The organism is Massilia oculi (assembly GCF_017582745.1).
Classification (GTDB): Bacteria; Pseudomonadota; Gammaproteobacteria; order Burkholderiales; family Burkholderiaceae_D; genus Telluria; species Telluria oculi_A.
Genome location: NZ_JAFVIM010000015.1, coordinates 57,672 through 151,461, shown reverse-complemented (window position 1 = coordinate 151,461; position 93,790 = coordinate 57,672). Strand labels below are relative to the sequence as shown.

The following is a 93,790-nucleotide window of genomic DNA, read 5'->3' as shown; positions in this document are numbered from 1 at the left end:
CGGCTTGCTTGAGGATGGCGATGATCTGGCTGTCGGTAAAACGGGACGTCTTCATGTAGAGCTTTCTGTTCTTAAGTAGAAAATTCTACTTCTAAACGCGCTCTTTCTGTGGGGGGATTACCGGATAAGTTGGTTGACCATTCAGATTGGGGATGAACGTGGAACAGGTTTTGGAGTCGTCGGTCACTTCTGTCGAGACGCAGGTGGAGTACGTGATTCACATCGCGCACGGCAGTAAGCTCAATCTCGCCGACTTCCAGAATGCAGTGCCACTCTTGCGCGAATTGGCAATCGAGAACAACAGTGACCGGGAGCTCTCGCAACTGCAAATACGGCTCGAATCCTTCCCACCGTTTGTGAAGCCAAAGACATGGTCGATCGATGCCTGTGATGCAAGGTCGCGGTATCACATCAAGGATTGTGACGTTGCTCTGGACGGTATCCTGCTCGCCAGACTGACTGAAGCCGAGACCTCGACTATTACGGTATCGCTGGTGGAAAAGACAGGAACCGCTGAAGAGCGGGTGCTGGCAACCGAGGAGCGCAAGATTGAGCTGCTCCCGCGTAACCAGTGGGGGGGACTGGCCCACCTGCCGGATCTCGTGGCTGCCTTCGTGCAGCCGAACGAACTGGCTGTCGACCGGCTCCTGAAACGCGCTGCGCAAGTACTGCGCGAAGCCAGTAAGAACCCCGCGCTGGATGGCTACCAGGGTGGCGCGAAGCGGGCCTGGGAACTTGCTTCCGCGCTGTGGACAGCCGTGGCTGGGCTTGGCCTCGATTACGCCTTGCCGCCTGCGAGCTTTGAGTACCGTGGACAAAAGGTGCGCAGCGTTTCGCAGGTACTGGATGCAGGTCTCGGCACCTGCCTCGACCTCACGCTTCTGTTTTGTTCGGCCCTTGAACAGGCAGGCTTGAACTCGATGGTCGTTTTCACGAAAGGCCATGCATTCCCTGGAGTCTGGCTGCGCAATGAAGAGTTTTCGACGGTGGTGGTGGATGACGTTACCGCCATCCGAAAGCGCGTACGGCTCAAGGAATTGGTGTTATTCGAAAGCACGCTGATTACGCATCGTCCAGCGCCAACTTTTTCCTATGCTATGGAGCAAGCCGCACGCGCGATTGCCGAAGAGCGTGAAGAAGAATTCGAGCTCGTCGTCGATATCCGGCGCGCACGCATGCAGCGCATCAAACCGCTTGCCAGCGGCGACAGCCAGGTCGTGACCGCACCCGACGACGACGCAGTCCAGGCGACCGCGGCGACTTTCGACAGTGGCGCACCGGAGTTTCCTGACGAAGCGATTGTGGTCGACGAGCCTTCGCTCGATCCGAAAGACAGGCTTGCACGCTGGCAGCGTAAGCTTCTTGACCTGTCGCTACGCAATAACTTGCTAAATTTCAAGGCAGGAAAGAAGGCAGTCAGGATCGATGCTCCGGACCCGGGCGCGCTGGAAGACGTGCTGTCCGGCGGGGTGGCTATCCGCCTGCTTCCTAGGCCTGAGCTAATGGATGGGCGCGACCCTCGGGATCAGGCGCTCCACCAGCAGCGATCCCGTGAGGACGTACGTCGCGAGCATGCTTTGGACGCACTCAAACGGCGCGAAGTATTCATCGGCATGCAGGATACCGAACTCGAAACCCGGCTCGTCGATATGTATCGCAGTGCGCGCACGACGCTGCAGGAAGGAGGTGCCAACACGTTGTTCCTGGCACTGGGCTTCCTGAATTGGACGCGCGACGACAAGGGAGGGCAGAAGTACAAGGCACCGCTGATCCTGATTCCGGTTTCCCTGCAGCGCAAGAGCGCGCGCTCCGGCTTCACAGTATCCTTGCACGAGGACGAGCCACGCTTTAACCCGACCCTGGTCGAGATGCTGCGCCAGGATTTTAGTTTGAATCTGGGCGTGGTTGACGGCGAACTGCCGCAGGACGACGCCGGGCTGGACATTGCACGCATCTGGAAGACCGTGTCGCATGCGGTCCGCGACGTCAGGGGATGGGAGGTGTCTGACGAAGTCGTCCTGGCATCCTTCTCCTTCGGCAAGTACCTGATGTGGGTCGACCTGGCACAGCGAACCGACCAGTTGCGGCAAAACGCGGTAGTGCGCCATCTGATTGACACCCCGCGTGAGCCGTATACATCCACGATTACATTCCCACTGCCGAAGCGGCTTGATGCCGATTTTGCGCCCGAGTCCACTTTCTGCCCGTTGCCTGCCGACTCGTCGCAGCTTTCCGCCGTCATGGCGGGCGCGCGGGGGAAGGATTTTGTTCTGATCGGGCCGCCCGGCACCGGCAAGAGCCAGACCATCGCCAACCTGGTCGCACAATGCCTCGCCGAAGGCAAGCGCGTGCTGTTCGTGTCCGAGAAGATCGCGGCGCTGGACGTCGTCTACCGTCGCTTGCGCGAGGTAGGCTTGGGCGAATTCTGCCTTGAACTCCATTCCAGCAAGGCGCGCAAGCTCGACGTGATCACCCAGTTGCAAAAGGCATGGGACGCGCAAGGCGATGTCGATCCGGAGGAATGGCGCGCCCAAGCCGCCAAGTTGAAGCGCTACCGCGATGACCTCAACCAGTACGTCGAACGCCTGCACCACCGGCACCGCAACGGCCTGACCATCTACGATGCGATCGGCAAGGTCGTGGATGGCATGGACGTCCCCGTTATCGAACTTTACTGGGCTGACGCGAATGCGCATGACCCCGGACAGCTCGATCATCTGCGTGATCTGGCCGAGCGGCTTGAGGTGAATGCCGAAGCCGTCGGCCCCGGCGATCTGGTCGAGGGGCCGCTGACGGCTGTCGGGCGCGGCGATTGGACGCCGACCTGGCAGCAGAACTTTATTACCGCGGCACGCACGGTCGTCCCGGCGGCGCAGAACGTCCAACGCGCGATTTCAGCGCTGCAGGACGTTACCGGTCTTCTGGGTCTTCCAACGAACCGGCGTGCCCGCGCCGCGATCGCTGACCTATCACGCTGCCTTCCAGAGGCATTTGGACACCGGTGGGGCTTTGTGTTCCGTCCCGATGCGCGCGCCTTGCTCGATCGATTGGCGGCAGGAATGCAGTACGTGCTCCAGCATCGCGAACTGACCGCGCAGATCGCCGTTGCCTGGCCCGAGGCTGTGGTCGCCCGCTGCAACAAAGCGCTCACCTTGCTTGCCGAGCGTGAACGTCTGCATGCGCAGCTTGGGAAACCATGGTCTTCCGACGTAGTGTCCGAGCTCGAGAAAGGTCTGCGGCTTCTGGAGGAGTTAGCCGCGAGTGAAGACAAGTTGTCGGTCCGGTATGGCGAGCAGGTCGAGCAGGTGAACGTCCATCAGTTGCAGCGGGGGTGGGCGGAGGCGGAGCGTAGTGCTTGGCCGATGTCGTGGCTGCGCAAACGCGCGATCACCAGGACGGTGCAGGATTGTGTGACGGGAGACGGCGATGCCGACATCGCCGAGGACCTTCCTCTTCTGGTACGCATCCGCGACCTGAAGTCCGAGCTTGCTGGTGTCGAGATCGGTCCGATGGTTGAAGGAATCTGGACAGGTCTGAAGACCCGGCAGGAATTCGTCCGAACCGCGCTACGGTTCCAGGAGTCGTTGACGCAGGCGCGTCAGCGCGCTGAGTGGGCAGACCGCGAGTTCGAGGCGGTGGAAAATGGCAGATGCGGTGCTGCGCTTGCCGACGACCTGAACCGCTTACGCATGCTGCGCAGTCTCGATGCCGACATCGCCGGCATGCAGGCGTTGACGGACGACACGCAGGGACTGTGGGCTGGCGACGCCACCCAGCCGCATGTGCTGGCTGCCGCGCTGCGCTTTGCGACTGCGCTTCGGGCTGTCCAGGAGGAAGGGACGCTGCAGGGTGACCACGGCGAGATCGCAGCATCCGATTGTGGTGTGGCATTGGCGGCCGATTACCAGCGATTGCGCAAGCGCGACGCTGTCGAAGAGAAGCTGCACACGTTCGATGAGTTGCGTGATCTGACTGGTGGAATATGGGCAGGGCTGCAGACCAGCGCAGGGGAGATTGAGCGCGTGGCGTCGTTCCATGACGCCGTCTCTGGCGCAATCGCAAACCTCGCTGAGTCGCTGGATGACGCAGCTGCATTACGACAGGCGTTCGAGCAGATGGTGGCCGAAGGCAATGCCTTGCTCGGTCCCTCAGGGCCTTTCATCAACGCTGGCAAGCAATACCAGAACGTGCTGGAGTCATTGCAGCCGGCGATTGCGGCATTGGTAACGACCGGTGCGTTTGACGAAGGGGTGGCCCTTCATTTCAACGCAATGGCGCTCGACGATTTGATAAGCTGTTGCAGCAACATCGTGGCTGCCGAGCCTCGCGTCAGGGCCTGGTGCGCGTGGCGGAAGGTGCGCGACGAAGCACGGGCGGTTTCACTGGGGCCGGTCGTTCATGCAATGGAAAGCGGTGCGATCGGGTCAACCGAGGTATTGCGCGCATTCGAGACCAACTACAGCCGCTGGTGGCTTAACCGTGCGGTGGACAACGAACCAGTCATCCGCGGTTTCGTATCGGCCGAACACGAGAAGCGTATCGGCGACTTCCGCGCTCTCGACAAGCAATTCACCGACGTGACCCGGGCATGGGTGCGGGCATCGCTGTGTGCCGGCATGCCGAAGGCCGATACCGTAACCCGCGCGTCCGAGTGGGGCGTACTGAGGCATGAGATCGGCAAGAAGAAGCAGCACATGCCGCTGCGTGAACTCATGCAGAGCATTCCGACTGCGCTGGCAAAGCTGACGCCGTGTCTACTGATGAGTCCACTGTCAATCGCACAGTATCTGGCTGCGGACGCCAGCACGTTCGACGTCGTGGTGTTCGACGAGGCGTCGCAGATCCCGGTGTGGGACGCGATCGGCGCCATGGCCCGCGGACGCCAGGTCGTCATGGTCGGCGACCCGAAGCAACTGCCGCCGACCGCGTTTTTCGACCGCGCCGAGTCGTCGGCGGACGACGAGGACGTCGAGACCGATCTGGAAAGCATTCTTGACGAGTGCATGGGGGCGAATCTACCCACGATGAATCTGGCCTGGCATTATCGCAGCCGTAACGAATCGTTGATCGCCTTCTCGAATCATCGCTATTACGGTGGTGGCCTGGTCACCTTCCCATCCCCGGTCACCGAGGACCGCGCCGTCAGTTTCCATCACGTGGCAGGGGTCTACGAAAAGGGTGGCGCGCGCATCAACAAGCCGGAAGCAAAGGCGCTAGTTGCGGACATCGTCGCTCGCCTGAAATCGCCGGGCTTCAAGGAATCCAGGTTGACCATCGGTGTAGTGACCTTCAATACCGAGCAGATGAATCTTATCGAAGACTTGCTTGACGAAGAACGCAGGAAGGATCCTTCGCTGGAATCGCACTTCTCGGAAATGGAACTGGAGCCGCTGTTCGTGAAGAACCTGGAATCGGTTCAGGGAGACGAACGCGACATCATCTATTTTTCGATCACGTACGGGCCCGACCTCTCGGGCGCGGTATCGATGAATTTTGGGCCAATGAACCGGGATGGCGGCGAGCGCCGGCTGAATGTGGCGATTACCCGCGCCCGGCAAGAGCTGCGTATTTTTGCAAGCCTCAAGGCCGAACAGTTCGACCTGTCGCGCACGCAAGCGGCAGGGGTCAGGGATCTGAAGCACTTCCTGGAGTTCGCCGAGCGCGGCCCACGGGCTTTGGCGGAGGCGACCAAGGGCAGCCTGGGTGGGTTCGAGAGTCCGTTCGAGGAGGCGGTTGCGGCTGCACTGGCGTCGAAGGGGTGGCAGGTGCAGACACAGATCGGCGCCTCGTCATTCCGCGTGGATCTGGGTGTCGTTCATCCCGATTCGCCTGGCACCTATCTGTGCGGTGTCGAATGCGACGGTGCGACCTACCACCGATCCGCGACGGCGCGCGATCGTGACATGCTGCGCGAGCAGGTACTCCGTGGCTTGGGGTGGGAAATCGTCCGGATCTGGTCGACCGACTGGTGGGTGGACCGGGCAGGGACGCTTGAAAAGGTGCATGCGGCTCTTGAGCGCCTGCTGGATGCCAGCCGCCAACGGCGTCGCCAGGAACGCGAGCGCGATGCGGCGGAGGTAGAGGCACGGGAAGCGATTGCCAGGGCCAGTACCGAGCAAGGCGCGGTTGCAGAGACGAAGATTGCAGGCGATATGGGCGCCACCGGCGGAACCGTTGCGCCTGGCGGACACGATGCCGATCACGAAGCCCCCGCTACCATCGAGCTCGAATATGTGGAGGTGTCCGGCGCCTCCGGGTTGAACGCCGACGCCTTCTTTGCCATCGCATACGACGAACGGCTTCGTGACCTGGTACGTGAAATTGTCGGGATCGAAGGGCCGGTCAGGGATACAGTGCTGGCGCGCAGAATTGCGCGCCAGCATGGTTGGCAACGTACTGGGGCGCGCATTCAGGAGCGCGTATCATCGATCGCATACGCGTGCCTGGAGCATACCGAGGAAGATGTAGGGGTGTTCTTCTGGGCGGAAGGTCGAGGACCCGGCACTCCGGTTGCGTTCCGCGGCGACACGGACGTAGGCAGAAATCTGGATGAGATTTGTATGGACGAGCTTGTATCTGTGGCGCGACTGGTTATTGCTGACGGAGCATCTGGAGAGGGGGCGGTGGCCGCGATGGCGAAGCGGCTGGGTATGTACAATGTCAGGGCCGCTAGTCGCCGGCGACTGGAAAGTGCGTTGACAGCTGCTGGACGAGAGAGCGAGGAGGCAGGGGCGCAATGAGTGCGCATGTGCGCAACCTTTGCGACGTATTCAGTCCGGGTAGGGTCTGCCGATGCTGGCAAACAAACCTTGGGTGATGAACGCACGATGGTGCAATCTTGCACTATCTGCGAACTACGCGGTCTGTTGCCGTGAAACCAGCTATCGCCCTAAACGCACACCGGGACGCCATTCGCACCATCGTGGCGGGACATCGTGATCGCAATCCTAGCGTGTTTGGATCTGTGGTTCAAGGCTGCGATACCGACGAGAGTGATTTGGACCTGCTCGTCGATCCGACACCGGAAACGACCCTGTTTGACATTGGGGCAATCCGCCACGAACTCCTGGAGCTGCTGGGAGTACCAGTCGACGGACTGACGTCGAAAGCACTGCCCGAGACATTCCGGGCGACCGTGTTCGCGCAAGCCGTGCCGGTATGAGCAAGGATCTGCAGCGCCTGGTCGATTATCTGGCCTTCTTGACTTGGTTCCATTAATCGTCTGGATGGCTCGCCAACCCCATGATCGCGTTCCTGGTACGTGCTGGACGTCAAGCACCAGGATTGTCGTAATTCTCCAGACTTCCTGTCTACGCCTTTCTCTGCAAGAGTCCACTACGATGAGGAATGAGCGATAACACGCTGCGGCTCCGACGTGCGCCCAGCATTGCGAAATCGCGCAATAAAGTTGTCGGGACTGATTGGTGGCGAGAGCAGAAACCCCTGGACCTCCTGGCATCCTTCCTCACGAAGGAAGTCGAGCTGTCCCTCGGATTCGACCCCTTCGGCGATGACGTGGAGATCCAAATTGGAGGCCATCGCCAGGATTGCCCGCACAATCGCGCAGTCTTCCTGGTCGCCAGGGAGGTCACGCACAAAGCTCTGGTCAATCTTCAAGCGGTCGACCGGCATCTGCTTCAGGTAGGACAGTGACGAGTAGCCCGTGCCGAAGTCATCGACGGCAAGTTCCACGCCAATGGACTTGATCTGACTGAGCTTGTCGAGTGCGTCAGGGACGTCGGTAACGAACGCGCCTTCGGTGATCTCCAGTTCGAGCCGATGTGGCGGCAGTCCGGATACCGCAAGCGCATGCCGGACCTGTTTGACGAAGTCCGATTGTTGTAGTTGGACGGTAGAGACGTTGACGGCAACACGCAAGTACAAGCCGGCTTTGCGCCAGTCTGCCGCCTGGCAGCAGGCGGTCATCAAGACCCAGGTTCCCAGCCTGACGATAAAGCCACTTTCCTCGGCCATGCGAATGAACTCGTGCGGCGGCACCATGCCGACGCCCGGGCGTTCCCAACGAACCAGCGCCTCCGCCCCGACGATGCTGCCGTCTTCAAGCGAGTGTTGGGGCTGGTAGTGCAGGCGAAATTCTCTGTTTTCAACAGCGTGTCGCAGGCCGGATTCCATATCCAGCCTGTATTCAATCTGGCGCGCCATCGAACTATCGAAGAACTGCCAGCCATTACGCCCGGCTTCCTTGACACGGTAGAGGGCAGTGTCGGCGTTTCGAATCAGCGTCTGATGGTCCGCGCCATCCTGAGGAAACATGGCAATGCCCATGCTGACGGTGGTGTACAGCTTGCGTCCGGCGATCGCAATCACGTGTAAAAGAGATGCATGGACACGCTCGGCCAAGTGTTCTACCTTGAGCGGGTTTTGGTCGACATCTTCCATCACGATGGTGAACTCGTCGCCACCCATCCGCGCCAGCATGTCGGTAGACTCCAGGCATGCCTGCAAGCGTGCCGTGATGTGGATGAGCGCCTCATCACCGAATTCGTGACCGAGGCTGTCATTCAAGGTATTGAAATTATCCAAATCGATCAAGATGACCGCGACCATCGCGCGACTGTGCTGCGCGAGGATTAACGCGTGCTCAAGGTGCTTGACGAGCGCGCGACGGTTCGGCAATTTGGTCAGGGGATCGACATGGATCGCCTCGAACAGCCGTGACTCGGATTCCTTCTCGAGCGTGATGTTGGTCGTAACGCCCCGCACATATAGTCCGCGCGTTGGACTTTCCGCAAGCATGACATTGCTTCGGAGCCATATTTCCTTTTCATTCGGTGCAAGAATGTGATGTTCGATCGGCTTGGATAGAGTCGAGCCGCCGGCATCCAACAAAGCATCGGCCTTTCTTCCGTCGGGATCCGTACACAGCCGATCCGACCAGAAATGCGGGTCGTCGATCCACTGTTTCGCGTCGTAGCCAGAGACCGACTCGGCATTGCCACTAACGTAGGTGAATGTGAAATCCGGTAGTGTGGCCTCCCAGACCACGCCGTCGATGCCGTCAACCAGCTCCTGGAAGCGGAGACGCGCGGCATCCAGTTCGACATTGCGCGCCGCCAAACCATCCCGGGCCGCTTCGAGATCGGCCAAGCGCAGCCACAGGAAACGCAGGAGGCCCAGGAGCAGAAGCACGGACACGGCAGCAAGGCTGGCAAGTTGCCAACTGCGTACGATCCAGGGCTGCAACACCTGGTCGCGGGACATGCTAGCCACGGCAACCACGGGTGACTCAGCCAGGCTTGCGTAGCCAACCACGCGCGCCGCCCCATCGAGCGAACTTTGTGATGTTTCGTAGGCGCTCACCAAGGGCCGGTTGGGTGCAAGAAATGGAGCCGTACTCGCCAGATTGCGATCTATGATACCGGTCGTCAGCGGCGTTTCCATGATCACCCAGCCGTCGCGGCGGACGAGCAAAAGGCGGCGGCTGCTGCCCAACTGGAGGTTGCGATAGAAACCGTCGAAGTATTCCCTGTCAATGCCAAAGTTGACGATCATTTTCAGGGATCCGTCCGGGCGGTTCACCCTGCGCGCCACTGGAATAACCCACTTGCCGCTCAAGCGTGACTGGACCGAACGAGAAATATAGCGTTCGCGCTGGTTGTGTGAACTCAGATAGATAAAATAATCGCGGTCGCGGGCGTCGACCGGACGCATCGGGTAGCGGAAAGCACTGGCGAGTATCCAGCCATCCGGCGACAAGACGCCCACACTTGCTGCCAACGGCGAGTCCGTTTGCTTCGCGAGCAGAATTTCATGGAGCTCGGCTTCGTAGTTCGGCGCAGCCTCGAATCCATGCTGTTCAATTTCGGCGATGGCCATGCGCAGATGGGTGTCGGCCTCGCTGAAGGTGCGCATGGCATGCTCGTGCAGCGTCGTCGCGATATTTCGCATGTCGGATTCAGCCTGTTCAAGGGTCGACCGGTAATCCTGAACGATCCTCGCCACTGTCGACGCTGTGAACAGCGCTGGCAAGGCAATCGCGAGTGCGATCAAACCACGGCGAAGCTTGCGTGCAGAGAGCAAGTCCATCCCACGTCTTTCCAGAAAAGTGCTGTGATGCCACTGTCACGAACTTCTCGCGCCATGACGCTCGTTTCCATCGACGACATGCACCGAGTATAGCGTCCATTGCAAAAAAAATTGCCTCTTGCGTCGCACCGGTCCGAACTCAACGAGGGCGAAAGCGCCGCCAGCAAGGCGTGGCAGGCCAGCGCGGCTACGCCGCGCCGCATCCCTCCGTTGCGCGTGTGGTGAAAGATGCCGCGTGATTCTATGCCACCTCACCGTAAATATCGACAGGGCGCACGATAGACGCTGTCGCTGGCTGGACCGTGGCCGGCAGTTTCCATATCGAGGCGCCCTCGGCCAACCTCCGCGAAAAGGTCTATCATGAACGTTTTACCAAACCGGACCTTGATGCCCATGACGACTTCCAGCTATCCCGACATCCGCCTCCTGATCGCCAACGAATGGGTCGACGCCAGCGGCGGCAAGACCATCCCCGTGGTCAACCCGGCCACCGGACAGCCGATCGGCAGCGTGGCCCATGCCGCCATCGCCGACCTGGACCGCGCGCTGGCCGCCGCCCAGAAAGGCTTCGAGGCCTGGCGCGTCGTTCCCGCCGCCGAGCGCGCCGCCACCATGCGCCGCGCCGCCAATCTGCTGCGCGAGCGCGCCGGAGACATCGCGCGCCTCCTGACCCAGGAGCAAGGCAAACCGCTGGCCGAAGCGAAGATGGAAGCCATGGCCGGCGCCGAGATCATCGACTGGTTCGCCGCCGAAGGCATGCGCGTGTATGGCCGCATCGTCCCGTCGCGCAATCCGGCCGCCCAGCAGCTGGTGCTGAAGGAGCCGGTCGGCCCGGTCGCCGCCTTCACGCCGTGGAACTTCCCGATCAACCAGGTCGTGCGCAAGCTGGCCGCGGCGCTGGCCACCGGCTGCTCCTTCCTGTGCAAGGCGCCTGAAGAGACCCCGGCGTCGCCGGCCGCGCTGTTCCAGTGCTTCGTCGACGCCGGCGTGCCGCCGGGCGTGGTCGGCCTGGTGTTCGGCGACCCGGCCGAGATCTCGGGCTACCTGATCCCGCACCCGGTGATCCGCAAGGTCACCTTCACCGGCTCGACCCCGGTCGGCAAGCAGCTGGCCGCACTGGCCGGCGCCCACATGAAGCGCGTGACGATGGAGCTGGGCGGCCATGCGCCGGTGATCGTCGCGGCCGACGCCGACGTCACGCTGGCGGTCAAGGCCGCCGGCGGCGCCAAGTTCCGCAATGCGGGCCAGGTGTGCATCTCGCCGACCCGCTTCCTGGTGCACAACGCGGTCAAGGACGAGTTCACCCGCGCGCTGGTCAAGCACGCCGAAAGCCTCAAGCTGGGCGACGGCCTGCAGGAAGGCACCACCCTGGGGCCGCTCGCCAATCCACGCCGCCTGACGGCGATGTCGCAGCTGGTGGACGATGCGCGCGCCAAGGGCGCGGTGATCGCCACCGGTGGCGAACGCGTGGGCGACGCCGGCAACTTCTTCGCGCCGACCATCCTGGCCGACGTGCCTTTGGCGGCGAGCGTGTTCAACGACGAGCCGTTCGGCCCGGTCGCGGCGATCCGCGGTTTCGACAGCCTCGAAGACGCGATCGCGGAAGCCAACCGCCTGCCATTCGGCCTGGCCGGCTATGCCTTCACCAGCTCGATCAAGAACGCCCAGCTGCTGATGAACCGCGTCGAAGTCGGCATGTTGTGGATTAACCAGCCGGCCGCGCCGAGCGCCGAAATGCCGTTCGGCGGCATCAAGGATTCGGGCTACGGTTCCGAAGGCGGTCCCGAGGCGCTGGAATCCTACCTCAATACCAAGGCGGTCTCGATGGTCGGGGTCTGATCCCTAGTTGGCACAGCCCGGCGCCGGATTGGCTGCCGGGCCGGCGCGGGTCTGGGCGATATGGGGAATCGCGCCGTCCTTCCCGTAACTGAATTCCTCGACCGCGACCGAGCGGCGGTAGTCGGCGCCCGACAGCATCTCGTTGTGATAGAAGATGTAGGATTTGCCGTTGAAGTCGGCGAAGGCCTGGTGGATCGTGTGCGTCACCTTGTTCTTGTCCATGATAACGCCACGATACGTCCAGGGGCCGGTCGGGCTGGGCCCCGTGGCATAGGCGATCACCTCGGGCAGGCCGCTCGCATAGCTCAGGTAATACACGCCGTCGCGCTTGTGCAGCCAGGGCGCCTCTTCGAAACTGAACAAGCCCACCGTCTGGATCGGGCCATCGAGCTCGATCATGTTCGGCTTGAGCTTGACGTATTTGAGCACCTTGTTCCCGAAGTACATATAGGCCTGGCCGTCGTCGTCCACGAACACGGCCGGATCGATGTCGTCCCAGCCGTTCGGCGTCTCGCGCGTCATGTCGTTGGTCACCAGCGCCGTGCCGCGCGCATCCCTGAACGGCCCTGTCGGCGTGTCCGACACGCCGACGCCGATGGCGAAGCCCGGGATCGTGGCGTGCTTGACCGGCGCATACAGATAGTATTTTCCCTTGTGCCTGACGACGTCGGCGGCGAAGGCATCGGCCTTGGCCCAGGCGAAGGTCTTGACCGTGGCGGCGACGCCGTGGTCGGTCCAGTTGCGTATATCGCAGGTCGAGAACACACGCCACTCATTCATCTTGTAGGTCGTCTCGCCCGGCTTGGCCTCATCGCGGCCCGTGTAGAGATAGAGGCGCTTGCCGTCGACGACCACGGCCGGGTCGGCGGTGAAGATGTCGGTCACGATCGGATTGGCGGCGTGCGCGCAGCTTGCGATCGACAGCAGGAAGGCGGGTAGCAGGTGTCGCATCATGGCGGACTCGCTTGGGCTGGTGCGGCGACAGGCCACCGGGCCAGGAGGCGCCGGTATTCGTCGCTGCTGATATCGAGGATGGAACCGTGGCGCTTCTTGCTGCGGCCGTAATCGATCCTGTCCGGCTCCGCGCGCCGGAAGCGCTCAGGCCGCGACAGGTCGTCGCTGGTGAGGGCCAGGTAGCCGGCCTTGCGCGCATACTGGTCGACCCACATGGCCCATTCGCCGGTCTGCTCGATCCTGAACAGGATCGGTCCTTCGACGTCCTTGCCGGTCAGGCCGAGCGGCCGCAGGTCGCCCAGGATGTCCCACTGGCCCAGGAGCGCGTTGGCACCTTCGAGCGTCAGCTGGCCGTCGCCGGAAGCGCGCACGTAGCGGTAACGCGATCGCGGATCTTCGACCTTGACGATCTGGGTGTCGATCAGGCCATGGGTGCCGGGGCGGTCGATGTACAGCGTGGCCGGCGTGAAGCTGACGAAGTCGCGCGTGCGTGAGTAATAGATGCGCGGCTTGGTGACGCCGTCGGCCGGCGAGATGGTGGCCCAGTAGACGAGATAGTCGCCGCTGCCTTCGTCGTAGATTGCTTCGGGCGCCCAGGCGTTGCCAGCCTCGGGAATGCCGCCGGCCACGTCGACCAGACGCGGCGCCGACCAGTCGACCAGGTTGCTCGATTCCCAGATCACCAGCTTCGTGCTGCCCTTGTGCATGGCCGCTTGCCAGCCCTTGCCGCTGGCGATGCGCAGGTCGGTGGCGAGGATCCAGAACTTGTCGCCCCTTGGCGAGCGTACGATCGCCGGGTCGCGCACACCCTGTTCGCCAATCGTGCTGCGCAGGACCGGCTTCGAGCCATTCAGGTCGGTCCAGCGATAGCCGTCCTGGCTGGTGGCGAAGTAGATCTGCTCGCCGTCGGTGGTCTCGCTGGTGAAGTGGGCCAGCAGGTAGTTGGGGCGGTCTGCGGGCGCGGCGGCGTTCAAGCCCTTGCCTTCGACGATCGGTTCGCCGACGTCGCCGGGCTGGAAGGCGCTCTGCATGGGATCCATCGGCAGGATGTTGCCGTCGGCGTCGAACGTCATCTTCGCCAGCACCGTCTGGCGCTGGTAGCCGTTGCCGTCCGGGATGGCGTGGCGGTGGTAGGCCACGTACCAGCGGTCGGTGCCGGGCACCTGGACCACGCTGTGGTGGGCGGTGCCGACCGCGGCGCCGTTCTTTTGCAGGACGATGAAGTTCTTCGTCGCCGCCTGCACCGGTCCCAATGGCGAATCCGCCGTGCCCCAGCCGACCCGGTAATTCGGGCTGCGCGCATCGTCGATCGACCACATGAAGTAGTACTTGCCCTGGCGCTTGAAGACCACCACGCCTTCGCGGAAATCCTTCATCGGAATGCGATGGACCTCGCCCTCGACGGTGACCATGTCCGGCTTGAGCTTGTAGGCGTTGGCTTCATCGCCGTTGCCCCAGTACAGATAGGCCTGGCCGTCGTCGTCGATGAAGGGGTAGGGGTCGATCGTATTCGTCGTCATCTGGGCGGTGCGGACCAGCAGCGGCGCACCCAGCGCATCGATGAAGGGACCGGTAGGCGACTTGGCCGTGGCCACGCCGATCTTGTGGTCGGCGCTGAAGTAAAAGTAATAAGTGCCATTGCGCTCGATGGCGTCCGGCGCCCAGGCCTTGATGTTCGCCCACTTCAGATCGTTGGCGACGTCCAGTACCATCCGCTCCTTCTTCCACTTGACGAGGTCCTTCGACGACCAGACCGAGAAGTCGGTGGTCATCCAGTTCGGCCTGTCGGAAGTCGGGTAAAGATAATAGGTGTCGCCGAATACCCTGATCGACGGGTCCGCGGTGAAACCCTCGAGTGCGGGCGCGGGCGCGATGCCTTGCGCCTGCACGGCGACCAGGGCGCTGGCCGCGAAGGCGATGATCGAAGACAGGAGACGATGCATGCTGGGTTGGACTCCGTGCGGGATGGACAGAGTGCGATTATGGGCGATGTGTTCCGGCCCAGATCGGGCAAGGGCGGATTGCTCAGCATGTTGATCGGATGATCGTCGTCGCAGGCCGCAGAGCACTCTTATACTGCCGGGCGGGACGCGCCGTTCCCGCATGCCCGACGCGTCGGGCGCCACACTGGAGAATCGATGATCGAATATTTCCGCCGCAGCGGCCGGCGCGCCTGCCTTGCACTGGCCCTTGTCGGCGCGATGCAGCAGGCAAGCGCCGCCGGGACCACCATCCGCAACGGCAGCTTCTGGAAGGACACCGCCGGCACGCCGATCTATTCGCAGGGAGGCGGCATGCTCAAGGTCGGCGCGAAGTACTACTGGTATGGCGTGAAATATGCCGAGGCGGTGAGCTACGCCCAAGCGCCGGGGAAGGCGCTCGATCAGCCGCACTTCAGCGCGGTCACCGCCTACTCCTCGACCGACCTGGTGAACTGGACCTTCGAAGGCGACGTCCTCACGCCCCAGGGCCTGGGCAAGCAGTACGATCCGAAGGCCTGGCTGGGACGCATGGGTGTGGTGTACCACAAGGCGACCCGCAAGTACGTGCTGCTCACTCAATACAGCAGCAAGGGCACGGGCGGCGGCGTGCTGTTCGCCACCAGCGACAGTCCCAATGGCCCCTTCGTGTTCGAGCGACTGCAGGCGAATATCGAGAATGTCGCCACTCCGACCTCGGGTGACCAGACCGTGTTCACCGACGACGACGGCCAGCCTTACCTGATCTTCAGCAGCAACGGCGACCGGCGCCAGTTGTACGTGGCGCCGCTGCGGCCGTCCGACTTCCTGCAGGTCGGGGCGGCCACGAACATCCACAGCGCGCCGGCGGGCGGGCGCGAAGGCAATGCGATGTTCAAGCACAAGGGGCTCTACTATTTCTGCTCGTCCGACCTGCACGGCTGGAACGCCTCGCGCAGCTTCTACATGACATCGCCGAACATCACCGGTCCGTACACGCCGGAACGCATCATCGAGGGCACCGAGGCGGACTTTTCGCACGTGTCGCAGAACGGCTTCTTCATTCCGGTCCAGGGCGGCGCCGGCACCACGGTCTTGTATGCGGGCGACCGCTGGAGCAATTTTGCCGGGAACGGGCATGGCTATCACGTCTGGGCGCCGCTGTCGTTCGAGGGCACGGCGCCGCGCTTCAACTCGCTCAGTGAGTTCACGCTGAACGCCGCGCGCGGCACCTGGGCCGTCGGTAAGGGAAACAACTACCTGCTCAACCCCGGCTTCGAGGCCGACCGGGTGCGCCAGACGAGTGTCGCCGGATGGGTGAGCAGCTGGACCAGCATCAAGGGCGATGCGCCGTTCATGAACGTGCTGGACGGACGCACCGGACGCTGGGCATTGAGCCTGCGCCATGCGGGGCAGACGATGGGCAGCGCGATCCAGAACGTCACGCTGCCGAACGGCCGCTACATCCTCAGGGCGTGGGTGAAAAGCAGCGGCGGCCAACGCGTGGCGCGCCTGTACGCGTCCGGTCACGGCGGCGCCGAGATCGCGCGCTCCCTGCCGGACAAGTTGGCTGGATGGACCGAGGTGACGCTGGCCGGCATCCAGGTTGCCACCGGTAGCGTGCAGATCGGCGTCTATTCGGAAGGGAAGGACGGCGATTGGCTCACCCTCGACGACTTCAGCCTGGTGCGCGAATGATGAACATCGCAACAATCACGACGGGCGCGGCCCGCCTCGCCCTGTTTGCGCTTGCGCTGGCCGCGCCCGCACAGGCTGCAGACCTGAACCTGAACGCATTCTGGCAGTTCTACCGCGACGAGGGCGGCCAGGTCGCGAGCGTTGACCAAGTGCCGGACGGCGCCTGGTCCGAGGTGAACCTCCCGCACGCGGCGCGTATCGAGCCGCGCGTACCCACGGCCCCTTGGCAGGGCACGGTGTTCTACAAGAAGCGCCTGGACGTCAAGCTGCGGCCGGGCGAGCGCGCCATCCTGCGTTTCGAGGGCGTGATGAACGTGGCCGACGTCTGGCTGAATGGCCGCCACCTGGGACAGCACCTGGGAGGCTACCTGCCGTTCGCGTTCGACGTCACCGATGACTTGCTTCCCGCGGGGAGGAACGAACTCGTGGTGCGCGCCAATAATGAGGACAATCCGATCACCGGCCCCAAGCCGCTCAAGCAGCTCGACTATATCCAGCATGGCGGCATCTACCGCGACGTGCGGCTCCTGATCAAGCCGGCGGTGCACGTCACGGACGAGATGCTGTCGGCCACGCCGGGCGGCGGCGGGGTGTTCGTGACCTATCCGCGCATCGGCAAGGGCGAGGCGCAGGTGCAGGTGAAGGCCGAGATCAGCAACACGTCGAAGAGCGCGCAGGCGGTCACCGTGCGCCACAGGCTGGCATGGGACGGCCGGCAAGTGGCCCAGGCCGAGCAGCAGCTGCGCTTGAAGGCGGGCGAACGCCGCCACGTCACGATGCCACTGACCTTGCGCGCGCCCAGATTATGGTCGCCGCGCTCGCCAAACCTCTACCAGCTGGAGACGAGGGTCTCCGCCGCCGGCCGCGAGGACGTGGTCGCGACCCGCATCGGCGTGCGCCGCCTGGCCTTCGAGGGCGGCCGCCTGCTGCTCAACGGAGAAGCCTTGCGCCTGCGCGGCGTCAACCGTCACCAGGAATACCCTTACGTCGGCTATGCGGTGTCGCCGCAGGCCGACGCGCGCGATGCGCTGCTGATCAAGCGCTACGGCTTCGACTTCGTGCGCCTGTCGCATTATCCGCAGTCGCGGGCCTTCATGGCGGCGGCCGACGAACTGGGCCTGATGGTCTTGCCGGCCATCCCCGGCTGGCAGTTCCACAATCCCGATCCGGCCTTCGCGCGCCAGGCGCTGCGCACCTGCGCCGACATGATCCGGCGCGACCGTAACCACGCCAGCGTCGTGGCCTGGGAATGCTCGCTCAACGAGACCGACATGCCGGACCCGCTGGTGCAGGCGCTGCACGCCACCGTGCACCGGGAGTACCCGGGCGACCAGGCCTGGTCCGCCGGCTGGGTGCCGCAGACCTATGACCTCTATCTGCAGGCGCGCCAGCACAGGATAGGCAGCAAGCATGCCTTGCCGGCCAAGCCGCTGATCGTGTCCGAGTACGGGGACTGGGAATACTATGCGATGAACGCGGGCCTGAACCAGGATGCCTGGGCCGACCTCAAGCCGGTCGATCGATCGAGCCGCCAGGCGCTGGGCAGCGGCGAGACGCGACTGCTGCAGCAGGCCCGCAACGTGGCCGAGGCCCACGACGACAATGCCGCCACGCCGGCCTTCGCCGACGGCTACTGGGTCATGTTCGATTATGCGCGCGGTTATGCGCCGGATCTCGAGGAATCGGGATTGCTCAGCATCGAGCGCCTGCCCAAGTTCGCGGCCGAGTTCTTCCGCTCCCAGCGCAGCGCCACGGAGGGTTCACCCCGCTGGGGCGGTGGCCCGATGGTCTTCATCGCCAGCTACTGGCAAGACGGTTCGAACCCCCGCGTGCGCGTGTTCAGCAATGCCGAGGAAGTCGAGCTGCGCCTGAATGGCAAGCCGGTTGGACGCCAGAAAATTGCGCCGTCCAGTACCCACCCGCGCCTGGCCCATCCGCCGCTCGAATTCGACACCGGCGGCTACGCGCCCGGCGAACTGGTGGCGTTGGCCTATGCAGGCGGGGAGGTCGTGGCCGAGCACCGCGTGCGCACACCCCAACAGCCGACGACGCTGGCGCTAGAACTGGACGATCTCGGCGTGCCCGCGGTCGAGGGCGACCTGGTCTTCCTGCGCGCCCGCCTGCGCGACGCCAACGGCACCACGGTGCCTGCGACTGGCACCGAAGTCGCGTTCTCCGGCATCGAAGGTGCGCAGATCGTCGGCAGCCAGGTGGTGGCAACCGAGGCGGGGATCGCGAGCGTGCTGGTGCGCGTGACCGGGCCGCGCGCCGGCGTCAAGGCGCGGGCCCAGGCGGGCGCCCTGGGCGCCTCAGAACTTGTACGCCATCCCTAGGGCGAAGGTCCGCCCCGAGTGTGCGTACAGCAGCGTGTCGTTGCGCTGCGAGTCGCGCCCGTAGCGCAGCGGCTCGTCGGTCAGGTTGGAACCCTCGAGCGTGATGCGCAGTTGCGGCGTCAGGTTATAGGACATCGAGAAATCCAGGTTGGTTGCGGCGTCGACGAAGGTGAAGTCGTGGCCGTTGACGTCGCCCAGCACGTTGAACAGGTACTCGGAGCGGTGCGCCGCCGAGATGCGCGCGCTGAACTTCGGATCCTCGTAGTACAGGGTCAGGTTGCCCGCCCTGGGCGACATGCCGACCAGGTTCGCATCCATCGATAACTGGGGCAGGGTGGCGGTCGCGGTGCGCGTGATGTAGGTGATGGTCGACTTCACGCGCGTGTAGTTGGCCAGCAGGCCGAAGTTGCGCCACACGCCGGGCAGGAAGTTGAACGGCGCCTGCAGGTTGAACTCGAAGCCATTGAGCGGCCCGCCCGGCGTGTTCACCGCACGGCGCACCGTCACCAGGGAATCCGGCAGGGTCGGGCAGGCCGGTGTGCCGCCCGTCAGCGAGCAGCCGGGACCGGCCAGGAGCGCGTCCGGCAAGCCGAGCGAATTGTACGGGACCCGCTCGCCGACGCTCTGGATATAGGTGTCGATCTCTTTGCGGAAGAAGCCCAATGACACCATGGCGCCCTTGTCGTAGTACCACTCGGCCTGCAGGTCGTACGTCTTCGCGCGGATCGGATCGAGCTCCGGATTGCCGATGCCGACCGTCTGCGCCTGCACATTGACGGCTGCCGACGGCGCCAGGTCGATGTATTCCGGCCGCGACAGGGTCTTGCCGGCCGAGAAGCGCAGGAATACGTCGCGCGGCAGCTGCGCGGTCAGGTTCAGCGCCGGCAGGTAGTCGCGGTAGGTCTTGTCGAAGCTGATCTCTTCCAGGCGCCCGCCGGCATTGACCAGCGCCGCCGCCGTGGCCTTCGTTTCGGCGGCGCGCACGCCGGCATTGCCGCGCAAGGTGACGGGGCCGACGTCATAGTGGAAATCGGCCGACAGGTAGAGCGCATCGATTTTCTCGCGCACCCGGCGGTTCGACTGGTTGAGCAGATTGTATTCCGAGCCCGGGACCGCGGCGCAGTGGCACTCGATGTCCCAGACCTTGCGGAACTTGTCGAGGTCGATGGCCACCCACTGGCTCGGATAGCCGCTGCCTTCCAGGCCGCGGCCGAAGTTGCTGATCATGCGCGTTACGCTGTCCATCCGGAAGCCCGCCGGATTGGGCAGGCCGTTGGGCGCGCCCGAGCCGACCTCGAAATTGGTCCAGGTGTTCTCGCGCGTCGACCAGCCGGTGCGCAGGGTCAGGTTGTCGTTGACGTCCCAGCTGGCGCCCACGGCATGGGTCTTGAGCTTGTTTCCGGTTTCCAGCTTGCGGCCGACGAACTGGCCGTGCACCGTGCCGTCCGGGTCCACCGGGCCCCAGCTGAAGTTGTCCGGATTGACGACGTCGATGCCGAAGTCGATGGTCGGGACGTTGCGGTTGCCGCGGAAGTCATAGGAAAAGCCGTTGACGTTGGGCGCGTCGATCTGCACCGTGGCGCGCATCGGCGAATCGAGCGTCGAGCGCGACATGCCGCTCATGAAATCGAGCTCGATGGTGTCGCTCAGCTTGTGCGTGCCCGAGAAGACGTGCTGGCGGAACTCGGTGTTATTGACGTCGAGCAGGCCTTCCGAGCGCACGTCGACGCCGTTGAAGCGGCCGTACTCCCAGCTGCCGTTCCCGTTGAACGAGGTCTCGAGGATCGAGGTCTGCGGCTTGCCGTTGGCGGCGGCGAGACTGCGGCCGAACGAGATCGCCGAGATGTAGTTGTCGTAGCGGTCGTTCCTGAAATCGCCGCCCAGCAGGTCGAGATTGAGTTCGGTGCCGGCGGCGGGACGCCACTGGAAGGCCGCGGTCAAACCCGCGCGTTCGTACTCGGCCACCGAGCGTCGGTAGCGCGGGATGCGCGGATGGAAGGCGCCCGAGCCTGGCGCTGGCGTGGCCACCGTGCCGCCATAGCTGTCGGTGCGCCCGAACACGTCGTCGTAGGCGGCGCCGGTGGAGGTGCGCGGCAGGTTGAAGCCGCAGTTGGCCGGGGTGATGCCCTTGACGCCCGAGTTGGCGGGATTCTGCGGCGTGGCTCCGAGCGGCGAGCAAAAACCGCCATCCGAGTCGGCCGACAGCAGTTCGACCGCCTCGTAGCCTTCCTCGGTCGCGTGGCGCTTGGAATAGGCGGCCGAGACCAGGAAGCCTACCTTGCCGATGCCGGTATCCCAGCGGTTCGAGTACAGCGCCGTCGCGCGCGGGGCGGGACGATGGGCGAGCGTGTTGTAGGCCTGCTGGCCGCCGATGCTGATGGTCTCGCCCTTGAAGTCGAACGGGCGCGCCGCGCGCAGGTCGACCGTGGCGCCGAGCGAACCTTCTTCGATGTCGGCCTGCGACGTCTTGCGCACTTCCAGGCTGTTGAACAGTTCGGAGGCGAACACCGAGAAGTCGAAGGCGCGCGACCGGTTGGTGCTGCCGTTGATGTCCGAGGCGCCCGTCGCGGAGATCGCCTCGATGCCGTTGATGCGCACGCGGGTGAAGCCCGCATTCAGTCCGCGCACGCTGATCTGCTTGCCCTCGCCGCCATCGCCGCGCACCAGCGACACGCCAGGCACGCGCTGCAGCGATTCGGCCAGATTCGCATCCGGGAACTTGGCGACGTCTTCGGCCTTGATGACGTCGACGATGCCGTCTGCATTCTTCTTGGTGTTCAGTGCGCTGTTCAAGCTCGCGCGAAAGCCGGTGACGACCACGGTTTCGAGCGGCTGGTCGCTCGCCGCGGGCGGCGCGGCCTCCTGCGCTCGCGTATCGAGCGTGGCAAGCATGCCGAGCACGCCGAGGCTGGTCAGGCTGCGGCGCAGGACTGCGGCGCCGGGGGAAAGCTGGTGTCTGGATCTCATGGTTGCTGTTTCCGATATCGATGTTATGTTTTCTGGGTAGGTGGCGATATGCCGGCTACCGCATCAATGACGAATTCGGGCACGATTCCCGCCGCCGCCGACCGTAAAGATCAAGTTGTTGATCGAATGGCGATAGAAGGCCCAACGAAACCAAAAGGTGTAAATACTGGGGAGCCTTCAATCCACATGAGGATCCAACGAACCATGTCGTTGAACAGCGGATGGGTCACCGTCAACGTACTGCCGTTCGAGGCGGAGCTGCGCGCCGGCATGCGGCGGCTGTGTGCGACGCCGGACGACGTCGACGACCTGGTCCAGGAGGTCTACTGCCGCCTGCTGCGCAGCGCCTCGGTCGAGCACATCGCCACGCCCAGGGCATTCGCGATGCAGGTCGCAAAGAACATCATGCTGGACCGTTTCCGTCGTGACTGCGCGCTGCGGATCGACATGCTGGCCAGCCTGGAGGACCTCGATGTGCCCGAGGCCAGCCCGTCGACCGAACGTGTCGCCATGGCGCGCTCGGAGCTGCGCTGGGTGCTGGGCCTGATCGACCGGCTGCCGCGGCGCTGCCGGCAGGTCTACCGGGCGCGCAGGATCCAGGGCCTGTCGCAGCTAGAAACCGCGGCCTGCCTGGGGCTGTCGGAGAACGTGGTCGAAAAGGAGATGATGAAAGGATCGCGCTTGCTGGCGGAGATGATCTGCGAGCCGGCGGCTTGCGCGTGAATCGATCCATTGCTTGATTATTTCTGGTCGGGAAGTCCAACGCGCGGCGCACGGCCGCATAATCCATCGCACTGAAATATCAGATGGAGACGCCGCTTGCCACCATTTCAATCATCCCGCAGGCGTTTCGTGCAGCTGGCGGCCGCACTGGCCGCCGTCCCCGGCGCACCGTTCGCCTCCCATGCCGCCACCGCGAATGTCGGCGGCAAAGGCAAGCCGGTCGCCGGCACCGCGCTGCGCTGGCTCGACGGCCAGGCGCCGGCGCGCTTCGAAGGCGCCACCCTGGGCGTGCCCTGGCCGCGCGGCACCCTGCGTCTGCCGGCCGACAAGACCCTGCGATTCACGCTGGGAGCGAATGGCCCGGCGCTGCAATCGTGGCCGCTGGCCTACTGGCCGGATGGCTCGCTGAAATGGACGGCGCATGCGGTGGCCGGCGGCGCGACCGCTTCCGGCTGGAGCCTGGAGACGGGCGGCGGCACGGCAAAGGCAGGCGTATCGGTCAGGCAGTCCGGCGAGGCGCTCACGGTGAGCGCCGGCGAATTGACGTGGACCGTGCCTACCAGCGGCGAATACCTGGTCGAGCGCGCGACCCGCGCCGGCCGGGTGACGATGCAGCACCTGCGCCTGGTCGCGCTGCGCCAGGATGGAGCCGAGCCGGAAGGCGAAGGCAGCGTGCGCCGCGAACTCTTCACCAGCAAGGTCACGCGCGTCACGCTGGAGCAGGATGGTCCGGTGCGGGCCGTCGTCAAGCTCGACGGCGTGCACGCCGCGCGCGCGGGGGCCGGACGCGAATGGCTGCCGTTCTCGGTGCGCCTGTACTTCTATGCCGGTTCGGACAGCGTGCGCATCGTCCACTCCTTCATCTATGACGGCGACCCGGCACGGGATTTCATCGGAGGACTCGGCGTGACGGCGAGGGTATCCATGCTGGACGCCACCCACGACCGCCACGTGCGCTTCGCCGGCGAAGGCGTCGGCGTGTGGGGCGAGGCGGTGCGGCCGGTAACCGGCCTGCGGCGCGATCCCGGCCAGGAATACAAGGACGCCCAGGTGGCCGGCAGGGCGCTGCCTCCGCTGTCCGGCATGGCCAAGCCGGTGCAGGATGGCCTGCGCTGGATTCCCGAGTGGGGCGATTTCATGCTAGCCCAGCCCACGCCGGACGGCTTCGTGCTGCGTAAGCGCACCCGCAGCGGCCACGCCTGGATCGACGCCAATGCCGGCACGCGTACCAAGGGCCTGGTGTACGCCGGTGGCGCGACGGGCGGCGTGGCGCTCGGTTTCAAGGATTTCTGGCAGCGCGCGCCCAGCCAGCTGGACGTGCGCAAGGCTGCGACCGGCATGGCCGACGTCACCGCCTGGATGTGGTCGCCGTCAGGCCCGGCGATGGACATGCGCCCCTACCGCTCGCCTGACGGCATGGACACCTTCGAGGCGCAGATCGCGGGCCTGAACATCACCTACGAGGATTACGAGCCGGGCTGGGATGCCTCGCCCGGCGTGGCGCGCACCACCGAGCTGCAACTGTGGGTGCTGGGCACCACGCCCTCGCACCAGGACATCTCGAACATGGCCGAACAGGTGGCCAATCCGGCCCGGCTGGTGCTGGAGCCGGCCCGCATCCACGCCTGCGGCGTGTTCGGCGACTGGGACGTGGTTGACCGCAGCACGCCGGCGCGCAAGCTGATCGAGGATCATCTGGCCTTCAGGCTGGACCAGTACCTGCGCGAAGTCGAGCAGCATCGCTGGTATGGTTTCTGGTCCTACGGCGACGTGATGCACGCCTACGACAACGACCGCCACATGTGGCGCTACGATATCGGCGGCTATGCCTGGGACAATTCGGAGCTGTCGACCGACCTGTGGCTGTGGTACAGCTACCTGCGCACCGGCCGCGCCGACATCTTCAAGTTCGCCGAGGCGATGACGCGGCATACGGGCGAAGTGGACGTGTACCACGCCGGTCCGTTCAAGGGCTTCGGCACTCGCCACGGCGTGCAGCACTGGTCCGATTCATCCAAGCAGCCGCGCGTATCGAACGCCGCCTACCGGCGCATCCATTACTTCCTCACCGCCGACGAACGCACGGGCGACCTGATGCGCGAGCTGCTCGATTCCGACGCCGACCTGCACAAGGTCGACATCGGCCGCAAGCTGCGTCCCGGCGCCAAGCCGGGCGCGCTGCCGAAGGCTGGCGCTGCGGCCGATGCGCCGGCGCTGGTCGACGCCTCGTTCGGCACCGTCTGGGGTTCGCTGGTCGCGGCCTGGCTGGCCGAATGGGAGCGCACCGGCGAGACCCGCTGGCGCGACAAGATCGTGAACGGCATGCGCACCATCGGCGCGCTCGAGCGGCGCTGGTTCGCAGCAAGCGCGCCCTACGATCCGAAGACCGGCAAATTCAGCGGGCCGGGCGACCAGGCCCGCATCTCGCAACTGAACGGCGTGTTCGGCGTGGTCGAGATGAGTTCCGAGCTCCTGACGCTGGTCGACGAACCGGGCTACCGCAAGGCCTGGCTCGAGTACTGCCGCTACTACAACGCAACGGGTGAAGAACTGGTCGCGCTGCTGGGCAGCGCGCCGCGCGGCCGGGCCCAGCCCGATTCGCATTCGCGCCTCTCCGCCTACGCCGCCCACCACGAGCGCGACCGGGCACTGGCCCTGCGCGCCTGGCGCGAACTGTTTGCCTCGAACTTCATGAAGTCCCACGCGGCGGCGAGGAAGGTCGGCGGCGTGGCGGTCTTGCGCGAGCTACACGAGCTGCCGAATATCGGCACCAACGGTTCGGCCCAGTGGAGCCTGGCCGCGATCCAGAACATGGCGCTGGCCGTCGATGCGCTGGACGAGGCGGCGCGCGCCGCCGGCCTGGTGGGGCCATGACACACAAGGAGACAAGCCCATGCCGCACACCCATTCCCATCGCCGGCGCCTGACGCTCTCATTCATGGCCGCGCCATTCTGCGCCGCCGCGGCGCCGGCCCTGGCGGCGGGCGCCGCGCAGTCCGACATCACCTTTCATGGCGCCGTGGCCGACGACAAAACCGTCAACACCGCCGCCATCCAGCAGGCGATCGATGCGCTGGCCGCGCGCGGCGGCGGGACGGTGGTCGTGCCGCCCGGCGTCTTCGTCAGCGGGGCGCTGTTCTTCAAGCCCGGCGTCCACCTGCACCTGGCCAAAGGGGCGGTGCTCAAGTGCTCGACGGACCTCGAGCATTTTCCCGTGCGGCGCACCCGGATCGAAGGCCATTTCGCCGAGCATTTCAACCCGGCGCTGGTCAATGCCGACGGCTGCGACGGCTTCCATCTCAGCGGCGAAGGCACGCTCGACGGCGCCGGTCGTCCGATATGGGACCGTTTCTGGAAGCTGCGCAAGGCCTACAAGGACCCGGGCAACTTCCCGAACATCAGCGTGCCGCGCGCGCGCCTGGCCCTGATCGAGCGCTCGCGCGGCGTGACGGTCGAGGGCGTGACCTTCAAGGATTCGCAGTTCTGGAACCTGCACCTGTACCGCTGCCAGGAAGTGACAGTCAAGAACGCGCGCTTCGTGGTGCCGGACGATTACGAGCAGGCGCCGAGCACCGACGGGATCGATCTCGACAGCTGCCAGCGGGTGACGATCGACGGCTGCTATTTTTCGGTGACCGACGACTGCATCGCCGCCAAGGGTTCCAAGGGACCGTTCGCGCTGCAGGACAAGGACAGCCCGCCGGTGCTTGACGTGCGGGTGCGCAACTGCGAATTCAGGCGCGGCCATAGTGTCATGACCCTGGGCAGCGAAGCGACCCTGGTGCGCGACGTCCTGGTCGAGGATTGCCGGGTGACGGGCCACGTGCTCAACGTGGCGGTGCTCAAGCTCCGTCCGGACACGCCCCAGCACTACGAGAACGTCCACCTGCGCAATTTGAATCTGCAGTCGGAGCGCGGCGCCATCGTGTCGGTGCAGCCGTGGACGCAGTACGTGGACCTCAAGGGCGCGCCGCCGCCGAAATCCATCGTGCGCAATATCCGGCTGGAGGGCATCAAGGGCCGCTACGGCGGCTTCGGGCGCATCCGGCCGAATCCCGGCCAGACCGAGATCAGCGACATCGTGTTCAAGAACATCGAGCTTGCGCTGCGCGATGCGAAGCTCGATATCGCCGGCGCCAGCGGTGTACGGCTGGACAACGTGATCGTCAATGGCAAGAAAGCGGTGCTGTAGCTCCTACAGGCTGCCGGCGCCGGCAGCCGCGCGGCAGACGTGCACGGTGGCTTGCGCGCCGTTCGGCGCCCGGTATTCGCGGGCCAGCGCCTGGCGCGCGGCCTCGACCAGTTCTTCCGGCACCAGCGCCACCACGCAGCCGCCGAAGCCTCCGCCGGTCATGCGCACGCCGCCGGCTTCGCCGATCGCTTCCTTGACGATGTCGACCAGGCGGTCGATCGCGGGCACGGTGATCTCGAAATCGTCGCGCATCGATGCGTGCGAGGCGGCCATCAGCTCGCCCATGCGCTCCAGGTCCCCGGCGGCCAGCGCCTCTGCCGCCGCGACGACGCGCCCGTTCTCGCTGACGACGTGGCGGGCGCGGCGCAGCGTGACCGGATCGAGCCCGCCGCCTTCCTCGGCGAGCGTGGCCAGGTCGACGTCGCGCAACGCCGGCACGCCGAAGTGGCGCGCCGCTTCCTCGCACTGTGCGCGGCGCGTGTTGTAGGCGCTGTCGACCAGGCCGCGGGTGATGTGCGATTCGACGATCATGATCGCAGCCCCGGCCGGGATCGGCACCGGGCTGACTTCCAGCGAACGGCAGTCGATCAGCAGCGCATGGTCCTGGACGCCGCAGGCGGAGCTGATCTGGTCCATATTGCCGCACTTGCAGCCGACGAAGTCGTTCTCCGCCCGTTGTGCGACCAGGGCCGCCTCGATCGGTCCCAGGCCCGGGTAGTCGGGAAGGGCGGAGAACAGGGTGCAGACCGCCACCGACAGCGAGGCCGAGGAAGACAGGCCGGCGCCCTGCGGCACGTCGCCGGCGATGACCATGTCCATGCCGAGGAAGGAGTGCCCCAAAGGCTCGCGCTGCAGCAGCTCGCGCACCACGCCGCGCACGTAATTGGCCCACATCGGCGCGGCCAGGCGTTCGATCGGCTTGTCGAGCGCGTATTCGTCGATGGCGTCGTCGTAGTCGGCGGCCACCACCCGGATGCGGCGGTCATCGCGCGGGCGCGCCACGATCACCGTGCGGTAGCCGATGGCGCAGGGCAGCACCAGGCCGCCGTTGTAGTCGGTATGCTCTCCGATCAGGTTGACCCGGCCCGGGGCCTGGACCCGGATCGTGGCCGGCTGGCCGAAGGCGGCCAGGAAGACGTCGGCCGCTCTGGCCGTCAAATAATCGCTCATCGTGCGCTCAAGGGTTGGAGGCAGGGGTATCAGGGGCATCGAGGTAGTGCACCTCGTCGGAGACGGCGCGCAGCATGGCGGCCGCCTGTTCCGGCGTCAGGTCGCGCTGGGCCTCGGCCAGCATCTCGAAGCCGACCATGAACTTGCGTACGGAGGCCGAACGCAGCAGCGGCGGATGGAAGTGCGCATGCAGCTGCCAGGCCTGGGTATTGTCGTCGCCGCCATACGGCGCGCCGTGCCAGCCCATCGAATAGGGGAACGAGGTCTGGAACAGGTTGTCGTAGCGGGTGGTCAGGCGCTTGAGGGCGAGCGCCAGGTCGGTGCGCTGTTCATCTTCCAGGTCTTCCAGGCGCGCCACCTTGAAGCGGGGCAGCAGCAGCGTCTCGAACGGCCAGGCCGCCCAGTACGGCACCACGGCCAGCCAGTGCGCCGTCTCGACCACCACCCGCTCCTGCGCCTGCGCCTCTCGCTCGGCGACGTCGAGCAGCAGCGGGCGGCCATGCTCGACGTGGTAGGCGCGCTGATTGCGGTCTTCGCGCGCGGGCAGGTCGGGCAGGAAGCTGGTGGCCCAGATCTGGCCATGCGGATGCGGGTTGGAGCAGCCCATCGCCGCCCCCTTGTTCTCGAACACCTGGACCCAGCGGTAGCTGGCGCCCAGCTCGGCGGCCTGCTCGCACCAGGTGTCGACCACCTCGCGCAGCGCCGGCAAGGGCAGCTGGGGCAGCGATTTGGCATGGTCGGGCGAGAAGCAGATCACGCGGCTGGTGCCGCGCGCACTCATGCTCTGGAATAGCGGATCGGCGCCCGGCGGCGCCTCCGGGGTGTCGGGCATCAAGGCCGCGAAATCGTTCGCGAACACATACGTGCCCTGGTAGTCGGGGTTGCGCTCGCCATTGACGCGCACATTGCCGGCGCACAGGTAGCAGCCCGGGTCGTGCGCCGGCCTGGGCGCGCGGTCGGGGGCCTCCTGCTGCCCCTGCCAGGGGCGCTTGGCGCGGTGGGGAGACACAAGTATCCAGTCGCCGCCGAGCGGATCGTAACGGCGGTGCGGGTGATCGGTAGGGTTGAACATCGCGTTCCTCGTCATGGTCGGTTGGTTTTCGAGCTTACCACCCGAGGCCATATATGGCGACCAGCAGCACGCAGATCACGGCCGAGCCCAGCGCGAAGCCGCCATCGACGCGGAACAGCGAACGGTCGATGTGCATGCGCTTGAGCGTGCCGTCCTGCTCGGCCATTTTGCTCATCACTACCATGCCGATGACGACCATGATGAACACGATCAGCATGCGGTCGAGGAAGGGGATTTCGTAGACGCCGGCGCCGTTGTCGACCGCGAAGCCGATCGGCGCCAGGAACGACAGGTCCATCGCCAGCGGCAGGAATTTCAGGAATACCGAGAACACCAGGCCGCCGATGGTGGCGAACATCGCTGCCGCCGCCGTGGTCTTGCGCCAGTAGAAGCCGAGCAGGAACATCGCCAGGATGCCGGGCGAAACGAAGCCGGTGTATTCCTGGATGTACTGGAAGCCGCCTTTCTTGTCGATGCCCATTAGTGGCGCCAGCAGCACCGCAATGGCCATCGAGACGACCACCGACACCCGGCCGATCCACACCATCCTCTGTTCGCTGGCTTCGCGGTTGAAGTGCTTGTTATAGATGTCGAGCGTGAAGATGGTGGCGATGCTGTTGGCCTTGCCGGCCAGCGAGGCCACCACGGCCGCCGTCAGCGCGGCGAAGGCCAGGCCCTTGATGCCGGCCGGGAGCAGGGCGAGCAGGGTCGGATAGGCGCGGTCCGGATTGAGTTCGCCGTTCGGACGCATGGCGTCGCCCAGCGTGCCCGAACGGTCGAGCGCATAGGCGGCGATGCCCGGCAAGACCACGATGATCGGCATCAGGAGTTTCAGGAAGGCGGCGAACAGCAGGCCCTTGCGCGCGGTATGCAGGTCGGCGCCGAGCGCGCGCTGGATGATGTACTGGTTGCAGCCCCAGTAGTTCAGGTTCACGATCAGCATGCCGCCGATGATGGTCGACATGCCAGGCAAGTCCATATAGCTCGGATTGTCGCGCGAAAGCACCATGTCGAAATGCTCGCCGGCGCGCAGGTACAGCTCGCTCATGCCGCGCAGGGCGCCCTGGCCGCCGGCCAGCGCCGCCACCAGGTCGAGGGCGATCCAGGTGGTGACCAGGCCGCCGATCACGAGGCACAGCACCTGCACCACGTCGGTGTAGCCGATCACCTTCATGCCGCCCAGCGTGATCACGGTGGCGAACACCGCCAGGAACAGCATGCAGGCCATCACGTCCAGGCCGGCGATGCTGCTGATCGCCAGCGCGCCGAGGTAGAGGATGGCGGTGAGGTTCACCACCACGTAGAGGCCGAGCCAGAACACCGCCATGGTGGTGGCCACCGCCTTGCCGTAGCGCTGCTCGAGGAATTGGGGCATCGTGTAGATGCGGTTCTTGAGGTAGACCGGCATGAAGAACACGGCCACGATCACCAGGGTCACGGCGGCCATCAATTCATAGACGGCGATGGCCATGCCGATGCGGTAGCCGGAGCCGCTCATGCCGATGAACTGCTCGGCCGAGATGTTCGAGGCGATCAGCGAAGCGCCGATCGCCCACCAGGTGAGGGAGCCCTCGGCGAGGAAGAAGTCGTGGGTGGCCTTGCCGCTGCTGCGCTTCTTGCGCCAGTAGATCCAGATGCCGTAGGCCGAGATGGCCACGAAGTAAACCAGGAAGACAAACGTGTCGAGCGTGGTGAATGGGGTCATGGGTCGATGTCTCTATGCCGCCGGGGTCTCATGTCCCGGTCGTGGTTATCGGTCGGGCGCGGCCTCGCTTGCCAGGCCGTCGCCGCTGCTGTGGTGCGTCATTGCGCCAGCTCAGCGATAGTACCGCAGAACTTTCGTTTCCGGGTGGCCGCTCTGCTCGAACTCGCGATTAATGAGAGAAAATAGCAATTTCGAAGCCTTTCGAAAGCCTTTCCCGTCGATTTCTTTCGAATCATGCATTGCGAATACCTTTCTAGTGATTTCGTTATCCACGACCTGCGCCGCGTCAGTCGCTTGGTGGCATGCCATAGTATTGCGGCGCCCCATCCATCACGACGTCGATGCGGTCCAGCACCACGCCCGGATCGAGCGCATAGACGCGCAAGGTGTGCAGGCCCGGACCGAGCCGCGCCCGCGCGCTGCTGCGCACCGCCATATTGCCCAGCACATTGCGCTTCCATTCGTCGCTGCGGCCGACCGTCGTGTAGTCGAAGGTCTCGAGCGGCCCGTCGTCCAGCTGGACGGCGATGCGCAGGCGATTGTCGGCCGTCAGTGCATGCACGGGCACGGCGACCAGGCGCAGGGTGGCGCCGCCTTCGCTGCGGGTCTGGAAGCGATACTCGAGCGGCGCCACGCCCGCCAGCGCCTCCGGGCCGCGCGACGGCAGGTCCAGGCGCGCGCGCATGGCCTTGCCCGACGTGCCCAAGCCGGGCAGGGCTTCCCAGTCGGGCGACGCTGGCATTGCAGCGCTGGCCGCCGGGAGCACGACGATGCGTTCGCGCTCGCCCGGCAGGCCAGCGTCGGCGGCCAGCGCCTGGAGGTTCACCTTCAGCGATTGTGCGCCGCAGCGCAGGGTGAGCGCGGGGCTGGCGCTTCCGTCGACATGCAGCACCAGGCGCTGCTCGTGGCCGTTGGCGGCATCGAGACGGCCGGAGGCTGCATCCAGGCGCACGCCGCGCGCACCGGGTGCGACCGACCAGGCGGCGTCCTGGCCGCCATGGCTGACCACCGTCAGCGTGTGGCTGACCCCCCGCCCGGCTGGCACCACCAGTTGGCTGGCCTCGATCGAATGCGGCGCCGGGTAGACCAGGCCGCAGCCGCGCCGCGTGGACGCGTCATAGGTCGGGTAGGCCGGTTCCGCGAACACCGGCAAGCGGCGCGGCGCGACGTCCATGAAATGGGCCCATTTGCCGTTCGCCAGCGCGTTGTAGGCGGCGGCATCGGCCGCGATCGCGGCATGCGCCTGGCGCGCCTGGTGCACGTACAGGTTCGACGAGGGCCGCTGCTGGCGCGCGTATTCGGCGGCCAGGTCGAGCTTCAGGATGCGTTCGTTCAGGCTGGCGCTGGAGCGCACCGGGTACAGCACCAGCTGGAACCAGGCATCGTGGAGCTGCGCCGGCAGCCTGTCCTGGAGCGCTTCGGCGCGCCGCACCAGCGCGCGGTAGGCGGCCAGGCGCCGTTCGGCTTCCTCGCCGCCGGTGCGGACGTATTCGGTGGTGCGCACCGGGCGCGTGGGTTCGGTCTGGCTCCAGCCCATGAATTCCGGGCGCCGTTCCCAGGCCAGGCGATAGTAGTCGAGCATGATCGCCGCGATCTCTTCGCCGTGAAAGGCGCCGAACTGCCTTCCTGCCCAATCGGCCAGGTGGCGTGCCGGGTCCTGGTTCAGCACCCTGGCGTCGAAGGCGGCGTCGAGGAAGTACTCGGCCAGGTATTCGTTGGGCTTGATGTCGCCCACGTTCAGCATCCACAGGCGATGGGCGCCGGTGGCCCAGGCGCGCTGGAGCTGGTCGCGGATCAGCGCCGGGTGGGTGGTGCCGAGCCACAGGTAGTCGTGCGGGCGGCCCCAGTACGACACGTGGTAATAGATGCCGTTGCCGCCGCTGCGCGCGCGTTCGCGCGCCGTGCCGAGCTGGTTCAGGTAGCCGTAGTTATCCTCGGGCCAGACCAGGGTGACGTCGTCCGGCACCTGCAGGCCGCGGTTGTAGTAGTCCAGCACTTCCTTGTACATCGTGAAGGCTTGCGGGATGCGTTCGGGGCGCTGGCCGAGGCTGCGCGCCAGCATCGCCCGCTGCGAGTCGATGACTTCCTCCACGGTGGCGCGCGCCTGGTCCGGCCCGCTGGCGCCTTCCATGGCCGAGTCGTGCACGCCGCGCAGGCCGAGGGTGTAGACGTTCTCGAAACCCTTCACCTCGTCCACGCGCTGCTGCCAGTAGCGCAACAGGGCGTCGCGGTTGGTGAACCAGTTGAAGTCGCCGAAGGAGGTCTGCCATTCTCCGACGTTATTGCGCATCATCGGCTCGGCGTGCGAGGTGCCGACCACGATCGCATGGTCGTCGGCCGCCTGGGCATTGCCGGGGATCGTATAGAAGGCCCTGGTGCTGTCGTGCATGGCGGGCCAGAGCAGGTTGGCCTTCAGGCGCCACATCAGCTCGAACACGCGCGCATAGGTGCGCGGGCCGATGTCTCCGGCTGGATCGTAAGTTCTTGCAGCCCAAGGCTGCAAGCCCCAGTCCTCGTCGTTGATGAAGATGCCGCGCCAGGCCACTGACGGCGCGGCGGACAGGCGCGGCGTGCCGTCAAGCGTGAGCCCGGTCTTGCGCGCCGGCCTGACGTCGGCCCACCATTCCCACGGCGAGATGCCCAGGTCGCGCGAAGCATCGACCACGCCATACACGGCGCCGCGGCGGTCGGCGCCGGCGATCAGCAGCACCTCGCGGCCGTCGGCGCGGCCCATGGAGCGGATGTAGCGCTCCCGTTGCCCGGCCAGCGGCGCGAGGTCGGCGCCGATGGCGCCGGCGACCTCGCGCACCAGCGCGCTGTCGGCGGTGCCGATCACGATGCAGCGCCGAGGGCAGTCGTTCAATGCTTCCACGCGCCGGCCGGCAATCCCGGTCAGCGCTTCCAGGTCGCGGCCCAGCAGGTCGGCGGCCAGGCGGGTGGTAACACTGCCGTCGGTGACGAGCATGGGCAGGGCGCCGTCGCGGTCCAGCGCGAATGGGCGGGCATGGGCGGCGCCGCCCGCCAGCAGCGCGCCGAGGGCGAGCAGGCCGAGGATCTTCATCGAGGCCTTACTGAGGATACTTTGGACCGGTGGTGACGAACACGCCGCCCTGCAGGAAGGTGCTCAGGTCGTCCTCCGGCGGATAGGCGAACGGCCGGCCGCCGTCCAGGGTGAACTGCGCCGAGCTGTCCCTGGGCTGGAACGCCAGGTGGCGCGCCTCGCGGTCATCCCACCAGCGCCCCGGGTTGTCGGACACGCCGAAGGCGATGGTGTGGCCGACGCGCGGCGTCACCAGCGCGCGCCGCAGCAGTTCGACCAGGTCGTCCAGGCTGAGCCAGGTGACCATCTGGCGGTGGGTGACGGGCTCGGGGAAGCAGTAGCCGATGCGGATGCAGACGGTCTCCACCCCGAAGCGGTCCCAGTAATAACGCGACAGGTTCTCGCCCCAGACCTTCGACAGGCCATAGTAGCCGTCGGCGCGCGGCAGCATGCCGGCGTCGACCCGCTGGCTCGTCTCGTACATGCCCATCGTGTGGTTGCTGCTGGCGAAGACGACGCGCCGGATGCCGAGCTTGTGCACCGCTTCATAGAGATTCACCATGCCCAGGATATTGGCCTGCATGATGGGCGCGAACTCGACTTCGGTCGACACGCCGCCGAAGTGCAGCACCGCGTCGACGCCTTCGCACATGCGCATCACCTGCGCCCGGTCGGCCAGGTCGCACTGCACCACTTCCTCGTTCGGACGGGCGGGGCCGATGTCGGCCACGTCGGCCAGGCGCACGATGTCGGCGAAGTCGTGCAGGCGTTCGCGCAGGCGGCGGCCCAGGTTGCCGCCCGCGCCGGTGAGAAGAATGCGTTTGAAGGGTTTGCTCATGATGTCGATGCTGGTGGATGAAACACGTCAGGAGCGTCATTACCGGATGAATCGGCGCGTTCGTCAATCCGGGCGGTGCGATCGGTCACGATGTTGAGTGATTGGCGGCCAGGCGCCACACGAGTCGCCGGATGCTGAACAATACGGGCGCTGGCGCACTAATACATTAGCTGCAACGACATCGACGGATGGAGACATACATGGATCGCACCGCATCGGCCCTGGCCGCCCTGTTGATCGCGGCATCGGCAGGCACGCCTGCCTGGGCCGCCCGGGCGGAATACGATTTCAACCCCGGCTGGAAGCTGATGGTCGGCGACCCCGCCGGCGCCCACCAGCCGGCGTTCGACGACGGCGCCTGGAAGCAGGTGACCTTGCCGCGCGCCTGGAACGAAGACGACGCCTATGCCAGGGACATCGTCGACCATTCGACCGGGATCGCCTGGTACCGCAAGCGCTTCACCGTCAAGGACCGCGCGCCAGGTCAAAAGGTATTCATCGAGTTCGAAGGCGCGCGCCAGGCGGCCGAGGTGTTCGTCAACGGCCGCCGCATCGGCCTGCACGAGAACGGGGTGACCGCCTTCGGCTTCGACATCGGCGCCGCGCTGGTCGCGGGCGAGAACGTGGTGGCGGTGCGCACCGACAACCGCTGGGACTACCGTGAACAGGCCACTGGCCAACGCTATCAGTGGGCCGATCGCAATTTCAACGCCAACTACGGTGGCCTGCCCAAGAACGTGCGCCTGCACGTCACCGATTCGCTGTACCAGACGCTGCCCCTGTTCTCGAACCTGGGCACCACCGGCGTCTACGTCTACGCGCGCGACTTCGACATCCCGGGCCGCAGCGCGACGGTGACGGCCGAATCCGAGGTACGCAACGATTCGCCCTGCGCGCGCAGCTTCACGTATGAGGTGGAGGTGCGCGACAAGGACGGCAAGGCGGTCGCCCGCTTCAAGGCCGCGCCGCAGACCGTCGCCGCCGGCGCCACCGTCACCGCGCGCGCTAGGGCGAAGGTCGATGGGCTGCATTTCTGGAGTTGGGGCTACGGCTACCTGTACGACGTGGTCACCACCCTCAGGGTCGAGGGCAAGGCGCTCGACAGCGTCGTCACGCGCACCGGCTTTCGCAAGACCGGCTTCGGCGACGGCATGGTCAGGCTGAACGACCGCATGCTGCAGATGAAGGGCTACGCTCAACGGACCTCGAACGAGTGGCCTGCGGTGGGCCTGTCGGTGCCGCCCTGGCTGAGCGACTACAGCAACGGCCTGGCGGTGGAGGGCAATGCCAACCTGATACGCTGGATGCACGTGGCGCCGTGGCGCCAGGACGTCGAATCGCTCGACCGCGTCGGCCTGATCCAGGCCATGCCGGCCGGCGACTCGGAGCGCGACGTCGACGACCGGCGCTGGGGCCAGCGCGTGGAGGCGATGCGCGACGCGATCGTTTACTTTCGCAACAACCCCAGCATCCTGTTCTACGAGTCCGGCAACAAGGGCGTGAGCGCGGCCCACATGGCCGAGATGCGCGCCTTGCGCGACCGCTACGACCCGCATGGCGGACGCGCCGCCGGCAGCCGCGAGATGCTGGGCGGCGCGCTGCAGGAGGTGGCCGAGTACGGCGGCGAGATGCTGTACATTAACAAGAGCGCGCGCAATCCGATGTGGGCCATGGAATACATGCGTGACGAGGGAGCGCGCAAGTTCTGGGACGATTTCTCGCCGCCGTTCCACAAGGACGGCGACGGCCCGCCCTACAAGGGGCAGAGCGCGGCCACCTACAACCGCAACGGCGACAGCTTCGCGCTCGAGGCGGTGCGCCGCTGGCACGATTACTGGCGCGAGCGCCCCGGCACCGGCACGCGCGTCTCGAGCGGCGGCGTCAACATCATTTTCTCCGACAGTAATACCCACCACCGCGGCGCCGAGAACTTCCGCCGCAGCGGCGAGGTGGACGCGATGCGCATTCCAAAGGGCGCCTTCTTCGCCCACCAGGTGATGTGGGATGGCTGGGTCGACGTCGAGCGCCCGCGCGCCCATATCGTCGGGCACTGGAACTATGCCCCGGGGACGGTCAAGCCGGTGCACGTGATCTCCAGCGCCGAACAGGTCAGGCTGACGCTCAACGGCCGCGACCTCGGCGCCGCGCGCCAGAGCGACCGCTTCACCTTTACCTTCGATGGGGTGGCGTTCGAGCCGGGCGAACTGAAGGCGGTGGGCATCGATGCGCGTGGGCGCCAGGTATGCGAGGCGGCGCTTGTCACGGCCGGCCCGCCAGTCGCCCTGCGCCTGTCGGCGATCCCGTCCCCGCATGGGCTGCGCGCCGACGGCGCCGACCTGGCCCTGCTGCAGGTGGAGGCGGTCGACGCCGCCGGCCGGCACAATCCGGTGGCGCTCGATACCGTGCGCTTCGAACTGGCGGGGCCGGCCGAGTGGCGCGGCGGGATCGCGCAAGGGCCGGATAACCATGTGCTGGCGCGCGCGCTGCCGCTGGAAGGAGGCGTGAACCGCGTCCTGGTGCGCAGCACGACCCAGGCCGGCAAGATCGTGCTGCGGGCGCGCGCCGACGGCCTGGCGCCGGCCGAGTTCACGCTGGAGTCGACGCCGGTCGCGGTCAGGGGCGGCCTGGCGGCGCGGTCGCCACCACCACCGCTGCGTCTCGCACGCGGTCCGACACCGTCGACGCCATCGTTCGCGCCATCGCGCATCGCGGTACCGGTGGCAGGCAGCACGGCGGCCAGCAACGGTGAGCGCGCGGCACTGTCGGTCGACGATGACGAGACCACCAGCTGGGCCAACGATCCCGGAGCACCGGCCGAGATCACGTATCGCCTGGCGCGGCCGGCGCTACTGCGCGAGCTGGTCCTGAAGCTGACCGGCTGGCGCGAGCGCAGCTATCCGCTGCGGGTGCTTGTCGACGGCGCCGAGGTATACCGGGGCACGACGCTGAAGAACCTGGGTTATGTCACCTTGCCGCTGGCCCCGCGCCGCGGCAGCGAGGTGAAGATCGCGCTCGATGGGCAGGCCGATGACGCGGGAGCGATCCGGATGCTCGAGGTGGCCAACCAGGCCAATGCCGACACCGGCGCGCGGCAGGTCGCGCGCTCGCAGCTGTCGATCATCGAGGCTGAGTTCTACGAGCTTCCTTGATGCGGGCAGTGCGGCTTGCGCACCACGCAGATCCCGGGAATCGCTCAATCGCTTGAGCGATTCCCGGTTGGATGGGCCCCATTCGATCAGGTGCATGATTCTTTCAATGCAATACGGGATCAGGCAACTGTACGCACATAGAATGTTTTCAAGGCCAAGCAGTACACCTATAACAGAGCCCTTGGAGACGACAACCGATGAACCATGCAACGACACGCACGCAAGTGCTGCACCCGACCCGCTGCGCGCGCGCGGTAGCCGCAGTGATCGCCATCCTGGCCGCGCACGGCGCGCTGGCGCAGGAAGCCACCCAGACCGCACCTTCCAACGCAGCTTCGGCGAGCGCGCCGCCGGCCACCATCAGCGACGCCCAGACCGCGCCAGCGGTGGTCCATATCGCCGGCACGCGCCGCTCGGTGGCATCGGCCATCGACCGCAAGCTGCGCGCCAGCACCGTGTCCGATTCCATCGTGGCCGAAGATATCGGCCAGTTCCCCGACAAGAACGTGGGCGAAGCCTTGTCGCGCGTGACCGGCGTGCAGCTGTCGCGCGATTTCGGCGAAGGGTCGCAGATTTCGATCCGCGGCGTCGAGCCTGACCTGAACCGCATCGAGATCAACGGCATGTCGGTACTTGGTACTGGCGGCGGCGCCGGTCGCGGCGCCGAGCTGCGCGAGCTGGCGTCGGAGCTGATCGGCTCGATCGACGTCTATAAAGGCATCACCGCGGACATGACCGAGGGCGGCGTGGGCGGCTCGGTGTCGATCAAGACGCGCAAGCCGCTCGACTTCAAGGAGCCGACCATCGGCACCAGCATCGCGGCCGAGCACTCGACCTCGCGTGGCGGGGTGCAACCGCGCGGCAATCTGTACATGGCCGACAAGTACCTGAACGGCAAGCTGGGCCTGATGGCCAACTTCGTGTACGACGAGGTGCACACCCGCAACGACTATGCGCGCAACACGTCATGGCGCTTCATCCAGGACTGGGACAAGTCGCCCGAGAAGACCGTGGTCAGCACCGATCCGCGCCTGGCCGCGATCGGCGATGCGGCCAGTTGCGCTACCTCGGGCTTGAGCGCCACCCAGGCGGACGCCTGCCGCCGCCAATGGTTCGATTACTCGCCGGGCATTGCGCGCTACGGCATCTGGACCCGCGACCACAAGCGCTCGTCGGGCGAGGTCACCGCGCAGTACGAATTCAGCAAGAACTTCAATGCCTGGGTCAGTTACCAGGCCAATACCCAGCGCCAGCGCCTGAACGACCGCAACTTCGGCACCGACTTCCCGGATGCGACGCGCCTGGCGAACGCCGGCCAGGCGCCGGTCTACAACCAGGCCACCGGCGTGCCGACCGCCGTCGGCACGTGCGTCCCGGCGGCCACGACGCCGGACGATATGGTGATCACGAACCACCACGTCACGTCCTACACCGTCGGCGACTGCCTGTACGCGGCAGGCCGTGGCGGGCAGGGCGCCTTCGGCACTTCGGCGCGCGACTTCCAGCTCGATATCGATTCGCGCTATACGACCTCTGGCTTCCTGTTCAAGCGCGAGCGCCTCGAGGTAGAGGGCCTGTTCGGCACGTCGCGCTCGATGTACGACAGCGACAGCAACAATATCGCGCTGACCCAGAATGCGCCGGGACTGAAGGTGACCCTGGACGACCAGGGCCTGCCGCACTTTACCTTCCCGGCCGGCTACAGCCCGGATGATCCGGCTTCCTACGTCCAGGCCCAGCTCCAGTACCGCCCGAGCGAGACCAAGAACCAGGAAGACCAGGCCAAGATCGACCTGCGCTACCGTCTCACCACGCCGTTCTTCACCAGGGTGTCGTTCGGCGCCCAGGCGCGCAAGGCCGAATCGACGCAGTACAACGGTGGCGGCTACCTCGCCAGCAATGGCGCCAACCTGAGCTCCACGGCCGACGACATCAATGTGCGCGGCGCCAACGTCAACCAGACCGCCATCTACGATCCGTTCTATACCGGCGGTGCGCAGCGTCCGAACGACACTCAGTCCTTCATCAACTCGGGTTACTCGACCAGCTATATCAACGCGGCGCAGATGGCGGCGCTGATCAATGCCGTCAGCGGCCGCTCGCCCGGCACCTTCTTCGGCGGCCTCGGGGACGTCAAGGGCATGCCATCGGGCTGGATGTCGCCGGTGTTCGCGAATGCGGCGCCGTACTTCGACACGTCGGCCTTCAACCACGACTACCTGTATAACTCGCCTGGCAGCGACGGCAACACCTATCCGCAGATCCCGGCGTTCGGCGTGGAAGAGAAGATCGCCGCCACCTATCTGCGCCTGGACTGGGCCACCCAGTTGTTTGGCTACGAGGTCGACGGCAATATCGGCATGCGCTACACCCGCACCGACAACAAGTCCACGGGCCTGCAGCGCTACTCGGTGCGTACCGCAACCTCTCCTGGCTCCTCGACCTACACCGACGTCGTCATGAGCAATGGGGTAGTCACGGTCGACAACACATATCACGACTGGCTGCCGAGCTTCAATGGCGCCTTCTGGTTCATCGACAATAAATTCCTGGCCCGCGTCGGCTGGGCCAAGGCGATGGCGCGCCCGCGCATGGACCTGCTGGCGCCGAACGCCACCTGCGTCCTGGGCAGCGGCAATCCGCAGTTCGGCGGCGAAGGCGTCGATACCTGCACCGCCGGCAATCCGGACCTGAAGCCTTACCGCTCGACCAACACGGACTTCAGCCTCGAGTACTACCCGACCCCGGACAGCCAACTGTCGCTGGCGGTGTTCGAGAAGGACATCTCGAGCTACGTGATCGAGCGCGTGCTCACCCGCGACGTCGACATCTTCAAGAATGGCCAGCGCTTCAACGTCACCCAGGCCGTCAACGGCGAGGGCGCCACCACCAAGGGCATCGAGCTGGCCGGCCGCACCGCGCTGACCTTCCTGCCGGGCTGGCTGAGCGGCTTCGGCGTCGACGCCAACTATACCCGCATGGACTACAAGTACGCGCCGGGCAAGGAGCGCCTGAATCTGCTCGATGACACCGTGCTGCCGTATCCAGGCATGTCGAAAACCGCCTATAACCTGTCGCTGTGGTATGACCAGGGCCCGGTCAATGCGCGTCTGGCCTATACCTACCGCGACCGCTTCTTCACCGGCGCCAACGACGTCTCGGGCAACCCGGTGTTCCAGGAGAAGACCGGCTTCCTGGATGCGAAGATCCAGTGGCGCTTCAACGACCGCGTGTCGCTTGCACTGGAGGGCAAGAACCTGACCGACGAGGTGCAGCGCAGCGATGCGGGCGATCCGTTCCGGATCAATGAACTGGCATGGTCGGGACGCCGCTACTTCCTGACCCTGGGCGTCAAGATCTGATTTCGCTTCCGATGTCTGCAGCCAGCCACCCTTGATGGGGTGGCTGGCTTTTTCGCTTGAGAGGACACCATGAAACTCATTGCCCTGCCGGTCCTGTGCATCTCGCTGGCTCTGGCTGGCTGTCAGGCCCCGCCCGCACCCGAGCCTGACGCCGGATTCGCCAACCCGTTGGTGCGCCAGCGCGCCGATCCCCATGTCACCCCGCATCCGGACGGCTGGTACTACTTCACCGCTACCGTACCCGAGTACGACCGCATCGAGCTGCGCCGTGCGCGCAGCCTCGACGCACTCGGCAAGGCCGAAGCGAAGGTCGTCTGGCGCAAGCATGCCAGCGGCGAGATGGGAGCACACATCTGGGCGCCCGAGCTCCACCGCATCGACGGCAAGTGGTATCTGTACTTCAGCGCCGGCCGCGCCGACAAGGTGTGGGAGATCCGGCTCTACGTGCTGGAGAACGGCGCAGAAAATCCCTTCGAGGGCGAATGGATCGAGCGTGGCCAGCTCAAGACCGGCTGGGAGAGCTTCGCCCTCGACGCCACCACCTTCGCGCACCGCGGCCAGCGCTATCTCTCGTGGACCCAGGTCGCGCCGGATGGCAGCAAGGGCACCAATATCTACCTGGCGAAGATGGACGGGCCGCTGGCGATCCGCCAGCCGGCGGTGCTGCTGACGCGTCCCGAGCATGACTGGGAAAAGATCGGTCATTGGGTCAACGAAGCGCCGGCGGTGCTGGTCAGGAATGGCCGCGTCCTGATGACGTATTCCGCCAGCGCCACCGACGCCAACTATGCGCTCGGCCTGCTGTGGGCAAAGGAGGATGCAGATCTGCTGGACCCGGCATCTTGGACCAAGTCGCCGCAACCGGTGCTGCGCAGCAGCGACAAGACTGGCCAGTATGGACCGGGCCACAACAGCTTCACCACCAGCCCGGACGGCAAGACCGATATCCTGGTCTACCACGCGCGCAACTACCGCGACATCACCGGCGAGCCGCTGCGCGACCCGAACCGCCATACGCGCGCACAGGCGATCGGCTGGCGCGCCGACGGCATGCCGGACTTTGGCGAACCCGTCGCCGATAGGGAGGTAAAGAAGCAATGAGGAAAGTCGACGTTCCAGGTAACGATTTGCAGCAAAGGAGTGCGGTATGAAGTGGTATCTCTCGATGGCGGCTTGCGCCGCCCTGTGGTCGGCAGGACTGGCTTCGGCCCAGGAGCTCGGCATTCCCCAGGGTTCGGGCCAGCAGGCGACGCGTGACGCCGGCAAGGCGGGCGACAGCAACGGCCAGGTCGTCCTGATGCCGGCGCTGACGGCCGGCGCGGCCAATGCGCTGAGCATCCTGGTCTCGCACGACGGCGCCGACTTCACCTCACTGGCTTCCGAGACCTGGACGCCGCCATCCGGCGCGCTGCGCGATCCGGCGCTGGCGCAGCACGCCGACGGCCGCTACTACCTGGCGTATGCGAACGGCGCCGGCGGCATCGGCCTGGCCCGCTCGCAGGACCTGCGCCACTGGGAGTTCATTCGCGACCTTCCACTGGGCGGCGCGGTCCAGGCCGGCAAGCCTGGCTGGGTGCGCGAACGTGACGGAGCGCTCAAGCTCGTGTTCTCGAGCGCCGGTGGCGTCCACGTGGTCGGGCCGGACGCGCAGTTGGCCAACTGGTCGGCGCCACGGCGGCTGGAAGGGCTGGCCGGCCACCTCGAGGCGGCCGTGCTGGGCGATGGCGAAGGCTATCTGGCGGTGGCGCGCCAGCAAAGCGGCCGGCTGGTGCTGGCGCGCGCCCACGCCCTTGCCGGTCCGTGGAAGATCGGCGCCACGCTCGACAAGCTCGGCGCCGGCATGACGGCGGCGGCCTTGGTGCGCCATGGATCGGCCCTGCGCCTGTATGGCGTCGACGCCGCCCGGCGCGCATGGCATGCCGACAGCCCCGATGGGGGCCGCAGCTGGAGCGAACGGCGGCGCCTGACCGGCACTGCCGCGATGGCGTCCGGATTCAGCGCACTGGCGGCCGATGGCAAGGCGCTGGCCGGCGTATCCGCTCCCAAGGGGCAGCCGCGCAAGGTGAGCTGGGACCAGTACTCGCTCAAGATCGACGGCAAGCGGGTGGTGGTGTGGTCGGGCGAGATCCACCCGTTCCGCCTGCCGAATCCGGCCCTGTGGCGCGACGTGATGCAAAAGATGAAGGCGCTGGGCTTCAATGGCGTGGCCTTCTATTTCGATTGGGGCTATCACTCGCCGGCGCCGGGCGTCTACGATTTCTCGGGCATCCGCAACGTCGAGCGCGCGCTGCAGATCGCGAAAGAGGAGGGCATGTACATCATCGCCCGCACCGGACCCTACATCAATTCGGAACTGACCGGGGGCGGCTATCCCGGCTGGATGTTCCGCAACCGCGGCGAGGCGCGCACCGACGACCCGGTGTACCTGGCGGCCGTGGACGAGTGGATGACGCAGATAAATGCGATCATCGCGCGCCACCAGGTCACCGATGGCGGCGGCAACGTGATCGCCTACCAGCTCGAGAACGAGCTGGGCAAGGTGGAGCCCAAGCATGTGCGCCAGATGGAGCACTTGGCGCGCAAGGCGCGCCGCGACGGCATCACGGTGCCGTTCTTCCACAACGCCGCCGGGCGCCTGCCCGACTGGACGCCGAAGGACTCGAGCGCGGCATGGGCCAATCCCGGCCCGACCGACATCTACGCCTTCGACGGCTACCCGGGCGGCAGCTGCGACGTGCACGCCAGTCCCGCGGGCGCCAACAAGGCCCCCAACTGGGGCATCTACGGCGCGCCGGGCCCGCGTGCGGGCGCGCTGTCTTCGCCCGCCACGCCGGGCTTCGCGGCGGAACTGGGCGGCGGCTGGTTCGACTACTGGGGCTCGAACGGCACCTATGCCTGCACCGCCGAGCGCCAGGGCAAGGGCTACCAGCGGGTCTTCTACGGCACCAACCTGATCAACCGGATCACGATCCACAACGTCTACATGACCTTCGGCGGCACGTCCTGGGGCTGGCTGGCCGGCCCGGTGGTCTACACCTCGTACGACTATGGCGCGGCGATTTCGGAAGACCGTGGCTTGCGTCCCAAGGCTTACGCGCTCAAGCAGCAGGGCATGTTCGTGCAGGCCGCCGAGGCGGTGCTGGCCGAGATGGACAAGGGGCCGCCGCTGGCGCCGGCGGACGGCAAGGTCAAGGTCTACCATAACGTCAACAAGCGCCTGGGGACCCACGTGGTATTCGCGGCCCATAACCCCTCTGATGGCAAGGGCGAGGAGCGCTTCAGCGTCAGGCTGGCCACGCGCGACGGCGAGTACACGATCGCGTCGCTGCTGCGCGGCCAGGACGCGCGCATGCTGCTGGCGTCCTACGATATGGAACGCCAGCGCCTGGTGTATTCGACCTCCGAGCTGCAGACGCACCTGCGCGACGGCGAGCGCGACATCGTCCTGCTGCATGGGCGCGACGGCCTGGAGGGCGAGACCGTGCTGCGCTATGCCGGCGCGCCGAAGGTCGAGGTGCTGGCGGGCCGGGTGCAATCGCGCTGGGACGCTGCCAAGGGCGACCTGGTGCTGAACTACGTGCACGAAGGCCTGGCGCGGGTACGCATCTCGGGCGGCGGGCGCGCCCCGATGCTGCTCCTGCTGGCGGACGAACAGACCAGCATGCAGTTCTGGACCCAGGACACCGGGGCTGGGCGCGCCCTGCAGCTGACGCCTGCCCTGGTGCGGTCGGCGCGGCTCGCCGACGGCGCGCTGACGATGACGGGCGACGTCGACCAGGATGGCGCCATCGAGATCTGGGGCCCGGCGTTCGAGACAGCCAGCTTCAATGGCCAGCCCCTCGCGCTCACGCGCCAGACCGATGGCAGCGTGCGCGCCGCTGGCCTTAAGGGGCCGGCCGCGGTGCGCGTGCCGGACCTGGCGCGCCTGACCTGGACCCGCCGCATGGACAGCCTGGAGGCAGCGCCGCGCTTCGACGACAGCGCCTGGGTGCAGGCCGACAGGCGTCCGTCGGCGGCCCAGACCTGGACCATGCCTGAACGCGGCCAGCCAACGCTGGCGATGAGCGACTACGGCTTCCACCACGGCGACGTGTGGTATCGCGGCCGCTTCACCAGCCTTGACCCGAAGGCCAACCAGCTCGAGCTGTTCTACGGCGCAGGTGGCGCCGGCATGATCCAGGTGTGGATCGATGGCCGCTTCGTCGGCCAGCACGAGCTGGACACCGGCCGCTCGTTCCCGGAGACGACCGACAGCGTCAAGCTCGACCTGGGCAAGCTGACGCCGGGCGAGCATGTAATCGCGGTCATGGTGCGCAACAATGGCCACAACTGGAACCTGATGGCGGACGATTTCCATCGCGAGGCGCGCGGCCTGATCTCGGCGTCGCTGACGAGCCGCGGCGGCCAGCGCTTCGGCACGCCGATCGCTTGGCGCATCCAGGGCCGCCAGGGCGGCGAGGAGCTGGTCGACCGCGTGCGCGGCCCGATGAACAACGGTGGCCTGTACGGCGAACGCGCCGGCTGGCACCTGCCATCCGCCCCATCCCAGGGCTGGCAGTCCACCCGCCCGACCGACGCTCCGCCAGCCGCCGGCACCTACTGGCTGCGCACGCAATTCAAGCTCGACCTGCCGCGCGACCACGACGTCCAGCTGGCCCTGGCCTTCGGCGACACCGCCAAGCCCCGCTCCGACCGCGACAACCGCGCGTTAATCTTCGTCAACGGCTGGAACATGGGCCAGTTCATCGCCCACATCGGCCCCCAACGCACCTTCGTCATCCCCCCGGGCATCCTGAACCCGAACGGCGAAAACACAGTAGCGCTCGCAGTAACAACTGACGGCCGCCCCGAAAACGCCCTGGAACCCGTCAAGCTCCTCCCCCTACGCACCACCCGCGGCGGCGTCCCCCTCGAAATCATGAAAGGCAACGACGAGCCACCCCAAAAATAGCAACCCCTATCCAACCAATAAATAGGGTCAGTGTCGAATTGTTTGCCAACTTCAGTAAATCAATTGGCCAATAATTCGACTCTGACCCTACTAATTTGGTGGGCAATTGCTCGGAAATTTGACTCTGACCCTCATTGGAGCCTTGTGACGTGCCGATGAATGACGTTGGCGCATTTATGTTGTCGTCAGAGAAGGTAATGGCCGTCGACCGTCACGTTTGCCCGGCAACAGGCGTGGCCTGGCGCCCAAACAAATAGGGTCGGAGTCGAATTGTTTGACAACTTCAGTAAATCAATTGGTCAATAATTTTACTCTGACCCTAATTGTTGGGTTATTGGGCGTGGGATATTTGCGGGATGGTTGTGGCGAGTGCGGTGCGCCAGGCGGTGCGGTAGGCGGGGAGGCCGGCGACGGTGCGCGGGGGCTTGGGGTGGTGTTGGGCGGTTGGGGTGGCGTCGGGGTAGCGCAGGAGCCAGCCGCCGCAGGTGGTGCCGCTGGCGTCGTCGGAGTAGGCCAGGGTCTGGTGGGGACGCAAGCTGGCCAGCAGGGGGCCGAACCAGGGGTTGGCGGTGAAGGCGCCTTCGACGGTGATCGGCCCGCGCGCGCCGAGCGCGTCGAGGCAGTAGTCGGTCATCAGGACGCAGTACAGCGTGGCGAGCGCGAAGCGTTCGCCGACGTCGGTCGGGGTAGGTCCATCGATTTGGCCGACCCGGCCGGCGAAAGGGCCGCCGCCGTCGGCGAAACAGGGTAGCGCCATCGTGCCGCGCGCGATCAGTCGTTCGAGCTGTTCGAATGAACACGTGCCTGGCTGGTCGCCGGCCAGCGCGCCGAATTCGCGGCCGCCCATGAAGCGCATGCAGGCCACTGGCCGGCCGAGGGCGTTGGTATTGGCCAGCATGTCGGCATCCTCGCGCAGGCCATCCAGGCTGGCGCCGAAGGCGGCCGCGATCAGCCAGGTGCCTGTCGAAAGCACAGTACGTGGCGAGGTGGCGCCATCGCGGCCCAGGTGGCGCAGCAGCGAGGCATTGCTGTCGTGGATGCCGCACAGGACTTCGCAGGATGGCGGCAGTCCGGTGGCTTGTGCTACCTCGGGACGCAGCACGCCTAGCGAAGCGGAGGCCGGCGCGAGCGGCGGCAGCTGCGCTTCCCAGCCCATGCGCGTCACCAGCGGCGAATAGTCCTGGCGTACCGGATCCCATAGATCGGTATGGCAGCCGAGCGAAGTGGCTTCGCCGGCGGCCACGCCGCACAGGCGCCAGGCCCAGTACTGCGGGTACATCAGGATGTGGCGCGCCCGCGCGAAGGGTTCGGGGTGCCGTTGCTGCAGCCAGGCCAGCTGGCGGCCCAGGTTCAGGCCCGCCGGCAGCAGCGGAGAATAGGTCTGGGCATAGGCAGGGCGCAGCGCGGCGTAGTCGAGGTCCGGCAGCGCCGTCTCGTAGTCGAGCACCGGCAGCACCAGGCCGTCGTCATCGACCAGGGCGGCGGTGGCGCCGTGGGTGACGGGCACGATCGCCGTCACCCGCGCCTGGCCGGCGAAGGCGCGGCAGGTCGCCAGCATCCAGTCCCAGATACCGTCGGTGTCGTGATGCGGATAGGGACCATCGTGCAGGATCGCATTGGGCCGGCGCCGTTCGGCCAGCAGCCGTCCGGCGGCATCGACCAGGGCCAGCTTGACATTGGTCTTGCCGATGTCGAGTACGATCAGGGCGTCGTACGGAGTCGCTTGCATGGGATCGCGCTCCATCAATGGCGGGTCGGCTTGCCGCGCAACAGCCGCGACAGCGCGATGGTGGCCAGCAGCAGCACGCCCACCACGATCGTCATATAAATGCCGGGCACGTTGGCCAGCGCCAGGCCATAGGTCACGGCGCCCATCGTCAGCACCGCCAGCAGCACGCCGCCGATGGTGCCGGCGCCGCCGGCGATGCTCACGCCGCCCAGGATCACCATCGTGATGATCTCGAGCTCCCAGCCGGTGGCGATGTTCGGCCGCGTGCTGCCGATGCGGCCGGTCAGCAGGAAGGCCGCCAGGCCCGCCATCGCGCCGGTGAGCATGAACAGTCCCAGGCGGTAGCGGTCGACCGCGATGCCCGAGAAGCGCGCGGCGTCCGGATTATTACCGATGGCGTAGATGCGGCGTCCCGCCGTGGTGGCGTGCAGCACCACCGCGAACAGCAGCGCGAAGCCGAGCAGGATCACGAAGGCGCGCGGCACCACGCCGAAGAAGGTGCCCTGGCCCCAATCCGCCATCAGCTGCGGGTAGTTAGTGAAGGCCTGGTCGCCCAGCGCCACGCTGGCCAGGCCCCGGTACAGGGCGATGGTGCCGATGGTGACGACGATCGAGGGGAGCATGAAGCGCGTGACCAGGAAGCCATTGAGCCAGCCGCAGGCCAGGCCGGTGCCGACCGCCACGAACAGCAGGGCCTCTGCAGGCAGGCCCGCCGTGTGCGCCAGGCCCATGGCGACCGAGGACAGCGCCAGCGTGCCTGCCACCGAGATGTCGATCTCGCGGCAGATGATCAACAAGGCCATCGGCAACGCGATCAAGGCCTTCTCGCTGAAGTTGACCGTCCCGTCGAGCAGGTTGTAGGGATCGAGGAAGTGCTCGAGCGTGACGCCGCCGGCGACGAACACCGCCAGCAGCAGCAGGGCGAGCAGGGTTTCCCAGCGCGCCAGCACGTGGCGCAGGCCGGGCCGCTGGCGGTCGAGGATCGTATAACGCGAGGTGTGGCTGGATTGGTTCACGGTCTTGGTGTCAATGGGAGTTTCGACCTCGGCGATGCTGGTCGCATTCATGCTGCGCTCCTTGCTGCTGGAAGTTCGGTGCGGTGCAGCGGCAGGATCTGGCGGCTGCGCTTGCGGTTGCCGCCGGCATTGAGCAGCACGGCGACCAGGATCACGGCGCCGGTCAGCGCGCTTTGCCAGAACGGCGAGACCTGCAGCACCGGCAAGGCATTGCCGATCACCGACAGGAACAGCGCGCCGAGCACGGTCCCGAGCACCGAGCCGACGCCGCCGGCGATGCTGGCGCCGCCGATCACGCAGGCGGCGATCACGGTGAATTCGAAGCCGTAGGCGATCTCGGTATAGGCGACCGCATACCGCGCCACCCACAGGTAGCCGCACAGGCCCGCCACCATGCCCGACAAGCCATAGGTCCAGAGCAGCCGGCGCGCGGTCGGAATGCCGATGTAGGCGGCGCATTGCGGCGCATTGCCGATTGCGTACAGGTCGCGACCGAAGCGGGTGTGACGGGCCAGGAAGGCCATCGCCAGCACCGCACCGAGGGCGATCCACACCAGGTGCGGCAGGCCGACCAGCCGCTGCAGCGGGAAACCGATGAAGTTGGCTGGCATCTGGTGCGCCGACACCCAGGCACCGCCCGAGATCACGAACACCAGGCCGCGGTACACGCTCATGGTGCCCAGCGTGACGACGATCGGCGGCAGCGCCAGATAGCCGATCAAGCCGCCGTTGACGAGGCCCAGCGCCAGGCCCGTACCGGCCGCGGACAGCATCACGAACAGCAGCGGCAGCTGCGGATTGTTCGATGCCAGCATGGCCGCGACCATGCCCGACAGGGCCAGGTTCGAGGCCACCGACAGGTCGATGCCGCGGGTGACGATCACCAGCATCTGGGTCAGGGCCAGCATCACCAGCAGGGTGCTGTCGGTGAGCAGATTGGCCAGCGAAGCGGTTGTCAAAAATACCGGCGCGCGCAGGCCGACCAGCAGCACCAGCGCCACCACCATCACGGCCAGCAGGGCTTCGCGCTGCTTCATGATGTCCAGTAAGGCGATTCGCTGGTTCATGGCGCCGCCTCCAGTCCCAGGTCGACCCCGGACGCGGCCGCGACCACCGTTTCGGGCGTGGCTTCGCCGCGCGTGAACTCGCGCACCACGCGGCCCTGGCGCATCACCACTATGCGGTCGGCCAGCCCCAGCACCTCGGGCAGTTCGGACGACACCAGGATCACCGACAGGCCGCGTTCGACCAGACCGCTCACGAAGCGGTGCACGGCGGCCTTGGAGCCGATGTCGATGCCCTTGGTCGGTTCGTCGAGAATGATGACCTTGGGATCGGTGGCCAGCCATTTGCCCAGCACCACCTTCTGCTGGTTGCCGCCCGAGAGCTCGTCGACGTTCTGACTCAGGTAAGCGGCCTTCAGTTCGAGCTGTTCGGCGAAACGCCGTGCCAGGGCTGCTTCGGCACGAGCACGCGGGAAGAAACCAAACGTCGACAGGATCGGCAGCGTGATGTTGTGCATGATCGGCATGGTCAAGTGCGCACCATGGTGCTGGCGGTCCTCGGGCACATACGCCAGTCCGCGCGCAATCGCTTCTCCCGGATTGCCAAATACCGCCGGCTGGCCCTCCAGCCGCACGCTCCCGGTCACCCGCGGCGTCAATCCGAACAGCGCCTGCATCACCTCCGAGCGCCCGGCGCCCACCAGCCCATAAAAGCCGAGGATTTCTCCCTTGCGCAGGGTAAAGCCCACGTCGCGGAATTCGGTCGGGTGGCTCAACCCCTCGACCTCCAGCAGCGGCGCGCCGATTGCCACCTCGGCCTTTGGATAAGCCTGGTGCACCGCGCGGCCGACCATGAGCGCCACCAATTCCGGCTCCCTGACGTCGGCCAGCCGACCTTCGGCAACGAACTGGCCGTCGCGCAGCACCGTGTAGCAGTCGGCCACCTCATAGATCTCGTCGAACTTGTGCGAGATGAAAATGACGGCGGTGCCGCGCGCGCGCAGGCCGTCGATGATGCGATACAGCTCGCGGATCTCGCGCTGGGACAGCGCGGCGGTCGGTTCGTCCATGATCACCACGCGCGCATCCTGCGACAGGGCGCGCGCGATCTCGACGAAGTGGCGCTGGGCCACCGACAGGTCGCGCACGCGCGCGCGCACCGGCAGCGACACCTCCAGGCGCGCGAACAGCCCCTCGGCCTCGGCCTCGATCCCGGCCCAGTCGATGCGCTTCGCCAAGCCGCGGGTCGGGTGGCGCCCCACATAGATGTTCTCGGCCACCGATAACTCGTCGAACATCACGGTTTCCTGGTGCACGGCGGTGATCCCGGCGGCCATCGCTTCCTGCGGGCTGCCGAAGGACACCGGCTTCCCGTCGAGCAGGATCGCGCCTTCGTCGGGACGGTGGATGCCGGTCAGGGTCTTGACCAGGGTCGACTTGCCGGCCCCGTTCTCGCCGATCAGGGCCATGACTTCGCCCGGACGGATGGACAGGCGCACGCCATTGAGCGCGCATACGCCGTTGAAGCGCTTGGTGATGCCGGTCAGCTGCAGTACCGGCGTGGCGGGCGCGCCGTCGTGCGGGCGCAGGGGAGGGCTTGTCAGTTGGGTCACTGGCATATTGGTGTTGCAAACGGATGAAAGGCGCCGCGCACATCGACCAGGCGGTCATGCGCGCGGCGGACGGGCCGGGTCAGAACAGCTTGGCGAACTGGTCGACGTTGCCGGCGTTGTAGGTGAACGGCGGACCGAGGGCGGTTTCGCCATTCGCGTCCAGGGTCACCGCGCCCAGGCGGCCGACCGAGACGATTGCGCCATCGCCCGTTTGCGCCTTGCCCGCCACGAACTGGTGCGCCGCAAAGGTGGCGGCGTAGCCGAGATCGATCGGATTCCAGATCGCGAACTCGCGCACCGCGCCGCTCTTGACGTGGCCGGCCATCTCGGACGGCAGACCCAGGCCGGTAACGAACACCTTGCCCACCAGTCCCTCGTCGGCCACCGCCTTGCTGGCGGCGACGATGCCGACGGTGGTCGGAGCGATGATCGCCTTCAGGTTCGGGTGGCTGCGCAGCAGGCCGATGGCTTCGCGATAGCTCTTGTCCGACTGGTCGTCGCCATACACGGTCGCCACCAGCTTGAGGCCCGCGTACTGGGGCTGATCGAGCGTCTTCTTCATGACGCCGATCCAGATGTTCTGGTTGGTCGCCTGGGCCGACGCCGACAGGATCGCCAGCTCGCCCTTGCCGTTCAATTCGGCCGCCGCCATCTCGATCTGCTTCTGGCCGATCAGTTCCGCGTTGGAGGGATTGAGCTGCATCTGGCGCCCGCCTGGGGCCAGGGCGCTGTCGAACGAGATCACCTTGATCCCGCGCTGCATGGCCTTCTTGGCGATCGGCACCAGGGCGTTGGGATCGTTGGCCGAGACCACGATCGCATCGACCTTCTGGCTGATCAGCGAATTGATGATCTCGATCTGGCCTTCGGCGCTGGGCGTGGTCGGACCGGTATAGATGATCTCGACCCCGCCGATCTCGGCGGCGGCATCCTTCGCGCCGTGGTGGGCGGCGTCGAAGAAGCCGTTGCCCAGGCTTTTCACGACCATCGCGATGCGGGTCTGTTCAGGCGCGTCCCCGGTCTTCTTGTCGGCGCAGCCGGCCAGGCCGGCGAACACACCGACCGCCGCAGCGGCGAGCAGGAGCTGTTTGATCTTCAATGCGAAATCTCCATCAGGGCTGCGGACTGGAAGTCATATTGGGGGCTGTAGCGCGTGGTGCGCAGCGCCGGCATCTCGCCGTCGGGTTCGACGGTGACGACCTTCACGCCATACTGCTCGAGCAGCTGCACCGCCTTGTCGGAAGCGTCGGTGTCGGTGATCACGGTGGACACGCGATCCAGGCCGCACAGGATCAGTCCTGCCTTGCGCGCGAACTTCGAGCTGTCGGCCAGCACCACCAGTTCCTCGGCCTGGCTGATCAGGCGCTTCTCGGCCTGGATCAGCAGCGGATCGGCTTCCATCAATCCCAGCAACGACAGGCCGTAGACGCTCATGAACATCTTGGTGGCGTAGTGGTGTTGGGTGATGTCGTTGTCGAACGGCGAAAGGATGACGTTCTGCTCGCGGTACACGCGGCCGCCCGGCACGATGATCTCGTTCTCGCTCGAGACCAGCAGGCGCTCGGCCATCAGGAAAGAGTTGGTCAGGATCTTGAGCTGCTTCTCGGTGAGGAACTCGGCCATCATGAAAGTGGTGGTGCCACCGTTGATGATGATCGTCTCGCCGTCGTTGCACATGCCGGCTGCATGGCGGGCGATGGCGCGCTTGCGCGAGGCGAAGCACTGGATATTGTTCTGGAACGTTTCGCTGGTCAGCGGGAACTGGCGCGTCTTGGGCAGCAGGTTCTCTGCGCCGCCCCGGGTGCGGGTGAGCAGGTTGCGTCCCGCCAGCCAGCTGATGTCGCGCCGGACCGTCGCCGGGGACGCGTTGAGCCATTCGACAAGCTGCTGGACCGTCGCCGACTGGTGCTCGGCAAGCAGTTTCAGCAAACGCTTGCGGCGTTTGTGATTCACCATATTGTGTCTCCTCCGTAAGCCGTCTGGTTGTGTGCGGCATGGGGCCCGTCGTTCCAGGCCTCTTGTGGGCAGGAATCGCGGGGTGTTCGAAAAGAGTAGTTTCTAGATGCAATATCGTCAATCACCAAATGATCATTTGACTGATTATTTCCCCTCGCTGCAGCGCACAAACGCTCAAATCGATCAAGTCGGTGATTGATTCTTACTTGGTCAGCAAGTTGATTGTTTCCACGTTGACACCCCGTGGGCCGCTGCTTTCTACTGTCTGCCGATGCCGTAGCGCTGCCCGGGCAGCATGCGGACGCAGGACATGGAAGAGACGCATCGATTCGATGACAAAACAATCAACTAGGAGATATTGATGGGCGCTTTGAGCGAAACGAAGCAGCGCGAACCGATCACCTCGCGCTGGGATGAAGCCGTCGCGGCCACGCTGAGTGAGCCGGAACTGCTGCTGTACCGGTCCAACCTGCTGGGTTCCGACCTGCGGATCACCAATTTCGGTGGCGGCAATACCTCGGCCAAGATCGACATGGTCGACCCGCTGTCGGGCGAGCAGGTCGAGGTGCTGTGGGTGAAGGGCTCGGGCGGTGACCTGGGCAGCATCAAGCTGGATGGCTTCTCGACACTCTACATGAGCAAGCTGCATGCGCTCAAGGGACGTTACCGCGGCCTCGAACACGAGGACGAGATGGTCGGCTACCTGCCGCACTGCACCTTCAACCTGAACCCGCGCGCCGCCAGCATCGACACGCCGCTGCACGCGTATATCGCGCGCCGCCACGTCGACCACATGCACCCGGATGCTTGCATCGCGATCGCCGCCTGCAAGAACAGCAAGGAGCTCACCGCCAGGATCTTCGAAGGCGAGCTGGGTTGGCTGCCGTGGCAGCGTCCAGGCTACGACCTGGGCCTGAAGCTCGAAGCGGTGTCGCAAGCCAACCCGAAACTGAAGGGCATCATCCTCGAAGGCCACGGCCTGTTCACCTGGGGCGACACCTCGCAGTCGTGCTACGAGACCACGCTGGCGATCATCAAGCGCGCCGAGGATTGGCTGGCGCAGAACGTCCAGCAGCCGGTATTCGGCGGCCAGGCCAGCCCGATCCTGCCGGCGTCCGAGCGCGCGGCGCTGGCGGCGCGCCTGATGCCGCTCCTGCGCGGCAAGATCAGCAAGGACGAGTACAAGCTGGGTCACTTCGACGACAGCGACGCCGTGCTCGAATTCGTGAGCAGCGCCCACCTGGCGCCGCTGGCCGCGCTGGGCACCTCGTGCCCGGATCACTTCCTGCGCACCAAGATCCGCCCGCTGGTGCTGGACTTCGACCCGAGCGCGCCCGATTTCGAGCGCCTGGCCGCGAGTCTCGACCAGGCCCTGGTCGACTACCGCGCCGACTACACCGCATACTATGAGCGCTGCAAGCGCGCCACCAGCCCGAAGATCCGCGACGCCAATCCGATCATCTACCTGATCCCGGGCGTGGGCATGCTGTCGTTCGCGAAGGACAAGGCCACCGCCCGCATCGCCGGCGAGTTCTACGTCAACGCCATCAACGTGATGCGCGGCGCGAACGGCGTCGACACCTATGTCGGCCTGCCGGAACAGGAAGCCTTCGACATCGAGTACTGGCTGCTCGAGGAAGCCAAGCTGCAGCGCATGCCGAAGCCGAAAAGCCTGGCCGGCCGCATCGCGCTGGTGACCGGCGGCGCCGGCGGCATCGGCCAGGCGGTCGCGCGCCAGCTGCTGCAGGAGGGCGCCTGCGTGATGCTGACCGATATCGACCTTGACGCGCTCGAGCAGGCCGGCAAGGATCTCGCCAAGGTGGCCGGCAAGGACAGCATCGGCACCGTGCGCGCCAATATCACCAGCGAGGATGAAGTGGCCGGCATCCTGGAAGCGGCCGCGCTGCGTTTCGGCGGCGTCGACCTGCTGGTGTCGAACGCCGGCATCGCCTCGGCGGCGCCGCTGGACGAGACCACGCTGGAAATCTGGAAGCGCAACCAGGACATCCTCGTCACCGGCTACTTCCTGGCCACCCGCGCGGCCTTCCGCATCATGAAGCAGCAGGGCCTGGGTGGCAGCATGGTCTTCGTGGGCAGCAAGAACGGCCTGGTCGCATCTGCAGGGGCATCCGCCTACTGCACCGCCAAGGCGGCCGAACTGCACCTGGCGCGCTGCGTGGCGCTGGAAGGCGCCGAACATGGCATCCGCGTCAACGTGGTCAACCCGGACGCCGTGATCCGCGGCTCGCGCATCTGGGACGGCAAGTGGAAGGAAGAACGCGCCGCCTCCAACAAGATCGAGGCCGACGACGTCGAGGAGTTCTACCGCAAGCGCAGCATGCTCAAGCTGTCGGTGCTGCCGGAAGACATCGCCGAAGCCGTGTACTTCTTCGCCAGCGACAAGTCGGGCAAGAGCACCGGCAATATCCTGAACGTGGATGCCGGCAACGCGGCCGCCTTCACCCGCTGATCTCAATCGATACGCTAAGATAGCGAGACATCACAACAAGCCGGGACGCCGCCCCTCCAGGGCGCGCGTCACCGGTCATCGGCGGCCTATGCCGCCTGCATGGAGGAGACAAGAATGACGAGCGTTATCGACGCTGGCCTGGTCGCGGACCAGAACGCCAAACTGGACGCGCAGCTGCAGGCCGACTACGAGGGATTGGGCGGCATGCTGGCGCGCCGCGGCCTGGACATCGACCAGCTGACCGCGCTGGCGCAGACCTTTGCCGTGGCGGTGCCCAGCTGGGGCGCCGGCACCGGCGGCACGCGCTTCGCGCGCTTCCCGGGCCGCGGCGAGCCGCGCAATGTATTCGAGAAGCTGGAAGACTGCGCCGTCATCCACCAGCTGACCCGCGCCACCCCGAGCGTGTCGCCGCACTTCCCGTGGGATAAACCGACCGACGCATCCGAGCTGCGCGAAACGGCTGAAGCGCTGGGCCTGGCCTTCGACGCGGTCAATTCGAATACCTTCCAGGACCAGCAGGGCCAGGAACAGAGCTATAAATTCGGCAGCCTCACGTCGACCAGCGCCGCCGTGCGTGCGCAGGCGGTGGCCCACAATATCGAATGCATCGAGATCGGCCGCGCGATCGGATCGCAGGCGCTGACCGTGTGGGTGGGCGATGGCGCCAACTTCCCCGGCCAGCACAATCTGCGCGGCGCGCTCGAACGCTACCTGGACAGCATGCGCGAGATCTATGCCGCGCTTCCCGCCGACTGGAACGTGTTCATCGAGCACAAGCTGTTCGAGCCGGCGTTCTACGCCACCACCATCGCCGACTGGGGCACCAGCTTCGCCTGCGCCACCGAGCTGGGACCGAAGGCCAAGTGCCTGGTCGACCTGGGTCACCATGCGCCAAACACGAATATCGAGATGATCGTGGCGCGCCTGGCGCAGTTCGGTAAACTCGGCGGCTTCCACTTCAACGACAGCAAGTATGGCGACGACGACCTGGATTCCGGCTCGATCAATCCGTTCCAGCTGTTCCTGGTGTTTAACGAGCTGGCCGACGCAGCCCGTCGCGAGGGCGAGGCCTTCAAGCCGGCCTATATGCTGGACCAGTCGCACAATGTGACCGACCCGATCGAGAGCCTGATGAGCAGCGCGGCCGAGGTGCAGCGCGCCTTCGTGCAGTCGGCCCTGGTCGACCGCGCCGCGCTGGCCGCCCTGCAGGAGCAGAACGACGTGCTGGAGGCGGCCCAGACCCTGAAGCGCGCCTTCCGCACCGACGTCAGCCCGATCCTGGCGATGGCGCGCGTTCGTTCCGGCGGCGCCGCCGATCCAGTGGCCTGCTACCGCGCCAGCGGCTACCGCGACCGCGTGGCCGGCCTGCGCCCGGTCAAGGCCGGGGCCAGCAGCAGCGGAATCGTCTGAGCATGAGCGTTCAAGCCACGCGCGCCTTCCGCATGAAGCTCAAGGCCGGCAACGAGGCGGAATACCGGCGCCGGCACGATGCCATCTGGCCCGAGCTGGCCGCGCTGCTGTCTGGCGCCGGCATCCACGACTATGCGATCTTCCTGGACGAAGCGACGCTCGACCTGTTCGCGGTGATGAAGCTGCACCCGGGGCATGACCTCGGGCCGCTGCCCGATCACCCGGTGATGCGCAAATGGTGGGATTACATGGCCGATCTGATGGAGGTCGAACCGGGCAACCGGCCGAGGGAATGGCCGCTGACCCAGGTATTCCACCTGGCCTGAGTGAAGCGATGAACGGCCCGGGACACTGCGAGGTGTCCCGGGCCATTTGACGTTAAATGCGCGTTCAGCGTGCCGGGAAGCTGCGTTCGAGCCAGGCCTTCGGCACCGGCACCACCACGATATTCATCGAGCGGCCATCCTCCGACAGCATCGCCGACTGGATCTGGATGCGGGTGCCGTCGGCATTGAAGGTCGGGTGCGGATGGTCGGCCGCGGTGGTCTTGTGGCCGGTGGTGAGCATCATCATCTCGCGGTTGCGGCGGTCGATCAGGTAGACGCTGCGGCTGAAGTCGTCGCCAACGGCGAAACGGCCGTCGCTCGAGCCATGCACGTGCCACAGGCCGCTGCCCGATTCGGTCTGGCCGACGATCTGCATCTGGCGCGTGCGCAGGTTGACGATCGCCAGGCCGGTGGGCTTTTCGCGGGTGCCGGTGGCGCCCCAGCCATCGTCCTGGCCTGGATTGGCGCCGCCGACGCCGGTAGCGGGGCCGGCTACCGCGGCCGCGGCGCCCGGGATCGCGCGGTGACCCATGATGGCCATCGCCACCTCGTCCTTCGTGATCACCGCCTCGTGCGTGACCCATTCGTACGGCGCTTCCGGATACAGCGGACGCAGGCCGCTGCCGTCGGCGCGCACGGTCCAGGTGCGCTGCGGCGACTTGCCGCCGGTCTCCCAGCAGAACACGATCTCGCCAGGATTCCACAGATTGGCCTGGATGTGGCCGACCTGGAACGGCACCGACACCACATGCTTGATCTCGCCGGTGCGCACGTTCAGGCGTGCGATGCCTTGCGGGCCGGCGCCCATCTTGCGCGGGCCGAAGGCCGGCTCGATCTTCGTGCCCGGCGCCAGGTGCTTGGCGGCCTGGCCCGGGCCGACCTTGAAGTAGACCCATTCCTCATCTGCGTCGAGCGCCAGGTCGCCGCCGGCCTCCAGTTCGGCCGGCAGGTTCGAGACCACGCGCTGGTAGCTCGCCGCGCTCTGCATGCGCCTGGCGGCGCTGTCGGCCAGCACGCGCGCCAGGTCGGTTTCGACGATCTGCAGGCCCGCATCGCTTTTCCGCATGTAGTACAGCTTCATCGACTTCTGCGCCAGGTTCAGCATGCCGGTGTAGCCGCCCTCGGTCACCTGCACCAGGTCGCCCGTTTCTTCGTTCACCGCCAGCGCCTCGCTGCCGGCCAGCCGCGAGCGGAACACCAGCCACTTGCCGTCGGCCGTCCATTGCGGGTGGGTCGGGTAGATCTTCGAATCGCCGTGAGGTTTGCTGGTCAGGAAGGTCAGTTCGGTGCCGGTGACCGGATCCTTGACCAGCTTGCGCTCCGAGGGAAAGCGTTTGCCGATCTGGGCCGGGGCGTCGGCGCACAGCAGCAGCGCGACGGCCAGGCCGATCGCGGAATGGATGAGGGGTCGCATGAGGGTGTCTCCGTCTTGTGGATGTTGTCCGCTCATTGTTACAGTACGAGTTGCTCATTTCCAATCATATTGCTGATTCTTTCTGCGTATTGACTGCCGTGGCTGATCGCGCCGCATAGAATCTGCCTATAACAACGACCGACGGAGACCGTGGCAATGACTGTTTCGCGCGCCCTGCAGCGGATACTGGTATGGCTGGCGCTGGCCTGCGCCATGGCATCAAGCCATGCACAAGGTTCGACCGCCGCAGTGAATACCGACCCCGCGCGCGCCCAGGTCGTGCTGCCGGAACCGGCCAATCCGTCCCTGCCTTCGATCATCCTGATCGGCGACTCCACCGTGCGCAACGGCCACGACGACGGCCAGGGCAAGGGCGCACAAGGGCAGTGGGGCTGGGGGAATCCGCTGGCGGCCCACGTCGATGCGGCGCGCGTGAATCTGGTGAACCGCGCCGTCGGCGGCCTGTCCAGCCGCACTTATATCAGCAGCGGGCATTGGGAGCGCACGCTGGCACTGGTCAAGCCGGGCGACGTCGTCATCATGCAGTTCGGGCACAACGACGCCTCGCCGGTCAACGACGACAAGCGTGCGCGCGGCACCATCCGCGGCGTGGGTATGGAATCCACCGAGATCGACAACCTCCTGACCGGCAAGCGCGAGACGGTGCACAGCTACGGCTGGTACCTGCGCAAATACATCGCCGACATTCGCGCCAAGGGGGCGACGCCGGTAGTGGCCTCGCTGGTCCCCCGCAAGGCCTGGAACGACGATGGGGGCAAGGTGCGCCGCAACCGTTCCGATTACGCCGGCTGGGCGGCCGAGGTGGCGCGCAGCGAAAAGGTGGACTTCATCGACCTGAACGAGATCGTGGCGGGGCGCTACGACGCGATGGGACGTGACGCGGTCATGGCGCTGTTCCCGGCCACCGTGCCGGACGAGCGCGTCCACACCAACTGGGCCGGCGCCGTCCTCAACGCCCAGGTCGTGGCGGCTGAGCTGGCAAAGCTGGGCGACCCGCGCATGAAAACATTCCTGAAACCGGTGGAAGACGTGCGGCCAGTGGTCGATGCGCGCACGGTGCGCGACGAGACGGCGCGCGATCCGACCCTGCCGACCCTGTTCCTGGTCGGCGACTCCACCGTCAAGAGCGGTGGCCAGAACGGCGCGATCGGCTGGGGCGAGCGCATCGCGCCTTACTTCGACGCCGGCAAGATCAACGTGGTCAACGCCGCGATCGGTGGGCGCAGCAGCCGTACCTTCTTCACCGAGGGGCGCTGGGAGCGGATCAGGGCGCAGCTCAAGCGCGGTGACGTGGTGCTGATCCAGTTCGGTCATAACGACGGTGGCCGCATCGGCGACCCGGCCTCGAAGAACCGCGCCTCGGTTCCTGGCATCGGCGCGGAGACGGTCGAGGACACGCGGCCCGACGGCAGCAAGGAGCAGGTGCACAGCTTCGGCTGGTATATGGCGCGTTACGTCGCCGACGCCAGGGACAAGGGCGCCACCGTCGTCATCGCCTCGCCCATCCCGCACCGCGACAAATGGCAGGACGAGCGCGATTTCGCCAACTTCGCCGACTGGGGCCGGCAGGTGGCCGCGGCCGGCGGCGCCCACTTCATGGACTTGACGATGCTGGTCTCGAACGCCTACCGTGACGTCGGGACGGCGACGGTCGACACCTTTTTCTCCGACGCCCGTACCCATACCAACGCCGCCGGCGCCGAATTCAATGCGCGACAGGTCGTCGCCGGCCTGGCCGCGTTGCCCGGCGATCCTTTGGAGCCTTATTTTTCACCCCAGGCCTGCGTGCGCTGGGGCGAGCGCGGCGCCTTGCTCCATCACGACGATTTCAATGGTCCCTTGACCGGCTATGTGAGCGAGTATGCCCGCAAACCTGGCAACGTTGTCGCCACCCGCGACGGCCGCCTGCTGATCGACGTCGATTCGGGCGCCACCGTGTGGCTCGACAAGCCCCTGTCGGGCAACCTCCTGATCGCCTACACGCGCCGGGTGGTGATGGACGGCGGCCCGAATGACCGCCTGTCGGACCTGAACCAATTCTGGATGGCGCGCGACCTGGCGCGCGCTTCGCTGTTCACCCGCTCCGGCAAATTCGAGGAGTACGACGACCTGGAGATGTATTACGCCGGCATGGGCGGCAACGGCAACACCACCACGCGCATGCGCCGCTACGCCGATGGCAAGCGCGAGCTGGTCGCCGAGCGCCTGGGCCGCGACTTCCTGCTCGAACCGAATCGCGACTACCGCGTCGAGATCGCGGTGCAGGGCGGCTGCACGCGCCTGCGCGTGGACGGCCGCGACGTCTTTACTTACTACGACCCGCGGCCGCTCACGCGCGGGTACTTCGGTTTCCGCACCACGTGGTCGCGCCAGACCATCGCCGGACTGACCATCCACCAAATCCAATAAAAGGAGACACAAGCAATGCAATCATCCAAGCCGCGCCACACCCTGATGGCCATACTCGTGGCGGGCCTGTTCCCGTTTTCCCTGGGCGCGATCGCGCAGGACGCGCCGCCGCCGCAGGAAAAAGGGCCGGCCCCGGCCGACGCCATGCTGCATGCGCTCGACGTGAAGTACCCGACACCTTACCGCGCGATGGAAGCGGCCGAGATCAAGGCCGTGCTCGATCGCGTGTTCGCCTACCTGGACCGCACCACGCCGGCGGAGCTGATCGACAAGACCACGGGCGCCGCCATCACCGATGTGTCGACGGCCAATCCGAACGCCGTGCTCAAACCCGGCGACTTCCGCCTGAACAGTTATGAATGGGGCGTCACCTATATCGGCATGCTGGCCGCAGCCCAGGCCACCGGCGACGCCCGCTACCAGGATTACATGACCAAGCGTCACACCCTGTTGTCGCAGCTTACCAAGACCTATCTCCCGGCGGTGAAGGCGGACGCGCAGAACGCGCACGCGCCGATCAAGGGCTTCCTGAATCCGCATGCGCTGGACGATGCGGGCGCGCTGTGCCACAGCTTCCTGAAGGCCAAGGTGGCCGGCTCGAAGGTCGACTATGGCCAGATGATCGGCGTGTGCGGCGACTTCGTCACCAACAAGGAATACCGGCTGAAGGACGGCACGCTGGCGCGCGGCGGCCCGGACGGAAAAGTTGGCCGCAAGATGCGCCCGCTGCCGGATACGCTGTGGCTGGACGATATGTTCATGGGCGTGCCGACCATGGCCTACTTGGGCAAGACCACGGGCGAGGCCAAGTACTACGACGACGCGGTGCGCCAGGTGCAGCAGTTCTCCAAGCGCATGTTCAATCCCAAGCTCGGCATCTACATGCACGGCTACGTCGAGGGCAAGCGCGATCATCCCGAACTGCGCTGGGCGCGCGCCAACGGCTGGGCGGTGATGTCGATGGTCGAAGTGCTGGAAGTGCTGCCGAAGACCCACAAGGGCTATAACGCCGTGCTCGAACAACTGCGCGCCCACATCCGCGGCCTGGCCGGCTACCAGACCCGCGACGGCTTCTGGCACCAGCTGATCGACCGTAACGACACTTATCAAGAGACCTCGGCCACCGCGATCTATGCCTACGCGATCGCGCGCGCGGTCAACCGCGGCTACGTCGAACCCGAGATGTATGGTCCGATGGCCAACCTGGCCTGGAATGCGGTGGCCAGCAAGGTCACGCAGAATGGCCAGATCGAAGGGATCTGCGTCGGCACCGGGATGGCCTTCGACCCGGCCTTCTATGCCTATCGGCCGACCAGCGTGAAGGCGGCGCATGGCTACGGGCCGACCCTGCTGGCCGGCGCCGAGATCATCGAGATGAACAAGAAGTTCAAGTTCGGGCTGAACGACAGCGGCCTGATGTTCCAGGGCGGCCGCGACTGATCGCTACATTCAGGGCGCCAGCGCCCTGAGCCGCTCCACCAGGCTGGCCGGGGCCGCGAACGCGGTCCCATGGCGCATCTTGTGCGGGAAATGCATGTGCGCGCTGACGTCTTCCCAGTGCCGCATGTCGCGCGAGCGCAGCGCCCCGTAGTGGCCGGCGGTGTAGGCGTCGAAGTACAGCAGCACCTCATCACCGACCTGCAGCGCGCTCGGTCCCTCGGCCCACAGTCCCGCCGGCGTGATCGGCGCGCTCAATGGCCCGAACGGGCCTTCCAGGCTCGCGGCCTGTGCGACCTGCAGGTATTTGCGCGGCGGATGGCGGGTCTCGTCCTTCACCACCAGCCAGTCGCGTCCCAGCGCCCGCACGAAGGTGGCGTCGATCACCGAGAGGCCCGGATCGTAGAACAGCCGGGTCGGCGTGAAGCTGGCGAAATCCTTCGTGGTGGTGGCGTAGATGCGGTGGTTATACTTCTTGTCGCCGGTGGCGTCGCCGCCGGCTTCGGTCTGCGGAAAGCGCCCCGGGATCGTCGACGACCACAGGATCAAAAAGTGCGCTCGACCGGCGTCATAGAACACCTCGGGAGCCCAGGCGTTGAGCGCGTCCGGCTCGTGCGCCATCACCGGCAGGCTGCGCTGGTTCGACCATCGCACCAAGTCGGGCGAGGAAGCGTAGCCGATGCCGGTATCGTTCCAGCCGCTGGTCCAGACCATATGGAACATTCCGTCCGGCCCGTGGGCGATGCACGGGTCGCGCATCAACCTGGTCGGGCCGACGGTGGGAGCCAGGAAGCTGGCCCCGCCGCGCAGCGCCTTCCACTGGTAGCCATCGCGGCTCGCGGCGATATGCAGGCCGTCGGCGCCGTTACCCAGGAAGTAAGAGAACAGGTAGGCCTGGTCTTCGTCGGTCCGGCTGGCCGGCAGCGGGCCGGCGCAGCCACCGAGCAGGCCACTCGCCAGCAGGGCAAGGGTGGTACGGCGCCTCATCGAGCAGCCCCGGCGGTCACTTCGCGCTGCCCGTCGTCGCCGAGCGGCCGTGACTGCGTTAGACCGGGGCTGGGTGGCACCGCGAAGCTGGACACCGGATCGGGATGGGCCGGGTCGAACCGGAAGTCGGGGACGAGGTGGGCGGCCAGTGCGAGCTTCGCCTCGCGCATGCCCAGCGCCACCGCCTTGGCCAGCAGGTAGCTGCCATACGGGTTGTGATGGGTGTTGTCCAGCTTTCCCGGCGCCGGCGAGGCGAACGCCGCCTTCGAGCCTTCCACGCCGAGGGCTGAGTACAGGGTCTTGCTCATGGCGTTCAGGTCGATGAAGGGTACGCCCAACTCACGGGCCGACTGGCGCACGGCTTCGGCGTAATCGGTGAGCGAGGGCTTGACCCGGCCCCCCTCGTCGAAGGCGCGGCGCTCGACTGGCGAGACGATTACCGGCAGGCCGCCGCGTGCACGCGCCATGTCCACATGGGCCCTGATCTCGGCTTTATAGGTCGTGAACGGGCCGCTGCGGCCATCCTTGATCTGCTTCTGGTCGTTATGGCCGAACTGCATCAGCAGCAGGTCGCCCGGCTGCATCATGCTCAGGATCTTGTCGATGCGGCGGCGCGCCAGCGAGTCGCGGTAGGTCTCTCCCGACTGCGCATGGTTCGACACCGCGACCGTTGGGCCGAAGAAGCGCGGGAGCATCTGGCCCCAGCTGTTATACGGTTCGCCCGGCTGGTCGCTCACGGTCGAGTCGCCCAGCAGGAAGATGGTCGGCACCCGGGCCGGCACGATCTCGACGCGCTGTACGGCGTTTGGCTCGCCATTGAATTCCAGGGTCAGGCGCTCATCCCAATTCCAGGCCTCGGATTCGGTCTCGCGCGGGGCCTTGAGGGCGACCGCGCCGGCCGCGACGCCGGGCACGGGAGCGATGCGCGCGGTGCGCACATTGGCGACGAAGGTGCGCGGCACGCGCTGTCCGGCCGCCGCCGGCACGTTCTCGAGCATCAGCCGGCGCAGTTCGGATTTTATCGTGGTCGCGGTTGGCTGCGTGGCATGGCCAAGGACGACGGTGACGGCGTAGTTGCCCTCGGGGAGGCGGACCGAAAAATAAGCGCCGCCGTTCTCGAAGCCGTAGCCGCGTCCCTCGTCGTAAGGGGTGCCGGGGACGACACGGGTGTGGCCGGCGGGGGCCTCGGCGTCGCCGAACACGAACCGGGTCGGCGCGGAGGCCTGCGCCTGCGCGGCCAGCAGCGCACCGGCCACCAGGCAGAATGCGTGAAATGAGTGGGTCATGGCGGATCGCATCAAGGGGTCAGAGGGCGTCACCGATCAGCGCCAGGTTCTGGATCGCAGCCAGGCCCCACTGCGCGGTGTCGTTGGTGGTGACCCATGGAACTTCGAGGACGGGATTGAGCGTGGCCGCACCGAGGACCTTGGTGGCCACGAAGGGCGGATAGGGACGGACGGCAGCGAATTCGGTCCAGGCGCGGCGCGCCAGCGCCGGGTCCTTGCGCCGCCAGGCCGCATACGCCGTCAGGCGCGAGTGGCCGATCACCAGCACGTCGGAGCCGCCATGCGGCTTGCCCAGGCGGCGCTGCTGCTCGTCCTTCGGCGCGTTGTACAGCGCGCAGTAGTCGAGCCAGGCGCGTTCGAAGGCCTTGTCTCCGGTGAGGGCGATCAGCTCGTCGAACACCTCCACGGCCCCGAACACGGCGTTCAGGTGCGAGGCCTTGACGCTGTCGCCGGCCATATTGTGCAGGCGACCGGTGCGGGGCTCGTAGCCCATGCGCTCGCCGCTGAAGAAGCCGTGCGGCATGGCGGCGATGTCGCGCATGCCGGTCAGAATCTTGTCGCGGTAGCGGGTGTCGCCGCTGCGTTCCCATTCGGTCAGCCAGTTGGCCGCCAGCGAGGCCCAGTCGGTGCCGAAGCTGGCGCGCACCGGATATGGGCCCTTGGGCGGCTGGTTTGGGAGCTTGCGCACCGGGTCGACCGCATCCAGGCGCAGGTCGGCGTCGAGCAGCTCGCGCATGACGTCGCCGGTGCGCTCGTCGGCCGTGAGGTAATAGTAGATGCGGCGGTAGACCGCGGTGCTGATGCGCACCTGCTTGGCGCTGCAGCCCCAGTGCTGGACGTTGTGGCGCGTGCCCAGGCCGGCGAAGCGGCCCAGGTGGTAGGTGTCCACGTCGGTGGTGTGGCGGACCATGGCTTCGCCCATGCGGAAGATGTCGGCGCGGCCGCTGCGGAGAAAAGCGTACCACAGCCACAGGTCGGGCGAGAGTTCCGAGTTGGCCCAGGCGTAGCCGCCGACGTCGTAGCGCCATTCGTGACGATCAACGTCGTAGGTATGGCGCACGTCGCCATGGTCCCAGAAGCCGTACCAGCGGCGTTGCTCCACCTCGTCGCGGTAGAAGGCGAAGTGGGCATCCAAGCGGTCTTCGATGTGGGCCCTGGCCGCGGTCGAGCGGTCCGGCAGCGAATACAGGTTGCCGAAGGCACGCGTGGCCAGGATGTGGGCTGGCGCTGCGCACAGCTGCGGCGGGGACTGGACCTGAGTCGCCATGCGCACCAGCTGCTCGCGTGCCGGCGTCGTGTCCAGGGCCCACAGCGTGAACTCGCTGCTGCGCGCCACGCCCACCGGCGTGCCGAAGCCTTTTTCGTAGTCCTCGTAGGTGACGTCCAGCGCCTGCAGCTCGTCGGCATGCGTTTCCATGCCCATGCCGTCGTGGTAGAAGCGCAAGTCCATCGCCGGCGCATCGGGCGACCAGATCCACAGCGTGACCTGGGCGGCGTCCGTGTGCGCGTTGCGGATGTCGAGCTGGGTCGGATGGCGCTGCCAGAAGTCGCGCATGCCGAAGGCCAGGCCGCCTTTGGCGCCACCGATATAGCCCAGGCCCGGCGCGCGCCGGCCCCAGGCGGCGTCGATCCAGCCATGGCCGGCCTTGGTGCGCTTGCGGATGCGGAAGCTGTCGGGCGAGAGCTGGGCCAGGCTGTAGTCGCCCCAGGCCGGGATCAGGTGCAGCGACTTGTTCACCCGTTCGGCGATCGGCGGCACCGCCTGGCCGGCCAGCTGCGCCTTGCGCACCGCCTCGCCGGGATCGCGTCGCAAGCCGGTGAGATTGCGTACGCCCTCGGCCCACAGGCCGCCGGCCTCGCCTCCGAAGCGCACATGGCGGTCGTGCGGCGCGTCGACCAGGGGCACGTCGAAGCGCAGGCCGAGGCCGCGCACGAAGTCCTTCTGCTCGTCGCCGTCGAACACGAAAGTGTGCATGATGCGCACCGATTCGGCCCCAGCGTAGAGGTACAGGCGCAGGGTGAACGGCAGCCACGAACGCGCACCTTCCTGCGCGCGGTGCATACCTTCGAGCCTGACCACACTGCGCTGCGGGCCACGCTGCTCCAGCGTGACGCGCTGCAGCCGGCTCTCGTAGGCAGTCTGCCGGGTGCTGCCGTCCGGGCGGTCGTCGCTCAGGGCGACCAGCCTGCCGGCGCGCGCGACGTCGCGCCCTCCACGGCGCAGGCTGCGCACGATCTCAACGCCATGGCGCGGAATCGTGCATTCGATGACGCCGGTGTCGATCACGATGGCGTCCGGGCTTTCCTTGACCGTCAGTTGCTTGCCGCCCTTGACGCCGGAACTGCCGGGCCGCAGCCGCAGGCGTTCCGGCGCCGCATCCATGGCCGGCAGCGCGTGTGCGGTCCACTTGAGCGAGCCGTCCGGCCAGTAGGCGGTCGGCCAGCTCTGGCAGGGCAAGTCTCCATTATCGTCCGACAGCACGAAGCCCTGGTCCTTGCGCAGCGCGCCGCGCGGCCAGGGCACGCCGAAGGTGGCGCCGGTCATCAAACCAGGCGTGCCTTCGAGCCAGGACAGATCCACGCTGCCCGGGGCGGCCGGCGCGGCTTCGGCCGGTGCGACATTCACGCCCAGTGGCAATGCGGCGGCCAGCGCGCCGGTCTTGAAGAAGGTGCGTCGGGACAGCGGCGCCACGGCTCAGCGTCCCGCCGCCAGGCTCACGCTCACCGGCGAGCGCAGGCGCGCCGCCTCGTCGGCGACGTGCTTCTGCCACAGCGCCTGGGTCGCGAACGGGCTGCCGCGGGTCCAGGCGGCGCCGACGTGGTAGCGGAGCAGCTTGCCCGACGTGACCGGCGCCGTCACCAGGCCGTTGCGCGCATCGGCGGCGAAGCCCGAGGCGGACGGCACGATCACGGCTACGCCGAAGTCGCCGAAGCTGCGCTGCGTGACCCACTGCACCAGGCTGCCGTCCGCCTTGTTCTGGGCGAAGTCGACCTTGACTTCCTGCCCCTTGTCGCTCGGGTTCTTGTGCAGGCCGACGGCGGCGTCCAGCGTGGCCGGGCCGCTGAAGGTAAAGGTGCTGTCGATGCGGTCGAAGTAGCGGCCGGCGTCGACCGTGAAGCGCTTGACCTCGGACACCTTGGCGCCGTTGGCGTCCCAGGCGTCGTAGTGCAGTTCGAACACGGTGCGGATCGGGCCATTGGCCAGGATCCGCCATTCGCGGTAGTTGGCGCCGACGTGGAGCTGCTTGCCGTCCCAGATGCCGGTGCCGCCAGCGCCGCGGGTCGGGCCGACGTTGTACATGTCGATGCCTTCGCCCTGGTCTTCATGGTAATGGTCGTGGCCGATGTTGTACCAGCGGTCGACCACCGGATACGGCACCCGCTTGAACCAGATATCGAGGCCGCTGGTGACCAGCACTTCCTTGTCGCTGCCCGGCGCCGCCGGGGCCTTGAGCGCGGGGCCGTAGGCGCGGTGCGCCAGCTTGTCGTTTTCCCAGGCGAAGTCGTCGAGCCGCTCCTGCACGAAGCGCGCGTAGGTCTTGGGCGGGAATGGCGGCACGGTGGCGCCGGCCTTTTCGATCGTGAAGGTGGCCGACTTCTCGCCGGCCTTGAAGTCGTACTGGAAAAGCAGCTCGCCATAGGCGGCGCCGATCATCTTCGGGTCCTTGGCGGTGGCGTCGACATTGGTCACCTGGTAGGCCAGGGTGCGGCCGGCGGCGTCCTTGATCACGAGTTGCTGCGAGCGGGCCTGGGGCAGGGCGTCGTTGACCCGGGCCCAGGGGACCGAGATGGTCTCGGACGGACGGGCGATGTCGAGCGCATGGCTGGCGATCACGCTCAGGCGATCAAAGGCGCCGGCGTCGAAGGAGAACAGTGCGGCGACAGTGGCAACGGGAAGGGAGAGGCGAAGAATCATGTCGGAAGCTTTATCTGGATTGATCGGAAGTCTGCAGCGGCAGCGTCATGCCTTCGCCGAGGAAGAAGCTGGGGTGGGGCGGCTGGTTGTAGGCGGCATTCTGCGCCGCGACCTGCACCCGGTACTGGGTGTCGTGCATCAGGGTCGGGATGCGGTGGCGGGTCGGCGCCGTGGTGGAGAACACCAGCAGCGCCTCGTCGTTCGCGCTGCGCCAGACCACTTCTTCGCGCCAGTCGCCGAACAGGTCGGCCGACAGCACGGGATTGGCCTTGGTGCCGTTGATCGAGGCGGCGCCGTGCTTGGCGCCGTCGAGCAGCGGCTCGAGGCGTTGCGCCTGCGGGTTCCACTTCTCGATCCGGGTGCCGTCGAGCGATTCGCGCAGCAGGTCGCCATCCCACCACAGGCCGAAGTTGTAGGCGCGCGGGCGGACGGGCGAGATCTGCACCCCGGCCGCGTTCACCAGTCCGCCGGCCGGATTGTTGATGCCACCGATCGCGGCCCAGCACTCGTTGCCGGGGTGAGCGGGATCGATGTCCATGCAGATGCCTCGGCCCACGTCGATGGTGCTGGCGATGCTCCACAAGACCTTGCCGGTGGCGGCGTCGTGCATCTCGGCGCCATTGCCGCGGTAGCATGATGGCGACTCATGCACCATGAATACCTGCAGGCCGGGACGGCTGGGATCGTGCTTGCCGACGTGCAAGCATCGCCGTGACACAGGCCGGTGCTGTACATCAGCGTGCCGTCGCTCTTGACGGTAGCGGCGCCGTAGACGATGTCGTCGCGGCCGTCGCCATCGGCGTCGGCCACGGCCATCCAGTGCGCGCCCTGGCCGGCGGCGGACGCGTTGGCAGGCAGGTCGCTGTCGAACACCCAGCGCCGGGTGAGCCGCTTGTCCCGCCAGTCCCAGGCCGCCAGCACGGCGCGGGTGTAGTAGCCGCGCGCGAACACGGCGCTCGGCCGCTGGCCGTCGAGGTAGGCCACGCCGCCCAGGAAGCGGTCGACCCGGTTGCCGTGCGAATCGCCCCAGGCCGCGACGTCGCCGCGCGGTGGCGTGTATTCGGTGCTGGCCAGGGCGGCGCCGGTGCGGCCGTCGAACACGGTCAGGAATTCCGGGCCGGCCAGGATGTAGCCGTCCTGATTGCGATGGTCCGCCGCCGGATCGCCGATCGCCTTGCCAACGCCATCGACCGTGCCGTCGGCGGTCTTGGCCATCAGTTCGGCGCGGCCGTCGCCGTCGAAGTCGAAGGCGAGATAGGTCGTGTAGTGGGCGCCGGCGCGGATGTTCCTGCCCAGGTCGATGCGCCACATGAACGTGCCGTCCAGGCGGTAGGCGTCGATCAGGGTCGAACCCGTGTAGCCGCGATGGGCATTGTCGTGGGCGTTGGTCGGCTGCCACTTGACCAGCAATTCGTGGACGCCGTCTCCATCGAGGTCGGCGGCGGAGCCGTCGTTGACGCCATAGGTGTAGGCCTCGCCATCCGGGGTGACGCCACCTGAAGACTTGCGCAAGGGGATGGTCTTGAACGGCTGCGGCCAGGTGGCGCCGGCGCGCGCGTCGACGGCGCTCTCCGTCCCCCTGCTGACTGCGCGTACGCTGTAGGCCGCGCTGGCCGCGGCGCCGGCATCGACGAAGTTGGTCGCGGTGAGCGGCTGGTCGTTGAGGCGCACGCCGTCGCGGTACAGGTTGAAGGTGGTGTCCGGGTCTTCCGGCCCGAGCGCGCGCCAGCTGACGAAATTGTCGTCACCGGTATGGATCGCGACGACGCCGCGATCGAGCGGTTCGAGCTGGCGGCCCGGGGTGGCGCAGGCGTTGCAGGCCAGTGCCAGCAGCGCGAGGGCCGCGCCGCGTTTCAGTGTCTGGTAATGGGGGAGGGATGCCATCGTTGTCTCGGTCCGCGTACTGGTCTGATCTGGGCTTGCCCGGCCGAGTATTCATTTTCCGTTCGGGAACTGTCAACGGGCGGGCGGCCCCATGGTCCATTTAATCAGGCGCTTGAGCGTTTGCGCTGCATGTCAATACCGCGCGCGCGATCAGGACACTGATTATCCCGGCCCTGTCGATGGACGAGGAGGCGCGCGGCGGCGTAGACTGCGAATTCGATCCGCTCATCCGCTCATCTCGACCCCGTACATGATCATTTCGTCCGCCACCGACTTCCGCCAGGCCGCGCGCCGCCGGCTGCCTCCCTTCCTGTTCCACTACCTCGACGGCGGCGCCGGCGCCGAGCAGACCCTGCGCAGCAACGTCGACGACCTGCAGGCGATCAAGCTGCGCCAGCGCGTGCTGCGCGGCTCCGAGCAACTTGACCTGGGCGTGCAGTGGTTCGGCGAAGGCTATTCGCTGCCGATCGCCCTGGCGCCGGTGGGCCTGACCGGCATGTACGCCCGGCGCGGCGAGGTGCAGGCGGTGCGCGCCGCCTGCCACCGCAACATCCCCTTCATCCAGTCGACCGTCTCGGTCTGCCCGCTGGCCGAAGTGGCGGCCCAGGCCGCGCACCCGATCTGGTTCCAGCTGTACGTGCTGAAGGACCGCGGCTTCATGCGCGACGTGATGCGCCGTGCATGGGAACTCGGTTCGCGCACCCTGGTGTTCACGGTGGACATGCCGGTGCCCGGCGCGCGCTACCGCGACGCCCACAGCGGCATGAGCGGGCCGAACGGGCCGCTGCGGCGCCTGGTGCAAGCCGCGCTGCATCCGCGCTGGGCCTGGGACGTGGGCCTGTTCGGTCGCCCGCACGACCTGGGGAATATCACGGCCTACCGCGGCAGCGCCACCGGCCTGGCCGACTACATCGGCTGGCTCGGCGCCAATTTCGATCCCGGCATCGCCTGGCCCGACCTGCAATGGATCCGCGACGAGTGGCAAGGCAAGCTGGTGATCAAGGGGATTCTCGATCCGGAGGATGCGCGCGATGCGCTGGCCTTCGGCGCCGATGGCATCGTGGTGTCGAACCATGGCGGGCGCCAGCTCGATGGCGCGCCGTCGAGTGCCTCGGTGCTGCCGGCCATCGCGGCCGCGGTGAACGGGCAGATGACGATCTTCGCCGACGGCGGCGTGCGCACCGGGACCGACGTGTTCCGCATGCTGGCGCTGGGGGCGGACGGCGTCCTGCTGGGGCGCGCCTTCGTGTATGCGCTGGCCACGCAGGGCCAGGCAGGGGTCGAGCGCCTGCTGCAGATCCTGGAAAAGGACTTGCGCACCAATATGGTCCTGACCGGCGTGCGCTCGGTCAGCGAGATCGGGCCGCACTTGCTGGCGGCTTGACAGTCGTTCAGGCGTCGCTCACTCTTCTTCTGGATCGGGTCTTACGCGCGTGAGCTTGTAGTCGGCGGCGGAGCGCTCGAGCGCCAGGCCCAGCACGTCCTTCAATTCGTCCGGGCTCGCGCCCCCGTCCAGCTGGCGCTTGGCGAAGGTATTGCGCAAGGTGCGTCCGCCGGAGCGCGACAGGTCCATGCCGGCCCGCTCGAACGTGGCGCGCATCTGCATGTAGACGGTTTTCCTGGTCATCCTGGCGCCGGTGAGGTTGGCCGGGAACACGAACCCGCCCGGGATCGCCATCGCTTCGCGCTCCTCCAGCCAGGCACGCAGCTCGTCGGCGCCTTCGCGGGGGAGGGCGACCTCGTGTTCATGGCTGGTGTCGAGCTTTTCTTCCGGCGTGATCGTCAGCACGATCGCGCCGTCGATCGACGCCTGGCGGCCGACTTCCGTGGTCAAGAGGCCTACCGCTTCCGATACCTTCAGCCCCGCCAGTGCGATGACCACCTGCATGGCCCGGTCACGGCGGCGCTTCCAGCCATCGAACGGGGTGCTGCGGCGTTTGCGTGGCGCCTCGGCCGGCAGCGCGGCGAAGAAGCGCTGCAGCTGGTCTTCCGACAGGGTGCGCCCGGCGTCGTCCTTCGCGATGTGGGCGCGGTCGATGCCGAGGATCGCCTCTTGCGCCGGATTGGGCACGACCCCGAGATGCTCGTAGCAGCGCTCGAGCAGGCGCAGGTAGCGGTAGGCTATCTTGCTGTTCAGGACGCGCTTGCCCTTGACCGTGCGGCCGATGAAGCGCAGCAGGTCGGCCTTCGATACCCTGGAAAAGGTGAGTCCCTGTTCCTGCAGCCAGCTCGCCAGGTTGTTGAACATGAACAGGTAGATCTTTGCCGACTCGGCGGACAGCACCCGCAACGTGCCGTCGGCGCGCTGGCGCCGGCCGGTTTCGGCGAATGCCGTGGTGGATATGAATGCCTTGAATGATCTGACCGGGTCGGCGTCCCATGAAGTGGCGGTGTGCATGGCGAGACGTGTTGGGTGGATGTAGCGTCACCATACCATAAAACGTAACTAACCAACATAAGGAACCAAGGTAACCAAATTGGCCAACGCTAACGACTACGAAAAAGATATCAATACTCAAACAAGGCTGACAGGAAAGGAGCGCCTGGCAGACGCTCCGCTCCATGCTTGCGGGCCTACAAGGCGACCCCACGCAGACGGACGGGGAGAACATCCGTGAAGAACGGCAGATCGGCCATCACGTCTGGCAGTTCCGGCGACGAAAAGGATGCGTCCATGGCCGCTTCGTCCCGGAATACGCATTCACAAATGGCGATGGTGCCTGCCTGCTCCTGCAGCAATTCGGGAAAGTAGGCCGATACACGCTGCAGGCCATATTTGTTCCAGGCCTCCATGCATAACGGCAGGTGGTGCGTCACGTAGTAATCACGATCGAAGCGGGTGCTTGGAGTACCCTGGTAAGAGACGTAGACCACCACCTGGGAATCGATGTTCATTTGCTGAAGCTCCTGAAATGGCGCCATGGAGGGCGCCGTTGAGAAAAGACGTGGATGTCGGCTGCCTTATACGCCGCTGGTCCGGCCTGTCACGACCGGGACGACGCCCGCCCGTCTGGCCAGCGTCGCACCCAGCACCGCGCCAAGGCCGAGGCAGAAGGCGATGCACGGGATCGCGACGGTGAAGGCGTCCGTGATCGCCGCCGGGTCGTCGTGCACGCCGCGGACGGTGTAGAAGATGCCGCCGATCAGCGCCACGCTGAGCGCGGTGCCGACTTGCAGGGTCGAACTTGCGACGCCGGCGATCATCCCGGCATGTGCGGGCGCCACGCGGCCCGCGATCATCCGCATCAGCGACGGCAGCGCCAGCCCCTGGCCGCAACCGATGACGAAGAGCAGGATGGCCAGCGTTGTCCCCGCCGGGGCGACACCCACCGGCGTCGCTGCTACCAGTGCGCCCAGGCCGAGGAAACCCGCTGTCAGCAATGCCATGCCGATCGGATTGACCCAGTCGCCGACGATGCGCCTGCCGAGCGGCGTCGCCAGGGGCCCGAGCAGGTAGCCGACGCCGAACGGCAGGAAGACCAGGCCTGCGTCCAGGGCGCTCACGTGCAACGCGTTCTGCAGATAGATCGAGAACAGCAGGAAAAAGGCGGCCAGTGTATAGAACAGCAATGCGATCGCCAGCGCTCGTCGCATGCCCGGTGCGCTCAGGGCAGAGGGATCGACCAGGGGCGCACCGCCTGCGCGGACAAGGCCGCTTTCATAGCGCCAGAAGCACCATGCCAGCAAGGGCGCAGTGCACAAAGCCAGCCAGGACCACCAGGGCCAGCCAGCTTCCCGGCCTTCGATCAGCGGCACGATCAGGGCGCCCAGTGCGAGCACGGACAGCACCGTACCGCCCGGATCCAGCCTGCTCGCGCGCGGCGCCCGCGCTTCCTTCAGCAAGGGCAGGCCGAATGCCAGGACCAGGAGCGCCACCGGCAGGTTGACGAGGAAGATCATGCGCCAGCCCATCCCGAGCAGGTCCAGTGAAATCAGGATGCCGCCCAGCGCCTGTCCGATGACGGAGGCCAGGCCGAACACGGCGCCGTACAGGCCGAGGGCACGCGGTTTCTCGGCTTCCGGGAAGATCGCATGGACCGACGCAAGCGCCTGCGGCGCCATGATGGCGGCCGTCACCCCTTGCAAGGCGCGGCCGGCGATCAGCGCCGCCGGCGACCAGGCCAGGCCGCATAGCAGCGATGCGGCCGCGAAGCCGGCCAGCCCGAGGAGAAATATGCGGCCACGGCCGAACAGGTCGCCGAGGCGTCCGCCGCTGATCAGGGTGACCGCATACAGCGCGGCATAGGATGATATGACGAGCTGCTCGGCCGACGCCGATGCGCCCAGTTCGGACTGGATCGACGGCAGCGCCACGTTGACGATGAAGAAGTCCAGCGGCGGCAGGAAGCAACCGACCAGCAGGATGGCGAAGATCGCCCAGCGGCGCGGTTCGGGTGAAAGTGGTTGAGTCATCGAATTCCCTTTACGGAACCAATCGGTTCCAAAGTCGGCAAAAAATTTAGTCGAGAATACGCATGGCGGTTTCGACGAGCGCGGTCATCTCCGCCTCGCCAATTCCGGTTTTACCCAGCACGCGCATGCCCTGGATCTGGCAGACAAGAAAGTGGGCCAGCACCTGCGGATCGCGTCGCGCAATCTCGCCGCCGGCCTGGCCGCGCGCGATCGCCTCCGCATACAGCTGCTGCAGGCGGCGGAACATGCGTCCGGTGCGCTCGGCAATGTCCGGGTCGTGCGTCCCGACTTCGGTGGCCATCGCCACGATCAGGCATCCGCGCCGCCCCGCATCGCCGGAGGAGAGGGCGGCAAGGCGCATCAGGGAAGCACGGATTGCTTCCCTGGCGGAGCCCGGCCTGGACAGCAGCTCGGCGGTCGCTTGCAGTCCCTTGTCCATGTACAGGTCGAGCGCGGCCAGCAGCAAGCCCTTCTTGTCGCCGAATGCCTTGTACAGGCTGCCGCGCGACAGGCCCGTGCCTTCGATCAGGTCCGGCAGGGAAGCGCCTTCGTAGCCCCGGTCCCAGAATACGTTCATCGCGTCGCGCGCGGCGACGTCCAGTTCGAATTCTCGGGGGCGACCGAGACCGCTGTGGTTTGTCATCGATATTCCTGGGGTGCTGGTCAATATGTGAACCGATCGGTTCCTATATTAGCACCGCGCATACGAGCAATGCAACCGCGGGAGCTGCACGGCTCAACGAAGCTCAGAGCGAGCGCAACACACCCATCGCACCCGACATTTTTTCCGACAGCAGGGAGGTGTCGCTATGCGTCATGACCAGTTCCTGCGTGGCGCGGGTCATCGCCACGTACAGCAGCCGCGCTTCGTCGCGGTCGTCCTCGCCGTCCCTGGCCGGCGCGCCGATGCCGGGGATGCAGACGAGCGGGAATTCCAGCCCCTTGCTGCTGTGCATGGTGATCAGTTTCACGCTATCGTGCTCGGGGGCGAACGATCCCTTGCGATCCTGCTGCCACTGGAAGGGGATGCCCTTGTGCGCCAGGGCGTCGACGAGCAGCTTGCCGATGCCGTAGCGGCGGTAGACCACCGCCATGTCGTTCCATGGCGTTCCCAGGCGATTGGCTTCGGCCAGGCGGTCGGCCAGGAACGCGGCTTCGTGCTTCAGCGTCGGCAAGGTGACGAGCAAGGGCTTCGGGCCGCGGCGCCCGGCGCTCATCGGCAGCACGGTCGGCGCCTGGTCCTCCTCGGCATCGCTTGGCGCCAGCAGGTTGTCGGCGAAGGCGCGCGCCACCGCAAGAATCTCGGCCGTATTGCGGTAGTTCAGCTTCAGGATGGTGGTGCGGCCTTGCGCCTGGATGCCGACGCTGGAGAACGAAAACCGGGGTTTCTTGCGGTCGCCGTAGATCGACTGGGCATCGTCGTACAGCACGAGCAGCGAGTTCGAGTCCGGATGGACCATCTGGACCACGAGCTTGAACCATTCCGGTTTGAAGTCGTGTCCTTCGTCGACCAGCACGGCGTCGTACTGCGCCGACGGGATCAGTTTCTGGTCGACCGAGCGGATCACGCGTTCCACGCAGGCTTCGAAAAAGGCATTGGCATCGCCGTCGTTGCCCGGCTTGCCCGCGTGATAGGCGTCGAGCTGGCGCACGCACCAGGCATGGAAGGTGGCCACGTGGACCTTGTCCTGCAAGCCTTTTGTTGCCATCACGCTGGCCAGCTTGGTCGCCAGCGTCTTGTTGTAGCACAGCACCAGGATCGGTCGCGTGGAGGATTTGGCCAGGTGTTCGGCCCGGTAACCCAGGATCAGCGTCTTGCCGGAGCCGGCGACGCCGTGGATGACGCGGTGCCCTTCGCCCAGGCTGCGCGCCAGCTGCTCCTGCTGCAGGTCCATCACGCGCATGACGTCCGGCAGTTCGACCGTCAGTTGCCCCGGTTCGTCGAATGCGTCCGGCTGGGGCGGGATGCGCACCTCGGGGAAGATGTGCCAGCGGATGCGGTCGATCTGCGGCAACGTCAGCTTCCTCGTGAATTTGATCGGGAACATTTGCCACAGCCGCTGCTGGAAACCTTCCGCGTCCACGGATTCGGTCATCTCGTCCTGGCAGATGACGAGGTGCGAGGGAAGGACACCATCCAGCTCGGCCTTGTCGAACTGCTTGCGGGTGATGTTGGTCAGTACCACGCCATGGCCGTAAGGGAATGACGGCTTGCCTTTCAGCGAGCCGCTCGGCCACACCAGTTGCGGGTCGCGTTCGAGCTTGTTGACGACGGCGTACATGTACTGGCGTGCCTGCTCCAGTGGATTCTGCACGTGCTTGACGCCGTCGCCGGCGACGATCGCCACCGTCTGCTTGTCGATGCTGCGGATCGTGTCGGGACGCCAGTCCTTGACCTCGAGGACCAGCAGGCCCCGGTTCGGATGGAAAACGACGAAGTCCGGGTGCTGGGTGCGGTCGCCGATCGAGACGTCATACCAGCACAGGTAATCGTCTTCCAGCTTGTCTTCGAGACGGGTCGCCAGGCGCCGTTCCCCGGGCGTCATTCGCGAGGCGCAAGCGCCGATCGAAGGAATCAGCGTTGCCATGTGCGCTCCTAGTTATGCTCGCGAATCATTCTACTTGACGCCAGAATGGCGAAAACTCGCGAATTCCCACGTTTGGCGCCCCGTACGCCACGTCGTGCTATTTCGCCCGGTCCAGCAGCCCACGCGACTGCAACCATTCCTCGGCGCGCCGCGGCCAGGCCGATGCCGTTCCCAGATTGGGCCGCATGCCCATGCCATGCTCGCCATGCTCGAACAGATACATCTCTGCCGGCACCTTGGCGCGCGTGAGCGCCTGGTAGAACAGGATGCTGTTCTCGACCGGCACCGCGGCGTCGGCCTGGGTATGGATCAGCAGGGTCGGCGGCGTACGCGCCGTAACCTGGCGCGCCACCGACATCAGCTCCACGTCCGCCGCGCTGGGCGACGTGCCGAGCAGGGCATTGCGCGACCCCATGTGGGCCGCCGGTCCGTCGAGCGCGATCACCGGGTACATCAGCACCAGGAAGTCGGGCCGCGCGCTGACGGCGTCGAGCTGGGCGCCGGTGCGTCCCAGCGGATGGTCGAACAGGGTGCCGGCGCTGGCGGCGAGGTGGCCGCCGGCCGAACTGCCCATCACGCCGATGCGCTCCGGGCTTACCTTGTACTGGGCTGCCTGCGAGCGCACCAGGCGCACCGCGCGCAGCACGTCCTGCAGCGGCGCCGGATGGCCGAATTCGCGCATGCGGTACTTGAGCACGAAGGCGGTCACGCCCAGGCTCGACAGCCAGCGCGCATATTGTTCGCCTTCGCGCTCGATGGCCAGGCGCTCGTAGCCGCCGCCGGGACAGATGACGACGGCGCTGCCGTTGGCGCGGTCGACCGCGGGCGGGTAGACGGTGAGCGTAGGCTCGGAAACCCGGCTGACCCTGCCGTCGACGTAGCGTTCCGGTTCCAGTCCGGCGCGGGCGCCGGGCACGCCTTCCGGCCAGAGCGGGATCGTGGCGGGCGCCGGTGGCCAGCCCTCTGCCGATGCCGGCGTGGCTGCAAGCGCGGCTCCCGATGTGGATGCGGCCAGCATGGCGGCCCCGACTTGTTTCAAGATGCGTCTCCGTGTCGTGTGCATGGTGTCCCTTCGTTATTATTATCCTTATGGTAACCCAGCGACGGCTGAGCAAGCACGGCAATGAACCATCTGGCCGGGCGGCGATGGCGCACCTGCGTGTTAAAATATGCGCGCTTTCTTGGCAGTAGCGGATCGAGCGAAGCGCGACTCTCCACAGAAATTCCGTACTGTACAGTGACCCCATGAGCCCTGTCCCGACAGGGCTTTGTATTTATACCCACCGTATCTGGATTTTTCCATGGAAATTAAAGTCAACTTCCTCGACAAGCTTCGCCTGGAAGCCAAGTTCGACGATTTCACCGTCATCGCCGACCAGCCCATCCGCTATAAGGGCGACGGCTCGGCGCCAGGTCCGTTCGATTACTTCCTGGCCTCGTCCGCCCTGTGCGCGGCATATTTCGTGAAGTTGTACTGCAATACCCGGAATATCCCGACCGAGAATATCCGCCTGTCGCAAAACAATATCGTCGACCCGGAAAACCGCTACCAGCAGATCTTCAAGATCCAGGTCGAGCTGCCGGCCGACATTTCCGACAAGGATCGCCAGGGCATCCTGCGCTCGATCGAGCGCTGCACGGTGAAGAAGGTCGTGCAGGCCGGCCCCGAATTCGTGATCGAGGAAATGGCCAACCTGGACGCCGACGCCCAGGCCCTTCTGACCCTGCAGCCCGACGCGGAATCGCGCACGTACATCCCGGGCAAGGACCTGCCGCTGGAACAGACCATCGCCAATATGTCGGGCATGCTGGCCAGCTGGGGCATCAAGATCGAGATCGCGTCGTGGCGCAATATCGTCCCCAATGTCTGGTCGCTGCATATCCGCGATGCGCATTCGCCGATGTGCTTCACCAACGGCAAGGGCGCGACCAAGGAAAGCGCCTTGGCATCGGCCCTGGGCGAATACATCGAACGCCTGAACAACAATCACTTCTATGCCGGCGTGTTCTGGGGCGAGGACATCGCAAACGCCGACTTCGTGCATTATCCGAACGAACGCTGGTTCAAGCCTGGCCCCGACGATGCGCTGCCGGACGGCATCCTCGACGAATACAGCCTGTCGTTCTACGATCCCGATGGCGAGCTGCGCGGCTCGCACCTGATCGACACCAATTCGGGCAATGTGGAACGCGGCATCGTATCGCTGCCTTTCGTGCGCCATTCGGACGGCGAGGTCGTGTACTTCCCGTCCAACCTGGTCGAAAACCTGTATGCCAGCAATGGCATGAGCGCCGGTAACACGCTGGCCGAAGCGCAGGTGCAGTGCCTGTCCGAGATCTTCGAGCGCGCCGTCAAGCGCGAGATCCTGGAAGGCGAGATGGCTTTGCCCGACGTGCCGCAAGACGTGCTGGCGAAATACCCGGGCATCGTGGCCGGCATCAAGGGCCTAGAAGAGCAGGGCTTCCCGGTGCTGGTCAAGGACGCCTCGCTGGGCGGCCAATATCCGGTGATGTGCGTGACCCTGATGAACCCGCGCACCGGCGGTGTGTTCGCCTCCTTTGGCGCCCACCCGAATTTCGAGGTGGCGCTGGAGCGCAGCCTGACCGAACTGCTGCAGGGCCGCAGCTTCGAAGGCCTGAACGACCTGCCGCGGCCGACCTTCGCCAGCGAAGCGGTGACCGAGCCGTATAACTTCGTCGAGCACTTCATCGATTCGAGCGGCGTCGTCTCGTGGCGCTTCTTCAGCGCCAAGTCGGACTACGATTTCGTCGAGTGGAACTTCACCGCGCAGGGCGCCAATGCCAATGCCGAGGAAGCCGCGACCCTGCTCGCCATCCTCGAAGAGATGGGCAAGGAAGTCTACACCGCCGTGTACGACCAGCTGGGCGCGGTGGCCTGCCGCATCCTGGTGCCCGACTATTCCGAGGTGTATCCGGTCGAAGACCTGATCTGGGATAACACGAATAAATCGCTGCTGTTCCGTTCCGACATCCTCAACCTGCACCGCCTGGACGACGACAGCCTGGACGCGCTGCTGGAGCGCCTGGAAAACAATGAGCTGGACGAGTATTCCGACATCGCCAGCCTGATCGGCATCGAGTTCGACGAGAACACCGACTGGGGCCAGCTGACGGTGCTCGAGCTGCGCCTCCTGATCAACCTCGCGCTGAAGCGCTTCGAGGATGCGCACGAACTGGTGGGCGCCTTCCTGCAGTACAACGACAATACCGTCGAGCGCGGCCTGTTCTACCAGGCCCTGAACGTGGTGCTCGAGGTGGTGCTGGACGACGAGATGGCGCTGGACGACTACGTCGTCAACTTCCGCCGCATGTTCGGCGACGCGCGGATGGACGCGGTGCTGGGCTCGGTCGACGGCAGCGTGCGCTTCTACGGCCTGACGCCGACCAGCATGCAGCTCGAAGGGCTCGATCGCCACCACCGCTTGATCGACAGCTACCGCAAGCTGCACGCGGCGCGCGCCAAGGCGGCAGCGAAGTAAGGCAAGCATGATCCAGCCCCTGTCCGCAGGGGCTTTTTTTTGCCACCGGCCCATTCCCTCGGTAGAATCGCCGTGTTCGCTTGCACGCTCCGGGGAGGCGCCAGATGCGCGACGCAATCATTATCGGCGCTGGCCATAACGGCCTGGTCTGCGCCTGGTACCTGGCCCGCGCCGGCCTGAAGGTGACGCTGCTCGAGCGGCGCGACGTCGTCGGCGGCGCCGCGGTCACCGAGGAATTCCATCCGGGCTTTCGCAACTCGGTGGCCGCCTATACTGTCTCGCTGCTCAATCCCAAGGTGATCCACGACATGGCGCTGGCCCGGCATGGCTTGCGCATCGTCGAGCGCCCGCTCTCGAACTTCCTCCCGCTCGAAGATGGCCGCTACCTGAAGGTCGGCGCCGGGCAGACCGCTCTTGAAGTGGCGAAGTTCTCGCCGCGCGACGCCGCGCGCCTGGACGACTACCACCGGCAGCTGGACGATGCGGCCGACCTGCTGCGCGAGCTAGTGCTGCAGACGCCGCCGAACCGCATCGAGGGCGGCTGGCTGGCCGCGCTGCCCGAGCTGCTCAAGGCCGGCCGCCTCGGCAACCGCGTGCGCAAGCTGTCGCTGGCCAGCCAGCGCGAGCTGCTGGACCTGTTCACCAAATCGGCGGGCGACTATCTGGACGGCTGGTTCGAGAGCGATCCGATCAAGGCCGCCTATGGTTTCGACAGCGTGGTGGGCAACTACGCCAGCCCGTATACGCCCGGATCGGCCTACGTGCTGCTGCACCACGTGTTCGGCGAGGTCAATGGCAGGAAAGGCGCCTGGGGCCACGCGATCGGCGGCATGGGCGCCATCACCCAGGCGATGGCGAAGGCGGTGCAGTCCCTGGGCGTCGAAATCCGCACCGGGTGCGCGGTAGCCGAAGTGGTGCTGCACAAGGGCCGCGCCACCGGCGTCGTCACCGGCGACGGCGAACGGCGCGATGCGCGCGCCGTCGTATCGAACCTCAATCCGCGCCTGCTGTACACCCGGCTGGTCGACCCCGGCGCGCTGCCGGCAGACTTCCTGCGCCGCATGACGGCCTGGCGCTGCGGATCCGGCACCTTCCGCATGAACGTCGCACTGTCCGAACTGCCGGACTTCAGCTGCCTGCCGGGTCGGCGAATAGCCGACCACCATGGCAGCGGCATCATCATCGCACCCAGCCTGCCTTACATGGAGCGCGCCTACCACGACGCGCGCGCGTCGGGCTGGTCGCGAGCGCCGATCGTCGAACTCCTGATCCCGTCGACGCTCGACCCGACCCTGGCCCCGGCGGGGCAGCATGTGGCCAGCCTGTTCTGCCAGCACGTGGCGCCGACACTCCCCGATGGCGCGAGCTGGGACGAGCACCGCGAGCAGGTGGCCGACCTCATGATCGACACCGTCGACCGCCATGCGCCGAACTTCAGGCGTGCGGTGCTGGGCCGCCAGATCATGAGCCCACTCGACCTGGAGCGCACGTTCGGCCTGGTCGGCGGCGACATCTTCCACGGCGCGCTGGGACTCGACCAGCTGTTCTCGGCGCGCCCGATGCTGGGCCATGCCGACTACCGCGGCCCGGTGGCGGGCCTTTACACCTGCGGCGCGGGCGCCCATCCCGGTGGCGGCGTGACCGGCGCGCCGGGGCACAATGCCGCGCGCGAGATCCTGCGCGACTTCCGGCAGGGGCGGATTCGATCAAGCGCGTGATCGAAACGCGGCCTAAACGAGCGCTTCGCTCAACTTGATGACTAAACCCGCCAGGCGGTTGTGCATGGTGGGTTGGAATCCTAATATATCACCGCAGTCGGACGATTGGATGCTCTGAGGCAACCGGGTCCACTGCTGTCTCTTCGCTGGCTCGCCCCCGCGCGAGTCAGCCCTTTTGAGATTTCCCATGCCTGGTGCGCCAGGCGTGAACCGCCGCAGCCGGCTAGTACCAGGCAGCGCGGCGGAGGTGGACCGCCGCGTGGGCGCTGAAATACTAGTCGATCACGTCGCTTGCAGAACGTATTTCATAATTATTATCAGGAGACACAATGAGTTTTCCATCCTCGCGCCGCTGCTCGGCCCTCACCGCCATCGCCCACGCCGTGGCCCTCCTGGCTGCCGGCGCCATGACCGCCCAGGCCCAGGAGGCCAGCACGCAATCGTCGGAAGGCCTGCAAGTGGTGACGGTGACCGCGCAGAAGCGCCCGCAGGCGATGCAGGACGTGCCGGTCGCGGTCAGCACCGTGGACGAGCGCGCGATCGAGAACCAGCAGATCGTCGGTTTCTCGGACCTGACCCGCGTGGCGCCGGCCCTGACCATCAACGAGAACCCGAACAACAACAATATCGCGCTGCGCGGCATCGGCACCTTTGCCTTCAGCATCGGCATCGAATCGGCCGTCTCGGTGATCATCGACGACGTGCCCGTGATCCAGCAATTGCAGGCGTTTTCGAACCTGAGCGACATCGCGCGCGTCGAGGTGCTGCGCGGCCCGCAGGGCACGCTGTTCGGCAAGAACTCGTCGGCCGGCGTCATCAACATCGTCACCAAGGAGTCGAGCGAGGAGCAGGAAGGCCATGCCCAGGTCACCCTGACCAGCGACGGCGAGAAGCGCCTGGAAACCGGCATCTCGGGCCCGATCAGCGACAAGCTGGGTTATCGCCTGAACGCCTATACCGGCAACCGCGAGGGCGACGTCACCAACCTCGAGTCGGGCGCCAAGCTGAACGGCGAACGCAGCAAGGGCGCGCGCCTGCGCCTCGATTTCAAGCCCACCACGAGCCTCGACGGCCGCCTGATCGCCGACTACAACAAGCGCCGTATCGAAGGCCCGGTCACCACCTTCCTGTCGGTGCCGCCGGGCGCCAGCCTGCGCGGCGTGGCGCCGATCGGGCCGGCCCTGGTCGGCGTGACGCCAGGTCCGGACAACCGCGACGTGCGCATGGACGATCCGGGCTTTGCCGAACACGAGTCGCGCAGCATCGCCGGCACCCTGAACTGGAAGCTGGACAATCACACGGTCACCTCGGTCACCACCTGGCAGGACTGGCAGTTCGACTTCCTGGCCGACTTCGACGGCACCAACCTCGACCAGCTCGGGCCGCAGTCGAACGGCCGCTTCCACGGCGGCGTGACCGCCGGCGGCCCATACCGCTCGCGCATGTCGACCCAGGAGCTGCGCCTGTCGTCGAACGGCGACGGCCGTCTCACGTACCTCGGCGGCCTGTACTACGCCGATTCGCGCACCGAGCGCACCTATGTGCGCGGCCCGTTCTCGAATCTGGCCAACTGGGAGGCGCGCTCCGGCAACCAGACCGCCGCCGCCTTCGCCCAGGCCGAATACCGGATCACGCCCGCGACGCGCGTCAGCACCGGCGTGCGCTTCAACCGCGAGACGATCGAGGTCGACTTCGCCAATCGCCTGCCAGCGGTGCCGGCCGTCTTCGACGGCCGCAGCCGCGACGACGCCACCACTGGCAAGATCGCCATGCAGCATGACCTGGCCAAGGACGTGATGGTCTACGGTTCCTTCGCCACCGGCTACAAGGGCGCCGGCTACGACGTCTCGACCGGCTTCAACGAGGCGCGCGTGCGCCTGCCGGTGGCGCCCGAGACCTCCGATTCGTGGGAGCTGGGCATGAAGAGCCGCTTCTTCCGCAACCGCCTCCAGCTCAATGCTACCGTGTTCCACACCGACTACGAGGACTTCCAGGCCCAGTCGCGCCGCCTCGATCCGCTCACCCAGGCCTACGAGAACGTCGTCACCAACGTCGGCGAACTGCGTACCCGCGGCCTGGAGCTGGAAGTGCAGGCCAAGCCGGTCAACACGCTGCTGCTCGAGGCCTCGGTGGCCTGGGTCGACGCGACGATCAAGAAGTTCCCGAACACGAACTGCTATCCGGGCCAGACCGTGGCCGAGGGCTGCGTCCTGATCGACGGCGTGCCGCTGCAGGACCTGTCCGGCAAGCGCCTGTCGAACGCGCCGCGCACCAAGCTCAATCTGGGCGCGACCTATAACTTCCCGATCGGGGAGAGCGGCTACAGCGGGATCGCCAACATCAACGGGCAGTACCAGTCGAGCGTCAACTACGACCTGGCCGCCAATCCGCTGGCCGACCAGAAGGGCTACGGCACCGTCAACGGCAGCATCGCCTTCTTCAATCCGTCGCAGAACGTGAAGCTGACCTTCTACGTCAACAACCTGTTCGACAAGAGCTATGCCAGCTTCGTCGGCGATAACTACAATGTGTTCGGCAATGTGCACGTGTTGACCCAGACCCTGCCGCGCAACTCGGACCGCTACTTCGGCGTGCGCATGAAATACGACTTCTGAGATCCAAACACATGAAAAAACTCATCACGGCATTCTGGATTCTTGTTGGCGCGCTGGCCTGCCAGCCGGCGCTGGCAGATAGTCTGCGCCCCGCCTTCCTGCTCACCGGCGCGCTGCACCGCGACAGCCAGGACCTGTCCGGCCAGTGGACCTATTCGAAAGACCTGTACCGCACCGGCCTGACCGACATCAACGGTTGGGTGGCCAAGTCGCGCATGCAGCGCTCGCGCGACGTCGACGTCGCCGCCGTCGAAGCCAAGGGCGGCGTCGACTTCTACGAGTTCGACATGGACCGCGGCCCGCTCATCAACGTGCCCGGCGCCTGGAATGCGGCGGCGGCCGAGCTGCGCTACTACGATGGCCTGATCTGGTTCCAGCGCAAGTTCGACGCGCGGCTCGACGCCGGCAAGCGCTCTTTCCTGCGCTTCGAGGCGGTCAACTACCGTGCCTACGTCTACCTCAACGGCAAGGAAGTGGGGCGCCACGAGGGCGGCTTCACGCCCTTCGTGCTGGAGGTGACCGAAGCCTTGCGTGCGGGTGAGAACCGGCTGGTGGTCGGGGTCGATTCGAGCCACGACGCCCAGTCGATCCCCACCACGATCACCGACTGGGACCTGTATGGCGGCATCACCCGCAAGGTCAGCCTGGTCACCACGCCTGCGACCTTCATCGACGACGCGACGCTGACCCTGCGGCCGGACGGCCGCATCGCCGGCGAAGTGCAGCTGCAGGGGCCGCAGGCCGCGAACCAGGCGGTGAAGGTGGCGATCGGCGCGCTCGGCACGGCGCGCGCCACCACCGACGCCAACGGCCGCGCGCTGCTCGACCTGCCGGCGCCGAAGGGCCTGGAGCGCTGGACGCCCGAGAAGCCGACCCTGTACGACGTGCGCTTTTCTGCCGGCGGAGACCAGGTACGTGACCGCATGGGTTTCCGCACCATCGCCGTCAAGGGCAACCAGATCCTCCTGAATGGCAAGCCGCTGTTCTTGCGCGGCATTTCGCTGCACGAGGAAGAGTTCGGCCCGAACCCGGCGCGCAATATGACCGAGCAGGCGTCGCGCGCGCTGCTGCACGAGATCAAGCACGGCCTGAACGGCAACTACGTGCGCCTGTCGCACTATCCGCATTCCGAGACCACGGTGCGCCTGGCCGACGAAATGGGCTTGCTGGTGTGGAGCGAGATCCCGGTCTACTGGACCGTCGACTGGGACAACCCGGCCGTGCTGCGCAAGGCGCTCGTGATGCAGGCCGAAACCATCTATCGCGACCGCAACCGGGCCTCGGTGATCCTGTGGAGCGTCGGTAACGAGACGCCGGTCTCGCCATCGCGCACGCGCTTCCATGGCACCATGGCGGACAATGTGCGCGCGCTCGATCCGACCCGGCTGGTGAGCGCCGCGCTGCTGGTCGAGCGCAAGGGCGACGTGCTGGAGATCCAGGATCCGCTGATCGACAAGCTCGACGTGCTGGCGGTGAACGTGTATGCCGGCTGGTACGGTCCCGACACGCTGGACGGCATCGCGAAGCTGCGCTGGAACGTGCCGGGCGAGCGTCCGTTGATCCTGTCCGAGTTCGGCGCCGATGCGCTGGCCGGCCACCGCGGCCAGGGTCTCAAGAAGTTCACCGAGGAATACCAGGCCCAGTACTACCGCAAGACGCTGGCCATGGCCGAGGGCATCCCGACGCTGCGGGGCCTGTCTCCCTGGATCCTGAAGGACTTCCGCTCGCCGCGCCGCGAGCACCCGGTGTTCCAGAACGGCTGGAACCGCAAGGGCATCCTGTCCGAGACGGGCGTGCGAAAGCAGGCATTCGACGTCCTGTCCGACTATTACCGCAGCAAATGAGCGCCCACACGATGACTCATCCTTCACCATCCGTGCCCTTGCACGCTGGCTGCGCGCCGGTCGTCACCGCGATGCGCGTCGTTCCCGTCGCCGGCCGCGACAGCATGCTCATGAACCTGAGCGGGGCCCACGGGCCCTGGTTCACCCGCAACGTCGTGATCCTGACCGACAGCGCCGGCAACACCGGCCTGGGCGAAGTGCCGGGCGGCGAAGCGATCCGCCGCACGCTCGAGGAGGCGCGTGCGCTGGTGGTCGGCCGGCCGCTGGGCGACTACCAGGCGGTGCTGAACGCCATGCGCGGCGCCTTCGCCGGCCGCGATGCCGGCGGGCGCGGCCTGCAGACCTTCGACCTGCGCACCACCATTCACGCCGTGACCGCCGTCGAATCGTGCCTGCTCGACCTGCTGGGGCAATTCATGGGCGTGCCGGTCGCGAACCTCCTGGGGGAGGGCAGGCAGCGCGACGCGGTGCCGATGCTCGGCTATCTGTTCTATATCGGCGACCGTGGCCGCACCACGCTCGACTACCGCGCCGAGCCCGACGCCGATGACACCTGGCTGCGCCTGCGCAACGAAGAGGCGATGGATGCCGAGGGCGTGGTGCGCCTGGCCGAGGCGGCGCAGGCGCGCTACGGCTTCCGAGACTTCAAGCTCAAGGGTGGGGTGCTCGATGGCGCCGCCGAGATGGAGGCGGCGGTGGCGCTCAAGGAACGCTTCCCGGCGGCGCGCATCACGCTCGACCCGAATGGCGCCTGGTCGCTCGATGAAGCGGTGCGCCTGTGCCGCGACAAGCACGCCGTGCTGGCCTATGCCGAAGATCCGTGCGGCGCCGAGAACGGCTATTCGGGGCGCGAAGTGATGGCCGAATTCCGGCGCGCCACGGGATTGCCGACCGCCACGAACATGGTCGCCACCGACTGGCGCCAGCTGGCCCACTCGCTGCAGTTGCAGTCGGTCGACATCCCGCTCGCCGATCCGCATTTCTGGACCATGCAGGGCTCGGTGCGGGTGGCGCAGCTGTGCGAGATGTTCGGCCTGACCTGGGGCTCGCATTCGAACACCCACTTCGACATCTCGCTGGCGATGTTCACCCATGTGGGCGCGGCGGCGCCAGGCCGGGTGACGGCGATCGACACCCACTGGATCTGGCAGGACGGCCAGGCCCTGACGAAGGAACCGCTGCGCATCGCGGATGGCCAGGTACGGGTGCCTTCGCGTCCCGGCCTGGGCATCGAGCTCGATCCCGATGCCCTCGAGGCGGCGCACCAGGCTTACCGCAATATGGGCCTGGGCGCGCGCGACGATGCGGCGGCGATGCAGTTCCTGGTGCCGGGGTGGAAGTTCGACCACAAACGGCCTTGCCTGGTACGGTGATGCGCCGCGGGTGACGACCGTCGCGGATCGATCATGATCGTGATTGATTCGCGCGCGCGGCGGACAGCGGGGCGCCGATGGGGAACAATGGCAGGCGCTGGAACATTGAAATACCAGCGCCGTTTTCGCCCCGCAAGCCACGAGAGACAGAACCATGAACTTCGCCGCCGACAACTTCCACCTCGACCGCTCGCGCAACGCGACCATCCAGGTGTTCGAGCACCTGCGCGAACTGATCGTCAGCCTGGCCATCAAGCCGGGCACGGTGCTGGCGCGGCCCCAGTTGTGCGACTTCTACAAGCTGTCGGCCAGTCCGGTGCGCGAGGCGCTGCTGCGCCTGGAAGAAGAGCACCTGGTCGACATCTACCCGCAGCACCAGACCCGGGTGCGCCGCATCGACCTGGCCCAGGCCAGGCAGGCGCACTTCTTGCGCCTGTCGGTGGAGCTGGAGATGGTGCAGGTGCTGGCCCAGGATGCCGATCCGGTCCTGGCGCGCAACTTGACCGCGCTGGTCGAGCGCCAGCGCGCCAGCCTGGAGTCGGGCGACCTGGGCACGTTCACCCAGGTCGACATGGAGTTCCACCGCTGCCTGTACCACGCCGCGGCGGTGCCGGACCTGTGGTCGATGATGCGCAGCCGCAGCGGCAACCTGGACCGCCTGCGCCGCCTGCACCTGCCGCTCAACGGCAAGGCGCAGTCGATCCTGGACGAACACGGCGCGATCGCCGGGGCCATCGCGCGCGGTGACGCGGTGGCGGCGCAGCAGATGGTGCGCAGGCACCTGTCGGGAACGCTCAGCGCGATCGACGCGCTGCGCACGCGCTATCCCGACCTGCTGCTGCCGCTCGACTACGGCGCGCCGGTGATGGCCGCCTGAGCGCCAGACGCGATTCAGCGTACGTCGAGCAGTTCGACGTCGAAGATCAGGCTCGCATTCGGCGGAATCGGACCGGCGCCGCCGGCGCCATAGCCCATCTCGGGCGGCAGGATCAGGGTGCGCTTGCCGCCGACCTTCATGCCTTGCACGCCTTCGTCCCAGCCGCGGATGACCTGGCCTGCGCCCAGCTGGAAGCTGAACGGCGCGCGGCCGGCCGAGGAGTCGAACTGCGTTCCACGCAGCGTTTCCTTGCCCGGCTCGTACAGCCAGCCTGTGTAGTTGACGACGGCAGTGGCGCCGGCCACGGCTTCCTTGCCGGTGCCGGGGATGGTATCGATCTTCTGGAAGGCGACCGCGGACGCGGCCGACTGCGGCGCCGGGGCGCGGTCGCAGCCGGCCAGCGCCAGGGTCAGGCCCAGGCCGAGGACGCAGGAGGACAGCAAGTGTTTCATGGGCTTCTTTCTTTGGTAGTGGTTGCCGGAATGGCATGCCCGGCAGCATACATGGCGCCGCGCGCGCTGCCAACACCGGCGCATCGGCGAGCATGTCGTTTTGGTGCGTTTCAGTCAACACCGTGAGCACAGCGGCAGGCCTATCGGCCGGCGCCCACGCTGCATACGATGACATCTCGCTGCCGGTCGTCCGACTGGCCAGGCCCGCATGGGAGGGCCGCCAACCAAGGAGATGTCAATATGAATGCCCGAGACAATACGAACAAGCCCGAGGAACTGGTCCCGTCGCGCTACGCCCTGCGCGTCGGCGGGATCGACGTGCTGGTGGTCAGCGACGGCGTGCTGCCGCTGCCCACCGCGACCATGGCCACCAACGCCGACCCGGCCGCCCTGGCCGTATGGCTGGACCATATGTTCCTGCCGCCGGACGCCTTCGACTGGCCGCTCAACGTGCTGGTGGCCAAGAGCGGCGAGCAGGTGATCCTGGTCGACACCGGCCTGGGCTCGCAATTCCCCGGCTTCCCGCGCGCCGGCCAGACCCCCCATCGCCTGGAAGCCGCCGGCATCGACCTGTCCTCCGTCACCGACGTAGTGATCACCCATATGCACATGGACCATATCGGCGGCCTGCTGGTCGACGGCCTCAAGGAACGCCTGAACCCGAACCTGCGCATCCACGTGGCGGCCTCCGAGGTGGCGTTCTGGGACACGCCCGACTTCAGCCAGACCGACATGCCGGCGCCGGTGCCGGACGTGCTGCGCTCGACCGCGCGCCAGTTCATGGAGCAGTACCGCGACCGTCTCCACGTGTTCGAGGAGCGGCACGAGGTGGCCCCGGGCGTGGTCGCGCGCCGCACCGGCGGCCATACGCCTGGCCACTGCGTGGTCGATATCGACTCCAATGGCGAGCGCCTGACCTTCGCCGGCGACGCCATGTTCCCGGTCGGCTTCGACCATCCCGACTGGCACAACGGCTTCGAACACGATCCCGAGGAGTCGACCCGTGTGCGCATCGCGCTGTTCGGCGAACTGGCGGACAACGGCGGCCTGCTGGTGGCGACTCACCTGCCGTTCCCGTCGGTAGGCCGGGTGGCGCGTGACGGCGATACTTTCCGCTGGGCGCCGGTGTTCTGGGACCACTGAGTCGTCCGCACCGGCCAGTAAACGTCAAGAAACATCGGATTCGACATCTGGCATCAACAAGCCCGCTTCGGCGGGCTTTTTTTGCGTATGTACGCTCATCCGGAGTCGCCTGTAGAAAGATGTGTGAAATATTTTGTGTATTTATGTCAACGGAATGACATGGCAGAGCGTTAAGCCTGGTATCAGAGGGCGCGACCCGGCATGTCCGGGGCACGTGCACGCAAGCCCGAATCACAGAATTGGAGAGTGAATGACCCGATTGAAAGTCAAGCCGATCTGCGCCGCCATCATGCTGATGTCGGCCTATGGCGCGCCAGCCCTGGCGCAAACCGCCGCCGAGACCGAGGCCGCCGCAGTCGCCACCGAACAGGCCGCACCGGCCACCGAATCCTCTCCAGCCGCCCCTGCCACCCCCGCCGCTCCAGCCGCGCCACCTGCGCCGCCGGCCCAGGCCGTGCCGGCCGCCGCCGTGATCCAGGTCACCGGCCTGCGCCAGAGCCTGCGCTCGGCCGAAGACATCAAGCGCGACGCCCCGCAGGTGGTGGACGCCATCAATGCCGACGACATCGGCAAATTCCCCGACCGCCAGGCGGGCGATGCGCTGCAGCGCGTGGCCGGCGTGCAGGTGGGGCGCGACCGCGGCGAAACCAGCACCGTGATCATCCGCGGCCTGCCGGACGTCGCCACCACGCTCGACGGCAACGAGATCTTCACCGCCGCCGGCCGCCGCCTGTCCTACCAGGACTTGCCGGTCCAGTCGATCGCCGGCATGGAAGTCTATAAATCGGCCACTGCCAACCAGTTCGAGGGCGGCATCGCGGGCGCCGTCAACATCCGCCTGCGCGCGCCGTTCGACAACAAGGGCTTCACCGCCACCGGCTACGTCGAGGACCGCGTGAACCAGACCAGCGGCAGCGGCAACACCTCGGACAAGCACAGCCCGGGCGGCGGCTTCCTGGTCAGCAACCGCTGGAACACCGACTTCGGCGAGATGGGCGCGCTGTTCGACGTCGCCGTCAACCGCGACAACTGGGCCTTCCCGGTGCAATACGTCGACCGTCCCGACAATGTGTTCTCGGTGAGCCCGGACGGCAGCGCGACCCGCCTCGGCAACGTCGGCCCGTATTCTCCGGCCGCGCCGGGCGACGTGCTGGGCCAGCTGCCGAACATCGGCGGCATCTATAACGCCGGCCAGCGCGAGCGCCAGAGCGTGCACGGCGCCTTCCAATGGAAGGTCAATCCGCGCCTGACGGCCAGCGCCCAGTACCTGGGCATGGGCTACCAGGGCCGCACCGGCGTCAACTACGTGATGAGCAACACCACCTGGGCGCCGCGCCTGACCGACGTGGTGCTGGCGCCGCAAGGCAGTGCCTGCGCGACGCCGCAGGGCGCGATCTGCCCGATCCTTGCCGCCAGCGCGCCGGCGTCACAGTTCGGCAATGCCTACGACTGGGATCCGTATTCGGCCACCAGCACCTGGGGCCAGAACGAGCGCACCACCACCCACTACCTGAACCTCGGCCTGAAGTACAACGATGGCCCGCTCAGCGTCGATTCGCAGTTCGGCTATACCCGCTCCAAATTCGTCAACGACACGGTGATCGTCGACCAGCAGGTGCCGGGCGCGAGCGCCAGCGTGTATTCCTACGGCGCCGACGGCCACGGCGGCTTCAATGCGGTCACGCTGCCGGGCAGCGGCGCCAATGCGCTGCAGGACCCGCGCAACTTCGTGCTGCGCGGCCTGGTGCAGAACTGGAACGAGCAGGCCGGCAGCCAGCTGCAATGGCGCACCGACGCCACCTATCGCCTGGGCGGCGACGGCTTCTTCACGGCCCTGACGGGCGGCCTGCGCCTGTCCGCGCGCAAGGCCAGCTACCACGGCGCCGAAGGCCACGCCGATTTCTCGGGCGAGCGCCCGAACGCCCTTGGCGCCCTCGGCCCGTCGTTCCAGGCGCTGGTGCCGGGCCTCGACCGCCTGGGCGGCGCCTGGTACGGCCCGTCATCCGACTACCTGATCGACAATGCCGACGCCGTGCGCAACCTGTACGGCGCGGCCAGCGGCCGCGTGCCGGACGACCCGGGCCGCATGTTCGACCAGCGCGAGCGCAATGCCACCCTGTACCTGGCCGCGCGCTGGGCCGCCAACCCGGGCGGCATCGACGTCAAGGGCGAGATCGGCGGGCGCGTGGTGCGCCTCAATCGTGAGCTGAGCGGCATGACCCGGATCGGCGACGAGGTGTCGAACGTCGACCTGTCGACCTACGAAACCAATTACCTGCCGAGCGCGTCGGCGGTGGTCGGCTGGACCGAAGACCTGCAGTCGCACTTCTCGGTCGGCAAGACCATCACCCGGCCGAACTTCGGCACGCTCAATCCGGCCCTGACCCTGGT

53 protein-coding genes and 1 pseudogene (1 of these 54 running past the window's edge) are annotated in these 93,790 nt (G+C 66.4%); 26 read left to right on the top strand and 28 right to left on the bottom strand.

Going from position 1 to position 93,790, the window contains the following annotated elements; translation table 11 throughout:
• Positions 1-152 precede the first annotated feature (152 nt).
• Positions 153-6,740, top strand: a complete 6,588-nt coding sequence (gene proA, locus J3U95_RS28400) for an anti-phage protein ProA (RefSeq protein ID WP_229519914.1) — start codon at positions 153-155, stop codon at positions 6,738-6,740.
• A 131-nt stretch (positions 6,741-6,871) separates the two neighbouring features.
• The gene (locus tag J3U95_RS28765; protein WP_208279987.1) at positions 6,872-7,162 is read left to right on the top strand and encodes a nucleotidyltransferase family protein; all 291 of its coding nucleotides are present in this window, start codon (positions 6,872-6,874) and stop codon (positions 7,160-7,162) included.
• A gap of 173 nt (positions 7,163-7,335) precedes the next feature.
• On the opposite strand, the gene J3U95_RS17725 is transcribed toward J3U95_RS28765, so the two are convergent.
• Complete coding sequence (locus tag J3U95_RS17725) at positions 7,336-10,047, bottom strand: bifunctional diguanylate cyclase/phosphodiesterase (RefSeq protein ID WP_208279986.1); 2,712 nt, start codon at positions 10,045-10,047, stop codon at positions 7,336-7,338.
• 393 nt (positions 10,048-10,440) lie between these two features.
• Here J3U95_RS17725 and J3U95_RS17720 point away from each other — a divergent pair, with 393 nt between their 5' ends.
• Positions 10,441-11,886, top strand: a complete 1,446-nt coding sequence (locus tag J3U95_RS17720; protein WP_208279985.1) for an NAD-dependent succinate-semialdehyde dehydrogenase — start codon at positions 10,441-10,443, stop codon at positions 11,884-11,886.
• Positions 11,887-11,889: 3 nt separating this feature from the next.
• On the opposite strand, the gene J3U95_RS17715 is transcribed toward J3U95_RS17720, so the two are convergent.
• Together J3U95_RS17715 and J3U95_RS17710 are read right to left on the bottom strand one after the other, a co-directional pair.
• The gene (locus tag J3U95_RS17715) at positions 11,890-12,840 is read right to left on the bottom strand and encodes a glycoside hydrolase family 43 protein (protein ID WP_208279984.1); all 951 of its coding nucleotides are present in this window, start codon (positions 12,838-12,840) and stop codon (positions 11,890-11,892) included.
• Positions 12,837-14,783 (bottom strand): family 43 glycosylhydrolase, encoded by a 1,947-nt coding sequence (locus J3U95_RS17710; protein ID WP_208279983.1) that lies wholly within the window; start codon positions 14,781-14,783, stop codon positions 12,837-12,839. Before J3U95_RS17710 ends, J3U95_RS17715 begins: the two co-directional genes overlap by 4 nt.
• Positions 14,784-14,978: 195 nt before the next feature.
• Here J3U95_RS17710 and J3U95_RS17705 point away from each other — a divergent pair, with 195 nt between their 5' ends.
• Both J3U95_RS17705 and J3U95_RS17700 read left to right on the top strand, forming a co-directional pair.
• Positions 14,979-16,496, top strand: coding sequence for a family 43 glycosylhydrolase (locus J3U95_RS17705; RefSeq protein ID WP_208279982.1), 1,518 nt, complete (start codon positions 14,979-14,981; stop codon positions 16,494-16,496).
• The gene (locus J3U95_RS17700) at positions 16,496-18,829 is read left to right on the top strand and encodes a glycoside hydrolase family 2 TIM barrel-domain containing protein (RefSeq protein ID WP_229519913.1); all 2,334 of its coding nucleotides are present in this window, start codon (positions 16,496-16,498) and stop codon (positions 18,827-18,829) included. Before J3U95_RS17705 ends, J3U95_RS17700 begins: the two co-directional genes overlap by 1 nt.
• On the opposite strand, the gene J3U95_RS17695 is transcribed toward J3U95_RS17700, so the two are convergent.
• The gene (locus J3U95_RS17695) at positions 18,806-21,796 is read right to left on the bottom strand and encodes a TonB-dependent receptor (RefSeq protein WP_208279980.1); all 2,991 of its coding nucleotides are present in this window, start codon (positions 21,794-21,796) and stop codon (positions 18,806-18,808) included. The genes J3U95_RS17700 and J3U95_RS17695 overlap by 24 nt on opposite strands.
• 204 nt (positions 21,797-22,000) lie before the next feature.
• Here J3U95_RS17695 and J3U95_RS17690 point away from each other — a divergent pair, with 204 nt between their 5' ends.
• The 3 genes from J3U95_RS17690 (at position 22,001) to J3U95_RS17680 (ending at position 26,711) form a co-directional block, all read left to right on the top strand.
• Entirely contained in the window at positions 22,001-22,519 is a 519-nt protein-coding gene (locus tag J3U95_RS17690) for an RNA polymerase sigma factor (RefSeq protein ID WP_208279979.1), read from the top strand.
• Between the two features lie 96 nt (positions 22,520-22,615).
• Positions 22,616-25,393, top strand: coding sequence for an exo-rhamnogalacturonan lyase family protein (locus J3U95_RS17685; protein ID WP_229519912.1), 2,778 nt, complete (start codon positions 22,616-22,618; stop codon positions 25,391-25,393).
• Between the two features lie 19 nt (positions 25,394-25,412).
• A complete protein-coding gene (locus tag J3U95_RS17680) occupies positions 25,413-26,711 on the top strand; it encodes a glycoside hydrolase family 28 protein (protein ID WP_208279978.1) in 1,299 nt (432 codons plus the stop codon).
• A 3-nt stretch (positions 26,712-26,714) separates the two neighbouring features.
• Here the strand turns inward: J3U95_RS17680 and galK are convergent, their stop codons facing one another.
• The 5 genes from galK to J3U95_RS17655 all read right to left on the bottom strand — a co-directional run bounded on the left by galK (position 26,715) and on the right by J3U95_RS17655 (position 34,536).
• Positions 26,715-27,881, bottom strand: a complete 1,167-nt coding sequence (gene galK, locus J3U95_RS17675; protein ID WP_208279977.1) for a galactokinase — start codon at positions 27,879-27,881, stop codon at positions 26,715-26,717.
• A 7-nt stretch (positions 27,882-27,888) separates the two neighbouring features.
• Complete coding sequence (locus J3U95_RS17670; RefSeq protein WP_208279976.1) at positions 27,889-28,953, bottom strand: UDP-glucose--hexose-1-phosphate uridylyltransferase; 1,065 nt, start codon at positions 28,951-28,953, stop codon at positions 27,889-27,891.
• Positions 28,954-28,987: 34 nt separating this feature from the next.
• The gene (locus J3U95_RS17665) at positions 28,988-30,658 is read right to left on the bottom strand and encodes a sodium:solute symporter family transporter (RefSeq protein ID WP_208279975.1); all 1,671 of its coding nucleotides are present in this window, start codon (positions 30,656-30,658) and stop codon (positions 28,988-28,990) included.
• Positions 30,659-30,944: 286 nt separating this feature from the next.
• Positions 30,945-33,719: a glycosyl hydrolase 115 family protein gene (locus J3U95_RS17660; RefSeq protein ID WP_208279974.1), complete on the bottom strand. Its 2,775-nt coding sequence runs from the start codon at positions 33,717-33,719 to the stop codon at positions 30,945-30,947.
• A 7-nt stretch (positions 33,720-33,726) separates the two neighbouring features.
• Positions 33,727-34,536 (bottom strand): NAD-dependent epimerase/dehydratase family protein, encoded by an 810-nt coding sequence (locus tag J3U95_RS17655; protein WP_208279973.1) that lies wholly within the window; start codon positions 34,534-34,536, stop codon positions 33,727-33,729.
• Between the two features lie 200 nt (positions 34,537-34,736).
• On the opposite strand from J3U95_RS17655, the gene J3U95_RS17650 reads away from it, so the two are divergent.
• The 4 genes from J3U95_RS17650 (at position 34,737) to J3U95_RS17635 (ending at position 45,998) form a co-directional block, all read left to right on the top strand.
• On the top strand, positions 34,737-37,685 hold the full coding sequence (locus J3U95_RS17650) for a glycoside hydrolase family 2 protein (RefSeq protein WP_208279972.1): 2,949 nt from the start codon (positions 34,737-34,739) through the stop codon (positions 37,683-37,685).
• A gap of 197 nt (positions 37,686-37,882) precedes the next feature.
• Complete coding sequence (locus J3U95_RS17645; protein ID WP_208279971.1) at positions 37,883-41,047, top strand: TonB-dependent receptor; 3,165 nt, start codon at positions 37,883-37,885, stop codon at positions 41,045-41,047.
• Between the two features lie 69 nt (positions 41,048-41,116).
• The gene (locus J3U95_RS17640; protein WP_208279970.1) at positions 41,117-42,148 is read left to right on the top strand and encodes a glycoside hydrolase family 43 protein; all 1,032 of its coding nucleotides are present in this window, start codon (positions 41,117-41,119) and stop codon (positions 42,146-42,148) included.
• Between the two features lie 46 nt (positions 42,149-42,194).
• Entirely contained in the window at positions 42,195-45,998 is a 3,804-nt protein-coding gene (locus tag J3U95_RS17635; RefSeq protein ID WP_208279969.1) for a beta-galactosidase, read from the top strand.
• A 331-nt stretch (positions 45,999-46,329) separates the two neighbouring features.
• Here the strand turns inward: J3U95_RS17635 and J3U95_RS17630 are convergent, their stop codons facing one another.
• The 6 genes from J3U95_RS17630 to J3U95_RS17605 all read right to left on the bottom strand — a co-directional run bounded on the left by J3U95_RS17630 (position 46,330) and on the right by J3U95_RS17605 (position 53,316).
• Positions 46,330-47,727, bottom strand: coding sequence for an FGGY-family carbohydrate kinase (locus J3U95_RS17630; RefSeq protein ID WP_208279968.1), 1,398 nt, complete (start codon positions 47,725-47,727; stop codon positions 46,330-46,332).
• Between the two features lie 14 nt (positions 47,728-47,741).
• The gene (locus J3U95_RS17625) at positions 47,742-48,794 is read right to left on the bottom strand and encodes an ABC transporter permease (protein ID WP_208279967.1); all 1,053 of its coding nucleotides are present in this window, start codon (positions 48,792-48,794) and stop codon (positions 47,742-47,744) included.
• Positions 48,791-49,810, bottom strand: a complete 1,020-nt coding sequence (locus J3U95_RS17620; protein ID WP_208279966.1) for an ABC transporter permease — start codon at positions 49,808-49,810, stop codon at positions 48,791-48,793. Before J3U95_RS17620 ends, J3U95_RS17625 begins: the two co-directional genes overlap by 4 nt.
• Entirely contained in the window at positions 49,807-51,366 is a 1,560-nt protein-coding gene (locus tag J3U95_RS17615; RefSeq protein WP_208279965.1) for a sugar ABC transporter ATP-binding protein, read from the bottom strand. The genes J3U95_RS17620 and J3U95_RS17615 overlap by 4 nt, the downstream gene beginning before the upstream one ends.
• A 73-nt stretch (positions 51,367-51,439) precedes the next feature.
• Positions 51,440-52,459, bottom strand: a complete 1,020-nt coding sequence (gene rhaS / locus J3U95_RS17610) for a rhamnose ABC transporter substrate-binding protein (protein ID WP_208279964.1) — start codon at positions 52,457-52,459, stop codon at positions 51,440-51,442.
• A complete protein-coding gene (locus tag J3U95_RS17605; RefSeq protein ID WP_109347593.1) occupies positions 52,456-53,316 on the bottom strand; it encodes a DeoR/GlpR family DNA-binding transcription regulator in 861 nt (286 codons plus the stop codon). Before J3U95_RS17605 ends, rhaS begins: the two co-directional genes overlap by 4 nt.
• Before the next feature lie 361 nt (positions 53,317-53,677).
• Here J3U95_RS17605 and J3U95_RS17600 point away from each other — a divergent pair, with 361 nt between their 5' ends.
• The 3 genes from J3U95_RS17600 to J3U95_RS17590 all read left to right on the top strand — a co-directional run bounded on the left by J3U95_RS17600 (position 53,678) and on the right by J3U95_RS17590 (position 57,522).
• Complete coding sequence (locus J3U95_RS17600; protein ID WP_208279963.1) at positions 53,678-55,786, top strand: bifunctional rhamnulose-1-phosphate aldolase/short-chain dehydrogenase; 2,109 nt, start codon at positions 53,678-53,680, stop codon at positions 55,784-55,786.
• Positions 55,787-55,900: 114 nt separating this feature from the next.
• Positions 55,901-57,196: an L-rhamnose catabolism isomerase gene (gene rhaI / locus J3U95_RS17595; RefSeq protein ID WP_208279962.1), complete on the top strand. Its 1,296-nt coding sequence runs from the start codon at positions 55,901-55,903 to the stop codon at positions 57,194-57,196.
• Between the two features lie 2 nt (positions 57,197-57,198).
• Positions 57,199-57,522, top strand: a complete 324-nt coding sequence (locus J3U95_RS17590; RefSeq protein ID WP_208279961.1) for an L-rhamnose mutarotase — start codon at positions 57,199-57,201, stop codon at positions 57,520-57,522.
• 64 nt (positions 57,523-57,586) lie between these two features.
• Here the strand turns inward: J3U95_RS17590 and J3U95_RS17585 are convergent, their stop codons facing one another.
• Positions 57,587-58,936: a TolB family protein gene (locus J3U95_RS17585; RefSeq protein ID WP_208279960.1), complete on the bottom strand. Its 1,350-nt coding sequence runs from the start codon at positions 58,934-58,936 to the stop codon at positions 57,587-57,589.
• A 156-nt stretch (positions 58,937-59,092) separates the two neighbouring features.
• Here J3U95_RS17585 and J3U95_RS17580 point away from each other — a divergent pair, with 156 nt between their 5' ends.
• Positions 59,093-61,366, top strand: coding sequence for a DUF6250 domain-containing protein (locus J3U95_RS17580; RefSeq protein WP_208279959.1), 2,274 nt, complete (start codon positions 59,093-59,095; stop codon positions 61,364-61,366).
• Positions 61,367-61,381: 15 nt separating this feature from the next.
• Positions 61,382-62,806 carry a glycoside hydrolase family 88/105 protein gene (locus J3U95_RS17575; protein WP_208279958.1) on the top strand — a complete coding sequence of 475 codons (1,425 nt, stop codon included), beginning with the start codon at positions 61,382-61,384 and terminating at the stop codon, positions 62,804-62,806.
• Between the two features lie 9 nt (positions 62,807-62,815).
• Here J3U95_RS17575 and J3U95_RS17570 read toward each other — a convergent pair whose 3' ends face one another.
• The 5 genes and pseudogenes from J3U95_RS17570 to J3U95_RS17550 all read right to left on the bottom strand — a co-directional run bounded on the left by J3U95_RS17570 (position 62,816) and on the right by J3U95_RS17550 (position 70,876).
• Positions 62,816-63,790: a glycoside hydrolase family 43 protein gene (locus tag J3U95_RS17570; RefSeq protein ID WP_208279957.1), complete on the bottom strand. Its 975-nt coding sequence runs from the start codon at positions 63,788-63,790 to the stop codon at positions 62,816-62,818.
• Complete coding sequence (locus J3U95_RS17565; protein WP_208279956.1) at positions 63,787-65,076, bottom strand: rhamnogalacturonan acetylesterase; 1,290 nt, start codon at positions 65,074-65,076, stop codon at positions 63,787-63,789. Before J3U95_RS17565 ends, J3U95_RS17570 begins: the two co-directional genes overlap by 4 nt.
• A 19-nt stretch (positions 65,077-65,095) precedes the next feature.
• Positions 65,096-67,768, bottom strand: coding sequence for an exo-rhamnogalacturonan lyase family protein (locus J3U95_RS17560; protein ID WP_208279955.1), 2,673 nt, complete (start codon positions 67,766-67,768; stop codon positions 65,096-65,098).
• 3 nt (positions 67,769-67,771) lie between these two features.
• Positions 67,772-68,992, bottom strand: coding sequence for a DUF4861 family protein (locus J3U95_RS17555; protein WP_208279954.1), 1,221 nt, complete (start codon positions 68,990-68,992; stop codon positions 67,772-67,774).
• A 10-nt stretch (positions 68,993-69,002) separates the two neighbouring features.
• Positions 69,003-70,876 (bottom strand): annotated as a pseudogene (locus J3U95_RS17550) (rhamnogalacturonan lyase).
• Between the two features lie 250 nt (positions 70,877-71,126).
• Between J3U95_RS17550 and lldD the strand changes: the two are divergent.
• Positions 71,127-72,260 (top strand): FMN-dependent L-lactate dehydrogenase LldD, encoded by a 1,134-nt coding sequence (gene lldD / locus J3U95_RS17545; protein ID WP_208279953.1) that lies wholly within the window; start codon positions 71,127-71,129, stop codon positions 72,258-72,260.
• Positions 72,261-72,278: 18 nt separating this feature from the next.
• On the opposite strand, the gene J3U95_RS17540 is transcribed toward lldD, so the two are convergent.
• From J3U95_RS17540 to J3U95_RS17515, 6 genes are all read right to left on the bottom strand, one after another.
• Entirely contained in the window at positions 72,279-73,274 is a 996-nt protein-coding gene (locus J3U95_RS17540) for a site-specific integrase (protein ID WP_208279952.1), read from the bottom strand.
• A gap of 176 nt (positions 73,275-73,450) precedes the next feature.
• Positions 73,451-73,771 carry an EthD family reductase gene (locus J3U95_RS17535; RefSeq protein ID WP_208279951.1) on the bottom strand — a complete coding sequence of 107 codons (321 nt, stop codon included), beginning with the start codon at positions 73,769-73,771 and terminating at the stop codon, positions 73,451-73,453.
• A gap of 66 nt (positions 73,772-73,837) precedes the next feature.
• Positions 73,838-75,289, bottom strand: a complete 1,452-nt coding sequence (locus J3U95_RS17530; RefSeq protein WP_208279950.1) for an MFS transporter — start codon at positions 75,287-75,289, stop codon at positions 73,838-73,840.
• A 46-nt stretch (positions 75,290-75,335) separates the two neighbouring features.
• Positions 75,336-75,932, bottom strand: a complete 597-nt coding sequence (locus J3U95_RS17525; RefSeq protein ID WP_208279949.1) for a TetR/AcrR family transcriptional regulator — start codon at positions 75,930-75,932, stop codon at positions 75,336-75,338.
• Positions 75,933-76,035: 103 nt separating this feature from the next.
• Positions 76,036-77,877, bottom strand: a complete 1,842-nt coding sequence (locus J3U95_RS17520; RefSeq protein WP_208279948.1) for a DEAD/DEAH box helicase — start codon at positions 77,875-77,877, stop codon at positions 76,036-76,038.
• Positions 77,878-77,974: 97 nt separating this feature from the next.
• Complete coding sequence (locus J3U95_RS17515; RefSeq protein ID WP_229519909.1) at positions 77,975-78,916, bottom strand: alpha/beta hydrolase; 942 nt, start codon at positions 78,914-78,916, stop codon at positions 77,975-77,977.
• 262 nt (positions 78,917-79,178) lie between these two features.
• On the opposite strand from J3U95_RS17515, the gene J3U95_RS17510 reads away from it, so the two are divergent.
• The 6 genes from J3U95_RS17510 to J3U95_RS17485 all read left to right on the top strand — a co-directional run bounded on the left by J3U95_RS17510 (position 79,179) and on the right by J3U95_RS17485 (position 89,804).
• Positions 79,179-81,377: an OsmC domain/YcaO domain-containing protein gene (locus tag J3U95_RS17510; protein ID WP_208279946.1), complete on the top strand. Its 2,199-nt coding sequence runs from the start codon at positions 79,179-79,181 to the stop codon at positions 81,375-81,377.
• A 104-nt stretch (positions 81,378-81,481) separates the two neighbouring features.
• Complete coding sequence (locus J3U95_RS17505; RefSeq protein ID WP_208279945.1) at positions 81,482-83,095, top strand: phytoene desaturase family protein; 1,614 nt, start codon at positions 81,482-81,484, stop codon at positions 83,093-83,095.
• Between the two features lie 329 nt (positions 83,096-83,424).
• Positions 83,425-85,710: a TonB-dependent receptor gene (locus J3U95_RS17500; RefSeq protein WP_229519908.1), complete on the top strand. Its 2,286-nt coding sequence runs from the start codon at positions 83,425-83,427 to the stop codon at positions 85,708-85,710.
• 11 nt (positions 85,711-85,721) lie between these two features.
• Complete coding sequence (locus tag J3U95_RS17495) at positions 85,722-87,554, top strand: glycoside hydrolase family 2 protein (RefSeq protein WP_208279944.1); 1,833 nt, start codon at positions 85,722-85,724, stop codon at positions 87,552-87,554.
• Between the two features lie 11 nt (positions 87,555-87,565).
• On the top strand, positions 87,566-88,927 hold the full coding sequence (gene gudD / locus J3U95_RS17490; RefSeq protein WP_208279943.1) for a glucarate dehydratase: 1,362 nt from the start codon (positions 87,566-87,568) through the stop codon (positions 88,925-88,927).
• 154 nt (positions 88,928-89,081) lie between these two features.
• A complete protein-coding gene (locus J3U95_RS17485) occupies positions 89,082-89,804 on the top strand; it encodes a GntR family transcriptional regulator (RefSeq protein WP_208279942.1) in 723 nt (240 codons plus the stop codon).
• 14 nt (positions 89,805-89,818) lie between these two features.
• On the opposite strand, the gene J3U95_RS17480 is transcribed toward J3U95_RS17485, so the two are convergent.
• Positions 89,819-90,256, bottom strand: a complete 438-nt coding sequence (locus tag J3U95_RS17480) for an FKBP-type peptidyl-prolyl cis-trans isomerase (protein WP_109347608.1) — start codon at positions 90,254-90,256, stop codon at positions 89,819-89,821.
• 240 nt (positions 90,257-90,496) lie between these two features.
• Between J3U95_RS17480 and J3U95_RS17475 the strand changes: the two genes are divergently transcribed.
• Positions 90,497-91,399, top strand: a complete 903-nt coding sequence (locus J3U95_RS17475) for an MBL fold metallo-hydrolase (protein WP_208279941.1) — start codon at positions 90,497-90,499, stop codon at positions 91,397-91,399.
• Positions 91,400-91,649: 250 nt separating this feature from the next.
• Positions 91,650-93,790, top strand: the 5' portion of a protein-coding gene (locus J3U95_RS17470) for a TonB-dependent receptor (protein WP_208279940.1). 706 nt of this gene lie beyond the right edge of the window; the window shows 2,141 of its 2,847 coding nt (coding positions 1-2,141); it begins with the start codon at positions 91,650-91,652; its stop codon lies beyond the right edge, outside the window.

What these genes read in the sequence shown, in the direction of transcription:
- proA (WP_229519914.1), top strand. Translation starts at nt 153, where the DNA reads ATGAACGTGGAACAGGTTTTGGAGTCGTCGGTCACTTCTGTCGAGACG.
- J3U95_RS17725 (WP_208279986.1), bottom strand. Translation starts at nt 10,047, where the DNA reads ATGGACTTGCTCTCTGCACGCAAGCTTCGCCGTGGTTTGATCGCACTC.
- J3U95_RS17720 (WP_208279985.1), top strand. Translation starts at nt 10,441, where the DNA reads ATGACGACTTCCAGCTATCCCGACATCCGCCTCCTGATCGCCAACGAA.
- J3U95_RS17715 (WP_208279984.1), bottom strand. Translation starts at nt 12,840, where the DNA reads ATGATGCGACACCTGCTACCCGCCTTCCTGCTGTCGATCGCAAGCTGC.
- J3U95_RS17710 (WP_208279983.1), bottom strand. Translation starts at nt 14,783, where the DNA reads ATGCATCGTCTCCTGTCTTCGATCATCGCCTTCGCGGCCAGCGCCCTG.
- J3U95_RS17705 (WP_208279982.1), top strand. Translation starts at nt 14,979, where the DNA reads ATGATCGAATATTTCCGCCGCAGCGGCCGGCGCGCCTGCCTTGCACTG.
- J3U95_RS17700 (WP_229519913.1), top strand. Translation starts at nt 16,496, where the DNA reads ATGAACATCGCAACAATCACGACGGGCGCGGCCCGCCTCGCCCTGTTT.
- J3U95_RS17695 (WP_208279980.1), bottom strand. Translation starts at nt 21,796, where the DNA reads ATGAGATCCAGACACCAGCTTTCCCCCGGCGCCGCAGTCCTGCGCCGC.
- J3U95_RS17690 (WP_208279979.1), top strand. Translation starts at nt 22,001, where the DNA reads ATGTCGTTGAACAGCGGATGGGTCACCGTCAACGTACTGCCGTTCGAG.
- J3U95_RS17680 (WP_208279978.1), top strand. Translation starts at nt 25,413, where the DNA reads ATGCCGCACACCCATTCCCATCGCCGGCGCCTGACGCTCTCATTCATG.
- galK (WP_208279977.1), bottom strand. Translation starts at nt 27,881, where the DNA reads ATGAGCGATTATTTGACGGCCAGAGCGGCCGACGTCTTCCTGGCCGCC.
- J3U95_RS17670 (WP_208279976.1), bottom strand. Translation starts at nt 28,953, where the DNA reads ATGTTCAACCCTACCGATCACCCGCACCGCCGTTACGATCCGCTCGGC.
- J3U95_RS17665 (WP_208279975.1), bottom strand. Translation starts at nt 30,658, where the DNA reads ATGACCCCATTCACCACGCTCGACACGTTTGTCTTCCTGGTTTACTTC.
- J3U95_RS17660 (WP_208279974.1), bottom strand. Translation starts at nt 33,719, where the DNA reads ATGAAGATCCTCGGCCTGCTCGCCCTCGGCGCGCTGCTGGCGGGCGGC.
- J3U95_RS17655 (WP_208279973.1), bottom strand. Translation starts at nt 34,536, where the DNA reads ATGAGCAAACCCTTCAAACGCATTCTTCTCACCGGCGCGGGCGGCAAC.
- J3U95_RS17650 (WP_208279972.1), top strand. Translation starts at nt 34,737, where the DNA reads ATGGATCGCACCGCATCGGCCCTGGCCGCCCTGTTGATCGCGGCATCG.
- J3U95_RS17645 (WP_208279971.1), top strand. Translation starts at nt 37,883, where the DNA reads ATGAACCATGCAACGACACGCACGCAAGTGCTGCACCCGACCCGCTGC.
- J3U95_RS17640 (WP_208279970.1), top strand. Translation starts at nt 41,117, where the DNA reads ATGAAACTCATTGCCCTGCCGGTCCTGTGCATCTCGCTGGCTCTGGCT.
- J3U95_RS17635 (WP_208279969.1), top strand. Translation starts at nt 42,195, where the DNA reads ATGAAGTGGTATCTCTCGATGGCGGCTTGCGCCGCCCTGTGGTCGGCA.
- J3U95_RS17630 (WP_208279968.1), bottom strand. Translation starts at nt 47,727, where the DNA reads ATGCAAGCGACTCCGTACGACGCCCTGATCGTACTCGACATCGGCAAG.
- J3U95_RS17625 (WP_208279967.1), bottom strand. Translation starts at nt 48,794, where the DNA reads ATGAATGCGACCAGCATCGCCGAGGTCGAAACTCCCATTGACACCAAG.
- J3U95_RS17620 (WP_208279966.1), bottom strand. Translation starts at nt 49,810, where the DNA reads ATGAACCAGCGAATCGCCTTACTGGACATCATGAAGCAGCGCGAAGCC.
- J3U95_RS17615 (WP_208279965.1), bottom strand. Translation starts at nt 51,366, where the DNA reads ATGCCAGTGACCCAACTGACAAGCCCTCCCCTGCGCCCGCACGACGGC.
- J3U95_RS17605 (WP_109347593.1), bottom strand. Translation starts at nt 53,316, where the DNA reads ATGGTGAATCACAAACGCCGCAAGCGTTTGCTGAAACTGCTTGCCGAG.
- J3U95_RS17600 (WP_208279963.1), top strand. Translation starts at nt 53,678, where the DNA reads ATGGGCGCTTTGAGCGAAACGAAGCAGCGCGAACCGATCACCTCGCGC.
- rhaI (WP_208279962.1), top strand. Translation starts at nt 55,901, where the DNA reads ATGACGAGCGTTATCGACGCTGGCCTGGTCGCGGACCAGAACGCCAAA.
- J3U95_RS17590 (WP_208279961.1), top strand. Translation starts at nt 57,199, where the DNA reads ATGAGCGTTCAAGCCACGCGCGCCTTCCGCATGAAGCTCAAGGCCGGC.
- J3U95_RS17585 (WP_208279960.1), bottom strand. Translation starts at nt 58,936, where the DNA reads ATGCGACCCCTCATCCATTCCGCGATCGGCCTGGCCGTCGCGCTGCTG.
- J3U95_RS17580 (WP_208279959.1), top strand. Translation starts at nt 59,093, where the DNA reads ATGACTGTTTCGCGCGCCCTGCAGCGGATACTGGTATGGCTGGCGCTG.
- J3U95_RS17575 (WP_208279958.1), top strand. Translation starts at nt 61,382, where the DNA reads ATGCAATCATCCAAGCCGCGCCACACCCTGATGGCCATACTCGTGGCG.
- J3U95_RS17570 (WP_208279957.1), bottom strand. Translation starts at nt 63,790, where the DNA reads ATGAGGCGCCGTACCACCCTTGCCCTGCTGGCGAGTGGCCTGCTCGGT.
- J3U95_RS17565 (WP_208279956.1), bottom strand. Translation starts at nt 65,076, where the DNA reads ATGACCCACTCATTTCACGCATTCTGCCTGGTGGCCGGTGCGCTGCTG.
- J3U95_RS17555 (WP_208279954.1), bottom strand. Translation starts at nt 68,992, where the DNA reads ATGATTCTTCGCCTCTCCCTTCCCGTTGCCACTGTCGCCGCACTGTTC.
- lldD (WP_208279953.1), top strand. Translation starts at nt 71,127, where the DNA reads ATGATCATTTCGTCCGCCACCGACTTCCGCCAGGCCGCGCGCCGCCGG.
- J3U95_RS17540 (WP_208279952.1), bottom strand. Translation starts at nt 73,274, where the DNA reads ATGCACACCGCCACTTCATGGGACGCCGACCCGGTCAGATCATTCAAG.
- J3U95_RS17535 (WP_208279951.1), bottom strand. Translation starts at nt 73,771, where the DNA reads ATGAACATCGATTCCCAGGTGGTGGTCTACGTCTCTTACCAGGGTACT.
- J3U95_RS17530 (WP_208279950.1), bottom strand. Translation starts at nt 75,289, where the DNA reads ATGACTCAACCACTTTCACCCGAACCGCGCCGCTGGGCGATCTTCGCC.
- J3U95_RS17525 (WP_208279949.1), bottom strand. Translation starts at nt 75,932, where the DNA reads ATGACAAACCACAGCGGTCTCGGTCGCCCCCGAGAATTCGAACTGGAC.
- J3U95_RS17520 (WP_208279948.1), bottom strand. Translation starts at nt 77,877, where the DNA reads ATGGCAACGCTGATTCCTTCGATCGGCGCTTGCGCCTCGCGAATGACG.
- J3U95_RS17510 (WP_208279946.1), top strand. Translation starts at nt 79,179, where the DNA reads ATGGAAATTAAAGTCAACTTCCTCGACAAGCTTCGCCTGGAAGCCAAG.
- J3U95_RS17505 (WP_208279945.1), top strand. Translation starts at nt 81,482, where the DNA reads ATGCGCGACGCAATCATTATCGGCGCTGGCCATAACGGCCTGGTCTGC.
- J3U95_RS17500 (WP_229519908.1), top strand. Translation starts at nt 83,425, where the DNA reads ATGAGTTTTCCATCCTCGCGCCGCTGCTCGGCCCTCACCGCCATCGCC.
- J3U95_RS17495 (WP_208279944.1), top strand. Translation starts at nt 85,722, where the DNA reads ATGAAAAAACTCATCACGGCATTCTGGATTCTTGTTGGCGCGCTGGCC.
- gudD (WP_208279943.1), top strand. Translation starts at nt 87,566, where the DNA reads ATGACTCATCCTTCACCATCCGTGCCCTTGCACGCTGGCTGCGCGCCG.
- J3U95_RS17485 (WP_208279942.1), top strand. Translation starts at nt 89,082, where the DNA reads ATGAACTTCGCCGCCGACAACTTCCACCTCGACCGCTCGCGCAACGCG.
- J3U95_RS17480 (WP_109347608.1), bottom strand. Translation starts at nt 90,256, where the DNA reads ATGAAACACTTGCTGTCCTCCTGCGTCCTCGGCCTGGGCCTGACCCTG.
- J3U95_RS17475 (WP_208279941.1), top strand. Translation starts at nt 90,497, where the DNA reads ATGAATGCCCGAGACAATACGAACAAGCCCGAGGAACTGGTCCCGTCG.